The 102,198-nt window shown below is 71.4% G+C and carries 100 protein-coding genes and 4 pseudogenes (1 of these 104 cut by a window edge); 50 read left to right on the top strand and 54 right to left on the bottom strand.

Annotated features, from left to right (window positions below):
• Positions 1-132 precede the first annotated feature (132 nt).
• Positions 133-1,368 carry an MFS transporter gene (locus tag ACFYZ8_RS27605; protein ID WP_388533492.1) on the bottom strand — a complete coding sequence of 412 codons (1,236 nt, stop codon included), beginning with the start codon at positions 1,366-1,368 and terminating at the stop codon, positions 133-135.
• Between the two features lie 796 nt (positions 1,369-2,164).
• Between ACFYZ8_RS27605 and ACFYZ8_RS27600 the strand changes: the two genes are divergently transcribed.
• Genes ACFYZ8_RS27600 through ACFYZ8_RS27590 form a run of 3 tightly spaced genes read left to right on the top strand, consistent with a single transcriptional unit; the run spans position 2,165 to position 4,791 of the window.
• Positions 2,165-3,169, top strand: coding sequence for a C-terminal binding protein (locus ACFYZ8_RS27600; RefSeq protein ID WP_388533495.1), 1,005 nt, complete (start codon positions 2,165-2,167; stop codon positions 3,167-3,169).
• Positions 3,166-4,218 (top strand): phosphotransferase family protein, encoded by a 1,053-nt coding sequence (locus tag ACFYZ8_RS27595; protein WP_388533498.1) that lies wholly within the window; start codon positions 3,166-3,168, stop codon positions 4,216-4,218. The genes ACFYZ8_RS27600 and ACFYZ8_RS27595 overlap by 4 nt, the downstream gene beginning before the upstream one ends.
• Positions 4,219-4,260: 42 nt before the next feature.
• Positions 4,261-4,791, top strand: a complete 531-nt coding sequence (locus ACFYZ8_RS27590) for a cupin domain-containing protein (RefSeq protein WP_388533501.1) — start codon at positions 4,261-4,263, stop codon at positions 4,789-4,791.
• A gap of 180 nt (positions 4,792-4,971) precedes the next feature.
• Here ACFYZ8_RS27590 and ACFYZ8_RS27585 read toward each other — a convergent pair whose 3' ends face one another.
• Positions 4,972-5,880 (bottom strand): NAD(P)-dependent oxidoreductase, encoded by a 909-nt coding sequence (locus ACFYZ8_RS27585; RefSeq protein WP_388533503.1) that lies wholly within the window; start codon positions 5,878-5,880, stop codon positions 4,972-4,974.
• Positions 5,881-5,963: 83 nt separating this feature from the next.
• Here ACFYZ8_RS27585 and ACFYZ8_RS27580 point away from each other — a divergent pair, with 83 nt between their 5' ends.
• Positions 5,964-6,326, top strand: coding sequence for a winged helix-turn-helix transcriptional regulator (locus ACFYZ8_RS27580; RefSeq protein WP_388533505.1), 363 nt, complete (start codon positions 5,964-5,966; stop codon positions 6,324-6,326).
• Between the two features lie 7 nt (positions 6,327-6,333).
• Here ACFYZ8_RS27580 and ACFYZ8_RS27575 read toward each other — a convergent pair whose 3' ends face one another.
• The 5 genes from ACFYZ8_RS27575 to ACFYZ8_RS27555 are packed head-to-tail and all read right to left on the bottom strand — an operon-like array spanning position 6,334 to position 11,617.
• Positions 6,334-7,194, bottom strand: a complete 861-nt coding sequence (locus ACFYZ8_RS27575) for a 3-hydroxybutyryl-CoA dehydrogenase (RefSeq protein ID WP_359036332.1) — start codon at positions 7,192-7,194, stop codon at positions 6,334-6,336.
• 46 nt (positions 7,195-7,240) lie between these two features.
• The gene (locus tag ACFYZ8_RS27570; protein ID WP_388533508.1) at positions 7,241-8,206 is read right to left on the bottom strand and encodes a PDR/VanB family oxidoreductase; all 966 of its coding nucleotides are present in this window, start codon (positions 8,204-8,206) and stop codon (positions 7,241-7,243) included.
• Between the two features lie 19 nt (positions 8,207-8,225).
• Positions 8,226-9,416, bottom strand: coding sequence for an acetyl-CoA C-acyltransferase (locus ACFYZ8_RS27565; RefSeq protein ID WP_388533510.1), 1,191 nt, complete (start codon positions 9,414-9,416; stop codon positions 8,226-8,228).
• A gap of 29 nt (positions 9,417-9,445) precedes the next feature.
• Positions 9,446-10,051 carry a histidine phosphatase family protein gene (locus tag ACFYZ8_RS27560; protein WP_388533512.1) on the bottom strand — a complete coding sequence of 202 codons (606 nt, stop codon included), beginning with the start codon at positions 10,049-10,051 and terminating at the stop codon, positions 9,446-9,448.
• A gap of 27 nt (positions 10,052-10,078) precedes the next feature.
• Positions 10,079-11,617 carry an AMP-binding protein gene (locus ACFYZ8_RS27555; RefSeq protein WP_388533514.1) on the bottom strand — a complete coding sequence of 513 codons (1,539 nt, stop codon included), beginning with the start codon at positions 11,615-11,617 and terminating at the stop codon, positions 10,079-10,081.
• 197 nt (positions 11,618-11,814) lie between these two features.
• On the opposite strand from ACFYZ8_RS27555, the gene ACFYZ8_RS27550 reads away from it, so the two are divergent.
• The 3 genes from ACFYZ8_RS27550 to ACFYZ8_RS27540 are packed head-to-tail and all read left to right on the top strand — an operon-like array spanning position 11,815 to position 14,628.
• Positions 11,815-13,050 (top strand): acyl-CoA dehydrogenase family protein, encoded by a 1,236-nt coding sequence (locus tag ACFYZ8_RS27550; protein WP_388533517.1) that lies wholly within the window; start codon positions 11,815-11,817, stop codon positions 13,048-13,050.
• A gap of 39 nt (positions 13,051-13,089) precedes the next feature.
• The gene (locus ACFYZ8_RS27545) at positions 13,090-13,854 is read left to right on the top strand and encodes an SDR family NAD(P)-dependent oxidoreductase (RefSeq protein ID WP_388533520.1); all 765 of its coding nucleotides are present in this window, start codon (positions 13,090-13,092) and stop codon (positions 13,852-13,854) included.
• Between the two features lie 3 nt (positions 13,855-13,857).
• Positions 13,858-14,628: a ThuA domain-containing protein gene (locus tag ACFYZ8_RS27540; RefSeq protein WP_388533523.1), complete on the top strand. Its 771-nt coding sequence runs from the start codon at positions 13,858-13,860 to the stop codon at positions 14,626-14,628.
• A gap of 40 nt (positions 14,629-14,668) precedes the next feature.
• Here ACFYZ8_RS27540 and ACFYZ8_RS27535 read toward each other — a convergent pair whose 3' ends face one another.
• From ACFYZ8_RS27535 to ACFYZ8_RS27520, 4 genes are read right to left on the bottom strand one after another with little or no spacing between them, the layout of a single operon-like run.
• On the bottom strand, positions 14,669-15,712 hold the full coding sequence (locus tag ACFYZ8_RS27535) for an NAD(P)-dependent alcohol dehydrogenase (protein ID WP_388533799.1): 1,044 nt from the start codon (positions 15,710-15,712) through the stop codon (positions 14,669-14,671).
• Complete coding sequence (locus ACFYZ8_RS27530; RefSeq protein ID WP_388533526.1) at positions 15,672-16,742, bottom strand: ABC transporter permease; 1,071 nt, start codon at positions 16,740-16,742, stop codon at positions 15,672-15,674. Before ACFYZ8_RS27530 ends, ACFYZ8_RS27535 begins: the two co-directional genes overlap by 41 nt.
• A gap of 1 nt (position 16,743) precedes the next feature.
• Entirely contained in the window at positions 16,744-18,255 is a 1,512-nt protein-coding gene (locus ACFYZ8_RS27525; RefSeq protein ID WP_388533528.1) for a sugar ABC transporter ATP-binding protein, read from the bottom strand.
• Positions 18,252-19,394 (bottom strand): sugar ABC transporter substrate-binding protein, encoded by a 1,143-nt coding sequence (locus ACFYZ8_RS27520; RefSeq protein ID WP_388533530.1) that lies wholly within the window; start codon positions 19,392-19,394, stop codon positions 18,252-18,254. Before ACFYZ8_RS27520 ends, ACFYZ8_RS27525 begins: the two co-directional genes overlap by 4 nt.
• 306 nt (positions 19,395-19,700) lie before the next feature.
• On the opposite strand from ACFYZ8_RS27520, the gene ACFYZ8_RS27515 reads away from it, so the two are divergent.
• The 4 genes from ACFYZ8_RS27515 to ACFYZ8_RS27500 are packed head-to-tail and all read left to right on the top strand — an operon-like array spanning position 19,701 to position 22,671.
• On the top strand, positions 19,701-21,107 hold the full coding sequence (locus tag ACFYZ8_RS27515; protein WP_388533533.1) for an SRPBCC family protein: 1,407 nt from the start codon (positions 19,701-19,703) through the stop codon (positions 21,105-21,107).
• Positions 21,092-21,418: a 2Fe-2S iron-sulfur cluster binding domain-containing protein gene (locus ACFYZ8_RS27510; RefSeq protein ID WP_359036308.1), complete on the top strand. Its 327-nt coding sequence runs from the start codon at positions 21,092-21,094 to the stop codon at positions 21,416-21,418. The genes ACFYZ8_RS27515 and ACFYZ8_RS27510 overlap by 16 nt, the downstream gene beginning before the upstream one ends.
• A 7-nt stretch (positions 21,419-21,425) precedes the next feature.
• Positions 21,426-21,641: a transposase gene (locus ACFYZ8_RS27505; protein ID WP_359036306.1), complete on the top strand. Its 216-nt coding sequence runs from the start codon at positions 21,426-21,428 to the stop codon at positions 21,639-21,641.
• A 4-nt stretch (positions 21,642-21,645) separates the two neighbouring features.
• Positions 21,646-22,671 (top strand): NADP-dependent oxidoreductase, encoded by a 1,026-nt coding sequence (locus tag ACFYZ8_RS27500; RefSeq protein WP_388533535.1) that lies wholly within the window; start codon positions 21,646-21,648, stop codon positions 22,669-22,671.
• 56 nt (positions 22,672-22,727) lie between these two features.
• On the opposite strand, the gene ACFYZ8_RS27495 is transcribed toward ACFYZ8_RS27500, so the two are convergent.
• The 4 genes from ACFYZ8_RS27495 to ACFYZ8_RS27480 form a co-directional block, all read right to left on the bottom strand.
• A complete protein-coding gene (locus ACFYZ8_RS27495; RefSeq protein WP_359036302.1) occupies positions 22,728-23,042 on the bottom strand; it encodes a putative quinol monooxygenase in 315 nt (104 codons plus the stop codon).
• Positions 23,043-23,120: 78 nt separating this feature from the next.
• Positions 23,121-24,857, bottom strand: a complete 1,737-nt coding sequence (locus tag ACFYZ8_RS27490; RefSeq protein ID WP_388533537.1) for a PEP-utilizing enzyme — start codon at positions 24,855-24,857, stop codon at positions 23,121-23,123.
• 46 nt (positions 24,858-24,903) lie between these two features.
• A complete protein-coding gene (locus ACFYZ8_RS27485) occupies positions 24,904-25,728 on the bottom strand; it encodes an SDR family NAD(P)-dependent oxidoreductase (protein ID WP_388533539.1) in 825 nt (274 codons plus the stop codon).
• On the bottom strand, positions 25,725-27,032 hold the full coding sequence (locus tag ACFYZ8_RS27480) for an aromatic ring-hydroxylating dioxygenase subunit alpha (RefSeq protein WP_388533541.1): 1,308 nt from the start codon (positions 27,030-27,032) through the stop codon (positions 25,725-25,727). The genes ACFYZ8_RS27485 and ACFYZ8_RS27480 overlap by 4 nt, the downstream gene beginning before the upstream one ends.
• A gap of 155 nt (positions 27,033-27,187) precedes the next feature.
• On the opposite strand from ACFYZ8_RS27480, the gene ACFYZ8_RS27475 reads away from it, so the two are divergent.
• From ACFYZ8_RS27475 to ACFYZ8_RS27460, 4 genes are all read left to right on the top strand, one after another.
• The gene (locus ACFYZ8_RS27475) at positions 27,188-27,643 is read left to right on the top strand and encodes a VOC family protein (protein ID WP_388533543.1); all 456 of its coding nucleotides are present in this window, start codon (positions 27,188-27,190) and stop codon (positions 27,641-27,643) included.
• 96 nt (positions 27,644-27,739) lie between these two features.
• On the top strand, positions 27,740-28,756 hold the full coding sequence (locus ACFYZ8_RS27470) for a thiamine pyrophosphate-dependent dehydrogenase E1 component subunit alpha (RefSeq protein ID WP_359036292.1): 1,017 nt from the start codon (positions 27,740-27,742) through the stop codon (positions 28,754-28,756).
• Positions 28,757-28,761: 5 nt separating this feature from the next.
• A complete protein-coding gene (locus tag ACFYZ8_RS27465; RefSeq protein ID WP_359036290.1) occupies positions 28,762-29,787 on the top strand; it encodes an alpha-ketoacid dehydrogenase subunit beta in 1,026 nt (341 codons plus the stop codon).
• Between the two features lie 5 nt (positions 29,788-29,792).
• Complete coding sequence (locus ACFYZ8_RS27460) at positions 29,793-31,103, top strand: 2-oxo acid dehydrogenase subunit E2 (protein WP_388533545.1); 1,311 nt, start codon at positions 29,793-29,795, stop codon at positions 31,101-31,103.
• An 8-nt stretch (positions 31,104-31,111) separates the two neighbouring features.
• Here ACFYZ8_RS27460 and ACFYZ8_RS27455 read toward each other — a convergent pair whose 3' ends face one another.
• A complete protein-coding gene (locus tag ACFYZ8_RS27455) occupies positions 31,112-31,717 on the bottom strand; it encodes a TetR/AcrR family transcriptional regulator (protein WP_388533547.1) in 606 nt (201 codons plus the stop codon).
• 145 nt (positions 31,718-31,862) lie between these two features.
• Here ACFYZ8_RS27455 and ACFYZ8_RS27450 point away from each other — a divergent pair, with 145 nt between their 5' ends.
• Positions 31,863-32,513, top strand: coding sequence for a TetR/AcrR family transcriptional regulator (locus tag ACFYZ8_RS27450; RefSeq protein ID WP_359036284.1), 651 nt, complete (start codon positions 31,863-31,865; stop codon positions 32,511-32,513).
• A gap of 32 nt (positions 32,514-32,545) precedes the next feature.
• Here the strand turns inward: ACFYZ8_RS27450 and ACFYZ8_RS27445 are convergent, their stop codons facing one another.
• The 6 genes from ACFYZ8_RS27445 to ACFYZ8_RS27420 all read right to left on the bottom strand — a co-directional run bounded on the left by ACFYZ8_RS27445 (position 32,546) and on the right by ACFYZ8_RS27420 (position 39,455).
• Entirely contained in the window at positions 32,546-33,700 is a 1,155-nt protein-coding gene (locus tag ACFYZ8_RS27445) for a thiolase family protein (protein ID WP_388533549.1), read from the bottom strand.
• Positions 33,697-34,176, bottom strand: coding sequence for a Zn-ribbon domain-containing OB-fold protein (locus tag ACFYZ8_RS27440; RefSeq protein ID WP_389050127.1), 480 nt, complete (start codon positions 34,174-34,176; stop codon positions 33,697-33,699). Before ACFYZ8_RS27440 ends, ACFYZ8_RS27445 begins: the two co-directional genes overlap by 4 nt.
• An 18-nt stretch (positions 34,177-34,194) precedes the next feature.
• On the bottom strand, positions 34,195-35,313 hold the full coding sequence (locus ACFYZ8_RS27435) for an acyl-CoA dehydrogenase family protein (RefSeq protein ID WP_388533553.1): 1,119 nt from the start codon (positions 35,311-35,313) through the stop codon (positions 34,195-34,197).
• Entirely contained in the window at positions 35,310-37,895 is a 2,586-nt protein-coding gene (locus ACFYZ8_RS27430; protein WP_388533555.1) for a putative PEP-binding protein, read from the bottom strand. The genes ACFYZ8_RS27435 and ACFYZ8_RS27430 overlap by 4 nt, the downstream gene beginning before the upstream one ends.
• On the bottom strand, positions 37,892-38,524 hold the full coding sequence (locus ACFYZ8_RS27425; RefSeq protein WP_388533557.1) for a hypothetical protein: 633 nt from the start codon (positions 38,522-38,524) through the stop codon (positions 37,892-37,894). The genes ACFYZ8_RS27430 and ACFYZ8_RS27425 overlap by 4 nt, the downstream gene beginning before the upstream one ends.
• A gap of 94 nt (positions 38,525-38,618) precedes the next feature.
• Positions 38,619-39,455, bottom strand: a complete 837-nt coding sequence (locus ACFYZ8_RS27420) for an enoyl-CoA hydratase/isomerase family protein (protein ID WP_388533559.1) — start codon at positions 39,453-39,455, stop codon at positions 38,619-38,621.
• A 136-nt stretch (positions 39,456-39,591) separates the two neighbouring features.
• Between ACFYZ8_RS27420 and ACFYZ8_RS27415 the strand changes: the two genes are divergently transcribed.
• On the top strand, positions 39,592-40,809 hold the full coding sequence (locus ACFYZ8_RS27415; protein ID WP_359036270.1) for an acyl-CoA dehydrogenase family protein: 1,218 nt from the start codon (positions 39,592-39,594) through the stop codon (positions 40,807-40,809).
• Positions 40,810-40,815: 6 nt separating this feature from the next.
• Here ACFYZ8_RS27415 and ACFYZ8_RS27410 read toward each other — a convergent pair whose 3' ends face one another.
• The 3 genes from ACFYZ8_RS27410 to ACFYZ8_RS27400 form a co-directional block, all read right to left on the bottom strand.
• Positions 40,816-41,427 carry a TetR/AcrR family transcriptional regulator gene (locus ACFYZ8_RS27410; RefSeq protein ID WP_388533561.1) on the bottom strand — a complete coding sequence of 204 codons (612 nt, stop codon included), beginning with the start codon at positions 41,425-41,427 and terminating at the stop codon, positions 40,816-40,818.
• 174 nt (positions 41,428-41,601) lie between these two features.
• Positions 41,602-42,804, bottom strand: a complete 1,203-nt coding sequence (locus ACFYZ8_RS27405) for a PP2C family protein-serine/threonine phosphatase (RefSeq protein WP_388533564.1) — start codon at positions 42,802-42,804, stop codon at positions 41,602-41,604.
• Positions 42,805-42,947: 143 nt separating this feature from the next.
• Complete coding sequence (locus ACFYZ8_RS27400) at positions 42,948-43,523, bottom strand: hypothetical protein (RefSeq protein ID WP_388533567.1); 576 nt, start codon at positions 43,521-43,523, stop codon at positions 42,948-42,950.
• A gap of 158 nt (positions 43,524-43,681) precedes the next feature.
• On the opposite strand from ACFYZ8_RS27400, the gene ACFYZ8_RS27395 reads away from it, so the two are divergent.
• Together ACFYZ8_RS27395 and ACFYZ8_RS27390 are read left to right on the top strand one after the other, a co-directional pair.
• Entirely contained in the window at positions 43,682-44,251 is a 570-nt protein-coding gene (locus ACFYZ8_RS27395) for a DinB family protein (protein WP_388533570.1), read from the top strand.
• On the top strand, positions 44,248-45,180 hold the full coding sequence (locus tag ACFYZ8_RS27390; RefSeq protein ID WP_388533573.1) for a GNAT family N-acetyltransferase: 933 nt from the start codon (positions 44,248-44,250) through the stop codon (positions 45,178-45,180). Before ACFYZ8_RS27395 ends, ACFYZ8_RS27390 begins: the two co-directional genes overlap by 4 nt.
• Before the next feature lie 62 nt (positions 45,181-45,242).
• On the opposite strand, the gene ACFYZ8_RS27385 is transcribed toward ACFYZ8_RS27390, so the two are convergent.
• Positions 45,243-46,217 carry a GlxA family transcriptional regulator gene (locus ACFYZ8_RS27385; protein WP_388533576.1) on the bottom strand — a complete coding sequence of 325 codons (975 nt, stop codon included), beginning with the start codon at positions 46,215-46,217 and terminating at the stop codon, positions 45,243-45,245.
• 135 nt (positions 46,218-46,352) lie between these two features.
• Between ACFYZ8_RS27385 and ACFYZ8_RS27380 the strand changes: the two genes are divergently transcribed.
• From ACFYZ8_RS27380 to ACFYZ8_RS27360, 5 genes are all read left to right on the top strand, one after another.
• Positions 46,353-46,991 (top strand): HD domain-containing protein, encoded by a 639-nt coding sequence (locus tag ACFYZ8_RS27380; protein WP_388533579.1) that lies wholly within the window; start codon positions 46,353-46,355, stop codon positions 46,989-46,991.
• 69 nt (positions 46,992-47,060) lie between these two features.
• The gene (locus ACFYZ8_RS27375) at positions 47,061-47,981 is read left to right on the top strand and encodes an NADP-dependent oxidoreductase (protein WP_388533581.1); all 921 of its coding nucleotides are present in this window, start codon (positions 47,061-47,063) and stop codon (positions 47,979-47,981) included.
• 169 nt (positions 47,982-48,150) lie between these two features.
• Positions 48,151-48,489, top strand: coding sequence for an STAS domain-containing protein (locus tag ACFYZ8_RS27370; protein WP_359036253.1), 339 nt, complete (start codon positions 48,151-48,153; stop codon positions 48,487-48,489).
• On the top strand, positions 48,486-49,415 hold the full coding sequence (locus tag ACFYZ8_RS27365) for an anti-sigma factor RsbA family regulatory protein (protein WP_388533584.1): 930 nt from the start codon (positions 48,486-48,488) through the stop codon (positions 49,413-49,415). The genes ACFYZ8_RS27370 and ACFYZ8_RS27365 overlap by 4 nt, the downstream gene beginning before the upstream one ends.
• Positions 49,416-49,452: 37 nt before the next feature.
• Positions 49,453-50,226, top strand: coding sequence for a DUF6461 domain-containing protein (locus tag ACFYZ8_RS27360; protein WP_388533587.1), 774 nt, complete (start codon positions 49,453-49,455; stop codon positions 50,224-50,226).
• Positions 50,227-50,309: 83 nt separating this feature from the next.
• On the opposite strand, the gene ACFYZ8_RS27355 is transcribed toward ACFYZ8_RS27360, so the two are convergent.
• The gene (locus ACFYZ8_RS27355) at positions 50,310-50,690 is read right to left on the bottom strand and encodes a VOC family protein (RefSeq protein WP_359036247.1); all 381 of its coding nucleotides are present in this window, start codon (positions 50,688-50,690) and stop codon (positions 50,310-50,312) included.
• Positions 50,691-51,063: 373 nt separating this feature from the next.
• On the opposite strand from ACFYZ8_RS27355, the gene ACFYZ8_RS27350 reads away from it, so the two are divergent.
• Positions 51,064-53,331 carry a M4 family metallopeptidase gene (locus tag ACFYZ8_RS27350; RefSeq protein ID WP_388533590.1) on the top strand — a complete coding sequence of 756 codons (2,268 nt, stop codon included), beginning with the start codon at positions 51,064-51,066 and terminating at the stop codon, positions 53,329-53,331.
• Between the two features lie 125 nt (positions 53,332-53,456).
• Complete coding sequence (locus tag ACFYZ8_RS27345; RefSeq protein ID WP_388533801.1) at positions 53,457-54,161, top strand: hypothetical protein; 705 nt, start codon at positions 53,457-53,459, stop codon at positions 54,159-54,161.
• A 114-nt stretch (positions 54,162-54,275) separates the two neighbouring features.
• Here the strand turns inward: ACFYZ8_RS27345 and ACFYZ8_RS27340 are convergent.
• Positions 54,276-54,392 (bottom strand): annotated as a pseudogene (locus ACFYZ8_RS27340) (cadmium transporter); the annotation flags it as partial.
• Positions 54,393-54,691: 299 nt separating this feature from the next.
• Here ACFYZ8_RS27340 and ACFYZ8_RS27335 point away from each other — a divergent pair.
• Positions 54,692-55,129 (top strand): annotated as a pseudogene (locus ACFYZ8_RS27335) (MFS transporter); the annotation flags it as partial.
• 240 nt (positions 55,130-55,369) lie between these two features.
• Positions 55,370-56,404 (top strand): winged helix-turn-helix domain-containing protein, encoded by a 1,035-nt coding sequence (locus ACFYZ8_RS27330; RefSeq protein WP_388533593.1) that lies wholly within the window; start codon positions 55,370-55,372, stop codon positions 56,402-56,404.
• 33 nt (positions 56,405-56,437) lie between these two features.
• Here the strand turns inward: ACFYZ8_RS27330 and ACFYZ8_RS27325 are convergent, their stop codons facing one another.
• Complete coding sequence (locus ACFYZ8_RS27325) at positions 56,438-57,238, bottom strand: phosphotransferase (RefSeq protein ID WP_388533595.1); 801 nt, start codon at positions 57,236-57,238, stop codon at positions 56,438-56,440.
• A gap of 20 nt (positions 57,239-57,258) precedes the next feature.
• On the opposite strand from ACFYZ8_RS27325, the gene ACFYZ8_RS27320 reads away from it, so the two are divergent.
• Positions 57,259-57,597, top strand: a complete 339-nt coding sequence (locus ACFYZ8_RS27320; protein WP_389050135.1) for a DUF6192 family protein — start codon at positions 57,259-57,261, stop codon at positions 57,595-57,597.
• Here the strand turns inward: ACFYZ8_RS27320 and ACFYZ8_RS27315 are convergent.
• Genes ACFYZ8_RS27315 through ACFYZ8_RS27305 form a run of 3 tightly spaced genes read right to left on the bottom strand, consistent with a single transcriptional unit; the run spans position 57,492 to position 58,574 of the window.
• Positions 57,492-57,710, bottom strand: a complete 219-nt coding sequence (locus ACFYZ8_RS27315; RefSeq protein ID WP_388533598.1) for a hypothetical protein — start codon at positions 57,708-57,710, stop codon at positions 57,492-57,494. The genes ACFYZ8_RS27320 and ACFYZ8_RS27315 overlap by 106 nt on opposite strands.
• Positions 57,707-57,946: a hypothetical protein gene (locus ACFYZ8_RS27310; protein WP_388533600.1), complete on the bottom strand. Its 240-nt coding sequence runs from the start codon at positions 57,944-57,946 to the stop codon at positions 57,707-57,709. Before ACFYZ8_RS27310 ends, ACFYZ8_RS27315 begins: the two co-directional genes overlap by 4 nt.
• Before the next feature lie 43 nt (positions 57,947-57,989).
• Positions 57,990-58,574: a TetR/AcrR family transcriptional regulator gene (locus ACFYZ8_RS27305; RefSeq protein ID WP_388533603.1), complete on the bottom strand. Its 585-nt coding sequence runs from the start codon at positions 58,572-58,574 to the stop codon at positions 57,990-57,992.
• 85 nt (positions 58,575-58,659) lie between these two features.
• On the opposite strand from ACFYZ8_RS27305, the gene ACFYZ8_RS27300 reads away from it, so the two are divergent.
• From ACFYZ8_RS27300 to ACFYZ8_RS27285, 4 genes and pseudogenes are all read left to right on the top strand, one after another.
• Positions 58,660-59,559, top strand: a complete 900-nt coding sequence (locus tag ACFYZ8_RS27300) for an alpha/beta fold hydrolase (RefSeq protein ID WP_388533606.1) — start codon at positions 58,660-58,662, stop codon at positions 59,557-59,559.
• Positions 59,560-59,823: 264 nt separating this feature from the next.
• Positions 59,824-60,147 (top strand): annotated as a pseudogene (locus tag ACFYZ8_RS27295) (YbhB/YbcL family Raf kinase inhibitor-like protein); the annotation flags it as partial.
• A gap of 87 nt (positions 60,148-60,234) precedes the next feature.
• Positions 60,235-60,621 carry a winged helix-turn-helix transcriptional regulator gene (locus ACFYZ8_RS27290; protein ID WP_388533608.1) on the top strand — a complete coding sequence of 129 codons (387 nt, stop codon included), beginning with the start codon at positions 60,235-60,237 and terminating at the stop codon, positions 60,619-60,621.
• Positions 60,622-61,177: 556 nt separating this feature from the next.
• The gene (locus ACFYZ8_RS27285) at positions 61,178-61,381 is read left to right on the top strand and encodes a cold-shock protein (RefSeq protein ID WP_007379522.1); all 204 of its coding nucleotides are present in this window, start codon (positions 61,178-61,180) and stop codon (positions 61,379-61,381) included.
• A gap of 179 nt (positions 61,382-61,560) precedes the next feature.
• Here the strand turns inward: ACFYZ8_RS27285 and ACFYZ8_RS27280 are convergent, their stop codons facing one another.
• From ACFYZ8_RS27280 to ACFYZ8_RS27255, 6 genes are all read right to left on the bottom strand, one after another.
• On the bottom strand, positions 61,561-63,681 hold the full coding sequence (locus ACFYZ8_RS27280; protein ID WP_388533611.1) for a SpoIIE family protein phosphatase: 2,121 nt from the start codon (positions 63,679-63,681) through the stop codon (positions 61,561-61,563).
• A 171-nt stretch (positions 63,682-63,852) separates the two neighbouring features.
• Positions 63,853-64,788 carry an NAD-dependent protein deacetylase gene (locus ACFYZ8_RS27275; RefSeq protein WP_388533613.1) on the bottom strand — a complete coding sequence of 312 codons (936 nt, stop codon included), beginning with the start codon at positions 64,786-64,788 and terminating at the stop codon, positions 63,853-63,855.
• Positions 64,789-64,843: 55 nt separating this feature from the next.
• Positions 64,844-65,491, bottom strand: coding sequence for an HAD family hydrolase (locus ACFYZ8_RS27270; protein ID WP_388533616.1), 648 nt, complete (start codon positions 65,489-65,491; stop codon positions 64,844-64,846).
• Positions 65,492-65,595: 104 nt separating this feature from the next.
• Positions 65,596-67,272, bottom strand: a complete 1,677-nt coding sequence (locus ACFYZ8_RS27265; RefSeq protein ID WP_389050133.1) for an MFS transporter — start codon at positions 67,270-67,272, stop codon at positions 65,596-65,598.
• Positions 67,273-67,402: 130 nt separating this feature from the next.
• Complete coding sequence (locus ACFYZ8_RS27260; protein WP_388533621.1) at positions 67,403-69,046, bottom strand: peptidoglycan-binding protein; 1,644 nt, start codon at positions 69,044-69,046, stop codon at positions 67,403-67,405.
• A 176-nt stretch (positions 69,047-69,222) separates the two neighbouring features.
• Positions 69,223-69,669: a peptidoglycan-binding domain-containing protein gene (locus ACFYZ8_RS27255; RefSeq protein WP_359036219.1), complete on the bottom strand. Its 447-nt coding sequence runs from the start codon at positions 69,667-69,669 to the stop codon at positions 69,223-69,225.
• Positions 69,670-69,944: 275 nt separating this feature from the next.
• On the opposite strand from ACFYZ8_RS27255, the gene ACFYZ8_RS27250 reads away from it, so the two are divergent.
• Both ACFYZ8_RS27250 and ACFYZ8_RS27245 read left to right on the top strand, forming a co-directional pair.
• The gene (locus tag ACFYZ8_RS27250; RefSeq protein ID WP_388533623.1) at positions 69,945-70,829 is read left to right on the top strand and encodes a peptidoglycan-binding protein; all 885 of its coding nucleotides are present in this window, start codon (positions 69,945-69,947) and stop codon (positions 70,827-70,829) included.
• Positions 70,826-71,710, top strand: coding sequence for a helix-turn-helix domain-containing protein (locus ACFYZ8_RS27245; RefSeq protein ID WP_388533626.1), 885 nt, complete (start codon positions 70,826-70,828; stop codon positions 71,708-71,710). Before ACFYZ8_RS27250 ends, ACFYZ8_RS27245 begins: the two co-directional genes overlap by 4 nt.
• 97 nt (positions 71,711-71,807) lie before the next feature.
• On the opposite strand, the gene ykgO is transcribed toward ACFYZ8_RS27245, so the two are convergent.
• The 6 genes and pseudogenes from ykgO to ACFYZ8_RS27215 form a co-directional block, all read right to left on the bottom strand.
• Positions 71,808-71,930 carry a type B 50S ribosomal protein L36 gene (gene ykgO, locus ACFYZ8_RS27240; protein WP_046258531.1) on the bottom strand — a complete coding sequence of 41 codons (123 nt, stop codon included), beginning with the start codon at positions 71,928-71,930 and terminating at the stop codon, positions 71,808-71,810.
• Positions 71,931-71,983: 53 nt separating this feature from the next.
• Positions 71,984-72,148: a 50S ribosomal protein L33 gene (rpmG, locus tag ACFYZ8_RS27235; RefSeq protein ID WP_359036212.1), complete on the bottom strand. Its 165-nt coding sequence runs from the start codon at positions 72,146-72,148 to the stop codon at positions 71,984-71,986.
• A gap of 139 nt (positions 72,149-72,287) precedes the next feature.
• Positions 72,288-72,418, bottom strand: a pseudogene (locus ACFYZ8_RS27230) (IMP dehydrogenase); the annotation flags it as partial.
• Positions 72,419-72,501: 83 nt separating this feature from the next.
• Positions 72,502-72,945 (bottom strand): SRPBCC domain-containing protein, encoded by a 444-nt coding sequence (locus ACFYZ8_RS27225; protein WP_359036210.1) that lies wholly within the window; start codon positions 72,943-72,945, stop codon positions 72,502-72,504.
• Between the two features lie 14 nt (positions 72,946-72,959).
• Complete coding sequence (locus ACFYZ8_RS27220; protein WP_389050124.1) at positions 72,960-73,352, bottom strand: ArsR/SmtB family transcription factor; 393 nt, start codon at positions 73,350-73,352, stop codon at positions 72,960-72,962.
• A 2-nt stretch (positions 73,353-73,354) separates the two neighbouring features.
• Positions 73,355-73,822: an SRPBCC family protein gene (locus ACFYZ8_RS27215; protein WP_359036206.1), complete on the bottom strand. Its 468-nt coding sequence runs from the start codon at positions 73,820-73,822 to the stop codon at positions 73,355-73,357.
• Between the two features lie 172 nt (positions 73,823-73,994).
• Here ACFYZ8_RS27215 and ACFYZ8_RS27210 point away from each other — a divergent pair, with 172 nt between their 5' ends.
• The 4 genes from ACFYZ8_RS27210 to ACFYZ8_RS27195 all read left to right on the top strand — a co-directional run bounded on the left by ACFYZ8_RS27210 (position 73,995) and on the right by ACFYZ8_RS27195 (position 77,620).
• Positions 73,995-74,942: an RNA polymerase sigma-70 factor gene (locus tag ACFYZ8_RS27210; protein WP_359036204.1), complete on the top strand. Its 948-nt coding sequence runs from the start codon at positions 73,995-73,997 to the stop codon at positions 74,940-74,942.
• Positions 74,943-75,056: 114 nt separating this feature from the next.
• Positions 75,057-76,253, top strand: coding sequence for an NAD(P)/FAD-dependent oxidoreductase (locus ACFYZ8_RS27205; RefSeq protein WP_388533634.1), 1,197 nt, complete (start codon positions 75,057-75,059; stop codon positions 76,251-76,253).
• Positions 76,254-76,625: 372 nt separating this feature from the next.
• Positions 76,626-77,210, top strand: a complete 585-nt coding sequence (locus tag ACFYZ8_RS27200) for a dihydrofolate reductase family protein (RefSeq protein ID WP_388533637.1) — start codon at positions 76,626-76,628, stop codon at positions 77,208-77,210.
• Positions 77,207-77,620, top strand: coding sequence for a VOC family protein (locus ACFYZ8_RS27195; protein ID WP_388533640.1), 414 nt, complete (start codon positions 77,207-77,209; stop codon positions 77,618-77,620). The genes ACFYZ8_RS27200 and ACFYZ8_RS27195 overlap by 4 nt, the downstream gene beginning before the upstream one ends.
• A 180-nt stretch (positions 77,621-77,800) precedes the next feature.
• Here the strand turns inward: ACFYZ8_RS27195 and ACFYZ8_RS27190 are convergent, their stop codons facing one another.
• The 3 genes from ACFYZ8_RS27190 to ACFYZ8_RS27180 all read right to left on the bottom strand — a co-directional run bounded on the left by ACFYZ8_RS27190 (position 77,801) and on the right by ACFYZ8_RS27180 (position 79,687).
• A complete protein-coding gene (locus ACFYZ8_RS27190) occupies positions 77,801-78,199 on the bottom strand; it encodes a hypothetical protein (protein ID WP_359036196.1) in 399 nt (132 codons plus the stop codon).
• A 40-nt stretch (positions 78,200-78,239) separates the two neighbouring features.
• Positions 78,240-78,671 (bottom strand): ATP-binding protein, encoded by a 432-nt coding sequence (locus tag ACFYZ8_RS27185; protein ID WP_359036194.1) that lies wholly within the window; start codon positions 78,669-78,671, stop codon positions 78,240-78,242.
• Positions 78,672-78,880: 209 nt separating this feature from the next.
• Complete coding sequence (locus ACFYZ8_RS27180) at positions 78,881-79,687, bottom strand: class I SAM-dependent methyltransferase (protein ID WP_388533644.1); 807 nt, start codon at positions 79,685-79,687, stop codon at positions 78,881-78,883.
• Between the two features lie 491 nt (positions 79,688-80,178).
• On the opposite strand from ACFYZ8_RS27180, the gene ACFYZ8_RS27175 reads away from it, so the two are divergent.
• Both ACFYZ8_RS27175 and ACFYZ8_RS27170 read left to right on the top strand, forming a co-directional pair.
• The gene (locus ACFYZ8_RS27175; protein WP_388533646.1) at positions 80,179-80,835 is read left to right on the top strand and encodes a hypothetical protein; all 657 of its coding nucleotides are present in this window, start codon (positions 80,179-80,181) and stop codon (positions 80,833-80,835) included.
• 313 nt (positions 80,836-81,148) lie between these two features.
• Positions 81,149-82,240: an LLM class flavin-dependent oxidoreductase gene (locus tag ACFYZ8_RS27170; protein WP_359036186.1), complete on the top strand. Its 1,092-nt coding sequence runs from the start codon at positions 81,149-81,151 to the stop codon at positions 82,238-82,240.
• Between the two features lie 81 nt (positions 82,241-82,321).
• Here the strand turns inward: ACFYZ8_RS27170 and ACFYZ8_RS27165 are convergent, their stop codons facing one another.
• A complete protein-coding gene (locus ACFYZ8_RS27165; protein WP_389050122.1) occupies positions 82,322-83,419 on the bottom strand; it encodes a prephenate dehydrogenase in 1,098 nt (365 codons plus the stop codon).
• Between the two features lie 352 nt (positions 83,420-83,771).
• On the opposite strand from ACFYZ8_RS27165, the gene ACFYZ8_RS27160 reads away from it, so the two are divergent.
• Genes ACFYZ8_RS27160 through ACFYZ8_RS27130 form a run of 7 tightly spaced genes read left to right on the top strand, consistent with a single transcriptional unit; the run spans position 83,772 to position 91,583 of the window.
• Positions 83,772-84,272 carry a flavin reductase family protein gene (locus ACFYZ8_RS27160; RefSeq protein ID WP_388533650.1) on the top strand — a complete coding sequence of 167 codons (501 nt, stop codon included), beginning with the start codon at positions 83,772-83,774 and terminating at the stop codon, positions 84,270-84,272.
• A gap of 44 nt (positions 84,273-84,316) precedes the next feature.
• Entirely contained in the window at positions 84,317-85,840 is a 1,524-nt protein-coding gene (locus ACFYZ8_RS27155; RefSeq protein WP_359036180.1) for an FAD-binding oxidoreductase, read from the top strand.
• A 45-nt stretch (positions 85,841-85,885) separates the two neighbouring features.
• Positions 85,886-87,094 (top strand): acyl-CoA dehydrogenase family protein, encoded by a 1,209-nt coding sequence (locus tag ACFYZ8_RS27150; RefSeq protein WP_359036178.1) that lies wholly within the window; start codon positions 85,886-85,888, stop codon positions 87,092-87,094.
• The gene (locus ACFYZ8_RS27145; protein ID WP_388533654.1) at positions 87,091-88,773 is read left to right on the top strand and encodes an AMP-binding protein; all 1,683 of its coding nucleotides are present in this window, start codon (positions 87,091-87,093) and stop codon (positions 88,771-88,773) included. The genes ACFYZ8_RS27150 and ACFYZ8_RS27145 overlap by 4 nt, the downstream gene beginning before the upstream one ends.
• A 29-nt stretch (positions 88,774-88,802) precedes the next feature.
• Positions 88,803-89,294 (top strand): flavin reductase family protein, encoded by a 492-nt coding sequence (locus ACFYZ8_RS27140; RefSeq protein WP_359036174.1) that lies wholly within the window; start codon positions 88,803-88,805, stop codon positions 89,292-89,294.
• Positions 89,295-89,325: 31 nt separating this feature from the next.
• The gene (locus ACFYZ8_RS27135; protein ID WP_359036172.1) at positions 89,326-90,309 is read left to right on the top strand and encodes an LLM class flavin-dependent oxidoreductase; all 984 of its coding nucleotides are present in this window, start codon (positions 89,326-89,328) and stop codon (positions 90,307-90,309) included.
• Between the two features lie 50 nt (positions 90,310-90,359).
• A complete protein-coding gene (locus tag ACFYZ8_RS27130) occupies positions 90,360-91,583 on the top strand; it encodes a styrene monooxygenase/indole monooxygenase family protein (RefSeq protein WP_388533658.1) in 1,224 nt (407 codons plus the stop codon).
• Positions 91,584-91,595: 12 nt separating this feature from the next.
• Here the strand turns inward: ACFYZ8_RS27130 and ACFYZ8_RS27125 are convergent, their stop codons facing one another.
• Complete coding sequence (locus tag ACFYZ8_RS27125; RefSeq protein WP_359036168.1) at positions 91,596-92,225, bottom strand: TetR/AcrR family transcriptional regulator; 630 nt, start codon at positions 92,223-92,225, stop codon at positions 91,596-91,598.
• Between the two features lie 145 nt (positions 92,226-92,370).
• On the opposite strand from ACFYZ8_RS27125, the gene ACFYZ8_RS27120 reads away from it, so the two are divergent.
• Positions 92,371-93,852, top strand: a complete 1,482-nt coding sequence (locus ACFYZ8_RS27120) for an MFS transporter (RefSeq protein ID WP_388533661.1) — start codon at positions 92,371-92,373, stop codon at positions 93,850-93,852.
• A 102-nt stretch (positions 93,853-93,954) separates the two neighbouring features.
• On the opposite strand, the gene ACFYZ8_RS27115 is transcribed toward ACFYZ8_RS27120, so the two are convergent.
• The 4 genes from ACFYZ8_RS27115 to ACFYZ8_RS27100 form a co-directional block, all read right to left on the bottom strand.
• Positions 93,955-94,767, bottom strand: coding sequence for a class II aldolase/adducin family protein (locus ACFYZ8_RS27115; RefSeq protein ID WP_359036164.1), 813 nt, complete (start codon positions 94,765-94,767; stop codon positions 93,955-93,957).
• A 43-nt stretch (positions 94,768-94,810) separates the two neighbouring features.
• Positions 94,811-96,319 carry an FAD/NAD(P)-binding protein gene (locus ACFYZ8_RS27110; protein ID WP_388533663.1) on the bottom strand — a complete coding sequence of 503 codons (1,509 nt, stop codon included), beginning with the start codon at positions 96,317-96,319 and terminating at the stop codon, positions 94,811-94,813.
• Positions 96,320-96,522: 203 nt separating this feature from the next.
• The gene (locus tag ACFYZ8_RS27105) at positions 96,523-97,515 is read right to left on the bottom strand and encodes a helix-turn-helix domain-containing protein (protein ID WP_359036160.1); all 993 of its coding nucleotides are present in this window, start codon (positions 97,513-97,515) and stop codon (positions 96,523-96,525) included.
• Positions 97,516-97,874: 359 nt separating this feature from the next.
• The gene (locus ACFYZ8_RS27100; RefSeq protein ID WP_359036158.1) at positions 97,875-98,537 is read right to left on the bottom strand and encodes an SDR family NAD(P)-dependent oxidoreductase; all 663 of its coding nucleotides are present in this window, start codon (positions 98,535-98,537) and stop codon (positions 97,875-97,877) included.
• A gap of 203 nt (positions 98,538-98,740) precedes the next feature.
• On the opposite strand from ACFYZ8_RS27100, the gene ACFYZ8_RS27095 reads away from it, so the two are divergent.
• Positions 98,741-99,280 (top strand): hypothetical protein, encoded by a 540-nt coding sequence (locus ACFYZ8_RS27095; RefSeq protein ID WP_388533668.1) that lies wholly within the window; start codon positions 98,741-98,743, stop codon positions 99,278-99,280.
• Between the two features lie 37 nt (positions 99,281-99,317).
• Here the strand turns inward: ACFYZ8_RS27095 and ACFYZ8_RS27090 are convergent, their stop codons facing one another.
• Positions 99,318-102,198 carry the 3' portion of a hypothetical protein gene (locus ACFYZ8_RS27090; RefSeq protein ID WP_388533671.1) on the bottom strand. 896 nt of this gene lie beyond the right edge of the window, so the window shows 2,881 of its 3,777 coding nt (coding positions 897-3,777); its start codon lies beyond the right edge, outside the window; its stop codon occupies positions 99,318-99,320.

Below are 102,198 nucleotides of genomic sequence, written 5' to 3'. Positions count from 1 at the left end.
GCCGCCTCTCGGGGTTGGGGTTCCCGCCCCCGGGGGGTTATCGGGCTTCGTGGCTCCACCACCCGGCGGTGGGGGGGGGGGGGGGCCCCCGCCCCCCCCCCCCCCCCCCCCCCCCCACGTTCACGCGCCCCGTCAGCGGGCCGCGTTGTTGAATTGCCCCGGACGGACGAAGGTCAGGGCGACCACTCCGGCCAGTGGCAGGAGTGTGACCTGGAGGAGCCCGGCCCGGTCCCAGCCGAAGGAGTTCACCAGGGCGGCGAAGAGCAGGCCCGAGAAGGCCGCCGGGCCGTAGTAACTGGTGACGAAGAGACCGGAAGCGCGTCCGATCTGCGACGGGCGGACGGCCCGCTGCATCACGCTGTTGCTGTTGGGATAGATGAAGCCCAGGCCGAAGGCGCCCATGAGGAAGGCGAACACGCACTGCACGCCGACCCCCGCCTGGGTCTCGTAGATGCACACGCTGATGGCGGAGACGGCCAGCAGGCTCAGGATCAGCAGGTTGCGCTGGTTGACGCGGTCGCCGAGCCAGCCGCCGAAGACGGCCGTCATGCCGCCGAAACCGAGGAAGCTCATGGCCAGCGCGGCCTGCCCGGCCGAGTAGTGCAGCGAGGTGATGAGGTACGTCGGGTAGAGGCCGAGGAAGCCGTAGATGGCCACGCCGCTGACGACCGAGTGGACGGCCAGCGCGACGGTGTTGCGGTTGTAGGCGGAGGCCGGCATGTGGTCGCAGGTGCTGGTCGAGACGGTTTTCTCGACGGAGTGCTCGGTCAGGCCGGTCTTCAGCAGGAGCAGGGAGGCGGCGGCGATCAGCAGCCCGGCCGTCCCGAACAGGTAGAAGGGCGAGTGCCAGGTGCCGTGGGTGCTCGCGAGCTCGACACCGATGAGCGGGGCGATGAAGACGCCCACGGAGTAGCCCACCCCGATCACGCCGAACGCGAGACCGCGACGCTGCGCGAAGAAGGCACCCATCGCGGCGAAGATCGCGGCGGACTGCATGCCCTCACCGAAGCCCGATACCACCCGGTACAGGGTCATGTCGGCGAAGCCGGTCGCCAGCGGGGTGGCCATCGTGCCGAGGGAGTAGATCGCGATGCTCACCAGCAGCACGGTCTTGCGGCGGAAACGGTCCAGCAGGTAGCCCGCGGGCAGGCCGGCCAGAGCCATGCCGAGCGTGAAGTTCGTCGCCAGCAGCCCGCCCTGCTCCAGGGAGAACCCGTACTCGGTACGGATGTCGGGCAGCAACGGCGGAAAGACCTGGCGGTCCATCGCGTTGACCATGTAGGAGAGGACCACCAGCAGGAAGCCCACACCGATCATGGTCCGGGAGACGGGCGGCCGGCTGCCTTTCCGGGTTTCTTCGACGGGCACTGCACTGCTGTCGACTTGCGCTGCGTGAGTCATAGCGGCTCCTGATGAGGAATGGGCCACGGCAGGCCGCGGCGGATTCATCGCCGGGCGGAGATCGCACGGCGATGACGAGAAGCGGTGAGCTGAACACGGACTCGAGTCGGCGACGGCTGTATCGGCGCCGTCTGACGGAATGCGGGCGATCGGCCACCGCGCGGTCGGACACCGCATGCGGAATTCAGCCGTGAAGAGCCCGTCGGGGACGTCCGTGGCTATGGCGTCTTCGACGACCGGACCTTGTGCGGACACTTTTCGGCCGCACGGTCGGGGTTGGCAGAAACCATGAAGGGAAGTGCACGGCGCGTCAAGACGTCCGCGCGAATTTCCTGGGATGCCGCCGCTTTCCGGTGGTGAGGGTGTGCGACGACTTCGGTGCGGGACGCGGGGTGCGGCCCGTGCGGCGCGGCCCGTGCGGGACGGGATGGGTTGCCGTGGGCTGCGTTCTTGACGATTCGCAGACCCGCAGTGCTATCGTTAGCATCGCGTGGCTGTGACAAAGTGATTCGACATGCCCCGGCATCTCGCGACCCAGCTCCAGGGGCCCAGCGGTGGCGACTTCCGACCACGAGTCGGAGCGCGCCGCCGACATCCGCCCGAGCCCAGCGACACACTCCACCCGTATCCATGGCGGCCGCAGGCCATCGGACAAGCCGACGGCCGCCGTTCCGGGTGATGTCAAGACCCTGCCGACCGGACGCGACCGGGCGCCAAGCCGGCCGTCCGCGACGGCCGTACGATTCTGCGAGGACGATCTGCCATGACACCACCGAGCCGCCCCGAGACCGTGCTGCTCACCGACTACGCCTGGCCCGACGACTCCGTCGAGCGATCCGTCATCGAGGGCGCGGGCCACAGGCTGGTGTCCGGCCCTGCGGAACCCGCCTCCGCCGAGAGCGTCGAACAGCTGGTCGCCGAGCACCGGCCCGCCGGCATCCTCACCTGCTGGGCTCCCGTGTCCGCCACCGCCGTCGGCGCCACACCGGACCTGCGGATCGTGGCCAGACTCGGCGTCGGCCTCGACAACATCGCCGTGGAGACCGCCACCGAGCGGGGCGTGTGGGTCACCAACGTGCCGGACTACTGCGTCGAGGAGGTCTCCGACCATGCTGTCGGCATGGTGCTCGCCTGGACGCGGGGCCTGGCCGTGTTCGACCGGGAGGTCCGTACCGGGCGTTGGGACCCCGCCGGCGCCCGGCTGCGTCGGCTGTCCACGCTGACCTGCGGCGTCGTCGGATTCGGCCGGATCGGCCGCGCCACCGCCCGCAAGCTCGGCGCGTTCGGCTGCCGGATACTGGCCCACGACCCCCACCCGCCCAAGGACACCCCAGGCGTCGAGCTGGTGGGCCTTGAGGAGCTGCTGCGCCGGAGCGACGTGGTGATCCTCCACGTGCCGCTGACCCCCGGCACGCATCACCTCGTCGGCGCCGGCCAGTTGGCACTGATGAAGCCCGGCGGGCTGCTGGTCAACGTCAGCCGCGGCGGGCTGGTCGACACCGACGCCGTGATCAAGGCGCTGGACGGCGGGCAGCTGGACGGAGCCGCCTTCGACGTCCTGGAGAGCGAGCCCCACGTACCCGCAGCTCTGCTGGACCAGCCCGGCGCGCTGCTCACCCCCCACGTCGCGTTCTCCTCCGACGCCTCGGTCACGGAACTGCGCCGCCGCGCCGCGGAAGAGGTCGTACGCGTCCTGGCGGGCGAGGCCCCGGCGCATCCCTGCAACGACCCCGCCGTGCGGCCCACCGGATCGGCTGACCGGCGATGAACCCCACCCCGGCGCCGGAGAGTCCGGACCCCGCGCTGTCCGGCTTCCTGACCGCCCACAAGCTGGCTCGCCCCGGCGAAACCGCGCGCTGGACGCCGTTGGCCGGCGGCGTCTCCTCCGACCTGTGGCGGGTGGACCTGCCGGGGCGGTCCCTGTGCGTCAAGCGGGCCCTGGCCCGGCTGCGCGTCGCGGCCGAGTGGGAGGCACCGGTCTCGCGCAACGCCTACGAATGGGCGTGGATGCGCTTCGCCTCCCAGCACCGGCCGGACAGCGTGCCCGACCTCCTGGCGCACGATCCCGAGGCCGGTCTGTTCGCGATGGCGTACCTGCCCGCCGAGCGCCACCCCATGTGGAAGGCCCAACTCCTGGCCGGAGAGGTGGAGGTGACGACCGCGGCGGCCGTCGGAGAGGTGCTCGGCGCCCTGCACGCGGCGAGCGCGGGTGAAGCGGCCCTGGCCGCGGAGTTCGCCACGGACGACAACTTCCACGCCCTGCGCATCGAGCCGTACCTTCTGGCCACCGCGGCGGCGCACCCCGGCCTGGCCGGCACCCTCCGGAGCCTCGCCGACCGCACGGCCCGCACCCGCCTGGCCCTGGTGCACGGCGATGTCAGCCCCAAGAACATCCTCGTCGGCCCGTCGGGGCCCGTGCTGCTGGACGCCGAATGCGCCTGGTACGGCGACCCGGCCTTCGATCTGGCCTTCTGCGTCAACCACCTGCTCCTCAAGAGTCTCGTGGTGCCCGGCAGCCGCGCCGAACTCCTGCGGTCCGCCCGGGTGCTGGCCGAGGAGTACGTCCGGCAGGTCGACTGGGAACCCCGAGCCGCCCTGGAGGCGCGGGCCGCCTCACTGCTGCCCGCGCTGCTGCTCGCCCGCGTGGATGGCAAGTCCCCGGTGGAGTACCTCACGGACGACCGGCACCAGCTGTTCGTCCGCACGGCGGCGTCCGCCCTGCTGCGGGCGCCCGCCTCCACGGTGGGCGGTGTGCTGGACGCCTGGGCCAACGCCCTGGAGGCACCGACCGCGGCCGGCGGCGGCCGACACGTGTGACCGACTGTCCGGCGGCCCCGGCACAGCGAACGAGGAGAGATCATGCGCAGAGTCGTCACCGGTCATGACGAGAACGGCAGATCGGTCGTCGTCAGCGACGGCCCCGTCCCGCGCAGCCGGGAGTTCACCAGCCTGCCGGGCTGGATCTCCCGTCTGCCCTGGGCCACCGACCCCGGCGAACCGGTCAGCCCGACCGGAGAGGACCCCACACCCAAGGTCACCAGCCTGCTTCCGGCGCCCGGCGGTACCCGGTTCATCGTCCTGACCTTCCCGCCGGAGTCCGCGTTCACCGACCCTGACTTCGACCCGGTCGCCTTCGACGGGGAACAACGGGCCGACTCACCCGGCATCGCCGAACTCATCGAGCCCGACGGCATGCACACGACGCCGACCGTGGACTACGGCATCGTGCTCCAGGGCGAGATCGTCCTCGAACTCGACGACGGCGACTGCACCCCGCTCTCGGCAGGGGACATCGTGATCCAGAACGGCACCCGGCACGCCTGGCGCAACCGCAGCGGCCGACCGGCGACGATGGCGTTCGTCCTCATCGGGGCCGGGCGCGACGGCTGAGGGGGACGTCGTGTGCGGGGAAGGCGGGCGGAGGTGGCGCGGGCAGGATCGCGAACCTGCGTCCACCCGGAACCAGAGCCGGGCTCTCCGCCATTGGGGGCGACGGTATGGTCCTCACCTTGTCATCGCCACGTTCGGCTCCGCACTGCTCCCGCGCACGTGGCCGTCGCTCGTGCTCGGTCAGCGGGGTCCTCGGATGCTGTCGATGATGCGGGTCCAGTTGTCGCTGCCGTGCCCGTTCTCGATCGCGCGCCGGTAGTGGGCCTGCACGGCCAGCGGGAGCGCGAGGTCGAGGCCGAGTGAGGTGCTGGTCTCGACGATGTGGTCGGATGTCGCACCCATCATGGTGACGGTGCTGAGGTCGCCGGGATGCTGCCCGGCATCGAGCGCGGTGCCGGGATTCTCCTCGCCCGCCCGCAGCATGTCGCCGATCGAGTCGGTGGTGGAGAGCAGCTCCGGCAGCGCTTCCGACGCCTTCAGGCCTGCCGTGCCCAGCATCGCGGTCGCGTGCATCAGCGCCGACAAGGTGGTGAGGAACACGGTGAGTTGGGCCTGGTACATCATCTGGGCGAGGCCCGGGTCGCCGCCCAGGTACTTCGGCGTTCCGAGCGGTGCCAACGCGGCCCGGTGGTTCTCCATCACCTGCTCGCGTCCGCTGTAGTAGACGTAGGCCGCCTCCGTACCGACCATCGGCGCGGGAACCATCACACCTCCGGTGAGGAAGTCGGCGCCGTGGTCCGCTGCCCACGCTGCCGCCTCACGTGTGCGGTCGGGGGTGTCGGAGCTCAGGTTGACCAGTGTGCGGCCGGCGAGGGACGCGGTGGCGCTGCCGAGGATGCCGTACATCGCCTGGTAGTCGGTGAGACTGAGGATCACGAGGTCACTCGCTTCGACCGCCTCGCCGGGGGGCGAAGCGAGCATCGCTCCGCCGGTGACGACGCCTTCGGCGCGCCCGGGGGTGCGGTTCCAGACGGTGACCGGGTGGCCGGCGGTGAGGAGGGTGCGGGTCATCGCCCGGCCCATCGGACCGAGCCCGATCACGGTGACAGCGCTGTCTCGTCCGGTGGTGGAGTTCTGTTGTTCGTTCACCCCTCCATCCTTGGAGAGCGCCGCTACCGTCGGAAGTACCCACTATTTTCTGCGGTACTTACCTATTAGTAAGGGGACAAGCGATGGCCAGGGCGCCGAGGTGCGGGCCTTACATCTGTGGCATCGACGCCGCACTCGACGTGGTGAGCGGTAAGTGGAAGGGATTGATCCTCTGGGAACTCGAAGCCCATGGCGTACGCCGCTTCGCTCAGCTCCGGCGTGGCCTACCGGGGGTGAGCGAGAAGATGCTGACGCAGCACCTGCGGGAGATGGAGGAGGACGGCCTCGTGCACCGGGAGGTGTACGCCGAGGTGCCGCCCCGCGTGGAGTACTCCCTCACCGAGCACGGGCACACGCTCAACAAGGCGCTCGAGCCGCTCGGTGTCTGGGGCGTCGAGCGGATACGCCGCGAAGGCTCCGAAGCGGCCGAGGTCTCGCAGACCTGATGGAACGTCAGGACTCGTAGGTGTGGAACCCGCGGCCGCTCTTCCGGCCGAGGTGACCCGCGGCGACCATCCGGCGCAGCAGCGCGGGAGGTGCGTACAGCGGCTCCTTGTACTCCTCGTACATCGACTCGGCCACGGCCTGGGCGGTGTCGAGGCCGATGAGGTCGAGCAGGCGCAGCGGGCCCATGGGGTGGGCGCACCCGAGTTCCATGCCACGGTCGATGTCGTCCGGTCGTGCTGAGCCCGACTCCACCATCCGTACCGCGCTGAGGAGATACGGCACGAGGAGGGCGTTGACGACGAAACCGGAGCGGTCGGGCGCCTGGATGGCCCGTTTGCCCAACTGCTCGGCGAAGTCGCGGGTGCGCCGCAGTGTGTCGGCGCCGGTGACGAGCGCGGGGACGACCTCGACCAGCTGCTGCACGGGGACGGGGTTGAAGAAGTGCAGTCCGATGACCCGTTCGGGCCGCTCGGTGACGACGGCGAGATCGACGACGGGGATCGAGGAGGTGTTGGTGGCCAGGACCGCCGCCGGGTCCTCGACCGCCTTGTCCAGGAGGCGCAGGACGCCGGTCTTGATGTCGCGGTTCTCGGCGACGGCCTCGATGACGAACTGACGGTCGGCCATGTCGCCGAGGTCGGTGGTGAAGGACAGCGCGGCGAGGGCCTGGTCGCGCTGCTCCGCGCTGAGTTTGCCGTGCCGTACACCCCGGTCGAGGGAGGCGGTGATACGGAGACGGCCTGCCTCGGCCGCCTCCGGTGTGGATTCGGCGACACGGACGTCGATGCCGCGGCGGGCGGCGACCTCGGCGATGCCGGAGCCCATGAGGCCGCAGCCGACGACGCCGAGACGGGTGACGGGATCCATCAGGGGTCCGTCCTTTCCGATGAGGGTGAGCGTGAGGTGAGCGGCGTCAGAGATCGAGGACGAGGCGCGGTCCGCGCGAGCGGGAGACACAGATGAACATGGTGTCGCCGGCGGCCCGTTCGTCCTCGGTCAGCAGCGAGTCCCGGTGGTCGGGTGTGCCGTCCAGTACGTCGGTCTCGCAGGTGCCGCACGTGCCTTCCCGGCAGGAGAAGTCGACGTCGACGCCGGCCTCCTCCAGGGTCTCCAGCACCGAACGGTCCGGCGGCACGGTGAGGGTGAGTCCGGATCGGGCGAGCTCCAGCTCAAAGGCCGTGGCCGCCGCGCCGGGTTCGGCCGTCGTGACCGGGGCGAACCGCTCGACGCCCAGCGTGCCGGACGGCCAGCCCGCGCACTGCTCCTGCACCGCCCGCAGCAGGGGTTCGGGTCCGCAGGCGTGCACCAGGGTCCCCGCCTTGGGCACGCCGAGGTGGGCGGCGAGGTCCAGGAGGCCGTACTCGTCCTGCGGACGGATCAGGACCCGGTCGCCGTACGGGGCGAGGCGGTCCAGGAACGCCATGGAGGTCCGGGTGCGGCCGCCGTACAGCAGACTCCAGTCCGCCCCCGCGGCCTCGGCCGCCTCGACCATGGGAAGGATGGGCGTGATCCCGACGCCGCCGGCGATGAACAGGTGGCGGGCGGCGGGCCGTAGCGGGAAGTTGTTCCGGGGTCCGCGGACCCGCACGGTGGCGCCTTCGCGCAGGTGGTCGTGGACGTGCGCCGAGCCGCCGCGGCTCTGTGGCTCGCGCAGTACGGCGATCTGCCAGGACTCGTGCTCGGCCGGGTCTCCGCACAGGGAGTACTGGCGGACCAGGTCGCCTTCCTCGGCGTCCAGGAGTACGTCGATGTGGGCGCCCGGCGTCCAGGCGGGGAGCGTTCCGCCGTCGGGGCGGCGCAGGGTGAGGGAGACCACGTCGTCGGCGGCGAGGGTGCGGGCGGCCACGGTGAGGGCGGTCGGGGGGAGTTGGTCGTTCATGGTGATTCCGCTCCGGGGTTCAGGCCTGCGTCGGTACGTGCAGCAACAGCGCGTCACCCTGGCCGCCGCCCCCGCACAGGGCCGCCGCTCCGCTGCCGCCGCCGCGCCGCCGCAGTTCCGTCGCGAGGGCCAGCACCAGCCGGGCTCCGGTCATGCCGACCGGGTGTCCGAGGGCGATCGCCCCGCCGTTGACGTTCACCCTGTCCACGGGGATGTCCAGTTCGCGTACGGAGGCCAGGGCCACTCCGGCGAACGCCTCGTTGATCTCGAACAGGTCCAGGTCGGCGGCCTTCAGCCGTCCGTCGCGGTCCAGGGCGTCGCGGACCGCTCCGGCCGGCTGGACGAGCAGCGAGGGGTCGGGGCCCGCGACCGTGCCGTAGGCGCCGATCTCGGCCAGTGGTGTCAGCCCCTCGCGTCGGGCGCGCTCCGCGCTCATGACGACCACGGCAGCCGCGCCGTCGGAGAGCTGCGAGGAGTTGCCGGCGGTGATGGTGCCCGTGTCGGAGAAGGCCGGCCGCAGGCGCCCGAGGGTCTCGGCGGTGCTGTCCGGCCGTACGCCCTCGTCGGTGTCCACCACCGTCTCGCCCCGGCGTCCGGTCACCGTGACGGGGGCGATCTCCTCGGACAGCGCGCCCGACTGCTGGGCGTGGGCGGCCCGTTGGTGGGAGAGCGCGCTGTACTCGTCCTGTTCCTGGCGGGTCAGGGTGTACGACTGCTGGTAGCGCTCGGTGGCCGTGCCCATGGAGACGCCGTCGAAGGCGCACACGAGGGCGTCGCGGTCCAGGGCGTCCTCCAGCGAGGCGGCGCCGTACTTCCAGCCGGTGCGTGATCCGCGCAGCAGGTGCGGGGCGCCGGACATGGATTCCATACCGCCCGCGACGACGACCTCGTGCCGGCCTGAGGAGATCATGAGGTCGGCCAGGGCGATGGCGTGCAGACCGGACAGGCACAGCTTGTTGACGGTGCTCGCCGGGACGGAGAAGGGGATGCCCGCGCGGACCGCGGCCTGCCGGGCCGGGTTGGGACCGGCACCGGCCTGCACCACATGGCCCATGACGACGGACTGCACGGCCCGCGGGTCGAGGTGGACGGCGGACAGTGCCGCGCGGATGGCGTGGGCGCCGAGGTCGACTGCGGACAGGCTGCTCAGCGCGCCCATCAGCTTGCCGATGGGTGTCCTTGCTCCGGCGACGATGACGGATCCGGGCATGGCCGGGACCTCCTGGGGTGGTTACGGGGTCAGGCGACCGGGTCGACGGCGCGTTCGGCGATCATGTGGGCCGTCTCGTTCACCGAGTGCAGGACGACCCGGCCGCCGGGCATGCGCCGCACCCTGCTGACGGAGGTGTAGCCGGGGTGGAACCAGAACATCGTCGGCAGGCGGAGCACGGTCGCCAGGTAGGTGTTGGTGATGCCGCCGTGGCAGACGGCCGCGACCCGCCCGCCGGGGTGGGTGTCGAGGATGGTGTCCATGGCGCGCACCGCCCGCGCGCGGAAGGCGTCCCAGTCGAGGTCGGGCACGAAGTCCTCGAAGCGTCCCTCGGCGAGCGCCGCCGCCCGGGGGTCGCCCGTGCCGATCTGCTCGGGCGGGGTGTAGGGCTGGGTGACGTCCGTGTCCCATTCGCGCAGGTCGTCGAGGACGGTCGCGGTCATGCCGGTGAGCCGTTCCAGGGGTGCCACGGTCTCGCGGGCCCGTCGGAACGGGCTGACGTACAGGGCGTCCAGGTCCTCATGGCCGAGCCACGCGGCGAGGCGTTCGGCCTGGGCGGTGCCCTCCGGCGACAGCCCCGGGTCGAACACGCCCGCCAGAGGGAGGCCGTGCCGGACGAGGAGGAGTTCAGTCATGGATGATCCTTCAGTACAGGGGGTGGCTCAGCCGGCGATGGTCCGTTCCGAGCTCCAGTAGGGGCGGCGCATCGCGCGCTTGTCGAGCTTGCCCATCGCGTTGCGCAGCAGCTCGGGCACGATCTCGTAGGACTTCGGGCACTTGTAGGCGGCCAGGTGCTCCCGGCAGAACCGGTCCAGTGCGTCGGTCGGCGGCTCGTCCCCGGCGACCACGACCAGCGCCCGCAGCGACTCGCCGAAGTCCGGGTTGGGCACGCCGATCACCGCGACTTCGAGGACCGACGGGTGCCGGCGCAGGACCGCCTCGCTCTCGGCCGGGTACAGGTTCACCCCGCCGGAGACCACGACGTCCGCGGCCCGGTCGGTGATGAAGATGTAACCGTCGGCGTCGACGTAGCCGATGTCGCCGAGGGTGAAGACGCCGGGGGAGAGGTAGGCGGACCGGGTCTTGTCCGGGTCGGCGTGGTAGCGCACGCCCTGGTCCTCGGGTGCCCGGAAGGCCAGCAGCCCGCGTTCGCCGGGTGGCAGGTGGCGACCGTCGTCGTCGGTGACCAGCACCTCGAACGGCGGCCGGACCCGCCCGACCGAGCCCGGGTGGGCCAGCCACTCGTCACTGCTGATGCGGGCCACGGTTCCCGCTTCGCTGGCGCCGTACGACTCGGTCAGCACCGGACCGAACCAGGCGATCATGGCGCGCTTGACGTCCGGCGGGCACGCGGAGCCGGTGTGGGAGACCTGGCGCAGGCTGGAGACGTCGTACCGGGCGCGGACGTCCTCCGGGAGGGCGAGCAGCCGCTGGAAGTGGGTGGGCACCATGACCGTCGAGGAGACCCGCCACCTCTGGACCCGGCTGAGGAACGACTCCGCGTCGTATCTGCCGAGGACGACCACCGGCTGACCGGCCGCCAGGTGCCGCAGCGAGGTCAGCGGCGCGTTGTGCTGCAAAGGGCCGCACACCAGGTGGGGTCCCGGCGGGAAGCCGGGCCGGGCGGACATCGCGGCGAGGTAGGCGGTGCTGTCGGCGACCGGGCCGCTGACCCAGCGCACCTCGGTGCCGCGGGCCCGTCCGGTGGTCCCCGACGTGTAGACGAGCGGGGGCCGGGCGGGCCGGTCCGTGGGGAGGGTGCGGTCGTCGGGCGCGGCGGCCAGCCACAGGTCCCAGTCGAAGGCGTGCCCGGCCGCCGGGGTGCCGTGGACCACGATCGGCAGTCCCAGTTCCCTGGCCGCGTCGAGGGCGGCACCCGCGCCGGCCGGTCCGGCGACGATCCCGGTCACCCCCGCGTCGATGATCTGGTCGACGAGCTCGCCCGAGGTGAGGTTCCGGGACGTGGCCACGGTCCCCACCCCGGCCCGCAGGCCCGCCAGATGGGTCACCAGCGTCGGGATCGCGTTGTCTCCGAGGACGGCGATCCGGTCGTCGGGGCCGGGCGCGAACTCCAGCAGCCTGGTCGCCGCCCGGGCCACCTGGTCGGCGAGGGCCGCCCAGGAGAGCACGCCCAAGTCGTCCGCCAGGGCGGGCTCGTCGGGTGTCTCCTGGGCGCGGCGGTCGAGTGGCAGCAGCGACATGGCTCCTCCGGCGGCTCCTCGGTTCTCTCCCGATGCCGACGGGAGAGAGGGATGCGGAGACTGTAGCGTTTATCAAGAAAGTACGGAACACTCTGACCCCAGACGAAGCAGTTCCCGCACGTTTCAGCCGTGAAGGAGACCTGCGTCTCTCGTACCGTTACTCAATCTGTCGTCTGGTAAGTATGTGAGGAGGAGCCATGTCCCAGCCCGATCCGGACGCATGGCGCCGGCAGGTCCGGCAGTGGCTGGCCACCGTGCTGGAACCGGCGCGGCCGCCGGAGTCCGCCGCGGAGGCCGACCTCGCCGTGTTCCACAACCTCCCGCAGGACGAGGAACGCCTGCTGCTGGAGCGCTGCCGCGCCTACCAGCGGGCCCGCTTCGACGCCGGCTACCAGGCGCTGACGCTTCCCGCCGACAAGGGCGGCGCGGGTCTGACCGCCGCGCATGTGGCGGTCTTCGCCGAGGAGGAGGCCGCCTTCGAGGTGCCGCCGTCCACCGAGCTGATCAGCGTCACCGTGCGCCTGGTCGCGATGGCCGTCTCCCTGTTCGGGACGGACGAGCAACGCCGCGACCACGCACGCGCGTTCCTGCGCACCGACCGGCTCGCCTGCCAGCTCTTCAGCGAACCCGGCGCCGGATCCGACCTCGCGGCCCTGCGCACCCGCGCCCGTCAGGACGGCGAGCACTGGGTGATCGACGGGCAGAAGGTGTGGACCTCGGGCGCCCAGTTCGCCGACTACGGACTGCTGCTCGCCCGCACCGACCCGGACGTCGTCAAACAGGCCGGCATCACCGCCTTCCTGGTCCCGATGGACGCCCCCGGCGTGGAGGTGCGCCCCATCCGCCAGATGAGCGGCGGCGCCTCCTTCAACGAGGTCTTCCTCAGCGGCGTACGCGTCCCCGACGGGCTGCGCATCGGGCGGCCGGGCCAGGGCTGGGAGGTCGCCACCACCACCCTCGCCTTCGAGCGGACCGCCTCCGGCAGCGGCAACCGCCGCAAGGGCGGCACCTTCCCGGACGTCCTCGCCCTCGCCCGCTCCCTCGGCCGGACCGGTGACCCCCTGGTCCGCCAGCTCCTCGCCGACCTGTACGTCCGCGCCGCCCTGCGCACGGCCACCGTCGACCGCGTCGCCCGGACGAGCGCCGCCGGCGGCCGGCCGGGTCCGGAGGCCTCGCTGACCAAACTCATGGCCTCCGAGCTGCTCACCCGCACCGGCCAGGTGGCCGCCGAGCTGATGGGGGCGCGGATCAGCGCCGACACCGGGGAGCCGGGCACCTTCGCGTGGACCCAGCATCTGCTCGGCGCCCCCGGCTACCGGCTGGCCGGTGGCACCGACCAGATCCAGCGCAACCTGATCGGCGAACACGTCCTGAAGCTGCCGCCGGAGCCACGGACGGACCGGGCGCCGTTCTCACAGCTTCCCGGCAACTAGCAGGTTTCCACGGGGCTTTCTCACAAAGGAGTGACATCGATGGATCTGGGACTGACAGGCGCGAAGGCACTGGTGACCGGTGCGAGCCGGGGCATCGGCCGGGCGATCGCCGAGACCCTGGCCGCCGAGGGCTGCGCGCTGGCCCTGTGCGCCCGGGGCGAGGAAGGGCTGGCCAAGGCGGCCGCCGAACTGCGGGCCGAAGGCGCCACCGTGTTCGCGGAACCGGTCGACGTCACCGACCCGGCCGCCCTCGCGGGCTTCGTCGAGCGGGCGGCCGGTGAACTCGGCGGCCTCGACCTGCTGGTGTCCAACGTGTCGGCGGGCAACGTCAAGGGCCCCGAGTCCTGGGAGGCCAGCCTGCGCGGCGACCTGATCCCCTTCGCGGGCCTTGTCGAGGCGGCCCTGCCCCACCTGGAGGCCTCCGACCGGGCCGCCGTCGTCGCCATCGGCACCACCAACGCCTCCGACACCGCGCGCCCCGCCGGAGCGAACTCGTACTCCGCGCTCAAGGCGGCCGTCGTCCAGCACGCCTCCGCGCTCGCCCACTCCCTCGCCCCCAAGGGCATCCGCGTCAACACCGTCTCGCCCGGCCCGATCGACTTCCCCGGCGGCGCCTGGGAGACCATCCGCACGAGCCGGCCGGAGGTGTACGAGGAGGTCCTCGGCAAGCTGCCGATCGGCCGCTACGGCACCGCCGAGGACGTGGCCTCGGCGGTGGCGTTCCTGCTGGGGCGCACCGGCTCGTTCTGCGTCGGGGTCAACCTCGTGGTGGACGGCGGGCTGCTGACCCGCGTCCAGTACTGAGCCGTGGCGGGCCCGGCCGGCCGCCTGGACGCCGTACTGGTCTGCGGCGGCCGCTGGCACGACTTCGACCACGCGCGACTCGGGCTGCTGGGGATGCTGGGTGACCATCCCCGGGTCCGTACCAGGGTCTACGAGGACTACGACTGTCTCCCCGCTCTGGATCAGGCGGATCTGCTGGTCACCTACACCTGCGACGTCCGGCCCCGTCCGGCGCAGCGGGCCGCGCTGACCAGGTTCGTCGAGCGGGGCGGGCGCTGGCTGGCCCTGCACGGCACCAACGCGGTGATCGAGCCGTCGAAGGGTGACGGACCTCGGGAGTTCACCACCCCCCGGCTCCTCGGGGACCTGGCGAAGGTGCTCGGCAGCCAGTTCCTGGCCCACCCGCCGATCGAGCCGTACAAGGTGCGGGTGACCCGGCCCGACCATCCGCTGGTCGCCGGGATCGATCCGTTCACGGTCACCGACGAGCTGTACGTGTGCGAGCTGCACGGCGAGCTGGAAGTGCTGCTCCATGCCGAGTACACGGGGCCGTGCCGCGGTTTCGCCGAGGGCGACACCGCCGCCCGTGACAGCGCGCCGCGGCCGGTGCTGTACCTCAAGCGCCACGGTGCGGGCGAGGTCTGCTACTTCACCCTCGGCCACTGCAGGGGCCGTTACGACGTGCAGGACCTCGGCGTCGACGACACCGGGCGCGTGGACGTGGGGCCGTGGCGGACGCCGGAGTTCCTGACGGTGCTCAGGCGGTGTGTACGGCGGATGGTGGACACGGCGTAGAGGGCCGGCGCCATCGGGCGCCGGCCCCCTCGCTGCCGTTTCAGCCGTGCGGCAGCACCACCGCACGCCCGTTGATGTCCCCGGCGTGCAGGCGCTCGTACGCCTCGGGTGCCTGCTCCAGCGTGAACGTCTCGACATGGGCGGACACCAGCCCCTGCCGCGCGAGTTCGAGGACCTCCATCAGCTCGGTCCGGCTGCCCCAGTAGGGGAAGGCGGCCGACACCTCGAACGGCAGCCCGCCGCCGAAGCCGACGGCCAGCGTGCCCCCGCCGAGGCCGACGACGGTGACATCGCCCTCCACCGCCACCGACGCGGCCGCGACCGCCACGGTCGCCTCGGCCCCGACGAAGTCCAGGACCACCTCCGCGCCCGCACCGCCGGTGAGCTCCCGGATCCGTGCGGCCGCCTCTCCGTCGGAGAGCAGGGTCTCGTGGGCGCCGACCTTGCCCGCCAGCTGCAGCTTGTCCTCGCTCATGTCGAGGGCGACGACCCGGGCGGGGGTGAGCGCGCGCAGCAGCTGCACGGCGAGATGACCCAGTCCGCCGACGCCGATCACCACCGCCGTGCTGCCGGGCCGCAGCTTCGGCAGTGACCTGCGGATCGCGTGGTACGGGGTCAGCCCGGCGTCGGTGAGGGGCGCCCCCTGCACCGGGTCGACGTCGTGCAACGGGACCAGGTGGCGCGGCGAGTCCACCAGCATGTACTCCGCGAGGGCGCCGGGCCGTCCGAGTCCTGGCGGCAGGATGCCGAGACCCGCGGCGTGCGGACAGCAGTTCTCCTTGCCCTCCGCGCACTGGTGGCAGCGTCCGCAGCCCCACGGGCCGTACACCGCCACCGCCTCGCCCTCCGTCACGGCGGTGACGCCGGCGCCCACCGCCGCCACCGTCCCGACGCCCTCGTGGCCCAGGGTCATCGGAAGGGCGTAGGGGAACACCTCCTCGGGCCAGCCCATCACCGCCAGATCCGAGTGGCACAGGCCCGCCGCCGTCACCTTCAACAGCACCTGGCCCGGGCCGGGTTCGGGCACCGGCACCTCCACGACCTCAGGTGCGTGCCCCACCCGCAGGTACTGAACGGCTTTCATCATCGCTTCTCCTTGTGGGGTGTTCGGGGTCGGGCGGCGTCGCGGTCCGGCGGCGCAGCACGGTGGGCAGGGCGATCCGGCCGCCCGTGAGGACCAGCGCCACGATGAGGACGGAGCCGGTGAACAGGCTCGCGGCCCACTGCGCGCTGGTGGCGAGCCCGAGCCCGGTGATGCCGGTGCCGAGCAGCAGCACCGCGAGGACCGTGCCCCAGGCGTTGAAGCGTCCCGCGCGCAGCTGGGTCGCCCCGACGAACGCGGCGGCGTACGCCGACAGCAGGTAGGGGGTGCCCGCGGTCGGTGACCCGGAGCCGACCGACGACGCGAAGACGACACCGGCGAAACCGGAGAGCAGGGCGGAGGCCACCAGGGTCACCGCGCGCAGCCGGTCGGTGCGCACCCCCTGAAGCCGGGCCGCGTCGGCGTTGAACCCGGTCGCGTACAACCGGCGCCCGGTGGCGGTGTGTTCCAGCACGAACCAGATGGCGAGAGCGGCGAGCAGCAGATACAGCACCGGCAGGGTGATGCCGCCCGCGTCCAGCTGGGCGAGGCTCGCGAACGGCTTGGCGAGCAGCTGCACCCCCGTGATCGAGCTGTCGTTGGTGACCATGGTGATCACGGACTGGATCAGCGCGCCGGTGGCGAGCGTGGCGATGAACGAGTCCACGCGCAGGACCACGACCACCAGGGCGTTGACCACCCCGACCAGCAGGGCCGCTCCCATCGCCAGGGCGATGGCGGCGAAGGGACCGAGGCCCGTGGAGACCAGGAAATGTGCGGTCAGCACACTGGTCAGGGACATGGTGTAGGCGACCGACAGGTCGAAGACCCGGGCGGCCAGCGGCGGTACGACACTGAGCGCCACCAGTCCGGCCACCGCGTTGCCGTTGAGCACCTGCTTGACCGTGATGAGGGTCGGGAACGTGTCCGGCGCCCACACGGAGAAGAGCACGGCGATCGCCAGCCACACGTACACGGCGCCGATGTTGCGGAACGACAGGGTGGCTGCCACCCGGGTCGGGACGGATGTCATGTCACTCGGTTCCTTCCATGGCGTGCACGAGCGCGGACTCGGTGATGTCCCGCCCGCTGATCTCCCGCGCGATCCGGCCGTCCCGCACCACCAGGACGCGGGTGCACAGCGCGAGCAGGTCCTGGGTGTCGGAGGAGGACACGATGACGCCCATGCCCTCGTCGGCCTGCCGCTCTATCAGGTCGTACAGCTGGAGGCGGGTGGCGATGTCGACACCCGCCGTGGGTTCGCACAGGGTCAGCACCGGTGGGTGCTGGGCGAGGCAGCGGGCCATGACGACCTTCTGCTGGTTGCCGCCGCTCAGCGTGGTGATCCTGGCCGTGCGGCCGGCCGTACGGACGTCGACGCGTCTGATCCAGTCCTCCGTCAGGGCGGCCTCACGGCGAAGGCGCAGCCGTCCGGAGCGGGCGCGCAGCCGGTCCAGCAGCGGCAGGGTGAGGTTCTCGCCGACCGAGAAGTCGCCGATCACCCCTTCACTCGCCCGGTCCGCCGGGACCAGAGGCAGGCCCAGGGCATCCGCGTCACGGGCCTCGGTCCAACGCGCGTCGCGCTCCGGCAGCCGGAGCCTGCCGCTCACCCGACCGGTATGGGCGCCGCAGACCGCGTACGGCACGATCTCGTGGCCGGAGCCGACCAGACCGGTGACGCCCAGGCGCTCGCCCCGTGCCAGGTCGAAGCCCACTCCGCGCAGTGGCCCGGCCCACAAGTCGCGTACCTGGAGCACGGGTTCGCCATCAACGGGCGGGGGCGGGAGCCGGTGGGTGGTCTCCATCTCCTCGCCCGCCATCAACTCCGCCAGGGAACGCGGGGTGAGATCGGCGACCGCGCGGGTGGCGATCCGGCGACCGCCGCGGATGACGGTGACCCGGTCGGCGAGCGCGAAGATCTCGTCCATGCGGTGCGAGACGTACAGGACGCCGGCACCGGCGTCACGGACCTCCCGCACGATGTCGAACAGGCGGGCCACCTCGCCGGGCGGCAGCACCGCGGTGGGCTCGTCGAGCACCAGGACCCCGCGGCGGCCCTCCCAGCCCTGGAGCGCGGCGGCGATGGCCACCACCGTGCGCTGGACAGGGGTGGCCGTCGACAGGGGCCGGCGGACGTCGATGCCGAGGCCGAACCGCTCGACCAGGGCCCGGGTGCGCCGCTCCATCTCCGGCCAGCGGATGTTGCCGAAGGCCGTGCGGGCGAAGCCGTGGCTGAGGGCGAGGTTGTCGACGGCGCTCAACTCGCCCACCAGGCCCAGCTCCTGGTGGACGAAGCGCAGCCGGTCGTGCCGGGAGGCCGAGACCTGGCTCAGGTCGAAGGGCTCCCCGTCGAGCTCGGCCACCGCGCCCGGCTCCGCGTGGTGGTACCCGGCGAGGATCTTGATGAGGGTGGACTTGCCGGAGCCGTTGGGCCCTATCAGGGCGTGGATCTCACCGGGCGCCACCTCGAGGTCGACGTCCGTCAGGGCCCGGGTGCCGCCGAATCTCTTCGACAGGGCGGCCACCCGCAACACCGGCCCGCTCAACTCACGCCCCACAGTGCCTTGAACTGGGCCTGGTAGTTCTGGACGATCGGGAAGTCGCCGAGGGACTTGGGCAGGTTGTCCCTGGTGATCAGCATGTTGGGCAGCACCGCCTTCTGGTCCACGTCCATGGACTGACCGGTGAAGTGCCGGGCCAGCGCGTCGACCTGGAGCCAGGACGCCTCGTGCGAGTTCAGGGCCATCGCGGCGTCGCTGAGGCCGCTCTGGATGTACTGGTAGTTCTGTCCGTCCCCGACGTTCACGGCGAGGTGCTTGCCGGTGATGCCGGCCGTCTTCAACGCGGCCGGGACGCCCACGTTGAGCAGGCCCAGTGAGAACACGACGTGGGTCACCTTCGGGTGCGAGCGCAGGTATGACACCACCCGGTCCGGCATGTCCTTGCCGATGGAGGTGATCGGCACGTCGACGGTGTCGAGTCCACAAGCCGCGCACCACTCCTTGTACTTGGCCGCGAAGGTGTCCTTGACCGGCTTGAGGATGGTGTAGGCGGGCAGGTCGAAGTAGACGGTGTCGGCCTGCGCGTTGCTGTCGGACACCACCCAGGAGGCGAGCATCTCGCCCTGCACGGCGACGTCCTCGGGCCCGTTCTTGAGCAGGGAGACGCCGTCACCCACGACGTCGTCGGCGTTCGACTGGATGACCGGGATGTCCGCCGCCTTCAGCTCGGCGAGCTGCTTGGCGTAGACCGCGCGGGGGAATCCGGAGGAGACGACGGCGTCCGGCTTGTCGCGCAGCACCTGCTCGTAGGCGGACTGGACGGACTCCGGGGTGCCCTGGGTGGCGATCTGCTGGACCTTCCAGCCGAGCTGGTTGGCGGCCGCGGTGAAGAAGTTGGCCAGGTCCTGGCAGGACTGCACACCGCACAGGATGAAGTCGATCTTCTTGCCCGAGGGGATCTTCCTGCCCACCGGCTGGGTGACGGGGATCTTTTCCGGCTGCTGGGAGTAGGTCGCCAGGGCCTTGCGGGCGGCGATCAGGCCGGGGGAGTCCGAAGCGGCCGCCTTGGCGGAGTCGGCGGCCGGTGTCGTCCCGTTGCCGCAGCCCGCCAGGGCCAGCAGCGCGGTGACGGGGACGATCGCGGTCAGGGCGCGGCGGACCGCGCGACGGGGTCTGGAACTCATCGTTGAGCACTCCCGTGGTGTGTCGCCCCGGAGCGAGAGACGCGGCGGGGACGTGGCCGGGAGGCGAAGACCGTCCCGGAAGAGGTAAACCATGGAGAAACTTTTGAGGCACTACAGCCTCAAGTGGGTCGGAGTGTGACACGACCCCGGCTGACTTGGGGAGAGGTGGTGCGCGAAAAAATCCGGATCTGCTGGGCATTCGACGGTTGAACTGGGACGGAGCGCGTCTCCTTCGTGGCGCGAGTGTTGCTCCCCGCCCTCTCGCGTAACTACACTCGCTCTAAAGTTTCTGCCGGAGGAGAGATGATGGACGAAACATCGGAGCCGGCCGCCGCCCGCTGCCCGGGGCCCAGCGTCCAGGACTACCTCGACCAGGACAGCCGCCCCGTGCCCGCCGCCCTGCGGTTCGAGCACAACGACCACCTCGGCAGCGAGGACATCGACACCGCCCGCTTCACCTCCCGCGAGTGGGCCGCACGCGAGATGACGCAGGTCTGGCGCCGCGTGTGGCAGTTCGCCTGTCTGGAGAGCGAGATCCCCGAGGTCGGCGACCACGAGGTCTACGAGATCGGCGACGACTCCCTCATCGTCGTCCGCACCGCCCCCGACGAGATCCGCGCCTTCGTCAACGTCTGCCTGCACCGCGGACGCAAACTGCGTACCGGCGGCGGCAACGTCAGCGAGTTCCGCTGTTCCTTCCACGGCTTCGCCTGGAACCTCGACGGCACCCTGCAGACCCCGCCCTGCGCCTGGGACTTCCCGCACGTCACCCCGGAGAAGTTCGCCCTGCCCGAAGCCCGGGTGGCCACCTGGCGCGGCTTCGTCTTCATCAACATGGACCCGTACGCCGAATCCTTCGACAGCTACCGAGGCACCTTCGACGAGTACTACATCTGGCCGCTGGAGAACCGCTACAAGTCGCTGCACATCGCCAAGGTGCTGCCCTGCAACTGGAAGGTCGCCCAGGACGCGTTCATCGAGTCCTTCCATGTGATCGCCACCCACCCGCAGATGCTGCCGTGGCTCGCCGACGCCAACTCGCAGTACGACGTCATGGCGGACCAGCCGAACTGGAACCGGATGATCAACATCCAGGGTGCGCCCAGCCCGCACGTGGCGGACTCCGTCACCGAGGAGGACGTCCTGGAGACCTTCTACGACTCACGCGCCTTCTACGCCGCGGCCCAGGGCCGTGACCTGGTGATGGAGGAGGGCGACGAACTGCCGGCGATCCCGCCCGGCGGCACCGCCCGCCAGGTCCTCGCCGAGCGGATGCGCGCCCAGCTGGCGACCACCTCGCGGCAGGACTTCTCGAAGACTCCCGACACCGAGCTGCTGGACGCCATCAACTACCTGCTGTTCCCCAACTTCAACCCCTGGGGCGGCGCCAAGTCCAACATCATCTACCGGTTCCGGCCCAACGGTCTCGACCCGGACTCCTGCACCGCGGAGATCATCTTCATGTCCTCCCCGAAGCAGCCCGGCGAGGTGCCGCCCCCCGCGAAGATCCGCTGGGTGCCCGAGGACATGCTCTTCGCCGACATCCCCGAACTGGGCGTGCTCGGGCCCGTCTTCGACCAGGACTGCGAGAACCTGCCCTACGTCCAGCAGGGACTGAAGGCCATGCGCAAGCCGGGCATCACCCTGGCCAACTACCAGGAGAGCCGCATCCGCCACTTCAACCAGACCCTCGACCAGTGGATGGAGAAGTGAGCCACCGGGTGGCGGTCCGGCCCGCGGGAGTCGAGCTCGACGTCCTCGACGACGAGGACCTGTTCACCGCCGCCCAGCGCCTCGGCTACCGCTGGCCCACCGTCTGCGGCGGCAAGGGCACCTGCCGCACCTGCTTCGTCCAGGTCGAGGAGGGCGCCGAGAACTGTTCCCCCGTGGACCCGCTGGAACGCGAGGGCATCGAGTCCCTGCGCAGGCCGGTGGACGGCCTGACCCGGCTCGCCTGCCGGCTCCGGGTCCAGGGCCCGGTGACCGTGACCAAGCGCGGCGTGCGCCGCCGAGTGCAGGAGTGAGGCTTCCATGTCCAAGCAAGTGATCCACCCCCTGACCGGGCACGTGTACCGGCTCACCGAGGACGGACTCGTCGAGGTGACCGACCCCGCGACCGGGGCACAGGGCCTGTTCGACTTCCAGGCCCGCTGGCAGTCGGGCCAACTGCGCCACGCCGACCTCCAGATGGCCGGCTGGGTCGGCCGCCTCGCCCGGCGCCGCACGCCCCCGCAGCCGGAGCGGTGACCCCGTGACACCCCGCACCACCCGGGCGGTCTGCCTGGTGCGCCGGCCCGACGGAGAACCGCACCCCGGTGACTTCGCCGTCGAGGAACGCCCGCTGCCGCCCCTGCGAGAGGGCCAACTGCTCGTCCGGAACCTCTACATGAGCGTCGACCCGTCCATGCGCGGGCGCCTGGAGAGCACCGAGAAGCACTACACGCACAATTTCACCCCGGGCTCGCCGCTCGACGGCCGCGCCCTCGGCGTCGTGGAGGAGAGCCGCTGCGCCTCGGTGCCACCGGGCACCTACGTACGCCATCAACTCGGCTGGCGGGAGCGGGCCGTACTGGACGCGGCGGACACCGACGGCGCCGGCCGCATCGACCCGCGGCTCGCCCCGCTCCCCACCTGGCTGGGCCTGCTCGGCCAGACCGGGTTCACCGCGTATGTGGGCCTGACCCGCATCGCGGCGCTGCGTCCGGGCGACACCGTGTTCGTGTCGGCGGCGGCCGGGGCCGTCGGCACCGCCGCAGGCCAGTTCGCGCGCCTGCTCGGCGCGGACCGTGTCGTCGGGACCGCCGGGGGCCCGGACAAGTGCGCCCTGCTGGTGAAGGAGTTCGGCTACGACGACGCCGCCGACTACCGCGCCGAGCCCGTCCGTGACGCGCTGGCCCGCCTCGCGCCCGACGGCATCGACGTCTACTTCGACAACGTGGGCGGTGAGCAACTCGCCGCCGCGCTGCACGCGTTGCGCACCGGTGGCCGGGTCGCGCTGTGCGGCATGATGTCGCAGTTCGGCGGCGACCGGCGGACCGTGGACATCAACCAGCTGATCCAGGCGGTCCTCAAGCGGCTGACCCTGTGCGGCTTCATCGTCCGCGACCACGACGACCTGCGGCCGGAGTTCGAACAACGGGTCGCCGGCTGGCTCGCCGAGGGCCGGATCACCGCACGCGAGACGGTCGTGGACGGCCTGGAGAACGCCCCGGGGGCTCTGCTGTCGCTGCTCGGCGGCGGCAATGTCGGCAAGATGCTGGTGCGGCTGGGTGACTGACACCGAGACGGCGGCGACTGAATCCGAAACGGCGCCCCCATCGGGGGCGCCGTCTTTCAGCGCATGGGCCGGGACTCCGCGACCGTGTGGACGTCCAGCGAGACGCCGACCCGGGTCAACCCGGCCGACGCCGACCTGAAGTCCTTCATGTGCGCGGTCTCGAAGTGCTCGTCGAGGGCCTGTTGCGAGACCCACCGCTCATAGACCCGGATGCGCCGCTCGTCGCCGGGGTCCGGCGTCATGGCGTAGTCGAGACAGCCCGGCTCCTCCGCGCGGGTCCGATGTCCCAGCGCGACGAGATGCCCCAGCATCACCTCGCGGTCGCCGGACTCGTAGTCCATCCAGCCGGCGACGATGATTGCCTCAGCCATGCCAGTCACACGTTCCTCTCGCGGTCATGACCGCGGACCCGCCACTGATGGGGAGACAGTGACGGGCCCGCGGCGTACTCAACTGCCGAGCGGCACCGGGACGCTGTCGACGGTGACCGTGCCCCGCTCTCCGTCGACCGTGATCACCATGCCGTCCCGCAGCCGCCGTGTCCCGCCCTCGACGGAGATCACCGCCGGGATGCCCAGTTCGCGGCAGACCACCACGGCGTGGCTGTTGAGGGCGCCCACGTCCACGACGGCCGCCCCGGCGACCAGGAACAGCGGGGTCCAGGCCGCGTCGGTGATCGGCGCGACCAGCACCTCGCCCGGCTCCAGCGCCTCGCAGGAGGCCGGATCGGTGACCACCCGCACCCTGCCGGTGTACGTGCCGTGGCTGCCGCCCACCCCGCCGAGCACATCGCCCTCCACGGCGGCCGGGGTGCGCTCCTCGGCACGCCGAGGCCAGCTGTCGATCTCGGTCTGCGCGTCGGCGGCGACGAAGAACGGCGGCTCCAGCTCGAACAGGCCCGCGTACTCCTCGAGCCGCCGCGCGATCACGGGACCGAAGGACTCCGGCGCGGCGACATAGTCGTCGAGCTCGGTGTCCAGCAGCATCATCACGTCCTCGGGGCGGGCGAACAGCCCCGCCTCGACGCCGCGCCGGCCCAGTTCCCGTACCGCCATGCGGATCTCGTTGACGACGGTGACGCAGTTCGCCTTGGTGCGCTCGCGGGCCGGGATCCACACCTGGGAGGCGTGCATACCGGCGTCGAACAGGGGCTGCGTCTCCTCGGGCAGCAGGGCCCGGACCTCCCGTGCCGTCCGCTCGCGCCCCTCGGTCAGGCGCGTGCGGCGGGCGGCCGGCGAGTCGTCGTCGGGGCTGTGCCGGATCCGGTCGACCAGGGCCAGCGCCTGGACGGGCGCCGCCTCCCAGGACAGCGCGTGGATGTCCCACTCGTTGGGGCCGCGGTCGCCGGACTCCGCGAGGAACTCCTCGAAGGAGTCCCGGAACGCCTTCACGTCACCGGTCGCGGCGTCGAGCGCCTGCTCCACCGCGGCCGGGCCCCGGTCGAACAGCGCGGTCAGCTCGGCCGACGCCGCCACCTGCCGGGACAGCGTCCACAGCCCGGTCGACGGGGAGGCGGAGTCGACGTCGCCCAGACCGCCGATCAGGTCGAGCATGGCCCCGGGCCGGTCCACGCTCGCGCACAGCGGGCCGAGGATCGCCGGTCCGACCGACGCGGGCAGCGAGGACTCGACGTGCCGCTGGAAGGTCGTCTCCACCTCGTCCAGCAACGACCGTGCCTGCGCGACCAGTTCGGCGTCGGACAGTGCCCTCAGGTCCGGGCGCGAGCGGCGCAGGGCGCGCAGCCGGCCGCGGTCGGCGTCGGCCTCCGGGAAGCCGGCCTGGCCGAGCATCCGCTGGAGTGTCGCGCCCGCTTTGGCGGTCAGCTCCTCGTCCTGGTCGTCGGGGTGCGTCACGTACACCGGGGTGTCGGAGCGCTGGCCGACGAAGGCCGCGTCGATCTGGTCCGCGGTCTGGCCCATGCGGATGCCGAACAGCCGCATGTGGGACAGGTTGAGATAGAAGTGACCGCCGAACATGCCGACGAACGGCGGCCGGGGCCCGGCCACTTCCTCGTCGCGGTAGATGCCGAACCCGACGAAGCCGTTGCGCCAGCCCTGCAGGCCCCGCCCCCAGACCAGGGTCCAGCCCAGGGGGCTCGCGGGGTCCGGCAGGGTCTCGCCCGCGTTGGCCCGGGTGTAGTGCGGCAGCCGCTCACTGCGCTGCCAGTCCGTGATCCAGCTCTTCATGACCGAGATCTCCCGCTGTCCGTACCCGCGCCCGTCCCTGCCCCGCCTACCACTGTGCCGTTCCGCCGTCGACGCTGATCAGCGTGCCGGTGATGCCCGCCCCGGCGTCGCTCGCCAGCAGCGAGGCGACGGCTGCGATCTGCTCCACGGTGGTGATCTCCTTGGTGGCGGCGTGCTCGGCGAACCGGCCCAGCCACTCCTCGTAACTGATGCCCTCGGCCTCCGCCGCGGCGGGACCCGCGGCCCGCATCAGGTCGGTGTCGACGGCGCCGGGGCAGATGGCGTTGCAGGTGATGCCCTGGGTGCCGTACTCGAAGGCGGTCGCCTTGGTCAGGCCGTGGATGGCGTGCTTGTTGGTGATGTAGTGGCTGATCGCGGGCTTGTTGGCCTGCTTGCCCTCCACCGACGAGATGTTGATGATGCGCCCCCAGCCGCCCTCCAGCATCTTCGGCAGGGCCCGGCGGGTGCCGTAGAAGTAGTTGTTGATGTTCAGGTCGAGGGCCGCGTGCCAGGCCTCGTCGCTGAGCTGGTGGATGGGGGCGAAGCCGGAGCTGCCGCCGGCGTTGTTGACCCAGATGTCGAGTCTGCCGAAGCGCTCGGCGGCGAAGTCGGCGAGGGCCTCGATGTCCTCCTGACGGCCCGCGTCACAGGGGTGGAAGACGGCCCGGTCCCCGGCGTCCAACTCCTCCAGGGCCTGCTTGCCCTTGACCTCGCTGCGGCCGCTGACGACGACTGTGGCGCCGTCGGCGAGGAAGGCCTCGGCGATGGCGCGGCCGATGCTGCGTGTGCTGCCCGTGATCACCGCGACACGTCCGTCGAGGCTGCCCGTAGCCACCATGGTGTTCTCCCGCGAGTCTTGTTGGTAGGTCACCTGGTGGCTCTGGCGGCTGCTGAGGCGCCTTTGTCCAGGTGCTGGTGAATGGTGCGGTGGAGGTGCTGGAGTCCGGGCTCGTTGCGTCCGAAGACGAAGTCGGTCCCGTCGAGGGCCTTGAGACCCTGCTGGACTCCGTAGGTGGTCGCGTAGTCCTCGTCGCGGACCACCTCGTGGAACCACTCGCCGAACCGGTCGGCGGCCTGGCGCTCCTCGTCGGTGACCGCCGGTTCGCGCAGCAGGATGATCTGCTGGGTCACCGACTCGGTCGCCGTGCGGGGGAGCACCAGGGAGACCGCGATCTTCTGGCGCCAGGCGCCGGCGATCGCGAGGCCCGGGAAGAGCCAGTAGATGGGCCCGACGCAGTCCCCGGGATCGCGCTGCTCCGGCGGCAGTTCGGCCGCCCGCGCGATGGGGCGCAGGGCCGGTGCGATGCGCTGGTGGGGGCCCCAGGTGTCGTGGGCCATCATGTTCGACAGATTCGTCTCGAACACCGTTTTGGGGTGCAGGGAGGCGAAGTGGTACGTCTCCAGGTACCCGTCGAGGGTGACCTTCCAGTTGGGGCTGGTCAGCTCGCTGGTGGAGTAGTGGTGGCAGTCCGCGAGGCGCAGTCCCTCCAGCAGGGGCCGGAGATCCCCGAGCCAGGCGTCCAGGTCGGGTTCGGCCGCCGGGTCGAGGGACACGAAGACGATGCCCGCGCGCTCCCCGGCGGGGAGCCTGACGAGGCTGCGGCCCTCGCGTGGAACCTCGCCGAAGGTCTTCTCTGCGTACACGCCCCGCAACTCCCCTGCCAGGTCGTACGACCAGGAGTGGTACGGGCAGGTGAGCCGCTTCGACACCCCGCAGCCGGCCTCGAGGAGCCGGGCCCCCCGGTGCCGGCACGCGTTGATCATCGCGTGCACGGCGCCCTGCCGGTCACGGGTGATCAGCACCGGGATGCCGAGCACGTCGATCGCCTTGTAGGTGTTCGGGCCGGGAAGCTCGCTCGACATGGCGAGTGGCAGCGGGACGCTGCGGTGCACGGCGTCCATTTCGCGCTGCCAGCGGTCGGCGTCGAGGTAGTGGGCGACGGGTTCCGTCCACTGGCCGTCCGCCTCGTGTGTCGTGTTGGCGCGGTGGTGCGCCAGCACCCGCTCGACGAGTTCGGCCGCCTCCCGGCGCATCGTCACGGCCGCCGCGTCGGTGGACCGGTCCTGGCTGATCCACGACGAGTAGTCGGGGGTCGAGGGAGCTGACGGGGCCGGGGCCGGTGACCCGCGCCCGCCGGCTGATTCCCGAATCTCCGGGGAACTGGTCTGGACCACGATGTCCTCACAATCCTCCCAGCCGCGAGCCGGTGACCGGCTTCGTAACGCGACAGCTGGGCTGTGTCCGAAACTGCAACAGGACTTAGTGTGGTCTGTCAATAGAAAGTGTCGAAGTCGCCGCTCGGCGTCCCATGGGGGTGGGTGCGATGGTCATGACCCTGCCGTTCGAGGTGGGTGTGGTGGTGCGCGACCTGGAGGTGATGGAGCGCTTCTACTGCGAGGTGATCGGCTGCAGGGCCGAGCGCCGCTCACGGGTGCCGCGGTCCGTCGGGGGTCCGGCCGGGCTGGGCGGCGAGCTGGTGGTGGTCTGGGTGCGGGTGCCCTCCGGAGGGTGCGTGAAGTTGATCCTTCCCCGGTCGGGCCCGGTGCCGGCACCTGCGGCGCCCTGGTCGGCGGGGCGTCCGGGACTGTCGTATCTCACCTTCCATGTCGACGACATGGACCCGGTGGTGGCGGCTCTGTCGGCCACCGGCGCCCGGCCCCTGTCGGACCCTGTCGTGGTCCGCGCGCACGGTCGGCGGATCAGCTTCTGGGCGGATCCGGAGGGCAACGTCGTCGAGTTGGTGGACGAACGGGGCGGCGACCTGGAGCCGGGGCGTAGTAATTAGAGACGCTGTTCAGTAAGGTGCCCCCAGCTGGTTACTGTAGACCAGCACAAGTAAGTCCGATTGCTTGGCAACCTCCCTCGGACGAAGGGGCGGACGATGGCTCAACGAGCGTCGACAGCGTCGAAGAAAACCCCGCAGGTCAGCCCGCAGATCAGCACACAGGTCATCAAGGACCTGCACGAACGGATGGTGCGCATCCGGCTGTTCGAGACCGAGGCGGGAAAACTCATGGAGGCGGGCAAGCTGCCCGGCTTCCTGCACCTGTACGTCGGCCAGGAAGCGGTCGCCGCCGGCGTCATGGCGGCCCTGCGCGACGACGACCAGATCACCTCCACCCACCGCGGCCACGGCCACGCCGTCGCCAAGGGCGTCGGCTTCCGCGAGATGTACGCCGAGCTGTACGGCCGGGTCACCGGCGCCTGCCTCGGCCGCGGCGGCAGCATGCACATCAACGACCTCACCCGCGGCATGCTCGGCGCCAACGGCATCGTCGGAGCGGGCGTCCCGATCGCCGTGGGCGCCGCCTTCGCCGCCCGCTACAAGGGCGAGGACAGCGTCGCCGTGACCTTCTTCGGCGACGGCGCCACCAACATCGGCGCCTTCCACGAGGGCGCCAACATGGCCGCCATCCTCGGCCTGCCCGTCGTCTTCGTCTGCGAGAACAACGGCTACGCCGAGTTCACCCCGCAGTCCGGGCACATGCTGCTCACCGACGTCGCCGACCGGGCCGCCGCCTACGGCATGCCCAGCGTGATCGTCGACGGCATGGACGCGGTCGCCGTGCACCGCGCCGCCGCCGAAGCCGTCGCCCGGGCCCGGGCAGGCGCGGGGCCGATGATGATCGAGGCCAAGACCTACCGCTTCTTCGACCACCAGGGCGTCAAGGGCCTGCGGCACCCCTACCGCTCGGACGAGGAGGTCGCCGAGTGGAAGACCCGCGACCCCATCGACCTGATCGAGGCCCGCGCGGTCGCCGACGGCACCGCGACCCGCGCCGACCTGGACGACGTATGGCAGCGCACCCGCGAGGAGATCGCCGACGCCATCGCCTACGCCGAGTCGAGCCCGCTGCCCGACCCCGCCGACCTGCTGCTCAACGTCTACTCGGGATGACCGCCATGACCACGATCACCGAAGCACCGGCCGTCGCCCCGCAGGCCGGGGCCCGCAAGCTGAGCTACGTCAAGGCCTTCAACGAAGGGCTCGCCCAGGCCATGCGCGAGGACGAGAACGTTTTCGTCGCCGGCGAGGACGTGGCCGGATACGGCGGCGTGTTCCGCATGTTCGACAACCTGCTCGACGAGTTCGGCCCCCGCCGCATGATCGACACCCCGATCTCCGAGGCCGCCCTGGTCGGCCTCGGCGTGGGAGCCGCCGCCCGGGGTCTGCGACCGGTCGTCGACCTGATGTTCATGGACTTCATCGGCGTCTGCCTCGACCAGATCGTCAACCAGGCGGCCAAGATGAAGTACATGTTCGGCGGCGCGCTGTCCGTGCCGCTCACCATCACCACCGCCTCCGGGGCCGGCCTCGGCGCCGCGGCCCAGCACAGCCAGAGCCTGGAGGCGTGGCTGGCCCATGTGCCCGGCCTCAAGGTGGTCATGCCGTGCGACGCGTACACCGCCAAGGGCCTGACCGTCTCGGCCATCCGGGACGACAACCCGGTCGTCGTCATGCTCAACAAGGTCCTGCTCGGCAGCACCGGCGAGGTACCCCACGAGATCTACGGCATCCCGCTGGGCCAGGCGCACACCGCGCGCCAGGGCTCCGACGTCACCGTGATCGCGCTCGGCCGCATGGTGGGGGAGGCGCTCGCGGCGGCCGACGAACTGGCCGCCGAGGGCGTGGAGATCGAGGTGATCGACCCGCGCACCGTGCAGCCGCTGGACACCGAGACGATGTTCGCCTCCGTCCGCCGCACCAACCGGGTCCTCGTGGTGCACGAGGCCGTCACCTTCGGCGGACTCGGCGCGGAGATCGCCGCCCAGATCCAGGACGAGGTCTTCGACCACCTCGACGCGCCGGTCCTGCGGATCGGCGCCCCCTTCTCCCCGGTGCCCTTCTCGCCCGTGCTGGAGAAGGCGTACGTGCCCGATCGCGCCCGCATCGCCCAGGGCTGCCGGCGCCTGCTCGAAAGGTCGTGACCGACGTGGCGGTCGAGGTTCTGCTGCCGAAGATCGGCCTGACGATGCAGGAAGGCACGATCGACGAATGGCTGGTGCCCACCGGCGGCACCGTCGCGGAGGGCGACGCGCTGCTGCGGCTGGCCACCGACAAGGTCGACGTGGACGTCGAGGCGGAGGCGGGGGGACTGTTCCACCCGGTGGTCCCCGCGGGCACCACGGTGCCGGCCGGGGCTCTCATCGGCTGGCTGCTGGCGGAGGGGGAGCAGCCGCCGGGTGCGGCGGGGGCGCCGGATGGCTCTGCCCCCATGAGCACCGGCGACCGGCTGCTGGTCTCCCCGAACGCCCGGCGCGTCGCCGCGGCCGCCGACGTCGACCTCACCGTCGTACGCGGCACGGGGCCGGGCGGCCGGATCGTCTCCGAGGACGTCGAAGAGCATGTCGCCGCCCTCGCCGCACCCCTCCCCGGCGACCTCATCACGCCCCTCCCGCCGGGCGGCGCCTCCTCCTCGCCGCTCGTCCGCAAGCTGGCGAAGGAACGGGGCATCGACCTCTCCGAGGTGAACGGCACCGGACCCGGCGGCCGCATCCGCAGGGCCGATCTGGAGGGAGTCGCCCCGGCAGCCGAGGAGCCCGCCCCCGCCCGCTCCGGCGAGGTCATCCCGCTCACCGGCATGCGCGGCACCATCGCCCGCCGCATGCACGCCAGCCTCCAGGAGATGGCCCAGCTGACGCACGGCTACGAGGTGCGGATGGACGCCGTGGTGTCCCTGCGGGAGCAGCTCAAGGAGGAGTGGGCCGACAGCGACCTGCCGGTGCCCAGCGTCAACGACTTCCTCCTGAAGGCCGCGGCCCTGGCCCTGCGCGACCACCCGCTGCTCAACGCGACGGTCCGGGAGGACGGCATCCATCTGCTCGACGACATCCACCTCGGCTTCGCGGTGGCCGTCCCGGGCGGCCTCATGGTCCCCGTCATCGAGAACGCGGTGGCGCTGCCGCTGACCGGGATCGCCGGCCGGTCGAGGGCCCTGGCCCGGGCCGCGCGCGAAGGGCGGATCTCCCCGGCACAGCTGGAGGGGGCCACGTTCACCGTCACCTCGCTCGGCGGGTACGGGGTCGACTTCTTCACCCCGGTGATCAACCCCGGCAATGTCGCGATCCTCGGGGTGGGCAGGCTCAGGGACGGCGTCGAGTGGGCGGGGGACCAGCCGCTGAGGACGCGGGTGCTGACCCTGAGCCTCACCTTCGACCACCGTGCCGTCGACGGGGCCCCGGCCGCCGAATACCTGCGCACGCTCGGGGAGTTGCTGAGCAAGCCCCTTCGCCTGCTGGTGTGAGCCGCGGTCTAGACGGCCGGGTCGGCGATCCGCTCAGCGAGTTCGCCGACCTCGCGGACGAACGAGCGGTGCCCCAGCGACCGGTACACGTCGTCACCACGGACCTGCGAGATCGCCGCGGTCTCCAGCAGCGCCAGCAGCCCCAGGCCGATCACGGCCGCCTCGGCGTCGGAGATGGACACGCGGGCCTTGCGGATCAGCCGCACCAACTCGTCCAGCACCTCGGTACGGCTCTCCTGGCGCAGGGCCTCCGCGTCCTGGCTCATGCCCGCCGACGACACGAAGAAGACGGTGGCCGCGGACCGGTGCTCGCCCATCCAGGCCAGCAGCGCGGTGACCGACGCGCCGATGTCCGAGCCGGGCTCATGGGCATCGGCGATCGTCTGCAACTGCTCGCGCAGCGCGGCGGCGAACGCCCGCATGGTCTCCGCCAGGACCTGGTCCTTGGAGGAGAAGTGGTAGTACACCGCGGCCGAGGTCATCTCGGCACGAGCGGCGATGTCGGCGACGGTCACCTCGTCCGGCGGCTGGGTGGCGAACAGCTCCGTGGCCGCCTCGATCACCCACTGTTTGCGCGAGGGACGGTGGGCGGCGCGGGTTCCGGATGTCGTCATGCTGTCAAGTATGCCGGGCCGCCGGTGTCCCGGATGCCAGTGTGCGGCAGGAATCGCGCCGAACAGGGATCACAGTTACTGGATACACTGGGCAGTGCGAGGGACCACGGACGTGGGTTCACAGCGGCGAGGGCGGGGAGCGGTCATGGCCACCACGAAGAACGGCAAGCAGCCCGCCCACCGACCCTCGCGCCGACAGCACATCATCACCGCCGCCGTGCGCGTGTTCGGCCGCAACGGCTTCGCGGAGACCAGCGTCCAGGACATCGCGGACGAGGCCCAGGTGGTCCCCACCGCCGTCTACTACCACTTCGACGGCAAGGAGGAGCTGCTCGAACTCGCCATGCGCCGGGTCTTCGACCAGCTGAACGCGGTCGTGGAGGCGGCCCGGCCGGAGACCGAGCCGGGTGACGCGGAGGGCCTGGTCCGCGTCATCGACGCCGTGTGGGAGTGGGTGGAGAAGAACCCGGACGAGGCCCGGCTCTACCAGGTCCAGGTGGCCTCCGCCAACGGCAGCGTCAAGGTGCTGCGGGACGAGTTCGAACAGCGGCACATCCAGCGTGGCTACGACTATCTGCCCGAGGGCACCACACGCAGCCCGCGCGCGGCGAAGGCCCGGCACGCGGCACAGGCCCTCGCGGTCCGCACCCTGATCAGCACGACCATGCTCGTCACCGCGCTGCGCGCGGAGGGCGGCCCGCTGTCCCAGCTGCCGTCCCGGTCCGTGCTGGAGGCGGTCAGGTCGCTGGCGCTGCGCATCGTCGCCGCGGAACAGGCACCCGCTTCACAGAGCTGAGGTGCCGGGGCGTGGTGCGGTGCCGCTGCCGATCAGACGGTGAGCACCGAGCACGCGCTGATCCCGGGCGCCCCGTACACATGGGTGAAGCCCACCCGGGGAGCCCCCGGCACCTGAGCCCCCGGCGCACGGCCCTGCAACTGCCGTACGACCTCGTGGAACTGGCGGAGCCCCGACGCGCCCACGGGCTCCCCGCCGGCCAGGCAGCCGCCGTCGGTGTTGACCGGTATCCGGCCCGTGGGATCGGTGTCCCCGCCGGCCAGCAGCTCCTCCTGCTCGCCGTGGCCGCACAGCCCGGTCTCGGCCAGGTGGATCAGCTCGGAGCCGCTGTCGGTGTCCTGCAACTGGGCCACCTGTACGTCCCCGGGCCGCAGTCCCGCCGTCCGGAAGGCCGCCTCCGCGGCGTCGACGCTGGGGCTGCGATGAGGTCCCGGCGGCAGCCAGGGCGAGAACACCTCGAACGAGCCGAAGCGCCGGGTCCGGAAGGCCAGCGACGCCAGCCTGACCGGCCGTTCGCACAGGTCGAAGGCGCGGTCGCCGCGCGCCAGCACCAGCGCCGCCGCGCCCTGTCCGGGCGAGCAGAACATGTACTGGGTGAGCGGGGGGCTGACCTCGGCGGAGTCGAGGATCTCCTGCTCCGTCAGCGGCTTGCGCCGCCAGGCCAACGGGTGCTGCGAGCCGTTGCGGAAGGCCCGCGCGGCGACCCTCGCCAGCGCCCGCTCCGAGATCCCGTGCTCATGCAGGTACCGCCGCGTCTTGAGCGCGAAGAACTGGGTGGTGAGCATCATGCCGGTCTCGGCGTACCAGTCGCCCAGGCCGTAACGGGCGGCGGAGACGTGGAACGCGCCGCGCTCGTGCTTGTCGAAGCCCACCGCCAGTCCCAGCGAGGCCTCGCCCGCGCGCAGCGCGTCGGCCACCGTCAGCACGGTGGAGGCACCGGTCGCGCAGCCGTTCTGCACGTTGACGAACGGCACTCCGGTCAGGCCCAGCCGGCCCACCAGCGTGTCGGGCTTGCCGGACACGTCGGAACCGCCGGCCGCGAAGCCGATGTGCTCCCAGGTGACACCGGCGTCGGCGAGCGCCTCGCGTACCGCACGCTGGGCCATGTCCATCCCGGTCACGCTCTCGTCGCGCCCGAAACGGGTCATCCCGCAGCCGACCACGTACACGTCGTCGCGCCGGCTCATCGCTCGTCGTCCCGCTCCGGGCGGAACGCGAAGGTCATGACCTCGGTCCCGTCCTCGTCGTGATACGCGGTCACCGTGGTGAGCCGGACCGGCAGACCGATCCGGATCTCCTCGCGGGGCGCCGCCAGGCGTGCCTCGACCAGCACCTCACCGAGGTCCACATAGCCCAGGTGGTACGGCCGATGACCGCCGGCCGGCGGCCGGTACGGCGGCTTGGGCGGGAACGCCTGGAGCGTCCACGACCACACGCGCCCGCTCGCCGGCAGCACGTGCGGGGCCATCGTCCCGTGCGAACACCGGGGGCACGAGTCCTGCCGCGGGAAGACGACGGTGCCGCACCCGGAGCAGCGGGCGCCGACGAGCCGCGGCGGATCCCCGCCGTCGAACTCCCGGGTCCCAAGGTCCCCGCGGTCCCCGCGGTCCCCGCGGTCCTCCGGGGTCTCGAACAGCGACTCGTCGATGAGTCTGGTGGTCATGCCGTTCCGCCTTCCACGTCACCAGCCCAGCAGACCGGCCAGCCGTTCCCGATGGTGTGCGGCGCCGCCCAGCAGGACCGCGTCGGACTGGGCGCGCCGGAAGTACAGGTGTGCGTCGTGCTCCCAGGTGAAGCCCATCCCGCCGTGCAGCTGCACGCACTGGGCGGCGACCGCGACGAACGCCTCGCCGCACCAGGCCTGGGCCACCGCAGCCGCCTCGGCCAGCGCCTCGGGTGAGCCGTCCGACAGAACGGCACGCACCACCGCCGACCGGGCGGCCTCGACCTGGAGCAGCATGTCGGCGCAGGCGTGCTTGACCGCCTGGAAGCCGCCGATCGCGCGCCCGAACTGGGTACGGTCGCGCACATGGGCCACCGTCATGTCCAACGCGGCCTGCGCTCCGCCGAGTTGCTCGGCGGCCAGCGCCACCAGGGCCACGTCCAGGGCCCGGGAGACGACGTCCGCGCCCTCGCCGCCGGCGGTCAGGGCCCGGGCCCGGCAACCGGAGAAGGTGACGACGGCCTGACTCCGGCTGAGGTCCAGGGTGGGCACCCGGCGCACCGTGACCCCCGGCTCACCCGGGTCGACCAGGAAGACGTCCACGCCGTCGGCGCCGGCCGCGGCCACCACCAGCGCCCGGGCGTCGGCTCCGTCCAGGACGAACGGGGCGGTGCCGTCCAGCAGCGGGACGCTGCCCTGCCAGGAGACGGCCACCGGCACGGCGTCCGCCCGCCAGGCCCCGTCGGGGGCGGCCACCGCCAGCGCGTGTACGGCACCCTCGGCCAGCTCCGCCAGAGCCTTGTCGGCCGTACCGCAGCCGGCCAGCACCTGTCCGGCCAGCACGGTGGAGGACAGCAGGGGTACCGGCGCGAGGGTCCGGCCCAGTTCCTCGCAGACGGCGACGATGCCGGCGAGGCCGCCGACGCCTCCCACCGACTCGGGCAGACCGAGGGCCGCGAGGCCGACCTGCCGGCCGAGGACGTCCCACAACCCGGCGTCGATGCCGGGGGCCTCCTCGGACAGCCGGCGTACCGCGAAGGTGCCGCCGGCGTCCGCGCACACCGACCGCACGGTCTCGCGCAGGTCCTCCAGCTCGGTGTCCGACAGGGCCGTGCCGTCGGTCACGGTGGTCGTCATCGTGCGCTCCTGCTCTGTTCGCCCGGTTCCCGCAGGGCACTGTGCGCGGCGGCCATCCTGGCCACCGGGACGCGGTGCGCGGAACAGGAGACGTAGTCGAGACCGAGGCCGTCGCAGAACGCGATCGACTCGGGGTCGCCGCCGTGCTCACCGCACACGCCGAGCTTGATGCCGGGCCGTACCTGCCGGGCCCGTTCGGCCGCGAGGCGGATCAGGGCACCCACCCCGTGCGGGTCGAGCCGGGCGAACGGGCTGGCGGTCAGGAACCCGCGCTCCTGGTAGGAGGCGAGCACCTGGCGTTCGACGTCGTCCCGGGAGAACCCGTAGGTGAGCTGGGTGAGGTCGTTGGTGCCGAAGGAGAAGAAGTCGGCGTGCTCGGCGAGTTCGCCGGCCAGCAGCGCTGCCCGCGGGGTCTCGATCATCGTGCCGAGCCGGTACGGGACCTCCACCCCGGTGCGGGCGGCGACCGCGTCGGCGGCACCCCGTACGTACGCGGCCGCGGCGGCCAGTTCCTCGGGCAGGCTGACGAGCGGGATCATCACTTCCAGCCGCGGCCGGACTCCGGTGGCGGCGACATCGGCCCAGGCCGTGAAAAGAGCCTCGGCCTGTGCCGGGTAGAGCCGCTCGTGCAGCAGCGCCAGCCGTACTCCGCGCAGCCCGAGCATCGGGTTCGCCTCCCGCAGTGCGGCGGCCCGCTGCTCCTCGGCCGCGTCCAGGGCCTGTCCGGCGGCGGGCAGGAACTCGTGCAGCGGGGCGTCCAGCAGCCGTACGGTCACCGGACGGTCTCCCACGGCGGCCAGCAGCGCGCGGAAGTCCTCGTGCTGGGCGTGCTCCAGCGCCACCAGCGCCGCGTCGCGGGCGGCCGGATCGGCGGCCAGGAGCACCCGGCGGATCAGCGGCAGCCGCTCGCCGAGGAACTGGTGCTCCGTACGGCACAGCCCGACCCCCTCCGCGCCCAGGGCGAGGGCGGTCTCCACCTCGGCGGCGGTGTCGGCGTTGACCCGTACCCCCAGCCGGCGCTCCTCGTCCGCCCATTCCAGCAGGGTGGACAGTTCGGGCGGCGGCCCGGCGACGCTGACGCTCAGCGTCCCCGCGTAGACGGCGCCGGTACGGCCGTCCAGCGAGACCGGGTCGCCCTCGCGCAGCACGCGCTCACCGAAACTCACCGTCCCGGCGGCCCGGTCGACGCGCAGCCCCTCCGCGCCGCACACCGCGGGCTTGCCGGCGCCCCGCGCCACCACGGCGGCGTGCGAGGCGATGCCTCCACTGCCGGTCAGCACAGCGGCGGAGGCCAGCATCCCGGGGACGTCCGCGGGGTTGGTCTCGGCGGCGACGAGCACCACCCGGGTGCCGTCCGCGGCCAGTTCGAGGGCGCGTTCGCTGGACAGCACGACCGCGCCGGTGGCGGCCCCCGGGGAGGCGGGCAGCCCCTTCACCAGCAGCTCTTCGCCTCCGGTCAGCCGGAGCTGGGGGTGCAGCAGTTCCTGCACCTGCGCGGGACTGATCCGTCGTACGGCGTCCTCGCGGCCGAGCGCCCCCTCGCGGGCCAGGTCGGCGGCCAGGCAGACGGAGGCCCGCAGCGGCGGGCGCGGTTGTGGTGCGGCGGCGAGCAGGGAGATCTCGTCGTCGCGCACCTCGAAGTCGACCGACACCGGCGTGCGCAGATGGCGTTCCAGGGTGAGCAAAGAGTGTTCGAGCAGCGCGGTGCCGCCCGCGAGCCGGTGGAGCGGTTCACCGGCATGCGGCGGCGGGGCGTTGCGTCGCACCCCGCGGAAGAAGGAGCCCTGGGGGGAGAAGCGCCCGGTGCCGGGATCGCGGCTGACGGCGGTGCCGTAGCCCGAGTGGTCCGCCGGGCCGATGCGCAGAGCCTGCACATGCAGGGCGAGGGCCAGGTCGGCGGGGAGTTTCTGGGCACGGCGGGACCTTCTCGCCCGGGGCGAGTCCCACCGGCCGAGGAGAGCGCGGGCGGCCAGCGCGAGCTGCTGTGCCGGGTCGTCGGGGAAGGGACGGGAACCGTGCTCCGCCGACAAGGAGAGCAGGACCTCCACCCTCGCCCGCGCCCCGGACGTGTCCAGCAGGGCGTCGTCGAGTACCGCCGCGGGCACGTCGAGGGCGTGCTCGGCGATCATGCGCACGGTGCCGGCCCACACCTCGTACAGCGCCTCCGCGCTTCCGATGACGGCACACAGGGCGTCGGCACCGGCGGGGGAGACGCCGATACAGGCCAGGTCGGGGGGCAGCCCGGCGACCTCGGTCGGCGCGCTCGCCGACAGGCGCAGCAGCAGCGGCCGGGCCGGGTCGCCGATGCGCCGCCCCGAGAGCTGTTCGACCAGTTCCACGGCGGCTTCGGCGGTGCCGGTCTCGCACAGCGACGCGGCGGCGTCCGCGGGCACGGTGAGGCCGGGTACGACCGGCAGGCCGAGGGCCAGCAGCCGGTCCATCGCCGCGCCGTGCGCGCCCAGTCGGTCGGCGTCGAGACCCCGGATCCGTCCCTGGCCGTACGGCACCAGGAGCCGGCCGGTGCTGCCGGGGGCCGCCTCGGGCGGTGTGAGCGGGCCCGCCTCGCGGTCGGTGACGCTCACCCACGGCTCCTGGTGACCAGTTCCTCTTCACGGGCCTCGTCCTCGGCCCGGCTGATGCCCAGGACGAGCAGCAGCTCCTGGTGCAGCCGCATCCACACCGTGTGGTACGAGTCGCACAGCGGTGAGGCCAGCCACTGCGGCTCGCCGTCGTCGAAGCGGTCGAGGGCGTCCTCCAGGGCCGGCAGATACCGACCGCTGCCCGCGAGCGACTGCTCCAGCCTGCGCAGCACGGGCTGGATGGCCTCGTGCACATCCTCCAGCGACTCGCGCACCCCGGCGTCGTAGACGTCGTCCGAGTGATCGTTGACGGTGCCGTCGGGGCGGCACTGCCATGCCGTGCACACGTCGCGGATCTTCCGGTTGACCGGCAGGAACGCCTCGTACGCCGCGGTGATGCGCCGTTCCTGCTCGGAACCGGCGGCAACCCGCAGCACGCGCGCGGCGGTGGCCTTGGCCTGTTCGGTCGGCAGCACCACCGGCCCCTTGACCATCGCAAGACCGGCGTCGACCAGCGGACGGTGCTCGGACTCCGGCCGGCCGCGCCACATACCGCGCAGGACGAGATCGACGACAGTCTCGGTGAGGGGCTCGTCGGAGGCGTCCGGAAGGTCCACGGCAGCAGATTGCATCGCCACACCATTTCCCCGGTTCTGTGGTGACCGGTTCCTCGGTTCTGTGTTGCCCGGAGGTTACGCCTTGTCGGGCGGGTTAGTGAAGAGTGACTCAAGAAACACTTTCCGATGGGCGAGCTGCGGCCCGGCCGCCGTCCGCCTTCGGGCGGCCCCGCGCGGCGAGGAACGCCGCCATGAGCTGCTGTGCCCGCGGGCCGTCCGCCAGGGCGGCGATCGACCGTGCTTCCTCGGCGAGGTGATGGCGCAGTCCGTCCCCGTCACCCGCGCGCAACAGGGCCTTCGCGGCTCGCAGCGCGTCACCCGCGCCTGCGGCCAGTGCGGCAGCCGTCGCGTGCGCCGCGTCGTCCAGCCGCTCGTCGTCCACGGACCGGGAGACCAGCCCCCACCGTTCGGCGTCGTCGCCGGTCAGGACCCGGTCGGTCAGGATCAGGTCCGCCGCCCTGCGGGGTCCCGCCAGGCGCGGCAGGAACCAGGACGCCCCGCAGTCCGGCGTGAGCCCGATCGCCGTGTAGGCCAGCCGGAACCGCGCGGACCGGGCCGCCAGGACGACGTCCCCCACCAGGGCGAGGCCCACCCCGCCGCCCGCGGCCGCGCCGCGCACCGCGGTCACCAAGGGCACCGGCAGGTCGTACAGGGTCTGTATCGCGGCATGCGCGGCGCCCGCCACGGCGCGCACGTAAGCGCCGGTCCCGGCGCCCCGGCCGGCGAACGCGCGCAGGTCACCGCCGACGCAGAAGCTGCCGCCTGCCGCCCGCAGCAGCACCGCGCCGGCCGGGTCCGCGGCCACTTCGCGGGCCGCGTCCCGCAGCGCCTCGGCCGTTCCCAGGTCCAGGGCGTTGCCGCGGGCGGGATCGTCCAGTCTCAGCTCGACGACCCGGTCGGGGTGGCGGACGATCCGGACCGGCTCGGTACTCACGGACAGGCTCATGGGCGGTGCTCCTCGCGTCTTCCCGTCGTCAGGTGCTTCCCGTCGGCGGCTGCTTCCCGGCAAGATACTGAAGACGCTATACAGTTTCTAGGATGCGACGGGTCGGATGCCCGTACGCCCGTCGGCGGGAGGTCCCGTGCCCATCCAGTTCGATGTCGATCCGGCAGTCGCTCAACTCGTCGCCACCACCACGGAGTTCGTGCGCGAGGTGGTCGTACCGGCGGAGCGCGAGTGCGGCGGGTCCGTGCACGACGCCCCCGAGGCCCTGCGCGAGACCCTGCAGAAGGCGGCCCGTGAGGCGGGCGTCTTCGCTCCCCACGTGCCCCGGCGCTGGGGCGGGCACGGCCTCGACCTGCGCGGCCAGGCGGCGGTGTTCGAAGCCGCGGGCTACTCGCTGCTCGGGCCCCTGGCGCTGAACTGCGCGGCCCCCGACGAGGGCAACATGCACCTTCTGGAGAAGGTGGCCACCGAAGAACAGAAGCAGAGGTATCTGCGCCCGCTCGCCGCGGGCGAGACCCGGTCCTGCTTCGCCATGACCGAACCGGCCCCGGGAGCCGGCGCCGACCCCCGCTCCCTGCGCACCACCGCCACCCGGGTTCCCGGCGGCTGGCGCCTCGACGGGCACAAGTGGTTCATCACCGGTGCCCACGGAGCCGGCTTCGCCATCGTCATGGCCCGCACCTCGGGCAGCCCCGGCGACCCGGGCGGCGCCACCATGTTCCTGGTCGACGCCGACACCCCCGGCATGCGCCTGGTCCGCAGCATCGAGACCCTCGACGAGTCCCTCTTCGCCGGACACGCCGAGATCGTCTTCGAGGAGTGCGTCGTGGGGGAGGGGCAGGTGCTCGGCGCGGTGGACCGCGGCTTCGAGGGCGCCCAGGTCCGGCTCGGTCCCGCCCGGCTGACCCACTGCATGCGCTGGCTGGGAGCGGCTCGCCGCGCCCAGGACGTCGCCCTCGAACGTGCGGGGAGCCGCATGGCCTTCGGCTCGGCGCTCGGAGACCTCGGCATGGTCCAGCAGATGCTGGCCGACTCGGAGATCGACATCGAGGCGAGCCGCGCCCTGATCCTGCGTACGGCCTGGGAGCTGGACACCGCCTCCCCGGCCGCCTCCCAACTGACCTCGGTCTCCAAGACGTTCGTGGCGGAGGCGGTGAACCGGGTGGTCGACCGGGCGGTCCAGATCTGCGGAGCCCTCGGCATCTCGGCCGCCGACGCGCCACTGGCCCGTCTGTTCAGGGAGGTGCGGCCGTTCCGGATCTACGACGGCCCCTCGGAGACCCACCGGTTCGCGATTGCGCGGCGCGCGGTACGGCCCTATCGGCAACCGCGGGCGGTCGCCGCCGAAAACTGACGACGGTCACCGCTCACTTGGACCGGCCCGGTGCGGCTGACGCAATCCCGCGACGAGGAGTGCGACCAGGGTGCGCGGGTCATAGCTGGGGTCGTTCTCGGCACCGGCGCACAGATTGCCCACCCCGCGCATCAGTTCCAGGCCACCGATGTCGGAGTGGATCTCGCCGGCGGCCGTGGCGGCGTCGAGGAGCTGTGTGCACACCGGTACGAGGTGGTCGATGAAGTAGGCGTGCAGGGTCTCGAAACCGGCGTTGTCGTGCTGAAGGGCGGCGGCGAGCCCGTGTTTGGTCACCAGGAAGTCGACGAAGAGGTCGATCCACTGCTCCAGCGCCTCGTACGCGGTGGGGCAGCTCGCCAGCAGCGCGGGCCCCGCCTCGACGCAGCTCTCGACCTGGTGGCGGAAGACCGCGACGATCAGCTCCGCCCGGGTGGGGAAGTGCCGGTAGATCGTGCCGATCCCGACACCCGCCCTGGCGGCGATGTCGCGTACCGGTGCGTCGACGCCCGCGGTGACGAAGACGGCGGCGGCCGCGTCCAGCAGGATCTGCTTGTTGCGCCGCACGTCCTTGCGCTGGGGCGCGGCGGGCTTCTCCGTGCCCTGGCGGCTGTCGCTCACCGCGAGGCTCCTCTCGTCACCGTACGAAGCGGGGCCGCGTTCCGTCCTGTCCGTGGAACGAGGTTCCGCTTCGTCCATGATGGCAGACCGGGCCATCGGATCCCCTCGCCACCCCTCGGCGCGACCCCTCGGCCGCGCCCCCTCTCGCCGACCTCGGTCAGACGCCGATCTCGGTCAGACGCCGCCCCCGGCACGTGCCGGGCCGCCGGTCCGAGGGCCGTGCCAGTCCAGGCACAGGACGGTGGCGTCGTCGAGCACCCGACCGTTGCAGGCATCGGAGACCGCCTCGACCAGGGTGCGCACGACCTCGCGCGGATGGTGGGCAGCGGTATCGCGCAGGAGCCCGGGAAGGTCCACCTTCTCGGCCTGACGTTCCTGCATGCCGTCGGTGTACAGCACGAGCCGGTCCCCGGGGTCCAGATCGATGTCCTGCACCCGGTACGCGCCCTGGCCGACGACACCGAAGGGCAGGTTCACGGCCAGCGGCAACTCGGCGACCGTGCCCTCGCGCATCCGAAGGGGCCACGGGTGACCGGCGTTGACGAGCTGCGCACCGGTGCCGTCCAGGGAGACACGCAGCAGCTGACCGGTGGCGAAGGTCCGCCGGCCGTGGTCGAGAAGGGCATGGTGGGTCCGGCGGGCCTGTTCGGCGAGGTCGACCCCGGCACGCCGGGCACCGCGGGAGGCGTTGACCAGGAGAGTGGCCATGAGAGCCGCGTCGACGTCATGGCCCATGGCGTCGGTGACCGACAGATGCAGGGTGTGCTGGTCCAGCGAGTAGTCGTAGGTGTCGCCGGCGATGTCGGCGGCCGGCACGAGCGCGCCCGCCAAGGTGAACTCGCGGGCCTCGAAGGACGGGGCCGAGGGCAGGAGCTGGCGCTGGATCTCCGCGGCGAGGCTGACCGAGGTGGTGCGGTTGCCCCAGTGGTAGAGGTCGGTGAACCGGCGGTCGGTGACGACGATGTACGCCAGCGCGTGCGCCGCCTCCTCCACCTGCTCCAGTACGTCCTTGTCGGCGGCCCGGGCAAGGAACAGCTCCAGGACGCCGATGGTGTCACCCCGGTTCGTGACCGGCGCGAGCACGCACTGGCCCTGCTCGCCCTTCGAGGTCTGCACCACGTTCTGGGTGCGCAGGACCTCGCTGTACGGGCTGTCGCCGGTGAGAGGGATCTGCTCGTCCTGGCGTTCCTGCGGCGCGGTCGCCGCCTCGCTGACCCGCAGCAGGCGCTGCCCCACGATGTCGATGAACAGGAGGGACACGTGCCGGGCACCGAACCGGTCGCGCAGATTGCGCGCCACGACATCGAGGGAGCTCAGCGGCGCGGCATCCTCAGCCGCCGCCAGCACCTCAGCCAGTCCGATCCGATCGCTCGCCACGTCATCCTCCCTGGGTCACGTTTCCGCTTTCCCGCCGAGGCGACGGACACATCATCGCTGTGACGGACGCCTCTTGCGGGGCCGTCCCCCTGCGGGGAAGGCGGCGGTGCCAGGAGGTCCGGTGGCCGTGTGGTGCCTACGGCTCATACGGGTGCGCTGCTGCCGCCCGGAGGCCGACGGAGCCGGTGCAGACAGACGACCGAGGCGATGGCGGTCCGCCGCTCCGGCACATCGAGGCCAGGGGCGGTCTCGACGAGGTACTGCTCCAGCCCGATCCACATGTCGACGGTGCTCACCGTGACCCGGCCGAGAACCTCCGACGCCGGATTCCGATGCGGATCGGTCTCCGTGAGCTGCCACTCGATGGACAGATGGCCCCGCCGCGTGAGGAGGAGCCGTCGACCCCGCTCCGTGTCGAGGGTCAACTGCCAGGTCTTGATGAACCCCCGGGCGGCGGCGCTTCCGATCTCCCGGCCCGCGGCGTCGGTGAAGCGGAACTCCGCCCGCCCGAACTGCTCGATACGGACGAGGCACTCGCCGGACTCCGCCGTGAGGAGAAAGTGCGTGTCGTCGCCCTGGGTGACCTGGGTGACCTGGGCGAGCAGGGCCCCGTCCACGGTCGACACGGCCAGCACGGGACCCACGTATCTGCGCCAGTGAGAACGCTTCGGCTGCCCCACGACGACGGCTTCCAACCCGAACAGACCCGCGTCCGCCACCGGTCTTCCTTCCCCCACCACGGCTTCCCCCCTCGACCGAGTACGTCCACTGTGACCGACAGCCTGTCCGATTCCCATGCTTCGGAGGCATGAGGCATGAGGCATGAGGCATGAGGCATGAGGCATGAGGCATGAGGCGTGATCGGTAGGGTGCCGAAATGACAAGAAGTGAGCGGCTGGCGGAGCAGTTGGACTGGCACTGGCGCACGAACCTGCGGCCGCGGCTGGAGGGTCTCACCGATGAGGAGTACTTCTGGGAGCCGGTGCGCGGTTGCTGGAGTCTCCGCCCGCGTGCCACGTCGGCCGCACCGATGCCGGAGGGCTCGGAGGGATGGACGATGGACTCCGCGTCCCCGGACGCGGTGCCGGTGCCGGCGCCGGTGACCACGATTGCCTGGCGGCTGGCGCACATCATCGTCTCGTGCCTGGGCTACCGGGTCGGGTGGTACTTCGGCGGCCCGGACGTCGACTCCCGGACCTTCGCCTACGCGGGGACCGCTGACGAGGCGCTGAAGCAGCTCGATGAGATGTACGGGCGATGGAACGAGGGGGTCCGCGCGCTCTCGGACGCCGAGCTGGAGAATCCTCCCCGGGTGGGACCCGAGCGGTATCCCATGGAGAACAGGGTCCTGCACGTGAACAGGGAGCTGATCCACCACGGCGCCGAGATCTCCCTGCTGCGCGACCTCTACCGCCGCCAGGACGTTCGTCCGGGGAGCGCCCCGTGACGTTCCAGGACCAGGCGGGCTTGCCAGAGCTCATGCCACTGCTGCCGCCGGGATACCGGGCGCGGCCGGTCACCGCTGACGACACCGGTGACATACATCGCTTGGTCGCGGCCTGCGAGCGTGAGCTGTTCGGACGGGCCCGGACGGATCTCGGCCGCATCGCCGCGGACCTCGCACGACCTGGCCTGATCCCGGAGTCGGACACCAAACTGATCCATGACCGGCGAGGGCAGCTGGTGGCCCGGGCCTGGGTGAATCGCCGCTGTGAGGTGGACGTCCACCCCGAGCAGCGGGGCCGAGGTCTGGGCGGCGCACTCCTGGCCTGGGCCGAAGCCCGGGCCAGGCAGGCGGGTGGTCCGCGCATCGTCCAGACCGTCCCGGACGCCGACACGGACGCTGTCGCGCTGCTGCGGTCGCGCGCGTACGAGCCGACGGCGACCGAGTGGCTGCTGGAGTTCCCCATGCCGGGCGAGCCGGTCGTTCCGGAGCCACCCGCGGGCATCACGGTTCGATCGTTCCGGGCCGGAGACGAGCACGACGCACACCAGCTCGTCGAGGACGCCTTCGACGAATGGCAGCAGCGGCGCAAGAGCTACCAGGAATGGGCCCGGCACACCGTCGAACGCCCCGCCTTCGCACCCGTGATGTCGGCGCTGGCCTTCGCCGACGGGCAACTGGTGGGCGCAGTGCTCTCGTTGAACCTCCCGGACACCGACGACGGCTGGATCGAGCAGGTCGCCGTGCGCCGCGACCACCGCAACCGGGGCATCGCCCGACTCCTGCTCCTCCACGCGTTCCGCGCCCACCATCAGCACGGGCGGCGGACCTGCACCCTGGGGACCCACTCCGACACCGGCGCGTTGAACCTGTATCTGCGGGCCGGGATGACGGTCCGGCACAGCTCCACGGTCTTCCGCAAAGACCTGTGAGACGGGGTGCCGCCGACGTCCCGGGACAACGGCATGCGGCGGCCACCGCTCGGGTGAGTCCACTACCCCGCCTGTTCGCGCCGGGCGGTGGCGAACCGGCGCTGGTAGGCCGCGGGGCTGATGGACAACTCCCGTACGAAGACGCGGCGCAGGCTCTCGTAACTCGGGAAGCCCGCCATGGACGCCGTCTGCGTGGCGGTGTACCCCTGGTCCAGCAGTGACTTCGCGATGTCGAAGCGGATCGACTCGACGTACCGGGCCGGTGTGGTGCCCAGCTCCTCGCGGAACAGTCTGGTGAGGTGACGCGTACTGACGTTGAGCCGGCCCGCCAGTTCGGCCAGGGAGTAGGGGCCGGACGGGTCCGCCGTGACCAGGTCGACGATCCTGCGCAGCGCGGGCGACCGAGGCGGTGGACCTTGCAGGGGCGCGGAGAACTGCGACTGCCCGCCCGCCCTGTGCAGATAGACCACCAGCGAGCGGGCCACCTGCCGGCTGATGTCGGGGCCGTGGTCCTCCTCGACCAGAGCGAGGGCGAGGTCGATGCCCGCGGTGACGCCCGCGGACGTGTACACAGTGCCGTCGCGTACATAGATGGCGTCGGGCTCGACGTGCGCCTTCGGATGCCGGGCGGCGAGTTCGCCGGTGATCTTCCAGTGGGTGGTCGCCCGTCGGCCGTCCAGAAGGCCCGTCGCGCCGAGGACGAAGGCACCGGAGCACACGGAGGCGACACGGCCGGCACGGTCCGCCAGACCCCTGGCGGCTTCGGCGAGGTCGCGCGTGACGGGGGTCCTGGGATACACGTCTCCGCCGGGAATCAGGAACGTGTCGGGGTCCGGCTGCGTGGCGGTGCTGCCGTCCACGGCGATCCGCATGCCGATCGAGGACGTGACCTCGGTGCCGGTCGTCGACACCAGGGCGATCCGGTAGTCGGCGCCGAGCAGGTTCGCCTCGCCGAACACCTCGGCGGGACCGGCGACGTCCAGCAGCTTGACGCCGTCGTAGACCAGGATCGCCACCCGGTGCGGGGCGGGGGTCACGGGCCCACCCTGGGATGACCGGATTCGAGGGGTTCATGGCCGGACCGAGGCGGCGCCGAGGGCGGTGCGGTGGGCACCGTGGACATCGGACACACGGTCCCCTCGTAGCGCATCACACCGGAAAGCAGGGACGTCATGACGGACATCATCGCAGGGGTGGGGATTCCCGATACCCCTGCTGTCGCGGAGGCCACGGAGTTTCTCCGGGAGAGGACGAATGCCCTGCTCTTCCACCACTCCCGGCGGGTATTCCTCTTCGGTTCCCTGCATGCGCGGGCCAGGGATCTCCGGCCCGATCCCGAGTTGCTCCACATCTCGGCGATGTTCCATGACGTGGGCCTTTTGATCCCGTTCTCCGAGTCGGAGCAGCGTTTCGAACTGGACGGCGCCGACCACGCGCGGACGTTCCTGCTCGACCATGGGTTTTCCGGGAGCGCCGCCGAGGTGGCCTGGAGGGCGATCGCCCTGCATACGACACCCGGGGTTCCAGGCCGCATGGAGCCCGAGGTCGCCGCCACGCACTACGGCGTGCTGACCGACGCGGTCGGCTGGGGGATGGACGGGCTGGAAGGCGACCGGATGGACGAGATCGTCGCCGTTCATCCGCGCGGTGATTTCAAGCAGGAATTCCTCCAGACATTCGTCGACGGCCTGGAAAACCGCCCGGACACCACCTACGGGACGGTCAACGCGGATATCCTCGAACACTTCGTTCCGGGTTTTCGCCGTACGTCCATGGTGGACCGCGTCCTCGACGCTCCCTGGCCGCGCTGACCGGGCACCGTTCGGGACGTGTCCGTGTCCCGCATTTCTCACCCCCGCATACACAAGAAAGGACCGCTCATGCGAGCCATCACTGTCCGGGATCGTGAGGCCGGACTCACGGGGCTGACCCTGGAGGACGTGCCCCACCCGCATGCCGCCGAGAACGACGTCATCGTCCGGGTGCACGCCGCCGGCTTCACCCGAGGCGAGCTGGACTGGCCCGCGACCTGGACCGACCGTGCCGGCCGCGACCGTACGCCGAGCGTGCCCGGTCACGAGGTCTCCGGGGTGGTGACGGAACTCGGCTACGGAACCACCGGCCTCACCGTCGGCCAGCGGGTCTTCGGACCGACCGACTGGAGCCGCGACGGCTCGCTCGCCGAGTACGTCGCCGTGGAAGCCCGCAACCTCGCCCCGCTCCCCGCCGACGTCGACCACACGGTGGCCGCCGCACTGCCCATCTCCGGACTGACCGCCTGGCAGGGCCTGTTCGACCACGCCCGGCTCACCACCGGCCAGACGGTCCTGATCCACGGTGCCGCCGGCGGCGTCGGCTCGATCGCCGTCCAGCTCGCTCACGAAGCGGGGGCCCGCGTGATCGGCACGGGGCGCTCCGCCGACCGGGACACCGTCCTCGGTCTGGGTGCGCACGCGTTCCTCGACCTGGAGGCCGACCGGTGGGAGGACACGGGTCAGGTCGATGTCGTGTTCGACGTGATCGGCGGCGACATCCTCGACCGCTCGGCCGCCCTCGTGCGCTCAGGCGGCACCCTCGTCAGCGTCGCCCATCAGCCCACCGTCCGCCCCGACGGCGGACAGGCCCTGTTCTTCGTGGTGGAACCCGACCGCACCCGCCTCGCCGACCTCGCCCGGCGTCTGCGGGACGGCCGACTGCGGGTGCGCGTCGGTGCCGTGCGGCCGCTCGCCGAAGCAGCCGCCGCCTTCACCTCCCGAGAGCGCGTCCCCGGCCGCACGGTCATTCGTGTCGCCGAGGACTGAAGACACCTCTGCTCCCCTTACGCGGGTCCGATTGCGCCGGCGGTCCAGAGGCGGGGCGGGAGGCCGATCTGCCACCAGGTCGCCCCTGCACTCCGCGGGTAGGTGATACTGGGACGTCAGACAGCAGGCAACCAGGGGTGACGGCGTGGACAGTTCAAGGGAGGCGGACGTGCCGTCGGCATCGTCGGCCCCGCCGACGGGCGCCCTGCGCGTCCTCCCGCTGACGGACCGGCCAGGTTGGCAGGCGGCCGGTGAGGTCAGTCTGCTCACGCGCCAGGCCTGGGAAAAGACGCTGTACCACCTTGCTCTGAGCGACGAAGAGACGTGCCACTTGGAACTTTCCGCGGTCACTTTCGTCGACGTCGCCGGCGTTTCCGCCCTGGCGATGACCGCCCAGGGCCTTTCGCAGGGGCGACGCATCGTGCTCGAAGAACCGCCTGCCACTCTGCAGCGCGTTCTGGATCTGTTCTGGCCGGACCTGCTCGCTGTCGAGGTGATGGGGCGATGACGGCAACGATCACCGAACCCTTCGTGCATCCCGCCCTGTTCTACCGAGGCGAGGACGAATACCTGCACGGCACGGTGCCTTTCGTCCGCGACGGCCTCAAGGCCGGGGAGCCGGTGGCGGTGGCCGTGCCCGGACCGAACCTCGCCGCCCTCAAGGGGGCCCTGGGCGAGGACGCCGCGCAGGTGACCTTCCACGACATGACCGAGGCGGGACGCAACCCCGGCCGGATCATCCCGAGAGTGCTGCGCGCCTTCGCGGACGCCCATCGCGGGACGCGGGTACGGATCATCGGCGAGCCCATCTGGGCCGGCCGCAGCGCCCTGGAGTACCCGGCATGCGTCCAGCACGAGGCACTGATCAACCCGGCATTCGAAGGCCGGGAAGTCACCATTCTGTGTCCCTACGACGCCGACCGCCTCGACGAACAGGTGCTCACCGACGCGTACGCGACCCATCCACTGATCATCTCCGGCGGCACGGAACAGCCCAGCACCGACTACGCCCCCGAGCATGTCGTCGCACGCTACAACCAGCCCCTTGAGCAGCCGGAGGCGGCCGAGGAACTCGTCTTCCAGGCCGACCAGTTGCCGAGCGCCCGGCACTTCGCGGTCGAACAGGCCGCGCGGTTCAGTCTTTCCGGCATCCGCCTGGAGGACGTGGCCCTCATCGCGGCCGAGCTGACCACCAACAGCGTGGTGCATGGCGGGGGTTCCGGCATCCTGCGGGTCTGGACCGATGACGGCCAGGTGGTGTGCGAGGTGCGCGACCACGGACACCTGAACGATCCACTCGCCGGCCGGCGCCCACCGGCCCAGAACAAGCCCGGCGGCCGCGGCCTGCTGCTCGTGCACTCACTCGCCGACCTCGTACGCATCCACACCAGCCCTGAAGGAACAGCTGTTCGCTGCTACATCAGCCAGCACTGACCGGCCGTTGTCAGAGGCGTCAGGCACACTGCGCCGTATGAACTCGGTGACCGCGCACGACTACGCCTGGATCCGCACCTCGCCGCTCTTCCGCCATGCGATGGAGAGCGGATACACCCTGACACTGATACAGGGGCGGACCCCGCGCGAGGTGTTGCGCGCGATGGAGACGGAACCGCGCGGCACCGGGGAGGGGACGGCCGGGCTGATCGAGGCGGACGACGCTCACCGCGCCGAGGTGGGCGACGACTGCTGGGACGAGTCCTACATCGCGGGCGCCTTCAGTACTCCGGGCGAGAACGGCGAGTGGACCCTCGTCCTCGGCTTCGACGGGGGCCTGGGGATCGTGGGCGGGTGCATGGAGAGGCTGTCGCGGGGCGGCCGGGTCGTGTCGCACTCGACCAACGGCGGCAAGCCCATGCACTTCTTCCACTGGTTCGAGGACGGTGAGCTTCGTACGACGTTCGAGGACCCCTCCTCGCGCGACGGCGGCACGCCCGATGAACTGGTCCCCCTGCTGCGGGAAGTCGGCGTCCCCCTGACCCCCGAGGGAGAGCACGACGAGAGCGCCCCGGACGTCGACCGCAAGGCGGCGGTCCTCGCCCTGACCGAGAGACTCACCGGCATACGCGTCACGGAAACCATCCTCCAGGACGCGACGTACGAACTGGGACTCGTCCCCGAACAGCCCGCCGAGGAGTGGACCGGCGTGGTCGTCGACATCACCGACGCCCACGGGGAGCGCCTGTACAGGGAATGGAGCTACGAGGAGATCGCGACGGCGTCGGACCGCGCACGGGCGGGTGAGTAGCGAGCGGGCGCGTGGAGGGTGCCCCTGCGGGAGTTCCCTGGCGGGATGTCGCGCCGGACCGATCGCGGCACCCCGCTACACCGTTACGGCCAGACGGTCGCCCCTGCCCGGAAGACCTCGGGATCGCTTTCCACGGGCAGTACGCAGACCAACTGTCCACCAGGAACTCGTAGCACCCGGCATTCCTGCCACCGTGAAATCTGCTCCGCTCCCAGGGCGACAAGGCGCGAGGTCTCCGCTTCTACGTCGTCGGTCTCGATGTCCAAGTGCATACGAGGGGCGTCGTCGACCGCTTGAACGGCAGTGATCAGTCCCGGCAGAGCCTGATGCAGGGTGGTGAACTGGGGCGCGGGCGGAAACGGTTCGGCAGTGACGCCGAGAGCCGCTGACCAGAAGTCCGCCGCCTGGGCAGCCTCAGCTTCGGGTGTGTCGATGATGACGGCGTAAACACGACTTCTGTGCACTTACGGTGACCTTCCCTCAGACATGGCGGAATCATCGTATGCACGCGCGAGTCTCGTGACCTGCCCGGCGTCGGGTCGGGCGCTCGCCCCGCGAGGCCGAAAACCGCTGCCGCATGTGCCAATTTGCCCCACCGGCAAGGTCAATTCAGGCCGTTGACTTGATGCCTGCATGACAAAATCGGGCTCGCAGTGCGACTCTTCTCCGGACGTTCACAGGTTCTTGACAGGTCCACCATGCGGCTCAGCCGCACGTCCATCACCCCCCACCTCCTTCCACCCGCATGCCGTGCAGCGCTCCGGACCGGCGTTCCCCGCCGATCCGTCTCGTCCACGGCCCCCCCACGGGTCGGCCGTCGTACCGAAGGAGAAGTCCTTGTCCCTGCGACAGAACGCCCTTCTGGGTCGCAGACATGTCACCGCCCTCGCACTGTCGGCCGTGGGCTCGCTGCTCGCCCTGGCCGCACCGGGCCCGGCCACCGCGGCACCGGCGCACCCGGCACCCACGAAGATCGCCGCCACGCCTCGGGCCGGCGCCGTCCAGACCTCGCTGACCCCCGCCCACCGCGCTGCGCTGCTCAAGAGCGCCCGGTCCGCGGCGGCCGGTACCGCGCAGCGCATCGGCCTCGGCGCCAAGGAGAAGCTCGTCGTCAAGGACGTCATCACGGACGCCGACGGCACCACGCACACCCGTTACGAGCGCACCTACGCCGGATTGCCCGTCCTGGGCGGCGATCTGGTCGTCCACGACAAGGGCGGCCGCACCAGCGTCACCAAGGCCAACCCGGCACCCCTCTCGCTGCGTTCGCTCAGCCCGCGGACCACGGCGGCCGGCGCCGCCGACAGGGCCCTCGCCGCCTCGAAGCAGGAGAAGGTCCGAGGCGCCGAGGTGGAGAACGCCTCCCGTCTGGTCGTCTGGGCCGGAACCGGCAAACCCGTGCTGGCCTGGGAGACCGTCGTCGAAGGCGTCCAGAAGGACGGCACGCCCAGTGAGCTCCAGGTCGTCACCGACGCCGCCACCGGCAAGGAACTCCTGTCTGCCGAGAAGGTGCACACCGGTTCCGGCACCGGCCAGTACGTGGGCACGGTCCCGCTGGGTACCACCCCGTCCGGATCGACGTATCAGCTCGTCGACCCGGATCGCGCCGGGCACCGGACGTACGACCTCAACCAGGGCACCTCGGGCACCGGCACCCTGTTCACGGACGACAACGATGTCTGGGGCGACGGTCTGCCGTCCAACCGCCAGACCGCCGGTGTCGACGTGGCCTTCGGCGCGGCGGCCACCTGGGACTTCTACAAGGAGGCCTACGGCCGCAACGGCATCCGCAACGACGGTGTCGCCGCCTACAGCCGTGCTCACTACGGCAGCAACTACGTCAACGCCTTCTGGCAGGACTCCTGCTTCTGCATGACGTACGGCGACGGCTCGGGCAACACCCACCCCCTGACGGCGCTCGACGTGGCCGCCCACGAGATGAGCCACGGCGTCACCGCCGCCACCGCGGGCCTGGTCTACTCGGGCGAGTCCGGCGGCCTGAACGAGGCGACCTCCGACATCTTCGCGGCGGCCGTCGAGTTCCACGAGAACCTCGCGGCCGACCCCGGTGACTACCTCGTCGGCGAGAAGATCGACATCAACGGCGACGGCACCCCGCTGCGTTACATGGACAAGCCCTCCAAGGACGGCTCCTCCCGCGACAGTTGGAGCTCCACCCTCGGAAACGTCGACGTCCATTACTCCTCCGGGCCGGCGAACCACTTCTTCTACCTGCTCTCCGAGGGCAGCGGCGCCAAGACCGTCAACGGCGTCTCCTACGACAGCCCGACCTACGACGGTCGCGCCGTGACCGGCATAGGCATCGAGAACGCGGCAGCGATCTGGTACCGGGCGCTGACGACGTACATGACCTCGACGACCAACTACGCGGGCGCCCGCAGCGCCACCCTGGCGGCCGCCGGCGACCTGTTCGGCACCTACAGCCCCACCTACCTCGCCGTCGCCGACGCCTGGGCCGCGATCAACGTCGGCAACCGCATCGCCCTCGGCGTCAACCTCGCACCGGTGTCGGACCAGATCAGCGGCGTGAACCAGGTCGTCAGTCTCCAACTGGACGCCTACACCACCAACTCTGGAGCCCCGCTGACCTACGAGGCCACCGGCCTCCCCGACGGCCTGACCATCAGCCCGAGCGGTCTGATCAGCGGCACCCCGAGCACGCTCGGCAGCAGCGATGTCACGATCAAGGTGACCGACAGCACGGGAGCGACCGCCTCGGTCGCCTTCAAGTGGCAGATCGCCTACGTCTACGCCAACGCCTCCCGCGTGGACATCCCCGACAACGGGGCCGCCGTGGAGTCCCCGGTGACCATCACGGGCCGTGACGGCAACGCCTCCGCGACCACCCAGGTCTACGTCAACATCGTCCACACCTACCGAGGCGACCTGACCGTCGACCTCGTCGGCCCCGACGGCACCGTCTACTCCCTGCTCAACCGCAGCGGGGGCTCCGCCGACAACGTCGACCAGACCTTCACCGTCGACGCCTCCGGGCAACCGCTCAACGGCACATGGAAGCTGCGCGTACAGGACCGGGCGTCCATCGACGTCGGGTACATCGCCCGCTGGCAGCTGACGCCCTGACACCCTGACGTGGCGACATCGGCCACCCGCCGCCCCGGTCCTCCGGGACCGGGGCGGCGGGTGGCCGGAAGGTAAGAGGACCGGCACCGTCCCTTACCGGCCGGCGGTATCGTCCTGGCGTGTCCATGCCTCCAGCGCCCCAGCCGTCCTACGCCTGGGGCGTACCGCCCATGATCCTTCCGCCCCCGCCGCCTCCGAAGAAGAGCCGGGCCGGCCTGGTGGTCGGGATCGTCGCCGGGGTGTTCGTGGCCGTGCTGGCGATCCTGCTCACGGTTGTGCTGATCGCAGTGAGGGCCGAAAGCGGTTTTCCCGAGGCCGACTTCGCCCTTTTTCTGCCTCGGACACTGCTCGACGACCGGTACGAGCTCACCAAGGACCTCTCCGACACCGTGGGCCGCAGGATGGAGAAGGGTGCGAGCGGCATCTGGGACGCCAAGGTCACTCACGCCGTCGTGGGGCGCTACAGCCTGGGCGGCGATCCCGGCAAGGGCGCACTGGTGGTCACCGGTTTCTACGGCCGCTTCAAGCACGCGGACAAGACCCGTGCCACCGCGCTGAGGGGCGACAGCGAGGCCGAGGGCGTCACGGTCACCGTACCGCCGAGAGACGTCACGCCGGAGGGGTCGACCGTCAGGATCGGCTGCGAGGTGCTCACTCGGAAGCAGGCCGACACGACGATCACCTATCCGGTGTGTGCCTGGGCGGACGGCAACACCGCGGCCCTGGTGGCCGAGATGACCTTCGGTGGCGCGAGCGCCGACCTGGACCTGAAGGCGGCCGCGAGGACGACGCTCCGGGTCCGGTCGGAGACCCTGAAGCCGATCAGGTGACACCCTGCCGGAGGGCGGGGATCGAACAGGGCTCGTGCGCACGTCGTACCACAGGCCGAAGGCGCCGCCTTCGACGAGGATGAGCAGCCCGATGGTGACGAGGACCAGGGGCAGCAGGACGTGGCCCCAGCGGGCGAGCGCCTCGGCGATGACGGGACGGGTGGCGAAGAACCTGCCGGCGAAGCACCACACGGCCACCAGCACGAGGAACACCGCGGCGTACACGCTCATCCCGCCGATGCCCGCGGTGGCGAAGACGGGCACGTAGACGCCGGCCACGGCCAGGATGCCGTGAAGCCCAGCCGCAGCCGCCGTGAGGACGAACAACGGGCCGGCGTCCTTGCCGTGGCGGCTGAGCTTGGCCGCACCGAGGCCGGACTCGCGCAGCGTCCACTTCACCAGCTCCCCCACAGTCCAGCACCGCGAGCGGCCCGTGCGGGAAGCGCGGGTCGACGGCGGGCTTGGCGGCCCTCCTCCCGGCCGAGCGGCGCGACGCGGTCGCCGGGCGGGCAGCGTGATGGGGGCCGCGGCGGCGGCCGGTGGACCTCACCGGATGCCTGCTGGCCGGGGCACCGAGGTTCCTGATCCTCTTTTTCTGCGCCCCGCTGGGGGTGGTACCGGCCGTCTTCGCAATCAGCGGGTTCGGTGCCGGCTTCGTCACCCCGGTGCTGGGGTCCGTCCTCGTCGAGCGGGTGTCGAGCCGGATGCTGGGCCGGGTCAACGCCCCCGGTGACTCGCTGGCCTGGGCCGGCATCCCTCTCGGCGGGCTGCTCGCCGGGGCGGCGGTGACCGCTGTCGGACTCGTGCCGGTGCTGCTCACCGCCGGTGCCGCGTACTTCCTCACCACGAATCTGGCTGGACTGCGGCCGCAATGGCGCGAGATGGACCGTACGCGTACGCGTAGGCGGGGCGCCGTGAAGCCGCACACCAAGGAAGACGCCTCACGAGACGGTGCGAACGCAGCGACACGACGCTCACGGAAGAGAGGTCCCCATCACGGTCACCCTCGCCCCCACAGTCCCCCACCTGACCTGCGTGGCGCAGGCGCTGCCGGACGGCCGCGGCTTCCCCCCTGTGACATCACGACCGCCCGGCACGACTCAGATTGCCCCGCCCGCAACCCAAGCCGCGACCTGATTCGGCCTGGACCGAACAACGACAAAGCGGAAGGATCATCAAACGCTGTGCATCGCCCTGTCGGGGGGACCATGGTCTTTCGCATTCACTTCACGGCTGAGGACTTGGCGCGCACACGGGTGGCCGAAGCGCCCATGCCGCTTGTGGAACTGAAGCAGGCTGCCCGGGCCTTGCAGGACCGTAGACAACCGGCCCGGCTGAGCGGCTGGCGTCGGCACTCCTTGGCAAAGCTGTCCGCTCCCGCACGCCTGGCACTGGACTTCATTCCGGCCGTGGGCTGGTCGCCGACGTTCATCGGCGCGCCGCAGGCCGGCTCACCGGAGGAGCTCATCGAGCAGGTACGCGCGACACCGACTCCTCGGATCCAGACGGCACTGGATACGATCCTTCCGCAGAACAAGGACATGAGAGTCCCGGCATTGACGCGTCGCCTCACCGATCCCGTGTTCCTCGGTGATCTCTGCGATGGTCTCGGCGACCTGTTCGAGACCCTCCTCGCCCCGTACTGGTCAGAGATCATCGACGCCTTCACCGCAGACCGGTCGGTGCGGATGCGGCAGGTCCTGCACGGCGGTGTGGAGTACCTGCTGAGCCAGGCCAACCCGCAACACATGCGCTGGGACGCCCCCGTGCTGGAGATCGCCACGCCCGGGGACAACAACGAGTACAACCTCCCCCTGGAGGGCCGAGGTCTCCTGCTCGTGCCCTCGACCATGCCCACGACACCGGCCATCCACTACGACGCCGAGCCCCAGCCAGCCGTCATCTACCCAGCCGGCCACGGCCACCCTCTGCGCCTGCTGACCGCCTTCACTCCCAAGGAAGCGCGCACCACAGGAGCCCCGGCCGTTGCCGCGCTCCTCGGACATACCCGGGCGACTGTACTGACGCTCGTCGCCGAGCACCCGGGTTGCTCAACGAGGGAGCTCGCGGCCTTCGCCGGGCTGGCCCCCTCCAGCGCCAGCGAACACGCCACAGTCCTGCGGGAAGCCGGGCTGATCACCACCACCCGGTTCCGCAACGCAGCACTGCACAGCCCCACTCGGCTGGGCATCGATCTCCTGAACCACGCGCCAGGCAGGTCACTTGGGCGTCTTGAGCAGTAGCGGGGTGAGTTTGTCCTCGAACGTCCGAGCCGGTCAGTCCAGCAGGGCAGCCGTGAACGTCTTGCGGCGGTCCACCAGCCAGGTCTGCATGCGGTCCCAGCGTCCCCATCCACCGCGCTCAGCCAACGCCTGGAGATAGGCGGGGTCTCCGCCGGCCACGCGGCGGGCGACGAAGGCCCGGCAGACCTCCGTGGCCTGCTCGATGACGCCGGGCAACTCGGCGCGGTCTCCCACCGCGAGGCCGTAGCCGTCGGCAAGAATCCGCAGCCGTGCGGCCGCGTCCAGCCCGCTGGGATGGAGAGCGGCCGCGGACTCGGGATCAAGCATGGGCACCCAATAGCGGGCGGCCATGGCGATGTCCCAGAGGGCACGCCCGGGGGCCGCCAAGTCGAAATCGATCAGCGCCGCGGCACGACCGTCGTGGAAGACGACGTTCTCCGGGCACACATCGTTGTGGCACAACATCCCTCCCCCCTCCGGGTCGGCCAGGTCCGGGGGCCACTCGGCACGGGTGTCGACCGCGACGGCCGCGCTGCTCTCATGCAGACGCCGCAGCAGGCTCCCCACCGATTCGAGAGCGGAACTCGTCATCGCCCAGTTGGGGAACGGCGGCAGAGCCACGTCGCCAGGGATGAAAGTCAGCTGCTCACGGCCATCCGCGGTGAGACCGACAGGGGTCGGCGCCGCGTCGAAGCCGTGCTCCTTCAGTGCAAGGAGATAGGCATGCAGGGCGCGCGCGTTGCGCGGTGCCGGTCGCTCCACCAACTTCCCCCGGCGGAAGACCGCCCCCGCGTTCACCATTCCGCCGACCAGCGCCTCGTCTTCAGCCGTCATGAAAATCACGCTATCGCCAGATCGACCCGCGCGGGCCGAGGCTGTACTCGACGTGGATCAACCCGGTCGCTCCGGCCGTCCGTCACCTCGACCGGACGGTGAAGTTCCTGGACCTGTCACCGTCCGCCACTCGTTCGTGGTCCCGGCCGGCCGGCAGCACCGTCCCCGGCCTGCGCGATCGCACCCTGGGCGACGACGAGCGCACGATGGTGCACGAGAATGTCGCCCGCGTGAGGGCAGGGGCGATGCGTTCTCAAGCTGTGAGTCCGAGCGGGGCGGTTGCGGGCTGGGTGCGTGACCACGGGGTGCGGTGCCGGTGCGCACTCGCGAGGCGTCCTCGCAGGCTGGTGACCGCGTAGACGGTCTTCGTCTGGACCTTGCCGGTCCTGCGGTGGGTGTGGCGGCGCTTGATCTCCATGGCCTGGACAGCCTGCGGGAAGAGCAGGCCGGGCTGGACGGTGCAGACCTTCAAGCGGCGGACCTCGCGGCGGCGGTGCCCGGCCCCGGTGGTGCGCCGGCGGTGATGAGGTGCTCGGCGTGGGTGCGTTGGGTGTGCGTCGCGTCGGCGGTGACGACGACGCCGCGCAGGTCGAGCCGGTCCAGCGGCGGGGCGAAGGCGGGGGTCTCGTTGCTCTTCGCGGCGACTTGACGCTGGGCGATCACGGTCTGGCAGCCGTGCAGCGCGGCACCGATCAGGGACGATGGCACGCGAACGCGACCCCTTTCCTGATCAAAGGTTCGAGAACCTTGATCACCGGCGCAGCGCCCGCGCGAGCGCGTCGACAGTCACGCCGACGATCGCCCGGAGTTGCTCCGGGCTCGACCCGGCCCTGCCCATCACCGCGAGAGACTGGTTCACGGCCGCTACGTGTACGGCGAAGTCCTCGGCGTTCTCGTCGGACATTCCGCCGGCCTTCAGCGCGGTGCGCAGGCGCGGGCGCTGCAGGCCGAACAACTCTTTGACACGCTCCGCGACGCTTGGGCTCAGCGCCGGACTCGCCATGACCGACTGGGCCATCAGGCATCCGTCGGGCACGGCGGGGTCGGCGATGCGCCCCAGGGTGACATCGAAGAACGCACGGACGGCGGCGACGGGGTCCTCGGCCGCGCACGAGAGGGCGGCGTCGAACTTGTCCCCGTAGCGCGTGGCGTAGCGATCCAGGCAGCGAAGGAAGAGCGCGTCCTTGTCGCCGAGCGAGGAGTAGATCGAGCTGCGGTTCAGGCCGGTCGCCCGGGACAGGTCGTCGAGCGAGGTGTCGGCGTAGCCGGAGCGCCAGAACTGGATCATCGCGGCGTCGAGCACCGTGTCCATGTCGAACTGCTTCTTGCCTGCCATGCAGCCCATCCTCCCATCTTGAACCGATCAGTTCAAGACGTGCTAGCGTCACATCACGGTCCACCCGCCTTGATGGAGGATTCCCATGACCAACCCCGTCCCCGCCCTGCCCCTGCATGACCTGGCCGGATTCACGCACCGCTGGGTCGACGCCGAAGGCGTCCGCCTGCACGCCGTCGAAGGCGGTCGGCCGGACGGGCCGGCCGTCGTCCTGCTCACCGGGTTCCCGCAGACGTGGTGGGCCTGGCGAAAGGTCATGCCCGCTCTCGCCGACCGGTTCCGGGTCATGGCGATCGACCGGCCGGGCCAAGGCAATTCCGAGCATCCGGAGCTCAGCTACGACACGCACACGGTCGCCGCGCACATCCAGGCCGCTGTGAACGCTCTCGGCGTGCGGGACTACTGGCTCGCCGGGCACGACATCGGCGCCTGGGTCGCCTTCTCCCTCGCCCTGAACTACGAGAGCCGACTGCACGGGGTCGCGCTGCTCGACGCGGGAATTCCCGGTATCACCATGCCGGAAGCGATCCCTCTCGACCCGGCTCTGGCGTTCAAGACCTGGCACTTCGCGTTCCACGTGGTGCCCGGTCTTCCCGAGACGCTGATAGCCGGCCGCGAGCGGGAGTACATCAGCTGGTTCCTGAAGACCAAGTCCCTCGCGCCCGACGCGTTCGAGGAAGCAGAGCTCGACCACTACGGCGCGGCCCTGGCCGTCGATGGCGGCCTGCGCGCCGGCCTCGCCTACTACCGGGATGCCGCCGAGTCCGCGCGCAAGAACCACGCGGCGCTCGAGCAACGGCGACTGACCGCGCCCGTCCTCGGAATCTCCAGCAGCCACGGCTCGATCCCGGACATGGCGGCCTCCATCAGCCCGTGGGCCGAGAACGTGACCGGCGTCATCGTGCCCGACGCCGGTCACTACATCCCCGAGGAGCAGCCCGAGGCCGTCGCCATCGCTCTCACCGACTTCTTCAGCGGCCGTTAGTGCTCCAGCAGGAGGGCGATCCTCATTGCCGGCGGGGCCCGTCAGTTACGGGCCCAGCCCGCGAGCCCACGGCGTGCCGTGAACCGCCCGTCGCCCCGCTTGAGCAGCCAGCCCAGGGCGGCGAGCTTGGTCATCTTCGCCCGCAAAGGTTCCAGCTCGCCGTGTACCGAGGCGTCCAGCCCCGGCCCGGCCCCAGCCGCTCGCCGACCGCCCTGACCTGCACCGGGCCGCTGCCAACGACCCTTTCGCCCGCCTGTCCGACGCGGCGTGCCCGGCGACAAGGACGTCTCCCCGTAACTGTCCTGGAGCGGAGCCCCCGAGGGCACCAAGAGCTACGCCGTCACGGTGGACGACCCCGACGCTCCCACCGGTTCCGGCTTCTGGCACTGGGCGGTGGCCGACATCCCGGCGAGCGTGAGTGAACGGCCCGAGGGAACTGGCGACGGCGCCGGCTCGGGTCTGCCCGAGGGCGCCTTCCAGCAGCCCAAGGACGGCGCGGAGCGGCCCCGCCCTCCGGGCTTCAACATCGCCAGCCTCATCCTCGGCCGCGCGGTCCTCACGGTCACCGCCGGGATACCAGCGGCCTGAAGGTCCACTCTCTTGTGGTTACTGGGAAACTGCAGGAGAGTGAAGGCTGACCTCGACGAACGCGCTTTTCGGTGACCGGAGAACCTGATGGCGACCAAGCAGCTGCTCAACGACCTGCCCGCGGACGCTGATCTGAGGCGTGCCGATTCGCTGGCGCGGGAGATCTTCTCCGACGTCGCCAACAAGTGGGCGCTCCTCATCATCGAAGCCCTCGGCGAGCGCACCCTGCGCTTCAGCGAGTTGCGCGACGAGGTCGAGGGCATCAGCCACAAGATGCTCACCCAGAACCTGCGCATGCTCGAGCGCAACGGCCTGGCCGACCGGAAGGTGCACCCCACCGTGCCACCACGCGTCGAGTACACCCTCACCGAGCCGGGCCGGGCCCTGCGCATCACGGTCGACGCGATCTGCGGCTGGACCCACCAGTACCTGGGTCACATCGAGGGCGCGCGTGGCCGTTTCGACGCCGACTGACACGGTGCGGCGGGCGCGGCCCAGCGAGGGGGTATGGCCGGCATCGTCGGGCCCGGAGCAGACCGACAGTGAGGGCACCACCCGAATGCACGGGAAGATCACGGCACAGGCTGGTCTCCCTTGGACTGGGCGAACAACGGCCCCCACCCCACAACTGTCGCCCTCCTCACCACGACGGGTGCCACCAACGGGCGAACGACGTAGCTCCGCATCGTCTCCCTCGGCGGCCGTGAGACGGTGTCGCCACCGATCGTGTCGGGTACGACGTCGGAGTCGCGGATCGCCGGTCGTTCTCGGTCACGCCGCCGGGCGCGAGGCGGCCCTGCCCTGCCATCAGCCCGACTCGGCGACATGCCGAACTCCGGTCCTGGCGCGTTTTCGCTAGCGGCTGCCGTCCTGCCGGTATAGCGTTGTGATCAGCAGTCGTGGTTCCGAAGTTCTGTTCGCCCGTGATCGCCATCACGGGCGTTCCTGCGTTTCAGCGCCTCTCCGGACCAGGGCGATCACCTCCCGGGCACGCACGGTGCGTGCCCGGTTTCCCTCGAAGGAGACGGCCATGGCCAAGGGCACTGTCAAGTGGTTCAACAGCGAGAAGGGCTTCGGCTTCATCGAGCAGGAGGGCGGCGGCCCCGACGTCTTCGCCCACTACTCGAACATCGCGGCCCAGGGATTCCGCGAGCTGCAGGAGGGCCAGAAGGTCGAGTTCGACGTCACCCAGGGTCAGAAGGGCCCGCAGGCGGAGAACATTCGCCCCGCCTGATCGCAAGGTCCTGATGATGCCCGGCGTTCCTTCCGAGGAGCGCCGGGCATCAGTCGTGGTGGACGTCAGGACGCACCCGCAGCCCGGATTCGTCACGTCACCGCCATGAACGAGGTCGTACGCCAGGCATCTGACCGGCGCACCGCGGTGGTGTGCAGTGAAGCGGTGTTGGCGGAGTCTCAGGACGCCTCACGCCCACGCTGAGCGAACGGTCTCGCGCAGGTGATGAGCAGGGCGACGTCGTCGTGGTCGTCCGGGTGTCTGAGTTCGGCGAGGAGGCGGTCGCAGGTTTCCTCCAGAGGGGACGCCGGTGCGCCCAGGAGGTGGAGGAGGCTGTCGAGGCGTTCGTCGATGGAGTGCTCACGGGTTTCGACCAGGCCGTCGGTGTAGAGCACCAGCTGGTCGCCGACGCCGAAGGTGAGGGTGGTCGTTTCGAACGGGACGCCGCCGACACCGAGTGGGGCGCCAGTGGGCAGGTCGAGGAGTCGGGGCTGTGCGCCTTGGGGGACGAGGACGGGGGGCAGGTGGCCCGCGTTGGCGATGCGGCACTCGCGGCGGTGGGGATCGTAGACCGCGTACACACAGGTGGCGATGTACTGATCGAGGCCGGCGGTGATCGAGTCGAGTTGCTCGAGGACTTGGGCGGGGCCGAGGTTGAGACCGGCGAAGGCGGTCGTCGCGGTGCGCAGCCGTCCCATGGCGGCGGCGGCCTCGATGCCGCTGCCCATGACGTCGCCCACCACGAGGGCCGTTCTGTCGTCGCTGAGCGGCAGGACGTCGTACCAGTCGCCGCCGATCTCGTAGGCGGCCTGGGCGGGCCGGTAGCGGGACGCGACCTGGAGACCGGGCAGGTCAGGCGGGGTGTGCGGGAGCAGGCTGCGCTGGAGGGTCTCGGCCGCGTTGCGCATGTGCTGGTGCGCGCGGGCGTTGTCGATGCACACCGCGGCACGGGAGGCCAGCTCGGCGGCGATGGCCAGGTCGTCCTCGTCGAAGGGGCGCGGGTCCCGGGCGCGGGTCAGCCCCAGAAAGCCGAGGGTGCTGCCGCGGGCGGTGAGCGGGACGGCCAGGTAGGAGTGCACGCCGGCGCGGGCCAGCAGCAGGGCCGCGTGCTCGTCGCGGGCGATGTGCGACAGGTCGCGTCCGTCGGTGTGGGGGACCAGGATGGGCCGGCCGGTGCGCACGCATCGGGTCGCCAGGCGGTCGGGGTCGTACGAGGTGATGCGGCCGGGCTGGTCCGCGGCCGTCACGGCGTCGGTGGGGTAGGCGGCCTTGACGGCGAGCGCGCGGAAGAGGGCGGGGCCGTCGGCGGTGGCGGGGCGGTGCTCGTCGAGGACGGAGTCGAGCACGTCTACGGCGGCCACGTCGGCGAACTCGGGGACGAAGACGTCCGCCAGTTCCCAGGCCGTCTGGTCGGCCTCCAGGGTGGTGCCGATGCGGGCGGCCCCATCGGCGATCAGCGCCAGGCGACGGCGGGTCTCGGTGGCCTCCCGGGCCGACCGGTAGCGGTCGGTGACGTCCACGACCAGCTCGGTCACCCCGAGAACCTGCCCCCTGGTGTCCTCCAGCCGGTACACCGAGATCGACCAGGCGTGCTGCTCCGGGCCGGCGCGGGTGCGGCCCACTATGGGGGACCGGTCGACCAGCGGCACACCGGTGCGCAGGACCTGCCGCATCGCGGCTTCGACCTCCTCGGACTCCTCGAACTCCGCGGCGCTCATGACCGCGCGGTAGGGGCGGCCGAGGTGCTCTTCCTGGGACATGCCGTGGATGCGTTCGAGCGCGGGGTTGACGGTCACGTACGTCAGGTCGGTGTCGAGGATCGCGATGCCGATGGGGGACTGGGAGACCAGCCGGGTGGACAGCGCGAGGTCCCGCTCCACCTGGCGCAGCCTGGGTGAGTCGGTGCCGAGGCCGAGGGCGTAGAAGTCGCCGCGGTCGTCCAGGAGCCGCATGTTGCGCAGCTCCACCAGCCGTGTGGCGCCGTCCTTGCAGCGGATGGGGAACGTGCCGCCCCAGCTCTTCCCGCTCTCCATGACCTCGGCGAACTTTTTGATCACCCAGTCCCACTGTTCCGCGTGGACCAGCAGCTGTGCGGCGTACTGGCCCAGCGCCTCCTGGGAGCTGTAGCCGAACAGCTCCTCGGCCTGCGGACTCCACAGCACGACCCGCCCCTCGGCGTCCAGCAGCACCGCGGCCACACCGAGGAGGTCCAGCAGCCCGCTCGGCTGTGGTGGCCGCACGTCGGGACGAAGGGCGCCTGCCCGGCCCTGGTCCTCGGAGGACCGATCGGCTTCGTCCATCGCCGGTACTCCTTCCGCCGGGCCGCGAGCACAGGGAGTGCGTCGGCCTCGGGGCGCCTGGCGGCGTCCGCAGGCGCTGCGACTTCCATGGTCCCCCGGACCACCCGCCGGCACACCCCCATGCTGGTGGGTGGTCTTGTCGACGGCCGACCACGCGTATGTCGTGCGCGCTCAGCTCTCGCGGTCGGCCGTCGTCACCGGCCCGGACGAGAGGGCCGTGTGTCCGTCGACGGGAAGGTTCAGCGCGTCCGCGACGGAGGACAGGGCGGTGCCCAGTGGGAGGCTGACGCGGGTGTGGGCGAGTTGGTCGCCGCGGGTGGGATCCCGGTTGATGATGAGGACCTGCTTGCCCGCCCGGGCCGCCTGACGGACGAATCTCAGCCCGGACATCACCGTGAGCGAGGAGCCCAGAACGAGCAGCGATCTCGCCGCATCGACCAACTGGCGGCAGTGCGCGATCCGTTGCGCGGGCACCGGCTCGCCGAAGAACACCACGTCGGGCTTGAGGACGCCCCCGCAGTCCGCGCAGGGCAGGACGCGGAAGCCGGCGACCTGTTCGTCGGAGAGGTCGGCGTCACCGTCGGGGTTGATGCCCGCGGCCACCGGCTCGAATGCCGCGTTGGCCTCTTCCAGCCGTACGGCGAGGTCGCGGCGTGAGGTGATGGCGTCGCAGGCCAGACACCGCACTCTTGCCAGGCTCCCGTGCAGTTCTACGACCCCCTCGGCGCCGGCGGCCTGGTGCAGACCGTCGACGTTCTGGGTGATCACCCCCGAGAGCAGAGCGTGCCGGCCGAACGTGGCGACGGCCTGGTGACCGGCGTTGGGGCGGGCGCGGCCGAAGGTACGCCACCCGAGATGGCTGCGGGCCCAGTACCTCTGCCGTGCCTGCGGGGAGGCGGTGAAGTCCTGGTACGTCATCGGCGTGTGCCGGCTCAGGCTTCCGCCCTCGCCCCGATAGGCGGGGATGCCCGACTCCGTGGAGATCCCCGCCCCGGTGAGCACCAGCACGCTGCCGGCGCTCAGCGCGTCCACCACCGGCTGGAGGTCGGTGGTGGACGGTGGCAGGTCAGGGGGAGGGGTCCAGTGGAGTGTGGGACGGGTCCGCATGCGTGCCAGGGTACGGAACCGGGCCGCTCCCGCTTCCGGGAAGCGGCCGTCGCGGCTATGCCGAGCCCTGGTCGAGCAGGTATCCGATGGCTTCGACCACGTCGGCGGCCGTGTGGTGGGGCGTCATCAGTCCGTCGGGCCAGGGGCGGCCGGTGACCCAGATGGTGCGCAGTCCCGCACCGTGGCCGCCGACGATGTCGGTCTCGGGATTGTCGCCGGTCATCCAGTCCCCGGGGGTGAGCTGGGTACCGCAGCGTGCGGCGGCGAGTTCGAAGAGGCGCGGGTCGGGTTTGCGTATGTCGATGTCGCCGGACGCGGCGATCCCGTCGATCAGGTCGGAGAGGCCGGTGGCGTGGATCTTGGCCCGCTGGATGTCGCTGGCGCCGTTGGTGGCCACACCGATGCTCCAGCCCGCCTCCTTGAGACCCTCCAAGCTGTCGACGACGGCAGGGCGGCAGTGCACGGACGCCGCCATACGGTCGATGTAGACGCGCCACAGATGATCGGCGCTCTCGCTGACGGGGAAGGCGGTGCGCAGCCGGTCGAAGTCATGCCGCTCGGCGTGGTCGGCGAGTTCGGTCAGCAGCCACTGTTCGATCTCCGGACCGTAGCCGTGGTCATGGCTCAGGGAGGTGATGGCCTCGGCGAAGGCGCCGGTGCGGTCGACGAGGGTGCCGTCCAGATCGAAGATCGCGAGTTTCACGATGGAGGACCCTACTTGCCGGGGCGAGCCACCGGTATGGGCTCCTCCTGCCCAGGGCTGCGCGCCGGACGGTCACCGCCGGCCGCGGGACGCCGAGCCCCGCGTCAGACGTCCAGCCTCGCGGCGGCGCGGTCGCGGGTGTCGGCGGCGGGGGCGATGAAGACGGCGGAGGCGACGAACACCAGAACCGCGGCCATGGCGGTACGCAGGCCGTAGTGGTCTCCCAGGAAGCCGAGGGCCGGCGGTCCGACGAGGAAGGCGATGTATCCGATGATGGCGACCAGTGAGACGCGCGCGGTCTGGTCGGGGCCCGAGTCACCGGCCGCCGACAGGGCCACCGGGAAGCCGAGCGAGGCCCCGAGCCCCCAGAAGAGGACGGAGGCCGCCGCCACGGCCACGTTGTCGGAGAAGATCACGAGCACGAGTCCGAGGGCACCGGAGAGGGCGCTCACGCGCAGGACGGCGGCTCGCCCGAAACGGATCAGGAAGAACGTGCCGCAGAAGCGCCCCAGCGTCATCGCGGCGGCGAACCCGACGTAGACGAGTGAGCCCGCTGTGGCGTTGAGGCCGTGGCCGTCCACCATGAGCAGCGGCAGCCAGTCGTTGGCCGCTCCTTCGGCGAGGGCCATGGCCAGCACGATGGCGCCGATGAGGAGGAGTCTGCGGTCCTTCCAGACCTGTGGCGCGGTGTGCTCGGCCGGGCCTGGCGTCCGAGGCCGGGTGCCGAGGCCGACGCCGGTCGGCAGAGCCCGTGCGGCGTGGACCAGCATCCCGGTGGCGGCGAGTGTGATCACGGCGAGATGCCAGTGGACGGGGATCCCGGCGGCTGTGGCGGTCATCCCGGCCAGGCCGCCGACCACCGTGCCCAGGCTGAAACAGCCGTGCAGAGTGGGCAGAACCGGTGTGCCGGTGATGCGCTCGACGTCGGCACCGTCCACATTGACCGCCACCTCGCCCGACCCCATGCCGGCGCCGAACAGGAAGAGCCCGGCGGTGACCAGCGGAGCCGACGGAACGGCACTGCCGAGGCCGGTGACGATCGTGGCCGAGATGATCAGGCTGGTGCCGAGCACGATCACCGGCCGGGTGCCGAAGCGCTCCACGAAGCGGCCGGAACACAGGATGCCGATCATCGATCCCAGGGACAGGCCGAACAGGATCAGCCCCATCTCCGCGGTCGACACGTCCAGTTGGTCCCGCACGTCGGGAGTGCGCGTGACCCAGGAGGACAGGGCGATACCCGGGAGGAAGAAGAAGAGGTACAGGGCTTGGCGGCGCCGGCGCACGGCGGGGTCTGTCAAGGGGAGGCTCCGCGGGGCTCGTGAGGAGGGGCGGGCAGGACACGGCTCCCGCATCCGTCCGATTATGTGCAAATGTACATAGCCGGTGTGCATGGCCGGGCATGGCAGAACGCCACTGCCGGGCTGCTCGGGGAACAGGTGCGGCCACCGGTGATCATCGGTGTGTGAACACAGAAGATCAGACGGTGGCCGCAGGACGGTGTCTGCGCTCTCACCCCGCGGTCGTCCCGAGCTGTCCGGGCCGACCGGCGGGCGCGCGGGATGCGGTGCACGATTCCTGACACCGCCGCCCGTGGCCGAGCGGTCTCCTGAGGACCGGTCCTCCGGGCGGGCCGGCGCGGCGGCCATGAGGGCCGGCACGAGGGCGATCATGCCGACGATGATGTTGTCGACGAGGGTCCTGGTGGTGCTGACGTCGCCGGCCACGGCCCAGGGAGCGACGATCGTCCACGCGCCGAGCGCGCAGGCGGCCCACGCCATGCTGTGTGAGCGCTCGTAGGCCCGGCCGAAGCCACCGCTCATGATCACGGCGTACGCGATGCCGACGGTCTCGGCAGGCCGCCGCGGCCTTTGTCGGGCCCTTCCGGCGGCTGGACTCCGGCACCGTTGCTCAGCGGACCCTGATGAAGACCACGTCGTATCCGTTGTTCGTGGCACGGGACTTGACGTAGACGCCGTCGCCGCCGCCGTTGGGGTTGCTCGTGTTGCCCTCGACGGTGGTGAAGGACGACCCGGACACCGTCCGTACGATGCCGATGTGCTCGTGGCCGCCGGTGAAATCGCTTCCGCCGTCCCAGTCGAAGGCCACGATGTCACCCGGCTGGGGGCTCGTGGTAACGGAGAGGTGGTACTGGCCGGCCCGCGCCTGCTTGACCCAGCCCGAGACGTAGGTGTTGCGGTAGGAGGTGGCCCCGGTCTGCTTGGCCACCCAGCTCACGAAGGTCGCGCACCAGGCGTAGTTGCTGGTGGACAGCGAAAGGCCGACCGCCGAGCCGTAGCTGTTCGCGCGGGCGCTGCCCTCGGCCGTGCCGGCCTCGGCCGCCGCCACGTCGAGGATCTTGGCGTAGCCGCCGCCGGGCGGGGGCGACGACGGCGGGGTGACCGCGCCGTACAGGGCGGACTTCGTGTTCGGGCCCACCTGGCCGTCGACCGAGAGGCCCTTCTCGGCCTGGAAGTCCCTGACGGCGCTGTCGGTGAGCGGACCGAAGTCGCCGTCCACGGCGAGATCGGCGCCGTGGTGGTTGAGGAGGCTCTGCAACTCGGTGACACAGCCGCTGCGCTGGCCCTTGACGATCTCGTTCGGGCAGGAGGCGGAGTTCAGGTTGATCGGCGCGGGTGCGCCGCTGCCGCCGCCACCGCCGATGTTCGAGTACAGGGCGGCCTTGGTGTTCGGACCGACCTGACCGTCGACGGACAGGCCGCTCGCGGACTGGAACGCCTTCACGGCCGCCAGGGTCTGCGGGCCGAAGCTGCCGTCGACGTCGAGGCTCTGCCCCTTGCCGTTGAGCAGGGACTGCAGGGTGGCGACACAACCGCCGCTCTGCCCCTCCACGATGTTCGCCGGGCACGACGCCGACCTCAGGTCCAGCCCCGTCGACGCAGCCTCATCGGTGTCGTACAGCTCCCGCTTGGTGTTCGCGCCGACCTGGCCGTCGACCGTGAGACCGTGGGCGGACTGGAAGCTGCGGACCGCACTCGCGGTCCCGCCGCCGAAGTCGCCGTCCACGTCGAGGGTGTACCCGTGGTGGATGAGCAGCCGCTGGAGCTCGGTGACGCAGCCGCCCTTGGCGCCCTGCACCAGGTTCGCGGGGCAGGCGGAGGAGTTGAGGTTGACGGGGGCGGGGGCCGAGCCTCCGGTCGCGTACAGCTTGCTCTTGGTCGCGGGGCCCACTCGCCCGTCCACGGCGATCGCCGTGGCGGCCTGGTACTCACGCACCGCGTAGAGCGTGGCCGGCCCGAACTGACCGTCCACCACCAGGCCGGCGCCGTGCGCGTTGAGGAGGTTCTGCAACTCCGTGACACAACCGCTCGCCTGGCCCTGCACGATCTCCTGGGGGCAGGACGCGGACGTCAGCCTGATCGGGGCCGGCGCCGCGGACGCCGGACCGGCACCGAGCACGATGCCGGCCGAGACCATCGCGGCGGTGGCGGCGAAGGTCCCGACGCGGATCCGCCACGGTGTCCTGGGACGGTGCGTGTCCCGATGCGGCAGGTCTGCTTCTTGGGGGCGGGCGAGGATGGCGAGTCTTCCCATGGTGGCGAGGTTCTCCTTCGGATGCGGGAGGGGAGAGTGGTGTGTTGCTCGTCCGGCGCGACGAACGTGGTGCGGGGCCGCGCCCTGGTGAACACACGCGCGGCCCGTCCCTGCCGGGCAAGGACGGGCCGCGGCCGGTCGTTCGGTGAACGGCCCGGTCAGGCAGGTCGTACGGGTCAGGCGGCGAAGCGCTTGAACGCCGCCCGGGTGCCCGGCCCGGCGATGCCGTCGATGTCGCCCGTGTAGCCGTAGTCGTCCTTCAGCAGACGCTGCAGCGCCTTGATGGTGTTGGGGCCGGGGTCCCCGTCGATGGCGCCCGTGTAGCCCCAGTACGTGGCGAGGCAGCGCTGGAAGGCCTTCCAGCTGTTGGTGCCCAGCTGACCGTCGATGGCGCCGGTGTAGCCCCAGTAGTCCGCGAGGAAGTCCTGGACGTTCTTGGCCTCGGCCGCGGTCAGACCGAAGTTCTGCGTCGCGGCCACGGCGGCGGGCCGGGCCGCCGCCGCCGACTGCGCGGTGGTCGCGGTCGCCGCGAAGCTGGTGCCCGCGGTCGCCACAGTGCCGGCGGCGAGGCCGGCAACGGCGACGAGGCCGGCGATGGTCCTGCCCAGAGCGTTCGGTCGCATGTGTTCCTCTTTCGGTTGTGGGGTCGGCACTTGTCCCGCCGGGCGGAGCAAGTGGCGGGACCACGGTGCAGGGCGCTCGGGCACGACCACCACGGCTGCGACAGAGGTGGCGGTCTTCTGGGACGACCTCGCTGCTGACCTGCGACGACGACATCCAGTGGGACGGTGTTGTGGGACACCTGTGACAGATGTGGCGTGCTCATGCAGAATGCGCAGCAACGGAGGAGACCTCTGTTCCACGCGCTGACCACGCTGACGACCGCTTTGGGGGAAACATGCCGCGTTCCAGGACGCTGCCCGCGGAACTGGACCCCAGCGCACGGCAGTTGGTGGCCCGCTTACGTCGGCTGAAGGAGCACAGCGAGCTGACGATGCGACAGCTCGCGGCCAAGACCGGCTACAGCGCCAAGTCCTGGGAGCGGTATCTGGGCGGTACGTCGCTGCCGCCGAGGGAGGCGGTGGAGTCGCTGGCCCGGATCACCGGCACGGACCCCGTCCCCCTGCTCGCCTTGCACGAGATCGCCGTCGACGCCCGGGACAGCCGTCGCGCACGGCCCGGCACGCAAGTCCAGGATCAGGATCAGGATCAGGTCCCGGATCAGGATCAGGGTCAGGTCCCGGATCAGGATCAGGATCAGGAGCAGGTCCAGGATCAGGAGCTGGTCCCGGATCAGGACGAGCGGCGGGAGCGGGATCGGGAGCTGCCGGCAGGCCCTTCCGCACACCCGCAGCCGGCACCCCGCCACCTCCCGCACCTCGCCCTCGCCGCAGGCGTCGCCGCCCTGGCCGTAGCCCTCTTGGCGGCGCTGCTGCTCGTGGTGCGCCTTGACGACGATGCCACCACCGCGGCCGTCACCGTCCCGCCCCGCACCACCGCGGCCTCCCCGCCGCCCGTCTACACCTGCCGCATCACCCGCACCGACGGCCGCTGGTCGGCCGGCATCAACAAGGGGCTCGACACCGAGATCGGCTACGGCGCCACCGGTGCCGACGTCGCCGAGGCGCAGTGTCTGCTGCGCCGGGCAGGCATCTCACCCGGCGGGATCGACGGCATGTTCGGCCCGCTGACCCTGCGGGCGGTCAAGACGTTCCAGCAGCGGGCGGGCCTTGTCGTCGACGGGATGGTGGGCCCGCGCTCGTGGAAGGCGTTGCGCGGATGACAGCCGGCGCGCCCTCCCCGCCGGGCGCCCGACTGGCCGCCGTACTGCGGGAGTTGCGCGGGCGCACCGGACTGAGCCTCACGCAACTCGCGAACGTGTCCACGTACAGCAGGTCGTCCTGGGAGCGCTACCTCAACGGCAAGAGCCTGCCACCGCGCAGCGCGGTCACAGAGCTGTGCCGTCTCGCCGACGAACCCGCCGACCACTCGCTGGCACTCCTGGACATCGCCCGCACGGACCGGGCGGCCCTGAGCGACACAGTCCGAACGCGTGACACCGTCCGAACCCGTACCCTCCCGCCCGTCACCGGCCCGAGCGACACGGTCGCGAGCAACGCCGACCACCCACGCGCACGCCCGACCGGTCATCGGCGCGCGAACGTCGTCATCGGACTCACGTCCCTGTGTGCCGTGGTCCTCGCGACGCTCGTGCTCGTCCACCTTCCCCCGTTGCACCGCAGGGCGGCCCCACCGTCCGCCACGCCCTTGATGGCGACCGGGGCGCTCTGCAGGCACACGGCCTGTCAGGACAAGGACCCGATCACGACGAGATGCGGCGCCGAGCCGCTCACCCTCGCCGAGCACGAGACGGCCACCGGCGCCTGGATCCAGATTCGCTACAGCCGGGAATGCGGGACGAGCTGGGCCCGGATGTGGGGCGCCGTCGTGAACGACAGCGTCCAGATCCGGACAGGAGGCAGGCACGGCTTCCTGCACACCGCCCGGGTCACCACTCCGCGCGAGGCCGACACCTACGTCCACACCCTCATGAGCGTCATCAGACCCGGAACATCCGTGCAGGCCTGCTTCACCCCTGCGACCGGCGGCGGCAAGGAGTGCTTCGAGGCGTCCTCCGCGGACCGGACGGCCTCCGCGCCGTGAGGCTGGTTGGAGCGTCTGACGGCCTTTCGACCGGTACGGCGACGGCCCGGCACCGCGAGTGCGGTACCGGGCCGTAGTGCGTGGGGCGTGGGGCGCGTCAGCCCTGGCGGGCCTTGAAGCGGGGGTCCTTCTTGTTGAGAACGAAGGTGACGCCCCGTCGGCGTACTACCTGAGCGCCGGGCTTGGCCTTGAGCGAGCGCAGTGACTTACGTACTTTCATCGGGGGTGGTGCCTCCTTGCTGGGCCCTCGTCGTCGGGCGACGAGGGCGCATGTCAGCGTTCTTCGCGGAACAGGACGTGTCCGCCGACCGCCGGGTCGTACTTGCGCAGGACCAGCCGGTCAGGATCGTTCAGACGGTTCTTGCGGGTCACGTACGTGACTCCGGTGCCTGCCGTCGACGTCAGCTTGACGACGGGCCGCGTGCTGCTGCGTGCCATGAGGAGCTCCTTCCGTCGACACCCGAATTAAATGACTCGGTCATGTCAGACGATCCTTCCAACGCCGCCGGGCGGTGCCGCATTCCCGCTCCGTGAGGAGCACGTCGTGGTTGACGCCGACGTAGCCCAGGTGTCCGCCGATGCCTTCCAGGCCGACGGCGCCGTCGCCGACGACTGCGACGGTCTTGCCGGGCCGGCCTCGGCGGCGCCGGCGGCGTACCAGCCGGTGCCGAGCGCGTCGGAGGCGGCCGGCAGGGCGGGGATCAGATCCCAGCGCGCCGTTGGGCTTGGCCACCATCGCCCAACTCGCCTGCTGATCGCGGTCGCTGTGATCCTCGTCGGGCGTCGCCGGGTCAGTGCCAGTCGCTGATCTTGACGTCACGCGGATCAGGGGCACCCTCCCCGGTCTCGAGGAGCTGCTTGAGGCTCAGCAGGAAGGTGGCCCACTTGGTGCTGCAGTGGTGCATGAACTCGACCGGCTCGCGCCAGCCCTCGTGCTTGAACAGTACGACCGTGTAGTCGCCGTCCTGGCGCAGGTCCCACTGCACGCTGGTGCCGATCCATTCCTGCGGTCCGTCCACGACGTCCCAGCGGACGAGCCGGCCCGGATCGAGCTCGGCGACCTTCATGTCGAATCCGCCCGGCCCGAACCGGAACTCGATCACGCCGCCGAGGTCGGTCCTTCCGGACGTCTTCTCGGTCCACCAGCCGGACAGGCCGTCGAGGGTCGTGAGCGCGTCGTACACCTGCCGCGGCGAGGAGTGCTCGATGCCGATGCGGTGAAGGATGTCTGCCATCTCCGTGTTCCTCTCTACTGTTTCTGGTCGGCGTCGGCGTCGGCGTCGGTATCGGTATCGGTGCCGGGGGCGCTGTCGCCATCCGTGTCCTTGCGGCGCTGGATGGTCTCGGCGATGCGCTTGATGCGCTGGAGACGGGAGTCCCAGGCGGCGCCGACGTCGGTGAGTTGGGCGACGGCGCGGGCGAGCTGGGCCTGATCGACGCGGAACTGTTTCTCGCGGCCGGCGGTGGTGGCGTGAACCAGCCCGACCCGGTCGAGGACGGCGAGGTGTTTCGCCACCGCCTGACGGGTCACCGGCAGGTGCTCGCTCAGGCTGGTCGCCGTCCCGCTGCCCTCGTTCAGCAGCAGGTCGAGCATCCGGCGCCGGGTCGGATCGCCGACCGCCGACCAGAGGTCGTCGTCCACCGTCACGCTTGACCACCGGCTTCGACCTTCGCGGCGTACGCCGGCAGCCGCGGCAGGTAGAAGTCCCAGCCGGTGACGTGCTCGGCGTATGTGGCGGCTACCTTCGCCTCTCCCCAGCCCCGCTCGCGGAAGCCGCTCTCGGTCATCCGCAGGAGCGTCCCCGTCCCGGTGGGCTCGAGCTCGAAGACGACCAGGTTCGAGTTGCCCGGGGCGGCTGGTTCCCCCTCCTCGTGGGTCCACCGGAAGGAGAAGAGCCGCGGGGGCACGGCTTCGACGACCGTGAACTGCACCCAGGTGCCGCCCTGCGAGCAGTCCCCGAAGCCGATCCGCCCCGTTCCGCCGGGCACCGCCGGGAACTCCGCCTCGTCCGGCCACCACTCGCGCAGGTGCTCGGGACTGCTCACCACGTCGAAGACGACTTCGGGTGAGGCGTCGATGTGGATCTCCCGCTCGATCGTTCCGTACTCCATGTCCGCTCCGCCCGCCTTCTGCAACTTTTGGTTGCATGTCAATCTAGCGAGCGCACGGGGAATGTGCAACCTTTGGTTGCGGGAAAGGGCGGAGACCCTTGAGCCTGTCCCTCGCATGCCGCCGTCGCTGCCATGTGGCCGTGAATCCGCAGACCCTGGATAGGATCCCGGCATGGCCCTGACGCGCAGTGACGTAGACCGGTTCGAGGCGGCCAGACCTCGTCTCGAGGCCATCGCCTACCGCATGCTCGGTTCCGCGACTGAGGCGCAAGACGTCGTACAGGAAACGTATCTGCGCTGGCAGGGGGCCGAGGTCGCGCGCATCGAGGTGCCGGAGGCCTGGCTGACCAAGGTGCTCACCAACCTCTGCCTCAACCAGCTCACGTCGGCCCGTGCCCGCCGCGAGACCTACGTCGGCCAGTGGCTGCCCGAACCACTGCTCGAAGGCGACCCGATGCTGGGACCGGCGGAGACGGCCGAGCAGCGCGAGTCGGTGTCCTATGCCGTGATGGTCCTTCTGGAGCGGCTCTCGCCGAACGAACGCGCGGTGTACGTGCTGCGGGAGGCGTTCGCGTACTCCCACCGGGAGATCGCCGAGATCCTGGAGCTCACCGAGGCGGCCAGTCAGCAGATCTTCCATCGCGCGAAGAAGCATGTGGCGCAGGGCGGGGCGCAGGTCGAGATCGACAAGGCGGCCGCGCGCCGGATCGTCGAGGAGTTCCTCGCCGCGGCGACCAGCGGTGAGACCCAACCGCTGATCAAGCTGCTCACCTCGGACGCCATCGTGGTCGGCGACGGCGGCGGGAAGGTGCCGGCCCGGGCCAGTGCCGTCGCCGGCGCCCACGCGGTGGCCAAGTTCCTGCGCGGGCTGTTCAAGCCGGCCCCGGCCAAGCGGGAGCTGGTCGGCGGTTCGCCCGATCTCTACGCCACCACGGCCAACGGCGGCCCCGCGGTCGTGGCCGTGGTCGACGGGCGGGTCTTCGGCGTCATGTGCCTGGAGCGGACGCAGGAAGGCGTCGTCGCGGTACGCAGCCAGGTCAACCCGGACAAGCTGGAGCGCGCGACACAGCGGTGGGCGGCGGGCGATTTCGGTCCTCCGGTCCTGACCGGAGCCCTCTGATCCCGAATGTGACGCAGGTCACTCCTGTCTCCTGTCAGGGATCCGGGGGCTGCCCGGTTCAAGGGGCGTGACCGGGCCAGAAGGCACCGGACCCGTCTGGACAGGAGTGAGCGAATGCAGCACCGGATCATCGTCCTCGGCGCCGGCTATTCCGGAGCGATCGCGGCAGGCCGCCTCGCCAAGCGGCTGCGCCGTGAGGACGTCGCCATCACACTCGTCAACGCCGAGCCCGACTTCGTCGAGCGGGTCCGGATGCACCAACTGGCCGTGGGCCAGGAGCTCAAGCCGCGCCCGCTGGCCGAGGTGTTCGCCGGCACGGGCGTCGAGGTGAAGCTCGCGAAGGTCACCTCGATCGACGTGGACCGCAGGGCGGTCGCCGTGCAGAGTGCAGAGGGCGCGGCGGAAATGCCGTACGACACCCTCGTGTACGCGCTCGGAAGCGCCGGGAACGACCACGGTGTCCCGGGCGTCATCGAGCACGCCCACCAGATCGCGAGCCGCCCCGGCGCACTCCGGTTGCGCGAGCGGCTGGCCCAGCCGGCCGAGGGGGAGACGGTCCTCGTCGTGGGCGGCGGGCTGACCGGCCTGGAATTCGCGACGGAGGTGGCTGAGGCACGCCCGGACCTCGACATCAGCCTCGCCGCACGCGCCGAACTGGGCGACTGGCTTTCCCCGAAGGGCCGTACGCATCTGCGCAAGGTCGTCGACAGGCTCGGCATCACGGTGCACGAGAACACCGCGGTGACCGCGGTCGAGGCGGACCGGGTCACGACCGCGGACGGCCGGACCATCCCCGTCGCCGTCACCGTCTGGACGACGGGCTTCGCGGCACACCCGCTGGCCGCGTCCACCAGCCTCGAACTCGCCGACGACGGCCGCATCCTGGTCGACGCGACGATGCGGTCCGTCTCGCACCCGGACGTCTACGCGATCGGCGACGCCGGCCACGCCCTGGGCGCCGGCGACAAGCCACTGCGCATGTCCTGCGCCTCCGGCACCCCCATGGCCTGGCAGGCCGCCGACTCCATCGCGGCCCGCCTGACCGACGGCAAGCTGCCGAACGTCCCGCTGCGCTACTTCAACCAGTGCGTCTCCCTCGGCCGCAAGGACGGCCTGATCCAGTTCGTCACGGCTGACGACCGTGCCGTGGACCGGGCTCTGACCGGCCGCTTCGCGGCTCGCTACAAGGAATTGATCTGCCGGGGCGCGGCATGGGGCATCGCCAACCCGACGCTGGGCATCCCGGTGCGACGGCGGCGGATGGTGGCGAGCGGCGTGGCGTCGGAGAGGACGCCACGGGTGGCGGCCTGATGCCGGCGGTGCCCTGCACGCGGTACGGAAGACTCGGAGCGCTCCGGAGTCTTCCGTACCGCGCGGTGACCGAGTGACGAAGTCATGCGCCTTCACGACCGGTCCGGGATCGAACGCGGTCCGTGGTCTGTGGTCCGCTGACATTCCCGGCTTCCTGGCCCCGGTAAGGGAGGTGCCGGAGTGCCGCACCAGCAGGACATGGACCGGGACCCGCCGGCTCGGAGCAACTGGTCGTCTCACCGCTGTCGAACCGGCGCGTCGGGCCGATGAGTTTGCCCGTCGCCTGAAGTCTGACCTGTGACGAGCCCGCACCGTCGGCGGATCAGGAAAGACCGGATCCCGTGTGGTCACGGTGTCGAGAGGGAGATCAGGATGAGCAATCCGATTCGGCTGTACATGTCGATGTCGCTCGACGGCTATGTCGCCGGCCCGGACGATCGGCCGGGGCAGGAGCTCGGACGCGACGGCGGACGGCTCTTCAACTGGCTCGACGACCGGAACTCCGACGGCCCGAGCGGCCAGGTCTACGGCGAGGCGCTGGCCACCGGCGCGTTGATCTCCGGGCGCCGGACCTTCGAACTCGCCGGGCGGTGGCAGGGCGATCACCACGACGGCGTACCGATCTTCGTCCTCACCCACCAGGTGGAGGACGGGGACGTCCCCCCTGGCCACGCGCGTTTCGTCACCGATGTCGAGGACTGCGCCCGTCAGGCTCGCGCAGCCGCGGGGGACCGGCCGGTCATGGTCCATGGGGCACAGGCAGCCCAAGCGCTTCTGCGAGCCGGGCAGCTGGACGAGATGGAGATCCATCTGATTCCCGTTCTCCTCGGGGAGGGGCGGCGGCTGTTCGACCACCTGGGCGGCGGTCACATCGAACTCGACCTCGTCCGACGGCTCGAGGACCGAGACGTCACACACCTCCGCTACCGCGTGCGTCGACCGGAGGAGACCGCGTGAAGACGCTCTTCGTCTCCTACCGCGTCACCGATCTCGACCGCTCGCTCGGTTTCTACACCGCCTTGGGCTACGCCGAACTGGGCAGAGTCGAGACCGGCGGCGGGACTCGCCTCGTGATCCTCAAGTTCCCCGGCGAACCGGCCGCCTCGCTCGAACTGGTCCACCGCCCCGGCGACGGACCGGTCGACGTGGGCAGCGGCTTCGACCACCTCGCGATCCAGGTGGACACGCTTGCCACCACCCTCGAGACGTTGACCGAAGCCGGCCTGGTGCCGGAACCCCTCCAGTACCCGGGCGGCCCTCAGGGCCCGAAGACGTCGTGGCTCACGGACCCGGACGGCTACCGGATCGAGTTGGTGGAGTGGCCACCCGGACATCCCGACGGCATCACCGCAGCGGACTTCGCCTGAGGCGGTCCCGTTCTGCGAAGCGATGATCAGACGCTGATGAAGGGCGTGGCGCTCGCTCACGACAAACCGCCGTCGAGTCATCGCCGAACGGACCGCACGGCTCGATGAGGAGCGGCTCCGCGCCTCCGCAAGAAGGACCTGTTCCTCTTGCCGTCAGAGTGTCCGCCCACGCCTCACGAATCAGGGCCTGCCCGTCCGGGTACGCCCTGGCGTCGCCTCATCGCTGCGCGGAGCGCGCCTCTCCGTGCGGTAGTCGTAGTACGCCCACACCACCACCGCCAGGCCGGCCGTGACTCCGACTGCCACGATCCGTACGGCCCCGCTGGTCAGGGCGGCGGCCAGACCGGTGAGTCCGGCGCCGCACAGCATGAGTACGCGACTGACGAACCGCTGTTCAGGCGGTTGCGGTTCCTCCCGGTCCTTGAGATCGTGCACGGCGTCACGCGCTGGATGCGGGGAACCGCGCCGGACACGGGCCCGGTATGTCAGCCCGTAGCTGATCAGGGCGTACAGCGCTAGAGCGCCAAGGATCCAGAGCCAGGCGTACGGGTCGTCACTCGATCCTCGTGCCAGATGCATGACACCGCCCTCCACAGCGGGCTTCACCGATGAGCAGAACTCAACTGCGCTGGTCCTCAGGGTCGTTGGCGGCCGCGTGGTCGGCGGGACGGAAACATGCCGTCACCGTCTTGCCGTGCCGTTGGCACCTCGTCCCCCACTCATCGGCGAGCGTGCGCACGATGGACACCCCGCGGCCGGAGACCGCGCCCTGCTCCGGTTCACGCTGCCGCGGCAGCGACGGGTCCTCGTCGTGGACACTCACCTGGAGACAGTCACCGTCCCAGGTGAGGACCAGGTGTGCATCGCTGTGAGCGTGGATGTGCGCATTGGTGATCAGCTCGGACACCGCCAGCACGATGGCATCCACCGTGTCCGGCTCCGCGGCGGTCCAAGGCAGCGACTCCAGACGCTTGCGTGTCCACTCCCGGCCCACGCGCACTCCTTCGGACACGGGGAACGAGTGCGCCCACCCCATCGCCTTCACCGCCACTGTCCGGCTTCCTCTCCTCGGCCCACCAAACGTCGTGTGCACGCACCGGGTACCCGGCCGCCGGCTCAACAGGCATGATGACGCCCTCCCCTGAGAGCACGCCCGGATCAGGTGGCAGCGCGAGCACGCGCCGGGAACCGGCGGACGCGTCTGTGGTCTGCGACCCCTTCGGGTTTCCCACGCGATGACCCGTACCCGGCCGGGGGAGGTCAGGCCGGACGCTGAGCCAGGTAGACGGTCGCGGTCATCGATGCCGTCACGGGTCCGTTCCCGAGACGGTCCGTCATCCTCTGCGTGACGGCGGCTCGCAGGCCTTGGACGTCCTCACGGGCCTGCAGAGCGGCGCTCACGGGTGTGCCCGTGAGCAACCCGGTGGCGACGGACGCGGCCGATTCCGCGGCGCCCTCCAGCGTGACCTCCTCGCTGCCGACCAGGGTCAGCCCGGCGGCCGCGAGATCCGCGGCGACGACGGCCGGATCGGTGTAGCCGTGGGGCACGTCCCTGAGGAAGGGCGGCGCGGCTTCGGGCATGGACTGTTCCAGGGCCGCCTGGAACGCGGCTCCGAACCCGTGCGAGTCCAGCGGCCCCCAGCTGCTGAACAGGAACCGACCCTGCGGGGCCAGAACCCGGCGCACCTCGGCGTAGGCGGCGGGTCTGTCGGGAAAGAACATCACCCCGAACTGGCACAGAACGAGATCGAAGCCGCCATCCTCGAAAGGCAGCTTCTGGGCGTCCGCCTGCCGCCAGTCGGCACGCGGCTCCCGTGCCGATCCGGCCGTGACCATCGCCTCGTTGAAGTCGGTCGCCACCACCGAGGCCGTGGGCGCCTCGGTGACCAGGGCCGAAGTCAACGCCCCGGTACCGGCGGCGAGTTCCAGAATCGTGCGCGGTCGCAGTGCCGCCGCCCTGGTGGCCATGTCGGAGGCGAAGGGACGGAAGAAGACCGGTACCAGGTGACGCTCGTAGGCTTCGGGCATGGACTGGGTCCAGCGCCGGTTCGCATCTTCTGCGCTCATTTGACCGACATTAGCCCTGTGGGAGATGTGCGGCGAGCGTCGAAACCGCGTGGCTTCGTGTCAGCGCTGTCTCACTTGGATGAGTACTCCTCCGCTGGCACCCCTCCCAGCACAGGCAGCGGAAGCGCCACCCGTCTTCCCAGACCGAACTCCTCTCCCTCGCCGAAGACTTCCACGTCACCCTGGTCTTCGAGACCGGACAGGAAGTCCTCGACATCCTCGATCCAGGGAAAAGGGGAGGAGTCGTCCGGCAGGTCCGGACTCTTCCCGGCCCAACCGGGGGCCGGCCGCGTCAGCAGCCCTGCTGAGGTTGAAAGGGCTCCACGTCTTCGTCGTGACGGCCGTCCGCCGTCCGCCGTCCGCCACGGCGGCGACGTCAGGTGAAGGCGCCGGACCAGCGGCCCGCCACTTCACGCGGTACCCCGCGCGATGCCGTGCCGGGCCGGTAGGGCAGCATCTGCTCAACCGTCGCCGGCCCGTGAAGGATCGTCATGCCTCCCATCCGCTATGCCATACCGCCCGTCCTGCTCGCCTGCCTCCTGGTGACGGGCTGTTCGTCCGTCCGACTCGGCACGCCGACACCCTCCGACACCCAGAACCCCGCGCCCGGCGCGCCAGCCGGATCAGGGCGGCCGATCGCGGTGGGGGAGGGCCCGCACAAGCACTACACCGTGCAGCAGCAGCCGGCCGCCGGCTCGTGCCACTACCGTTTCGAGCACGGCGAACCCCTAGAGGACCCACAGTGCACGCCCGGCGCCATCTCCCCGGCGGTCACCCAGGCGAACCTGAAGTCGACGATCTGCCGCAAGGGCGGCTACACCTCCGGCGTACGCCCCTCCGCGTATGTGACAGGCAAGGAGAAGAGGCTCAACGCCGCCTCCTACGGCTACACCGGCCGCATGGCCGATGCCGAGTACGACCACCTGATCAGCCTGCAGCTGGGTGGCGACCCGAACGATCCGCGGAACCTGTGGGTGGAGCCGGCCGACCCCGGCCACAGGAAGGGCGCCGGGGTGAACAACAAGAAGGACCCGGTGGAGACGAAACTGCACACCGCGGTCTGCAAGGGCCAGGTCCCACTCGCCGCCGCGCAGCAGGCCATCGTCACCGACTGGACCACCGCCCTGACCGTCCTTCACCTCAGCTGACAAGGCGGCCGCATCCGCCGGCTGAGACGGCTCTGGGAAGCTGGGGCGTCGGTCTTGTCGTCCATCCCGCTGGTGAATCCGTGCGAGGGCGATGAGCCGGTGCTGCTGCGGATGATCTTCGGCCAACCTCGCCCCCTGCGTGAGACGCTCGGGGACCGCCGCCGACTCCCGGGACAACCGCCCTCTCCCGCCTTCTGCCAGGGAGAACAGAAGACCGCGATGCGGCGGAAGCCAGCTGCCGGGCCCTCTTGGATCACGCCACCTCGATCCGCGGCACGGAATAGCCCAGGGCCGGCAGCCCGTTGCCGCGGTCATGACTGAGCCGATCAGCGATTCCTTACGAGGTGGCGCACAGGGAAGCGCGCCCGTTCCGTTGTCCGTTCTCGATCTGGTGGCCGTGGGCGAGGGAAAGACGGCCAAAGAGGCGCTGTCGGCCTCGCAGAGGCTGGCCCGGCTGGCCGAGTCCAGGGGGTTTCTGCGCTACTGGGTGGCGGAGCACCACTCCATGCCGGGCATCTCCAGCAGCAGCCCGGCGGTGATCCTCGCCCACCTGGCGGCCCACACCGAAACTCTGCGGCTGGGCTCGGGCGGGGTGATGCTGCCCAACCACGCCCCGCTGGTGGTCGCCGAGCAGTTCGGCACCCTGGCGGCCCTCGCCCCGGGCCGCGTCGACCTGGGGCTGGGCCGCGCCCCCGGTACCGACGGCGCAACGGCGGCGGCACTGCGCCGGTCCGACGCCGTACAGGGGGCGGCGGACGACTTCCCGGCCGAGGTGACCGAACTCCTGGGCTTCCTGCGCGACGACTTCCCCGACCGGCATCCGTACCGCAACGTGCACGCCGTACCCGGTCCCGTTCAGGGGCCCGTGGACCAGCCGCAGGTGTGGCTGCTCGGATCCTCCGGCTTCTCCGCCCGCCTTGCCGGACAGCTCGGGCTGCCGTTCGCCTTCGCCCATCACTTCTCCGCGCAGAACACCCTTCCGGCGCTGGAGCTGTACCGCAGCACGTTCCGCCCTTCCGCCGCACTGGCCGAGCCGTACGTGGTGGTCGGCGTCTTCGCGTTCGCGGGCGAGAACGCCCGGGAGGCGAGGCGGCAGGCGCTCACCGGGGCGCTCGCCACCGTGCGGCTGCGCAGCGGACGGCCGGGGCTGGTCCCGACTGCGGAGGAGGCCGAGGCGCACGTCTTCACCCAGCAGGAGACGGCCGCTCTCGGCACCTGGCTCGACAATGCCCTGTACGGCACCGCGGACGAGGTGACCGCCGGTCTGGACGAGCTGCAGAAGCGGACCGGCGCGGATGAGCTGATGCTGGCGATGAATTCGCACAGCCTCGAATTCCGGGTGCGCTCCTACGAGTTGATAGCCGACGCCTACGGGCTGCCGAACGGCGCCGAGGCGGCCGGCTGACGGAAGGGGCGAGACGTACGTGAGGCCCCGGTCCGCTGCTGGGACCGAGGCCTCACGGTGGTGCCGGTACAGCCCGGCGGTTCAGGAGGAGGTGGCTGCCACCGATACCCGCCATCCGCCGTCCGCGAGCCGGTGGCGGACGGACTCGGCGGTGAGCGGGGGCGCGGCCAGGCGCGCCGAGAGCTCCGCGGACCCCTCCGACCAGCACAGGTCTATACCGTCCGGGCACATGCCGGCCCCCTGCGCGGCGTCGATCAGCCGGTCCACCTCGCCGGGCCGGTCGGCGATCGGAACCGTCAGCGTCACCTGGCCGGCCGCGGTACGACCCGGCTCGTAGACGGCCTCCCAGCCCTCCCGGCCGCGCAGCAGCAGCTCCTTGACCGTGCCCAGGGCGTCCTCGGTGTCGGGCGCGGAGAGCTCCAGCGCGTTCAGCGCGCCGGTGAGAGCCTCCAGGTCCTTCATCACCTCGCCGAGGATCTCCGCAACGGCCGACGCGTTGGAGCGGATGATGTCCGTCCACAGGGCCGGGTCACCGCCCGCGACCCGGATGACGTCCCGCACCCCCCGGCCGGCCAGGTCGAGCGCCTCCCGGGGCGCGCCGCCCAGCCTCGCCGCCATCAGGGTGGCCACCAGGTGCGGCGCGTGCGAGACGAGGGCCACCGCGCGGTCGTGCGCGCTCGGTTCCATCACCACGGGGAGGGCGCCGCACAGCGACACCGCGGCCAGCGTCCTGTTGAGCGCGGCCGAGGAAGTCCGTGGGCCCGGCGTCAGCACCCAGGTGCAGTCCTCGAAGAGGTCGGCGCGGGCGGCCAGCGGACCGGAGAGCTCGCTGCCGGCCATGGGATGACCGCCCACATAGGTGGAGTCCTCCACCTCGGCGCCCGAAACCGCCGGCGTCGTGGGGGACTTGACGCTGGCCACGTCGGTATAGGCGTGCGCCAGTCCGAGCCGCTGCTGTTGTGCCAGTACCTGGGCGACGCAGGTGGGCGGTACGGCGATCACGGCCAGATCCACGCGTTCGGCGGGTGGGCCGAAGGCGCCGGCCCCGCGGGCGGCGGCGACCCGGGCCGCTCCTTCGTCGATGTCCAGCAGGTGCACCCGGACACCACGGCGACTGAGGGCGAGGCCCGCCGACGTTCCGATGAGTCCGGTACCGACCACTGCTGCGGTGCGGATCACTGCTTCCCCCTTCTGGCCGGCCTCCGGCCGGATCAACCGTTCGCGGGAGCGACGCGTCCCGCCGGGCGCGGAGCACGACGGTCGCCATCCCTTCCTCCGCGCCCGTCGCAGTGTCACCGGAAACCGGGCCCCGGTACTCGGCCAGCCGCGCACGGCGTGTACCGCATCCGCGCACTTCGCGAGCGCGTGGGATCCGTGCGCTCGTGACTACGCGAACGCGACAGAGCGCATGCGCGGGGACGGCAGAGTCGGCCGGTCTGCGCTCGTAACTTGCTGTTGCCGAGGGGGCACCCGGCGGCGCCGCAAGGAGCGCCCCGAGAGCGTTCGTTCGCGTACGGAGGAGGAGCGAGCCGTGGAACTCGATCTGCGCACCGCGATGCGGCATTTCGCCACCGGCGTCGGGGTGGTGAGCACGTGGGCCCCCGAGCCGGGCGTCCGCGGCGGGCGACGCCATGACGCCATTACGGTCAACTCGCTGATACCGGTGTCGTACGACCCCCCGCTCGTCGCGCTCTCGCTCCGCCACGGTTCGGCATTCCTCGCCGACCTGCTGGAGACCCGCAGGTGGGGGGTGTCGATCCTGGCGGCGGACGGGGCGGACACGGCGAGGCTGCTGGCGCGCTCCCGGGAGTCCCGGACCGAGGCGCTGAGGACGCTGTCCGCGGTCCCGGGCCGGCACACCGGCGCCCTGCTCTTCGACGGCCCAGGCTGGCTCGAGTGCGCCCTCACCGACTCCTTCACGGTAGGGGATCACCTCATGGTGATCGGCACGGTACTGGCCACGGGGGTACGCCCGCCGCAGGACCCCTTGGTGTTCCTGCACGGCTCGCTGACACCGGCGACGACGCCCTGAACCCGCCTGCCGACACCTCTCACCGCCCTCCAAGGAGGCCTTCCATGTCCGCACCGCCCATCGGCCCGAGCAGTTCCGCAGACATCCACCCCACCTCGTCGGCCGCGCCCACCGCGTTGGGGGAGACCCTGGACGCGGCCGCGCGGATCCTCGGCGAGGATCGGGTCCTGCGCGCGGCGGGCGGCAGTGACCCGGCGCTGCTTCTCGGTCCCAACGTGAGCCTCTTCCGCTCCCGTCGCGTTGCCGCCGTACTGCGGCCGACCCGGCCCGAACAGGTCCGTGACGTCGTGGAGTTGTTCTCCCGGGCCCCCGACTCCGGGAGCCTGCACGTGATCAGTACCGGCCGCAACTGGGGGCTGGGCTCGCGGGAGCCGGCCCAGGACGACGTGGTGGTGCTGGACCTGGGCGGGCTCGACCGGGTGCGGGAGCTGGATCTGGAGGCCGGCTGGGCCGTGGTCGAACCAGGTGTCACCCAGGGGCAGTTGTCGCGGCTGCTCGCGCACACGCCCCGGATGGTCAACGTCACCGTCTCCGCCGCCGCCACCAGCGTCCTGGGCAACGCCCTCGACCGCGGTGTCGGACTGCGCGGCCAGCGCACCGACGATCTCGCCGGACTGGAGGTGGTGCTGCCGGGCGGCGAGACGGTCCGGGTGGGATGGTGGCCGTCCTCGGGGCGGAGCGCGCCGGTGTATCCGCACGGTCTGGGGCCGTCGGCCCTGCCCCTGTTCGTCCAGTCCAACCTGGGCGTGGTGACCGCCGCCGTGATCCGGCTGCCCGCCCGGCCCGAGGCCCTGCGCGTGGTGCGCCTCGGCTTCCCGGCGGCCGCGCTCACCGAGGCCACGGACGCCGTACGCCGCTGGGTCGCCCAGGGGCTGACCCGGGGCGTCCCCCGCATCTACGACTCCGCGGCCGGGCTGTCGTACGGCGGAACCCCGGACGAGTTCCTGGTGCACCTGCCCGTCGACGGGACCGCCGAGGCCGTCGAGGCGCTCACCGGCATCCTGACCGCCGAGGCGCACCGCTCGGGCCTGTTCACCCAGGTCTCGGCCACGGACGCCACCGATCCCGCCCACCCGCACCATGAGACGGCCCGCCTCGTGGAACGCGGTTACGCCGGCGACCCCGACGTCGCGGACAAGCTGTTCCGCACCAAGATGGGCGTGGCCGCCGACAAGGTGGACGCGGAGGCCGGGTTCCTGTTCTTCCTGCCGCTGCTGCCGTTCACCGGAAAGGCCGTCGCCCAGGCGGACCGGCTGCTGCGGGAGGCGGCCGCCGCGACGGGGGTACGGCTCTCCGCGACCCTGCACCTGCTCGGCTCCGACCTCATCGACTGCGTGGTGGCGATGAAGTTCGGCCGCGAACAGGAAGCGGCCGCGCGGGCGCACCGCGCGCTGGACCTGCTCCACACCTCGTTCGCCGACGCGGGTTTCGCCCCGTACCGGCTGGACGTCGACCACGCCCACCGGCGTGACGCCCTCGCCGTCGATCCCGGAGCCCTCGCTCTGGTCCGTCGGCTCAAGGCGGTCCTCGACCCCAACCATGCCATCGCACCGGGGCGTTACCGCTGAACGCGGGACACCACCGGACACGAGTGAGACAGGGGACTGACGCAGATGGTCACAACACAGGCGGCCGCCGAGGCGCGCCCCGCTGTCCCGCCCACCACGGCGGACGAACTTCTCAGCCGCGCCGAGGAGTTGGTCCCGGTGCTGCGGGCTGCCTCCGAGGAGATCGAACAGGCCCGCCGGCTGCCGGCCGCGGTAGTGGAACAACTGCGCGCCGCCGGTGTCTTCCGCATGGGCGTGCCGGCCGAGCGGGGTGGCCCGGGGCTCGACTCCGTGCAGCAGACAGAAGTGGTGGAGATCCTCGCCCGCGGTGACGCCTCCGCCGCCTGGTGCGCCATGATCGGCATGGACACCCCGCTGTACGCGCAGTTCCTGCCCGAGTCCGTCGCCCGTGACGAACTCGGCGACCCGGACACCATCACGGCCGGGCTGATCCTGCCGCTGGGCCGGGCCGAGCGGGTTCCCGGCGGCTACCGGGTCACCGGACGCTGGCAGTTCGGCAGTGGCATCACCCACGCCGACTGGGTGGTGGCCGGGTGTCTCGTCCACCGGGACGGCCGGCCGGAGCCCGGGCCGGACGGGGGAGCGGGCCACTGGCGCATCATGCTCGCGCGCCGCGAGGAGTTCGAGATCATCGACACCTGGCACACGACCGGTCTGGCCGGCAGCGGCAGCTGCGACTACCAGGCCCACGACCTGTTCGTCCCGGAGCGGCACTCGTTCAGCCTGGGCACACCTCGGGCGAAGGGCCCCTACGCGACGCCGGAGGCGATCCTGCGGAACATGCCCGGCGTGCCGCTGGGTGTGGCGCGGGCCGCCCTGGACTACGTACGGGAGCTGGCCGTCGGCCGCACCGACCGTGCCGCGGCCACGCCCTGGGCCGACACCTACCGGGTGCAATTGGCCGTCGCGGAGTCCGAGATGGAACTGGGGGCGGCCCGGCACGCCGTCTACGGCAGTCTGCGCCGGCAGATGCGGATCCTGGAGGCGGGCGGTGAGATAGGCCGGGACGACCGGGTGGACACCGTGCTCGCGCGGGTCAACGCGTTCCGGGTGGCCCGCACCATCGTCGGTCGGCTCTACGACCTGGTGGCCACGACAGCCGTCTACCGCCCCTCACCACTGGATCGTTGGCTGCGGGACCTGACGACGATGCGGCAGCACGTGATCGCGCAGGACCAGGTGCTCCAGTCGGCGGGGGCGCATCTGCTGGGCGGCACCCCGTTCAATCCGTTCAGCCTGGGCATCGTGGCGTGAACAGCCCCGAGCACGCCGACGACGGGAGGTATCCGGCCGCGTTGGCCCCCGCATCCCGCGCCGACGACCATGGACAACGGGGCGCGTCGGCCTCCGACGCTCTCGCCGTCCTGCACGGCGGACCGCTGCCCCCGCCACCGGCCGACACGCTGGGCGAGGCCCTGCTGCGCGCCACGCGCACCGGGCACGGCGTGGTCCTGATCGACGGTGAGGGCACCGCGGCCCGCCGCTCCTACACCGAGTTGTACGACGACGCGCTGCACACTCTCGCCGGACTGGCCGCCGCCGGCCCCCCGCCCGGCGCGCCGGTGATCCTGCGGACGGCGGACTCCGCCGACCTGCTCACCGCCTTCTGGGCGTGTGTGCTCGGTGGCCTGGTCCCGCTGCCGGTGCCGCCCGGCACCGACGAGGCCGGGCTCGGCGAGGCCGTCGCCGCGGTGGGGGAGGCGTGGCTGCTCACCGACGATGTCCCCGGGCCGCTGCCGCCGGGGCTGCGCCGCCTCGGTCCGATCGGCGCGCTGCGGCAGGGCCGGCCGGGGCGGCCGGTCGAGGCCCTGCCGGACGACCTGGCGGTGCTCACCCTCACCTCCGGCAGCGCCGGGCGGCCCAAGGCGGTCCCGCTGACCCACCGTCATGTGCTGGCCCGCGCGCACGCCACCGCCGTGGCGCGCGGGCTGGACGCGACCACCCGGAGCCTGAACTGGATGCCGCTCGACCACGTCAGCGGGATCGTCATGTTCCATGTGCGGGACGTGTTCCTCGGCTGTCATCAGGTTCATGTCGACACCGAGTGGGTCCGCGCCGACCCGCTGCGCTGGCTGGACCTGGCCGACGCCGAGCGGATCGACACCACGTGGGCACCGAACCGCACCTTCGCGCTCGTCGCCGACCGGATCGACGAACAGCCGGACCGTTCCTGGGACTTGAGCGGATTGCGGTACATCATGAACGGCGGTGAGGCGGTACGGGACCGCACCACCCGGCGGTTCGTCGCCGCGCTGGCCCCGCACGGGCTGCCGCCCGGCGCCGTGCACCCCGGATGGGGGATGCCGGAGACCGCTTCGGGTGTCGTGGACAGCGTGTTCCGTCCCGGGGACGGCCCGCCCCGGCGCCATGTACCGGTGGGTGTACCGCATCCCGGGGTGTCGGTGCGGGTCGTCGGCGAGGACGGACGGGTGCTGCCCGTCGGCGCCGTGGGACGACTCCAGGTCACGGGTGTACCGGTGGTCGACGCCTATCTCGAGGGCGGTGTGCCGCGGCCGGCGCCGCGGTCGGCGGACGGCTGGCTGGTCACCGACGACCTGGCCTTCGTGGCGGACGGCGAGCTGACCGTGACCGGCCGCGCCGACGGCGTCATCGAACTGAACGGCGCCTTGTACCACGGCCACGAGATCGAGGATGCGGTGGATCAACTGCCGTGTGTGCGGCCGTCGTTCACCGTCGCCCGCGCCTGTGCCGCGGACGGTGCGGGACCTGAGGGCCTCGCGGTCTTCTTCAGCCCCCGGGCGGGGGTGCCCGCGCGGGAGGCGGAAGCGCTGGTGCGGGAGCGGCTGCGGCGCCGGTTCGGCGCCGACGGGGCCCATGTGGAGGCGCTGATGGAGCACGAACTGCCCAGGACGGCCACCGGAAAGCTCCGCCGCTCGGTGCTGGCCGCCCGGCTGCCCGGAGCCCGGCGGTGACCGCGGGCGCCCCGAACGAGAGGCCTGGCATGTCCCTGGACCTGAGCGCGACGATGCGTACGTTCGCCACCGGAATCTGCGTGGTGACCACGTTCGCACAGGAGGAGGGCCACCGTCGGCACGACGCGGTGGCCGTGCGTTCCTTCACCTCCGCCTCCCTGGAACCACCGCTGGTCTCCCTGGCCGTACGACGAGACTGCGACGTCCTCGGCACGCTGCTCGCGACCGGCCTGTGGGCGGTGTCGATCCTCGACGTGGCCGGCGTCGACCTCGCCCAGGCCCTGGACGGCGGCCCGGAGGACCGGGCCAGGGCCCTGCTGACCTGCACGGCAACGCCCGGACCGCGCACCGGGGCGCTGGTGCTGGACGCGCCGGGCTGGCTGGAGTGCGCCCTGCACGACCGGCACGACACCGGTGACCACACCGTGCTCATCGGAGAGGTGCTGGCCACCGGCGGCCGGCACCGACGGCCCCCGCTGGTCTCCGTGAACGGTCGCTTGCGCGCCCTCTCGGAGGCATGACGATGACCTGCCCCAACTCCCAGGAGGAACAGTGAAATTCGGGATCTGGCTCGACTTCCGCAACCCGGCGCGCTGGCGGCAGCCCTGGGCCGACGTGTACGAGGAGACGCTGACTCTGGCGACCGACGCCGAGGACCTGGGGTTCGAGTCCGTCTGGCTCTCCGAGCACCATCTCACCGACGACGGCTATCTGCCCTCCCTCTTCCCCGCGCTGGCGGCCATAGCCACCCGCACCCGACGCGTTCGGCTCGGCACCGCCATGCTGCTGGCGAGCCTCGTCCACCCCCTGCGCCTCGCCGAGGACGCGGCCGTCACCGACCTGCTCTCCGGTGGCCGGCTGGAGCTGGGCCTCGCTCCCGGCTACCGGGAGAAGGAGTTCGAGGCGCTCGGCGTCGAGCGGGCCCAGCGCGGGCGCCGGACCGAGGAGACGGTGGAGATCCTGCACCGGGCCTGGACCGGGGAGCCGTTCTCCTACGCCGGCGAGCACTTCACCGTGGACGACGTCGTCGTCACCCCCGTGCCCGAGCGCCGGCCGCCGGTGTGGATCGGCGGGGGAGGCGAGGCCGCCGCCCGCCGGGCCGGCCGCCATGGGCTGCGCTTCCTGCCCGACCTCGGCACCCCGCCGGAGGTGCTCGACCTCTACCGGCGGACCCTCGCCGAGAACGGCCACGACCCGGCGCGGTTCGGGGTGACGGCGATCGTCACCCCGGGCGTCTATGTGTGCGAGGACGCCGAGGAGGGCTGGCAGGAGGTGCGGGAGCACTACTGGTACCTGCTGAACAAGTTCCAGGAGTGGTTCGGCAACCCGGGCCTGCCGTCCGTGGACGACCTGCCGCGCGAGCTGTTCCTCGTCGGCCCGCCCGATGTCGTCGCCGAAGGGCTGCGTGACCGGATCAAGCCGCTGGGCGACGTCGAACGGGTCATCTTCTTCGGCCGCGCCCCCGGTCTGCCCGCCGACCGGGCCCGCCGTTCGCTGCGGCTGTTCGCCGAGCACGTCCTCCCGCAGTTCGGTTGAGGCGCCCCCTGCCTGCCACCCCCTCGCACGCCCGATCACGAAGGAGCACCATGCCAGACATCGCCATCGTCGGAGCAGGCATCTCCGGTCTGCACCTGGCCCTGCGGCTGCAGCAGGCCGGGGTGACCACGACGCTCTACGCGGAGCGCAGCGCCGAGGAGGTCGCCGCGGGCCGCCCCCTCAGCCTCCCGGTCCGCTTCGGCCGCACCCGGCAGCGGGAGCGCGAACTGGGCGTCTCGCACTGGGACGGAGCGGAGAACGACACCCAGGGCGTGAACCTCGTGGGACCCGCGGGCTCGGGCATCGGCTTCTACGGCGCTCTCGACGCGCCCGCGAGCGGTGTCGATCTGCGCTTCTACCTGCCCCGCCTGACCGCCGACTACCTGGAGCGGGGCGGCCGGGTCGAGGTGCTGCGGCCGGAGGCGGCCGAGATCGACCGGGTCTCGCGCGACCACGACCTGGTGGTGGTGGCGAGCGGGCGCACCGCGGCCACCGGACTGTTCCCGCGCGACCCGGACCGCTCGCCCTACAGCACGCCCCAACGTGTCCTGACCGCCGGGCTGTTCCACGGCATCGCGCCCACGGATCCGGGCTGGATCCACTTCCAGGTCACCGAGGCGGGGGAGATCTTCTCCACCAGGATCCTCACCGCGGACGGGCCCGCGCACGGCATGGTCGTGGAGGCCCTGCCCGGCGGCCCGCTGGAGCAACTCGCCTCCTACGACCACGCGGCGGACCCGGCCGGCTTCGAGAAGACCCTGCTGGGGCTGGTCGCGGACCACGCGCCCGAGCTGCGGGAGCGGATCACGGACGGCGAGTTCGCGATCCGCCGTCCCGGTGACGTGATCCAGGGCGGCCTCACCCCGACGGTCCGGCAGAGCTGGACCACGCTGCCGTCGGGGCGGGTGGCGCTGGCTCTCGGGGACGCCTGGGTGGTCAACGACCCGCTGACCGGGCAGGGCGCGAACCTCGGCTCGGCCTGCGCCTTCGAGCTGGCCCAACTGATCGTGGCCGGCGGGCCGTTCGACGCGGACTTCGCCGCACGGGCGGCGGAGGCGCTGTGGCGGATCGCGGAACCGGTCGTCGCCTGGTCCAACCTCAACATCGGGCCGCCGCCCGAGCATCTGGGCCAGATCTTCGCCGCCGCCACCGCCGACCCCCGGGTCGCCGACGCCTTCGTCACCAACTTCAACCACCCGGCGGCGATGTGGCAGGCCATCGAGTCGCCCGAGGCCACCCGGTCGTGGCTGGAGAAGGTCACGACGGCCGGCTGACCACCGGGCCCCTCAGCTCGCGGACACGGCGCCGACGAGGGGGCCGGAGGGGGTGTTCCACACTGCCATCGCCATGTCCACCAGGCCGTGCAGCTGGGCGCGGTCCGCCCCGTCGCGGGCCTGGAGGGACAGGCCGTTGAGGAAGGTGGTGTAGAAGGCGGCGATCCGGTCCGTGTCCGTGTCCGCGGCCAGCTCCCCGGTGCGCACCGCGGTGTCCAGGCGGGCCTGGATGGTGGTCTTGGTGCGGGCACGGCAGCGCAGCGCGAAGTCCCGGACGGACTCGTGGTCGGCGGTGTAGTTGGTGGCGGCGAGCACGATCATGCAGCCACGCGGTTTGCCCTCGGTGGTGAACCGGTCGACGCTCTCGTGCAGCAGCGCCGCGACGGCCTCGCGTGCCGTCGGTGCCTGGTCCATGGCCTGCCGGGAGGCCTCCGCCTCGGTGCGCTCGTAGAGCCCGATGGCCTCCCGGAACAGCTGTTCCTTGTTCGTGAACGCGGCATACAGACTCGGCGGGTTGATGCCCATGGCCGCAGTCAGGTCGGTGGTCGAGGTGGTCGCGTAACCACGTTCCCAGAAGACCAGCATGGCCGTGTGCAAAGCCGCGTCACGGTCGAAGGCGCGGGGGCGTCCGGTGCGGGCCACATGACCTCCTTGACGGCGCATCGGCCGCTCGATAGCTTCTTATGTATAGGTTAGTACATAAGTCGCCTTGGCCGCTGTCCCCTGGGGCGGCAAACGGGCGGCCGCTTTGTCCTGCCCTCCAACTCTACGCAAGGAGACCGGTTTCATGACTATCGCGGACGACGCCCCGGTGGACGGCGCGTCACCCGTCAAGGGCGGCGCGGAAGCGGCCGTACGGTGGGGGCCGCGGGAATGGTTAATGCTCGTGGTGGTGTGCGGCGCGTTCTCCCTCGACGCGCTGGACAACATCATGGTCGGCATCGCCACCCCCCAGATCAAGGACGAGTTCGACATGAGCACGTCCGCCGCACAGTGGGTGGTGAGCGCCTACGTCCTCGGCTTCGGCGGCTTCCTGCTGCTCGGCGGCCGGATGTCCGACCTGCTCGGCAAGCGGCGGGTCTTCCTCGCCGGCCTCACCGTCCTCGCTGTCGGCTCACTCGCCGGGGGACTGGCCACCAGCGGGTTCATGGTGATCGCCGGCCGACTGGTGATGGGCATCGGCGCCGCACTGACCGCGCCCTCCGCACTGTCGATCATCGTCGGCAACTTCCCCGAGGGCCCGCAGCGCAACCGGGCCGTCGGCATCTACACCGCCTGCGGTGCCGTCGGGTACTCCATCGGCGTGGTGGTCGGTGGCGCCCTCACCGAGGCCAGCTGGCGCTGGACGTTCATGCTCTCCGTGCCGGTCGCCCTCGCGGCCCTGATCGGGGCCCTGCTCCTGGTCCCCAAGGACCCCGCGCACGACGGCACCGAGCGCCACTACGACGCGGCCGGCGCGGTCACCGTCACCGCCGCCATGCTGCTGCTGGTCTACGGCATCGTGCAGGCACCCGCCAAGGGCTGGACCTCCGGCGCCACCCTCGGTGTTCTCGCCGTCGCGGCGCTGCTGCTCGCCGCCTTCACGGTCATCGAGTCACGCGCCCCGCAGCCGCTGCTGCGCCTCGGTCTGCTGCGCAACAAGTCGCTGGTGGGCGCCAGCCTGATCGCCGCGGCGATCCTCGGCACCTACATGAGCTACCAGTTCATCGGCAGCCTCTACCTCCAGTCCTACCGGGGCTGGTCCCCGCTGGAGATGGCCTTCGCCTTCCTGCCGATCGGTCTGATGATCCTCACTTTCGCACCGCGCGCCGGGAACTGGCTCGGTCGCACCGGCCTGCGCTGGCCGGTCTTCGGCGGCATGGCCGCGTACGCCGTCGCCTTCCTGCTCTTCCTGCGCGTCGGCGAGGACTCCTCGTACTGGTGGATGGTCCTGCCGAGCATGCTGCTCATCGGCATCGGCTTCCCGTTCGCCTTCACCGCCGCCAACGTGCAGGCCACCTCCGGGGTCGACGAGTCCGAGCAGGGGCTCGCCGCGGGCATCCTGCAGACCGGGTACCAGGTGGGCGCCGCGGTGGTGCTCGCCGTGGTCACCGTGCGCATGGGCGACGAGGACACCGCCGAGCCCGCCCGGATGCTGTCCGGGTACCACCAGGGCACCTGGGTGATCGTCGTCATCGCGGCGCTCTCGGCGCTCTCCGTACCCCTCGCCGCCCTCGCCGCCCGGCGGCGCGCCGGACAGGCGGAGCCGGCCGCACGGTCCCTGGGCTGACGGACGTCGAGCCCGGTCGGCGGGGCTCGGCACATGAACGAGGCCGCTCCCCGGAAAGGGGAGCGGCCTCGTTGCCCGGCAGAGCCGCCCCGGGCTCCGCCCTCACTCCTCCAGCAGGTCGGGCTGCTCGTGGACGATCTCGTCCCACAGCAACTGGAAGCTGAACCAGCCCAGGTGCCGGTCCCCGAAGCCGTCGCGCGCCGCCAGCGCCTGCTCGTGGCTCATGGGCCGCACCCGGCCGGCCGCCGCCGCCAGCAACTGCACCTGGGCGGCGGCCTCGTAGGTGAAGAACCAGTGCACCGCCTCGTCGACCGATCCGCCGACGGTGATCAGCCCGTGGTGGCGCAGCAGGATCGCCCGTTTGTCGCCCAGCCGGGCGGCGATGTCCTCTCCCTGGGCCAGGCTGATGGACGGGCCCTCGTAGTCGCCGTAGAGGACCTGGTCCTGGTAGAAGGCGGCGGATTCCTGGTCGAGCGGCTCCAGAAGCCGGCCGAGGGCGCCGAGGGCACGCGAGTACGGCGTGTGGCCGTGCGCCGCGGCGGTGGCGCCGGGGTGGGCGCGGTGGATGGCGGAGTGGATCACGAAGGCACTGGGGTTGACCCGGTGGTGTCCGTCGACCACCCGGCCCTCGGCGTCCACCAGAATCAGGTCGCGCACCTTCACACGGCTGAAGGAGACGCCGAACGGGTTCACCCAGAACCGGTCCTCGTGCTCGGGATCGCGCACCGATATGTGCCCCGAGACGCCCTCCCCGTAGCCGTACTTGCCGAACAGCCGCAGGGCGGCGGTCAGGCGCTGCTTGCGATGCCTGCGGCTGTCCTCCACGGAGTCGAAGACGGGCTCCGTGGGCAGTGGCAGCCCGGTGTGCGTGTCCGCGAGATAGGCGGCCGGTTCCCGCGTCGCGATGTCGGTCATGCGGTGGCTCCTCGGTCGTAGGTCGTCCGGCGGTCGTTCGGTCTCATACGGCCTGGACGGAGTCCGCGGCTTCGACGGCGCTGTGCGCCGCCTCCCGGTGGATGGCCTCGGCGATGTCGACCGCCCGGTCCACCAGTGAGGGGACTCCGAAGGTGAAGAAGAGCGAGCCGGAAGCGAGATCGCCCAGCGCGTGGATCCGCCGGTCGGTCTCCTCTCCCGTCCGCAGCCCACTCGTGGCCCGGTCGACCTGGACTCCGCCGCGCGGGTGCCGCACGGCCAGCCCCCGCCCGGTGAGCGCGGCCACCAGGGCCTCGGCCGCGTGCGGAACGCGATGCCCGGGCGGGCTCACGGCGTTGACGACGACATCGGCGTGGCGAACACCGCTGTCGCCGTGGACCTCGAAGCCCGTACCGGGACCGGCGGTGACCCGCCGCACCCCGCGCACGACCTCCAGCAGTCCCCGGTCGGCCCGCTCCAGCAGGGTGGCCGCGCTGGCCGGCGGCATGGGGCAGCACAGGCTCATGATGGTCCGGTAGTGCTCGCGCAGCAGCTCCGACTTCTCGTGCTCGGCCAGCAGCGGCCAGACGTCGGGTCCGGTGTCCGGGACCGCCCGCTGGAGGATGCGCAGTCCCGGGTCGGCGTCGGCCACCAGGCCGAGTTGGCGGCGCAGCCGGGCGACGGGATCCTCGGTGGTGCCCGAGACGATCTCCCGGGCGATCGCATCGGTACGGGACCCGGCAGCCGCCAGCTCGGTCCGCATCAGGGCCGCGGCGTCCGCGAGGGTGAGCAGCTCGCCGCGCGCGGCCATCGCCCGGAAGTGCGCCGCGGTGAAGTACCGCAGCGTGTGCTCCACGGGACGTTGTCGGACACTGGGCAGGACCCCGCGCCGAGAGGCCAGCAGGATCTGGCCGCGATGTCCGGCCGCGGTCAGCGCCAGGACGACGTCCACCGCGGTCAGCCCGCTGCCCAGCACCACGACCCGCTCCCGGTCACCGATGCCGGCCAGCCGCCGCACCACCGGATAGGGGTCCGCGACGAACCCCGGCCGGCCGGAGAGCCGGTGCGGGTCGGCCGGTTCTCCGGTGCCGACGCACAGCACGACGTGGTCGAGGCCGTACGTCCCTCGGTCGGCGGTGTGCGCGACGAGGGTGCCGTCCTCGCGGACCAGGTCGACGACGCCCTCGCGGACCAGCGCGATACGGCTGCCCAGGGCTGCGAGCCGGGTCAGCGCGCCACGGGCGCACTGTTCGAGGTAGTCGCCGTACAGGGCACGTGGCGGGAAGGCGATCCCCGACCGGGCGTCGACGTAGTCGGCGCGCGGGCCCAGGATCACGTCCCGTGCGGCCAGCCAGCGTGCGAAATGCCCTGGGTCGCCGGCGCGCACGGTCATGTCCTCGGGCGGGGCGTTGACCCGCAGCGTCGCCGCGTCGGGCTGATAGGCGCGCCCGCGCCACAGATGCGGAGACGGATCGAACACAACCACGGATTCCGGGCCTTCGTCACGCCGGCTCAGCGCGTCGAGCAGGCACACCGCGGAGGCACCGCCTCCCACTATCCCGATTCTCCTCGGAAAAACCATACGACCAACCCCCGTTCAATGTCGCTGACAATTCCCGTTCTACTTCTGTTCTTGAACGGCAGGGAAATGCCGCATCACGGACCCTTCAGCTCGGGAAATCAGACTTCAGTCTCCTGGCCTGGCGCAGCCCGCTGTGGCGTGAACACGCATGCGGCATAGCGGATTTGCGCAGTGCGCTACTCGGGACCGCGCAGACACTGCCTGCGCCACTCACGGGGCGTCACCCCGTAGCGCTCGCGGAAGAGTTTGCTGAAGTGCGAGGCGCTGTCCAGTCCCCAGCGTTCCGCGATGTTGGCCACGGTCAGATGGGCCGTACGCGGATCGGACAGGTCGTCCCTGCAGCGCCGCAGCCGCTCGTTGCGGATCCACAGCGCGGGGCTGGTGTCCTCGCTCTGGAAGAGCAACTGGAGATAGCGCAGGGAGATGTTGTGGCTCCTGGCCAGGTGGCGGGGGGTCAGCTCGGGGCTGCCGAGGCGGGCGCGGGCGAAGGTCTTGATCCGGTGCAGCAGGGCCCGCCGCATCATCAAGGGCTCCTGGTCCGCGCCGCCGAGCTTCTCCGAGCACACGGCGCCGACCAGGCTGGCGACGCTGCTGCCCAGCTGGTCCGCGACCGCCGGATCGAGCTCGGCCATGTGGCTCGCCGCGCTGCGCAGCAGATCGGCGAGGAGCACGCTGGCCCCTTTGCTCCCGCACCAGGTGGCTGCCCGCAGCGGGTGTTCGAGGCCCGCCCGGAGGTCGACGAGGTGGTGGTCGAACTTCACGCTGACCATGTGGATCGGCCGCCGCATCGACAGCGTGAAGGGTCGCGAGCTGTCGTAGGAGAAAAGGTTGCCCTCTCGGGCGAGGGCCGTGGTCCCGTCCTGGCTGACCCGGACCTCGCCGTCCAGAACGCACGTGAGGTGGAGCGGGGTGCTCGTGGCTCTGCTGACCAGCAGTTCGGTGCGTTCCACGGCATGCGGTCCAGCCTGGATCCTGGCGAGCTGGACGGCGCCGAAGCCGCCGGTGACGATGGCTCCCTGGAAGGTGCCGGGCTCAGTCCGGTAGACCCGCAGCGGCCCGCAGGCATCGCTGACGAGATTTCCCCATACGTTGAAACCGCAGCGCAGGTTCGTCTCCTGTGTGCGCAGTACACGCACCGGCCCGCACCTGTCGACCAGCGCAGCGCTCATGAACGGTGCCCCGCCGCCCCGGGGCTGGGTAAGAAAACGCCCTGTCTTTCGCGGGACATGAAAGTCCCCTCCCCCAATTGAATGCGCGAGTCGTGAAACAGTGCGTTTCATTCTGCGGCGATGCCCATGGCGCAGTGCCAGTACGGTTCGCGCCATGATTCAACGGACAAGTGTTTACGCTCCGTACTGGCTTGCGGGTCCGGCGGTGGTCCTCCTGCGCGCTGCGTAGTTCACAAACAATTCATCAGGGGCCCCAGGGAAACGAAACACGCAGTGTGCCCGAGGGCGCCCGTCGCCGTGCCGCCCGAGACCGGAAAGACGGTCTTGACCTCACCGGCCGACCGGTGTGTACAGGGCTCCTACGGAGCGGCCACACCGCCGTGCACGACCTCGTGCTCCCAGGCGCCGCGCGGCTGGACGTGCAGCCGCCAGTAGTGCTCGGCGATGTCGTCGGGATCGTAGGCGGTACCGGGAGCGACCGCGCCGGGCACCGTCACCGAGGCGACGTGGACACCTGCCGGACCGTACTCCGCGTCGAGCAGTCCGACCAGAGTCCGGACACCGAACTTGCCGAGCCCCAGGCTGACGTAACCCGGGTCGATCCGGGGCATCCCGCCGGTGACCAGGATCGTGCCATGTCCTCGTGCGGCCATGCCCGGGGCCACGTGCGCGGCGGTGCTCAGGGCGCCGACGACGTTGACGGCCCAGGCCTCCAGCTGTCCTCGGGCGCCGAGTTCGCCCGGGGCGTCGCGGCGGATCAGCGCGGCGTTGTAGACAGCCACGTCGACCGGCCCGAGCTCTGCCTCGACGGTGTCGAGCGCTGCCCGCAGCGAGTCCTCGTCGGTGCTGTCGGCGGTGAGGGCGAGAACCTTCCGGCCGTCCCGCCCGATGTCCGCGGCCACCCGGGACACGGTCTCCGGGCTGCGCGCGATCACGGCGACGGAGAACCCCTCCCGCGCGAACCGGTCGGCCACGGACTTGCCGATCCCCGGACCCGCTCCGACGACCACTGCTGTCGACACGTCAACTCCCTTGGTTCTGCGGATGATTACTGCCGGAGAGTACGTCATGGGACCATCGCTCGGCCTCGTCGGCGCCGGGACCGGCGAGCGGGCCGACGAACGCGGCGTGGAAGAGCCGTCCGGTCGCCATGGGATCGGTGAAGGTGATCCTCCGCCACGGGTACACCCTCCAGGAGCCCGCCGGCCGGTGAAAGGGGCGCCCCATGACGACCATCGCGGTGACCGGGCACATCGACCTCACGGCGAACACCTCCGCCCTGGTGCGCACCGCCCTGGACGAACTCCTGCGGCCCTACGCCGCCGACGGGGAACTGGTCGGGGTGTCCTGTCTCGCCAGGGGCGCCGACTCTCTCTTCGCGGAGGCCGTGCTCGCCGTCGGCGGCCGTCTGGCCGTCGTCATCCCCTCCCGGGACTACCGGCGTACCCGGGTGCGGCCCGACCACGCGCCCGTGTTCGACCGCCTGGTCGAGGCCGCGCACGACATCGTCGTCCTGCCGATCGAGACAGGCGGCCGACGGGCGTACGAGGCGGCGAACAACGTCCTCGTGGAACGCGCCGACCGGCTCGTCGCCGTCTGGGACGGCACTCCGCCCACCGGCAGAGGCGGCGGCACCGCCGACACCGTGCTCGAAGCCCGGGCGGCGGGCGTCCCCGTCGACGTCGTGTGGCCCGACGGGGCCGAGCGCACTCGCCGGGAGCACCACGAGGGCGCCGCCGGCCGGTGCGCAGGTCCGGGTTCCTGATGGTCTTCCATGACCGACAGCGCAGACGGGGGAGTCCTCACCCCTTGCCCGGACACAGGTCCCGGTACGGCGCGTCCGGAATGTACGTATGCCACTCGGCCGCTGTCAGCGTCGTGCCCGTGTGGGCGCAGATCCAGGTCGCGGCGTAAGCAGGGGTCACCCGGTAACGCTGGACGGGGGAGTGGAGGCTGGCGGCGTAGAGCGAGGTGCCGTCCGCCGTGAAGGCGAGGGAGGTGATGGCCTCGCCGGGTGTGGTGAGGCCGCTGCCGAGGGGCTGCCGGTTCGCGGTGTCCCAGAGCTGGAGGTTTCCGGAGTCTCCCGCGACGGCGAGGGTGGCGCCGTCGGGGCTGAAGGCGAGCGCGGCCACGGCTTCCGGGGCGCCGCTGCCGACGGGGGCCGGGAAGGTGTTGGGCAGGACGCCGAGCCGGTGGCCGAGGCTGCCGTCCCACAAGGCGACCCGGCCGGACGCGTCACCGACCGCGACCCGGGAGCCGTCCGCGCTGAACGCCACCGCCTCCGTCTCCTGCCCGAGCCCCAGGGTCCGGGACGTGCTGCGGCCGGAGGGCGGGGTCGCCATCCGGTCGCCGCCGACGAGCAGGCCCCCGTCGGGGCGCAGGGCGAGGGCCGTGGCGTCGATGTTCCCGAGGTCGGCGGTTCTGCGGTGGTGCGCGATGTCCCAGACCTCGGCGTCCGTCGTGCCGGCGACGGTGTCGCGGACGGCCACGAGGAGACGTCCGCCGGGGCCCAGGGCGACCTGCTCGACGGCGGCGGACAGGGGGGAGTCGGCCGCGAGGTCCAGCGTCGTCCGTACGCGGGCGCGGCGGACGTCCCAGAGCGTCAGCGGCTGTGCCGAGACGCCGCGGTCCGGCGCGGAGACGCCGTAGGCGAGGGTGGTGCCGTCCGGGCCGAACGTCATCATCGGCTGGGCGTCCGCGGCCGTCACCGGCCCGGCGCTGTCGGCGGGCACGGGGAGTGCCGCCGTGGGGAGGGTGCGCAGGGTACGGCCGGTGGCGGGGTCGAGGAGCCGGAAGACGTAGCCCCCGGGCCGCTGTTCGGCGGTGGCGAGCGTACGGCCGTCGGGGCTGAGCAGCGCGTCGGCCAGTGCCGTCCCCCGCCAGGCCGCGGTGACGGCCGGACCCAGGTCGAGGGTGTGGACCGTGCCGCCTTCGAGGTAGCGCAGTGCGGATCCGTGCGGGTCCCAGGCGAGGTCGCCGCGTATGCGGCGGCCGTCGAGGGAGTGGCGGAAGACGGGTGCGCCCGGCGCGGACAGGCGCCATACGGTGAGCTGTGCCGGTCCGGCCGCGGCGAGGAAGGCGCCGTCGGCGCTGAACGCGACGGACTCGGAGGCCGGTGCGTCGAACACGGCGGTCTTCCGGCCGGACGCGATGTCCCAGACCCGGATGTCCGCGCCGGAGACCACCGCGAGCCGGTGGCCGGCGGAGTCGAAGACGAGACGGGAGTTGTCGTCGCCGCAGCTGCCCGCCCCCGTCTGCTTCGTCCAGCCACCGGACAGCGTACGGCCGTTGGAGAGGTCGTGGATCCGGACGGCGCCGCGGGTGGGGCAGACGGCGACCAGGCGGCCGTCCGCCGTGGTGGCCACGTTCGTCTCGGATCCCGCCGTCGCCCGGAACAGCAGGCGGCCGCCCGCGAGGGCGCGCAGCTCGACGCGCGGTTCGTTGACGGAGCTGAGCAGGTAGTCGTCGGCGGCGGCGTCGAAGGTGGCGATCACCGCGTCGGAGGCGATCGCCGCACCAGGGTCGATCTCCGCACCCGCGTCGACCGCCGTGCTTCCGGTCCACCGGCCGGTGGCCAGGTTCCACAGCCGTACGCCCGCATCGCTGTCGAGGGCCAGGACCTTGCCGTCGCGGCTCACCGCCTCGATGCGCAGACTGTCGACGGGCAGCCGACCGGAGGCGATCGCCCGGTGCGTGACGGTGTCCCAGGTGTGCCAGGAGCGGCCGCCGACGCTCAGCAGGACCTGTCCCGAGCGGACGAGGAACCGTTCGGTGCTGCCGCCGCCCGGCCCGGGATCCGTGAACGCGTCGCGCTCGGGCTGGGCCGGAGCGGCGAGCAGTGCCGCCCGGCTCTCGGGGAGCTCGGCGATCCGCCAGGCGGCCAGACCCAGCAGCATGGCGGTGCGGGGATCGGTGGTGCGCATGCTGTCGGCCACCTCGGCGACCCGCTGGGCGGCCGCGGCCCGGGCGTCCCGCAGCTCGGTGTCGTGCTGCTGCCAGGCGACCAGCCCGATCACCAGCGCGAGTGCGAGCAGCGCGGCGGCGGCGGTGATCAGCCGCCGGGTTCTTCGCCGGGTACGGTTCACCGCGTGCCGCTCGTCGTCGCGGGCCCGCAGGGCGGCGGTCAGGAAGGCGCGTTCGGAAGAGGTGAGGACGGGACGCCATCCGGTGTCCGGCGTCCCGAACAGCTCCACCGCCCGCTCCAGCCGCACTCCCCGGTACAGCGCCCCGCCGTCCCGCCCGAGATCCAGCCACGCCCGTACGTCCTCGCCGAGTCGCCGATGGGCGATCAGCCGCCCCCGGTTCTCGTCGATCCACCGGCCGAGCCGCGGCCAGCCGGTGATGAGCGCCTCGTGGGCGAGTTCGACGGAGTCGCCGTCGAGGGCGAGCAGCCGGGCGGCGGCCAGCCGCTCGACGACCGCGGGAAGTGCGGGATCGTCCCAGTCGTCCAGTTCCGCGCGGGTGACCGAGCGCCGGGTGTCGGGTGCGCCCTCGCCGGGCGTGATCAGCCGCAGCAGCAGTTTCTGCGCGATGTCCGCCTCGCCGGCCGACAGCGCTCCGTAGGCGTGTTCAGCGGTCGCGGCGATCGCGCCCTGGACCCCGCCGGCCGCCTCGTACGCGGCGAGGGTGAGGATGCGGCCGCGCCGGCGCCGCCAGGTCTCCAGCAGGGCGTGCGAGAGCATG

The sequence above is a fragment of the Streptomyces sp. NPDC001668 genome, assembly GCF_042893155.1.
Taxonomy (GTDB): domain Bacteria; phylum Actinomycetota; class Actinomycetes; order Streptomycetales; family Streptomycetaceae; genus Streptomyces.
This window is presented reverse-complemented; position numbering and strand designations above follow the sequence as displayed.

What these genes read in the sequence shown, in the direction of transcription:
- ACFYZ8_RS27600 (WP_388533495.1), top strand. Translation starts at nt 2,165, where the DNA reads ATGACACCACCGAGCCGCCCCGAGACCGTGCTGCTCACCGACTACGCC.
- ACFYZ8_RS27595 (WP_388533498.1), top strand. Translation starts at nt 3,166, where the DNA reads ATGAACCCCACCCCGGCGCCGGAGAGTCCGGACCCCGCGCTGTCCGGC.
- ACFYZ8_RS27590 (WP_388533501.1), top strand. Translation starts at nt 4,261, where the DNA reads ATGCGCAGAGTCGTCACCGGTCATGACGAGAACGGCAGATCGGTCGTC.
- ACFYZ8_RS27580 (WP_388533505.1), top strand. Translation starts at nt 5,964, where the DNA reads ATGGCCAGGGCGCCGAGGTGCGGGCCTTACATCTGTGGCATCGACGCC.
- ACFYZ8_RS27575 (WP_359036332.1), bottom strand. Translation starts at nt 7,194, where the DNA reads ATGGATCCCGTCACCCGTCTCGGCGTCGTCGGCTGCGGCCTCATGGGC.
- ACFYZ8_RS27570 (WP_388533508.1), bottom strand. Translation starts at nt 8,206, where the DNA reads ATGAACGACCAACTCCCCCCGACCGCCCTCACCGTGGCCGCCCGCACC.
- ACFYZ8_RS27565 (WP_388533510.1), bottom strand. Translation starts at nt 9,416, where the DNA reads ATGCCCGGATCCGTCATCGTCGCCGGAGCAAGGACACCCATCGGCAAG.
- ACFYZ8_RS27560 (WP_388533512.1), bottom strand. Translation starts at nt 10,051, where the DNA reads ATGACTGAACTCCTCCTCGTCCGGCACGGCCTCCCTCTGGCGGGCGTG.
- ACFYZ8_RS27555 (WP_388533514.1), bottom strand. Translation starts at nt 11,617, where the DNA reads ATGTCGCTGCTGCCACTCGACCGCCGCGCCCAGGAGACACCCGACGAG.
- ACFYZ8_RS27550 (WP_388533517.1), top strand. Translation starts at nt 11,815, where the DNA reads ATGTCCCAGCCCGATCCGGACGCATGGCGCCGGCAGGTCCGGCAGTGG.
- ACFYZ8_RS27545 (WP_388533520.1), top strand. Translation starts at nt 13,090, where the DNA reads ATGGATCTGGGACTGACAGGCGCGAAGGCACTGGTGACCGGTGCGAGC.
- ACFYZ8_RS27535 (WP_388533799.1), bottom strand. Translation starts at nt 15,712, where the DNA reads ATGAAAGCCGTTCAGTACCTGCGGGTGGGGCACGCACCTGAGGTCGTG.
- ACFYZ8_RS27530 (WP_388533526.1), bottom strand. Translation starts at nt 16,742, where the DNA reads ATGACATCCGTCCCGACCCGGGTGGCAGCCACCCTGTCGTTCCGCAAC.
- ACFYZ8_RS27520 (WP_388533530.1), bottom strand. Translation starts at nt 19,394, where the DNA reads ATGAGTTCCAGACCCCGTCGCGCGGTCCGCCGCGCCCTGACCGCGATC.
- ACFYZ8_RS27515 (WP_388533533.1), top strand. Translation starts at nt 19,701, where the DNA reads ATGGACGAAACATCGGAGCCGGCCGCCGCCCGCTGCCCGGGGCCCAGC.
- ACFYZ8_RS27505 (WP_359036306.1), top strand. Translation starts at nt 21,426, where the DNA reads ATGTCCAAGCAAGTGATCCACCCCCTGACCGGGCACGTGTACCGGCTC.
- ACFYZ8_RS27495 (WP_359036302.1), bottom strand. Translation starts at nt 23,042, where the DNA reads ATGGCTGAGGCAATCATCGTCGCCGGCTGGATGGACTACGAGTCCGGC.
- ACFYZ8_RS27490 (WP_388533537.1), bottom strand. Translation starts at nt 24,857, where the DNA reads ATGAAGAGCTGGATCACGGACTGGCAGCGCAGTGAGCGGCTGCCGCAC.
- ACFYZ8_RS27475 (WP_388533543.1), top strand. Translation starts at nt 27,188, where the DNA reads ATGACCCTGCCGTTCGAGGTGGGTGTGGTGGTGCGCGACCTGGAGGTG.
- ACFYZ8_RS27470 (WP_359036292.1), top strand. Translation starts at nt 27,740, where the DNA reads ATGGCTCAACGAGCGTCGACAGCGTCGAAGAAAACCCCGCAGGTCAGC.
- ACFYZ8_RS27465 (WP_359036290.1), top strand. Translation starts at nt 28,762, where the DNA reads ATGACCACGATCACCGAAGCACCGGCCGTCGCCCCGCAGGCCGGGGCC.
- ACFYZ8_RS27455 (WP_388533547.1), bottom strand. Translation starts at nt 31,717, where the DNA reads ATGACGACATCCGGAACCCGCGCCGCCCACCGTCCCTCGCGCAAACAG.
- ACFYZ8_RS27450 (WP_359036284.1), top strand. Translation starts at nt 31,863, where the DNA reads ATGGCCACCACGAAGAACGGCAAGCAGCCCGCCCACCGACCCTCGCGC.
- ACFYZ8_RS27445 (WP_388533549.1), bottom strand. Translation starts at nt 33,700, where the DNA reads ATGAGCCGGCGCGACGACGTGTACGTGGTCGGCTGCGGGATGACCCGT.
- ACFYZ8_RS27440 (WP_389050127.1), bottom strand. Translation starts at nt 34,176, where the DNA reads ATGACCACCAGACTCATCGACGAGTCGCTGTTCGAGACCCCGGAGGAC.
- ACFYZ8_RS27435 (WP_388533553.1), bottom strand. Translation starts at nt 35,313, where the DNA reads ATGACGACCACCGTGACCGACGGCACGGCCCTGTCGGACACCGAGCTG.
- ACFYZ8_RS27425 (WP_388533557.1), bottom strand. Translation starts at nt 38,524, where the DNA reads ATGCAATCTGCTGCCGTGGACCTTCCGGACGCCTCCGACGAGCCCCTC.
- ACFYZ8_RS27420 (WP_388533559.1), bottom strand. Translation starts at nt 39,455, where the DNA reads ATGAGCCTGTCCGTGAGTACCGAGCCGGTCCGGATCGTCCGCCACCCC.
- ACFYZ8_RS27395 (WP_388533570.1), top strand. Translation starts at nt 43,682, where the DNA reads ATGACAAGAAGTGAGCGGCTGGCGGAGCAGTTGGACTGGCACTGGCGC.
- ACFYZ8_RS27380 (WP_388533579.1), top strand. Translation starts at nt 46,353, where the DNA reads ATGACGGACATCATCGCAGGGGTGGGGATTCCCGATACCCCTGCTGTC.
- ACFYZ8_RS27375 (WP_388533581.1), top strand. Translation starts at nt 47,061, where the DNA reads ATGCGAGCCATCACTGTCCGGGATCGTGAGGCCGGACTCACGGGGCTG.
- ACFYZ8_RS27365 (WP_388533584.1), top strand. Translation starts at nt 48,486, where the DNA reads ATGACGGCAACGATCACCGAACCCTTCGTGCATCCCGCCCTGTTCTAC.
- ACFYZ8_RS27360 (WP_388533587.1), top strand. Translation starts at nt 49,453, where the DNA reads ATGAACTCGGTGACCGCGCACGACTACGCCTGGATCCGCACCTCGCCG.
- ACFYZ8_RS27345 (WP_388533801.1), top strand. Translation starts at nt 53,457, where the DNA reads ATGCCTCCAGCGCCCCAGCCGTCCTACGCCTGGGGCGTACCGCCCATG.
- ACFYZ8_RS27330 (WP_388533593.1), top strand. Translation starts at nt 55,370, where the DNA reads ATGGTCTTTCGCATTCACTTCACGGCTGAGGACTTGGCGCGCACACGG.
- ACFYZ8_RS27325 (WP_388533595.1), bottom strand. Translation starts at nt 57,238, where the DNA reads ATGACGGCTGAAGACGAGGCGCTGGTCGGCGGAATGGTGAACGCGGGG.
- ACFYZ8_RS27305 (WP_388533603.1), bottom strand. Translation starts at nt 58,574, where the DNA reads ATGGCAGGCAAGAAGCAGTTCGACATGGACACGGTGCTCGACGCCGCG.
- ACFYZ8_RS27300 (WP_388533606.1), top strand. Translation starts at nt 58,660, where the DNA reads ATGACCAACCCCGTCCCCGCCCTGCCCCTGCATGACCTGGCCGGATTC.
- ACFYZ8_RS27290 (WP_388533608.1), top strand. Translation starts at nt 60,235, where the DNA reads ATGGCGACCAAGCAGCTGCTCAACGACCTGCCCGCGGACGCTGATCTG.
- ACFYZ8_RS27285 (WP_007379522.1), top strand. Translation starts at nt 61,178, where the DNA reads ATGGCCAAGGGCACTGTCAAGTGGTTCAACAGCGAGAAGGGCTTCGGC.
- ACFYZ8_RS27280 (WP_388533611.1), bottom strand. Translation starts at nt 63,681, where the DNA reads ATGGACGAAGCCGATCGGTCCTCCGAGGACCAGGGCCGGGCAGGCGCC.
- ACFYZ8_RS27275 (WP_388533613.1), bottom strand. Translation starts at nt 64,788, where the DNA reads ATGCGGACCCGTCCCACACTCCACTGGACCCCTCCCCCTGACCTGCCA.
- ACFYZ8_RS27265 (WP_389050133.1), bottom strand. Translation starts at nt 67,272, where the DNA reads ATGGCGTGGGCCGCCTGCGCGCTCGGCGCGTGGACGATCGTCGCTCCC.
- ACFYZ8_RS27260 (WP_388533621.1), bottom strand. Translation starts at nt 69,046, where the DNA reads ATGGGAAGACTCGCCATCCTCGCCCGCCCCCAAGAAGCAGACCTGCCG.
- ACFYZ8_RS27255 (WP_359036219.1), bottom strand. Translation starts at nt 69,669, where the DNA reads ATGCGACCGAACGCTCTGGGCAGGACCATCGCCGGCCTCGTCGCCGTT.
- ACFYZ8_RS27250 (WP_388533623.1), top strand. Translation starts at nt 69,945, where the DNA reads ATGCCGCGTTCCAGGACGCTGCCCGCGGAACTGGACCCCAGCGCACGG.
- ACFYZ8_RS27245 (WP_388533626.1), top strand. Translation starts at nt 70,826, where the DNA reads ATGACAGCCGGCGCGCCCTCCCCGCCGGGCGCCCGACTGGCCGCCGTA.
- ykgO (WP_046258531.1), bottom strand. Translation starts at nt 71,930, where the DNA reads ATGAAAGTACGTAAGTCACTGCGCTCGCTCAAGGCCAAGCCCGGCGCT.
- rpmG (WP_359036212.1), bottom strand. Translation starts at nt 72,148, where the DNA reads ATGGCACGCAGCAGCACGCGGCCCGTCGTCAAGCTGACGTCGACGGCA.
- ACFYZ8_RS27225 (WP_359036210.1), bottom strand. Translation starts at nt 72,945, where the DNA reads ATGGCAGACATCCTTCACCGCATCGGCATCGAGCACTCCTCGCCGCGG.
- ACFYZ8_RS27215 (WP_359036206.1), bottom strand. Translation starts at nt 73,822, where the DNA reads ATGGAGTACGGAACGATCGAGCGGGAGATCCACATCGACGCCTCACCC.
- ACFYZ8_RS27210 (WP_359036204.1), top strand. Translation starts at nt 73,995, where the DNA reads ATGGCCCTGACGCGCAGTGACGTAGACCGGTTCGAGGCGGCCAGACCT.
- ACFYZ8_RS27205 (WP_388533634.1), top strand. Translation starts at nt 75,057, where the DNA reads ATGCAGCACCGGATCATCGTCCTCGGCGCCGGCTATTCCGGAGCGATC.
- ACFYZ8_RS27200 (WP_388533637.1), top strand. Translation starts at nt 76,626, where the DNA reads ATGAGCAATCCGATTCGGCTGTACATGTCGATGTCGCTCGACGGCTAT.
- ACFYZ8_RS27190 (WP_359036196.1), bottom strand. Translation starts at nt 78,199, where the DNA reads ATGCATCTGGCACGAGGATCGAGTGACGACCCGTACGCCTGGCTCTGG.
- ACFYZ8_RS27180 (WP_388533644.1), bottom strand. Translation starts at nt 79,687, where the DNA reads ATGAGCGCAGAAGATGCGAACCGGCGCTGGACCCAGTCCATGCCCGAA.
- ACFYZ8_RS27175 (WP_388533646.1), top strand. Translation starts at nt 80,179, where the DNA reads ATGCCTCCCATCCGCTATGCCATACCGCCCGTCCTGCTCGCCTGCCTC.
- ACFYZ8_RS27170 (WP_359036186.1), top strand. Translation starts at nt 81,149, where the DNA reads ATGACTGAGCCGATCAGCGATTCCTTACGAGGTGGCGCACAGGGAAGC.
- ACFYZ8_RS27155 (WP_359036180.1), top strand. Translation starts at nt 84,317, where the DNA reads ATGTCCGCACCGCCCATCGGCCCGAGCAGTTCCGCAGACATCCACCCC.
- ACFYZ8_RS27150 (WP_359036178.1), top strand. Translation starts at nt 85,886, where the DNA reads ATGGTCACAACACAGGCGGCCGCCGAGGCGCGCCCCGCTGTCCCGCCC.
- ACFYZ8_RS27140 (WP_359036174.1), top strand. Translation starts at nt 88,803, where the DNA reads ATGTCCCTGGACCTGAGCGCGACGATGCGTACGTTCGCCACCGGAATC.
- ACFYZ8_RS27130 (WP_388533658.1), top strand. Translation starts at nt 90,360, where the DNA reads ATGCCAGACATCGCCATCGTCGGAGCAGGCATCTCCGGTCTGCACCTG.
- ACFYZ8_RS27120 (WP_388533661.1), top strand. Translation starts at nt 92,371, where the DNA reads ATGACTATCGCGGACGACGCCCCGGTGGACGGCGCGTCACCCGTCAAG.
- ACFYZ8_RS27115 (WP_359036164.1), bottom strand. Translation starts at nt 94,767, where the DNA reads ATGACCGACATCGCGACGCGGGAACCGGCCGCCTATCTCGCGGACACG.
- ACFYZ8_RS27105 (WP_359036160.1), bottom strand. Translation starts at nt 97,515, where the DNA reads ATGAGCGCTGCGCTGGTCGACAGGTGCGGGCCGGTGCGTGTACTGCGC.
- ACFYZ8_RS27095 (WP_388533668.1), top strand. Translation starts at nt 98,741, where the DNA reads ATGACGACCATCGCGGTGACCGGGCACATCGACCTCACGGCGAACACC.